The sequence below is a fragment of the Burkholderia sp. Leaf177 genome (assembly GCF_001424345.1).
Lineage (GTDB): Bacteria > Pseudomonadota > Gammaproteobacteria > Burkholderiales > Burkholderiaceae > Caballeronia.
On sequence record NZ_LMPF01000025.1, the window covers coordinates 171161 to 286503 of the forward strand.

Here is a 115343-nt window from a genome sequence, read left to right on the forward strand (position 1 = left end):
AAATCAGCGCGCGGGTTTTCGTGTCCTGATCTTTCTTCGATGCCAGCAAATCCAGGTTTTTCCGTTCCAGCTGCACATTCGCGGTCACCAATTCGTTGTTGAGCACGCCGAGCGCACGTTCGGCTGCGAAGCGTTCACGCGATACCCGCTCCGCATGGACACACACGCCGTGTCCGATCACGACCACGTTGAACAGATAGAACATGCCCATGTAGAAGTCTTCGGGCGAGAGTATCCGGATGGTCAGTTGCAGCAGGATGATGCTTGAAAACGTGACCACGGCGGCCGTCAGCGCGACCCTGGACTTCAGATAAAAGAAACCGAACTGGAAGAAAAAGACCAGATAAAGGCCGACGAAATACCACGTGTAGTTGAATGGCCGCGGTGAGATGGCAACGAGCAGGAGCAGCAGCAGGTTGCAGCCGTACACGCCCATCAGGATTACGCGCTGGGACGACTTGTGCGTGGCGAACGAGCCGCGCAACGCGAGGCTCAGCACGAACATTAGCCAGACAATGCCCGCAAACCGCAGCGCCATGATGTCCATGAACACGGGTTCGAGCACCGAGCTTTCGCGGCCGAAATTGAAGTCGTACCAGAGGAAACAGATCCAGACGCTCAGCGCCAGCAACGCCGATGCACGCCGGAAAGCGCAAAAGCGCAGGCTATGGTCTTCGAGGAATTGCGCTTCCAGCGCCGCGTCGGGGAATGCCTTGGGGACCGACAAATTACGGATGAGACTCAGGCCTGCGTCGCGCGCCGATGCCGATACGAGCTGTGACGGCGTTGGCGGGGCGATCTCGGCGGTGTGCTCCGGTACGTCCATGATTCGCTCACTCGAAAAGAACGTGACCGGCTACTTTAGCGGAGCACGCGTCTGATGAAAACCTCGTAATTGCAGGGGCTGACCAGCGTCCGACCGGCGATGACCTGATGTCATCGGCTTAATGACGCGCAGGCTATCGTCATTCAAACTCAGCCGCATTACGATTTATTCCCGAACTTCCAGCTTTGCCGCGAATTTTTATGCGGCCTTCTTTGATCAGATCCAAGTCGATCTATATAGGACGAAAATCATGTCGCGAATTTTCATAACAGGGTCGGCTGACGGCCTCGGACAGATGGCGGCGCAACTGCTCGTGGCAGAAGGGCATCGCGTAGTCCTGCATGCACGTAACGAAAAGCGCGCCGCCGATGCAATGCGCGCAGTGCCAGGCGCGGAGGCGGTCGTATCGGGCGATTTGTCGAGCATGGACGAAACACGTGACGTTGCCGCGCAAGTGAACCGCCTCGGACGCTTCGATGCCGTGATCCATAACGCGGGCGTGGGGTATCGCGAACCGCGCCGTATCGAGACCGTAGATGGTTTGCCGCACGTTTTCGCCATCAACACTGTCGCGCCGTACATCCTGACTGCCTTGATCGATAAACCTAAGCGATTGGTCTATTTGAGTTCGGGCATGCATGAGGGCGGCTCGTCCGGGCTCGACGACCTGCTCTGGAAAACCCGCGCATGGCAGGGCGCTAGCGCCTATTCGGATTCGAAGCTTCACGATCTCTGGCTGGCGTTAGGCGTTGCACGTCGATGGCCGGAGGTTTTATCGAATGCGGTCCATCCCGGATGGGTGCCAACGAAGATGGGCGGCGCGGGCGCGCCCGACGACATCAAGGCCGCTCCGCGCACGCAAACCTGGCTTGCCGCCAGTGACGACCCTGCAGCAAGCGTGACGGGCGAATATTTCTTCCATATGAAACCGCGCAAGCCGAGCGCAGCTGCTCGCGACGAACGTTTGCAGGATGGACTGATCGAGGCGTGCGAACGATTGACGGGGATTCGTCTGCCGAATTAAACGCCTTTGGGTCCGATCAATTTAAACCAGTTCGGAAATCTCGATCAGGTTCAGGTCGGGATCGCGGATATAGACCGAGCGGATCTTTTGCGTCGCCCCGGTCCGCTCGACCGGCCCTTCGATGATCGGCCAATCGAATCGATTCAGATGCGCAATGACATCGTTCAGAGGAATGGCCGCTATAAAACACAGATCGAGCGCGCCCGGAACAGGAAGATGCGCCTTTGGTTCAAACTCATTGCCGCGCACGTGCAGATTTATTTTCTGGTTGCCGAAGCGAAATGCGCTGCGTCCGTCGCCAAAGGTTTCGAGTTGCATTCCCAAGACTTCGGTATAGAAATGACGGGTCGCCGCTTCATCGATACACGTCAGCACCAGGTGATCCAGATGATCGATCAAGGCCATATCAAGCTCCTTCGCGTGCCACTGTTTTTTGTTGCTCGGGCGGGGCGCTGTGAAGATCGAGACGGCGGCCGGCCTTGAGAATCTGGCTGGGCACGTCGTGTCCGATCAACCCCGGCAGCAGCGCCGATGCTCTCAGCACCGCGCCGAGGTCAACCTGGGTATCGTAACCATCGAGCGCCAGCATGTGCACGAGTTCCTCGGTGCACACGTTGCCGGTTGCACCGGGCGCGTATGGGCAACCGCCAATGCCGCCGAGCGATGCATCGAAACGGTCGATACCCGCTTCCAGCGCCGCAAGCGTATTTGCGAGCGCCATGCCACGCGTATTGTGAAAATGCAGCGTCAGTTCGAGCGCCGGAAATGCGTCGCGCACGCGTTCGCATAATGCCTTCACCTGCGACGGATACGCCATGCCGGTGGTATCGCACAGCGTCACGCCGTGCACGCCGAGCGCGGCGAATTCAGCCGCCCAGCGCAGCACTTCTTCGACGGGAACGTCGCCTTCCATGGGGCATCCCATCGACGTAGACAATGACACGTTGATGGCAACCGGCGTTTGCTTCACCACGCCGATCACCTCGCGCAACTGGGCGAACGATTGCTCGCGGCTCATGCGCAAATTCGCGCGGTTGTGGGTCTCGCTCACCGACATCACGAGGTTGACCTCATCCACGCCGCACGACAACGCGCGTTCCGCTCCACGCAGGTTAGGCACGAGCACGGTGTAGACCAGACCTTCGCGCCGCGCGATGCCGTGCATGACGGCTTCCGCGTCGCGCAACGCGGGAATTGCTTTGGGCGATGTGAACGATGTCACTTCTATTTTCGCGAATCCGCAGGCGCTCAATGCATCGATGAGGGCGATCTTCGCGTCGGTATCGACGAACTGTTTTTCGTTTTGAAAGCCATCGCGGGTCGCGACTTCCTGGATGTAAAGGCGTTTCATGGGTCTCCTCAGGCTCGGGTGATGACGGCGAGACTGACATGATGAACGCTCAGGCGCAGCATGAAAATCGCTGGTTTTTCCACGACCGTTTCCATTTTGGAAAGTCACGCTTAAAAGCGGTTCATGTCAAAGTCGCGCCATGAGGCTTCATTAATCAATTCCGTCCGACAGGAGTTTCACCGATGTCCAATTTTGTCCTCGACAATCCGTTTCTCGAATACCTCGATGCCCGCCACGTTGCCTGGAAAGACGGTTATGCCGAGTTCCGGATGCCTATCCAGGCGAAACATCTGAACCGGCGCGGCGTGCTGCAAGGCGGCGTCGTGGCGACGCTGCTCGATGCCGCATGCGGTTATGCCGGGCTTTATTCGCCCGAGGGCGAGCCGGCGCGGCATGGCTTTACGTTGTCGCTGACGGTCAACTATCTGGATACGGGATTGGGTGAAAGCGTGACGGCGAAAGGGTTTATCGAAAGACAAGGCCGCAGCATTTTTTTCTCGCGCGGCGAGGCGTGGGTCGACGACAAGATCCTGATTGCAAGCGCGCAAGGAACGTTTAAGTCCGCAGGGCTTAGAAAAAGTTGAAAGAGCGCCGACGCACGGCGCTCTCCGTGGCATTACCTGTATTACGCCGCCGGCTTCAGCACGACCTTCGTCCAGCCGTCGTCGCGGGCGTCGAAGTGCTTGTAGGCGTCGGGCGCTTCTTCGAGCGGCAACTCGTGCGAAACGATCAGCGAAGGTTTGGCTTTATCGGCGGCAATCAGCTCGCGTAACTTGCGGTTGTACGCCTTGACGTTGGCCTGGCCGGTCGCAATGCGCTGGCCTTTCATCCACATCGTGCCGAAGTCGAACGCGAGTTGTCCCTTCTTCATGAGTTCGTCGGGCGACTTCGGATCTTCCGCCACGAACACCCCCACCACGCCGATACCACCCGTCGCCCGTACCGATTTCACGAGATTGTTCATCGTCAGGTTCGGGACTTCGTGGCCCTTGCAACTGCATTGATAACCCACGCATTCGCAGCCGCGGTCCGCGCCTTCGCCGTTCGTCAATTCGAGCACCTGATCGACGGCGGAACCATCGCTGTCATCGACAGGAATTGCGCCCATCTTCTCGGCCAGCTTCAGCCGGTCGGGATGTGAATCGACGACCATGACCTTCGACGCGCCCTTGATGTTCGCCGACATTGCAGCCATCAGTCCGACCGGACCCGCGCCGTAGATGACAACGCTGTCGCCCGGCTCCACGCCCGCAAGCACGGTGGCGTGATAACCCGTCGGGAAAATATCCGACAGCATCACATAATCGTTCTCTTTTTCCTCGGCATCGGGCGGCAGAAGCAGGCAGTTGAAGTCGCCGAACGGCACGCGTAGATACTCTGCCTGGCCGCCTTCAAAAGGCCCCATTCCAGCAAAGCCATACGCCGCGCCAGCCATTCCCGGGTTTGCAGTGAGGCAGAAACCTGTCAGGCCCTTTTCGCAGTTCTTGCAGAATCCGCAGCCGATATTGAACGGCAGGCACACGCGATCGCCTTTCTTGATGCGCTCGACGCCCGCGCCGATCTCCACGACCACGCCCAGATTTTCGTGGCCGAAAATGCGGTTTGTTTCCATATTGGTACGGCCTTCATACATGTGCAGGTCCGAGCCGCATATGTTCGTCGTCGTGATCTTGACGAGCACGTCTGTGGGACGTTCGATCTTCGCGTCCGGCATTTCCTTGACCGTCACTTTGTGAGGGCCTTCGTAGACGAGTGCTTTCATAAATGCTCCTTGAATAAGGGGCTCGCCGGATGGCGGCTCATCGTTTCCTCAGCAGTCGGCGTACCCGCTGCAACAACGTTGGCGACGCGGTAACGATGACTGGCGAGCATTCTCGCCACGCAGATTTTCCGAAGCGGCGCAGGGATTCTGTCGCCTGGGTCCTACCACTATGACGCGATCGTTCTAGGTGCCCGGTTTATGGTCGCATCTACTCAAAGGAACCCATCCAGTCCAGCAAAACAGCCAAGACCAAACCTTTTCCGGGAGTCATCGAATGTCGAGAACGTTGGAAGCCGCGCCTCCTGAAGTCGATCTGAAAACGCTGCGCAAGGTGATACTTGCAGCGTCGATTGGCAACTTCGTCGAATGGTTCGACTTCGCCGCATATGGCTTTCTCGCGACGATCCTCACGCGCGAATTTTTCCCGAGCGGGGACCCGGCCGTCGGGCTTCTGAAAACCTTCGCCGTCTTCGCCGTGGCGTTTGCATTCAGGCCACTTGGCGGGATTGTGTTCGGCGTGATCGGCGACCGGATCGGCCGCAAGCGCACGTTGGCGCTGACAATCTTGCTGATGGCGGGCGCGACCACATTGATCGGTTTATTGCCGACGTATGCCGCAATCGGCGCGTTTGCACCGCTGCTCCTGACGGTCATTCGATGCGTGCAGGGTTTCTCGGCCGGCGGCGAATATGCGGGCGCGTGCGCCTACGTGATGGAACACGCGCCGCAGCACAAGCGCGCACGGTACGGTAGCTTCGTGCCGGTATCGACGTTCTCTTCGTTCGCGGTCGCAGCGGTCGTGGCCTACGCGCTCGATGCCTCCCTTTCCGCCGATGCCATGAGCGCCTGGGGCTGGCGCGTGCCGTTCCTGGCAGCGGCGCCGATCGGCTTGATCGGCTTGTATCTGCGGATGAACCTGAACGAAACACCCGCGTTCCGCGCGCTCGAAGGCGAGCACGCCGTCGCGCACGCGCCGTTACGCGATACGCTGCGCACGCAGGCTGCGGGCATTCTGAAGCTGGGCGCGTTCATCTCCGTGACGGCTTTGTCGTTTTATATGTTCACGACGTATTTCGCGACGTACCTGCAAGTTGCCGGTCATCTGAATCGCGCGACGTCGTTGCTGATCACGGTGATTGCCCTGTTTTTCGCGGCGGCGCTGTGTCCGCTGGCGGGGCTCTATTCGGATTTCGCTGGCCGCAGGAAGACCGTGCTGACCACGTGCGTGATCCTCATCGCAACCGTGTATCCGGCGTTTTCGCTCGGCAGTTCGGGGCAGTTTTTGCCATCGGTGCTGGGCGTGGGCATGCTGGCGATCGGCGCGGTATTGTCGGGCGTGGTGACCGCTCCTTTGTTATCCGAAATATTTCCGACGCGCACACGCTATACCGCGTCCGCCATCACTTATAACCTTGCTTACACCATCTTCGGCGGAACCGCGCCGCTCGTCGCCACGTGGCTGATCACGACGACCGGCAACAACATGTCGCCGGCGTTGTATCTGATCGTGATCTCGGTGATGGGCCTGATTGGCGGAATGATGTTGCCGGAGACATCGAAGATATCGCTGCAGGGCGCTTTGCCAGCTTCATCCGATGCAACCCGGGCCGCACTCAAAGCCGTGGCGTAAGAAGTTTATTGCTGGACTTTTCCGGCAGCCGCGACCACGCGATGCACGAAGCGCAGCTTCTCGACCACCGGCGGCGCGAGCGCGAACGGGTAGGCGTCGGGCATGCCGAGGCTGCGATTCAGGCTGTTCAGCGCATACGTGAGCGGAAACCACTGCTGCATCAGGTGGTCGAACGTGGCCTCGCCGGTGAGCGGCTGCGCAACAAGCGTAGGGTCGAGCGAATTCAGGGGTGCAAGGCCGACGCCGCAGGCGCGGGCGGTATCGATGGTGTCGAAGATATGCAGGTAGTGCGCCCACGTTTCCGCCCAATCCTCCCACGCGTGCGTGGTCGCGTAGCCGCTCACGAACGACTTTTTCCAGTCCGGCGGCGGCCCTACCTTGTAATGCCTTGCGAGAGCCGCTTTGTAACTCCTGCGTTCGTCGCCGAAATTTTTTCGGAAACTTTTGATCCACGGCGTATTCGCGATCAGCCGGTCGAAATAATAGTGGCCGATTTCATGCCGGAAATGTCCGAGCAAAGTGCGGTACGGCTCGCCCATCGCCAGGCGCGTGCGTTCGCGATGCGCGTCGTCGGCCTCGGCGATGTTCATCGTGATCAGGCCGTTGTCGTGGCCCGTCAGCACGCGTTTTCCCCGGCCATCTTCCATGAATTCGAACTGCAGCCCCGTTTTGGGATTGTCCTGGCGTGAATCCACGCGCAGCCCCAGCGCGCCGAGCGTGTAGAGCAACCGCCGTTTGGCCGCTTCCAGGCGGAACCAGTAGTAGCGCCGGTTCGGCACGCCGAGGTTTGGAATGGTGTGGGTCAGGCGGCATGCGTGGCAAAGCGGATCGGAGGAATCGGCCGGCACCATCCAGTTGCACACTTTTTCGACCGCGTAGTTGTGACACGGTTTGTACAGGCCAGCCTCGCCGCGATCGGGATGACGGCTGCGCCACAGCCCTTCGCCGGCGTCTTCGAACGCGCTGATCTCTGCAAGCTCGGGGATAAATCCGAGCAGCGATTCGCAGCGTTCACAGCGGAAGTTCTCGAAGAACACCAGCTGATTGCAATGGTTGCAATGGAATGTTTTCATGAGCCCGGAGGTCGGAGTGCGCGCGTTGGTGCGCGACACAGGTCCCGTTGAGTCCGGAACGTGCGCTGGAGGCGCCGATGGCGAGGTGCAGCACACCCAAGCGGCGTACCAGAGGCGAGCGTACACCGGTTTGCGCAGCAACCTGCGTGCCGCTAGGTCAGGCGTGCATCGAGATACGCGGTCACGGCGGTCTTGTATTCATCGATGAGAAGGCGCCGTTCCCTCGCCTTCGCGGCCATATAAAGCGGCGGCAGGCCTTTTACGATCTGTAGAAGGACCTCGGCGATACGCAGCGCATCGGCGGCTGCGAGATCTTCTCGGCGATGCGCGAACAATTCTGCGAAGCGCTGCCGCAGACGGCTACGGTCGTCATCGCTGCGATTGGTCGGCGTGGATGCCGCCGATAACGCCAGATAAGCCGGATGATCGCCAATAAACCCCGTCATCAGGTCGATCAGCCGGGCGGCGAGATCTGCCGTGCTGGCGGTCCGCGCGTGTTCGACCAGCGCGCTCCAGCGCTCGTCCATGAGCGCGCCGTACTCGGTGCGCAAGGCGATGGCGAGCGCGTCCTTGTTGGGGAAATACTGATAAACCGCGCCAATCGACGCGCCCGCGCGCGCCGCGATCTCGGTCATGGTGGCGGCCTCGAGACCGCGTTCGGCGATAACGGCGCCCGCGGCCGCGAGCATGTCCTGCATGCGCTTTTCGGCGCGTTCTTGCTGGGGAATGCGTCGCATGGTTGAACGTCGGTGAAAGGGAGCCTCAGGTTACACGCAAGCGCCCGGATCAGTCAGCCGACGCCTTGACGCCGCTTGCCGCAGCGGGCGCGGCGGCAGTCCCGGTCGCCGTCGTCGTCGCCGTCGCTGTCGCTGGAGCCATCTCCCAGCCTCCGCCCAGCGCGAGAAACAGATTCACCTGATCGATGGCAACCTGTCCTTCGGCCGCCGACAACTGTGCGTTCGTCGATGTCAGCACGCGCGTCGCATCCAGATCGGCGATAAACGATTCGCGTCCGGCAAGGTAAAACCGGTGCGTCTGGTCAGCGGATTCGGCCGCTGATTTCTGCGCGGCGCGCAACGCCTCGGCACGGGTGTAATCGGCGGAATAGGTCGCGAGACTCGACTGCGTTTCCCGCAAAGCCTTGAGCACGACGCCGTCGAACTGGGCGAGCGCCGCGTCGGCGCCATATTGCGCTTCGTGGATCCGGCCGCGCGCGCCGTTCACCGGGAAAGTCCAGCTGATCAGCGGGCCGAAGCCCCATCGTGCGGTGGGTTGCGTGCCGAGGTCCTCGAGCACGCCCGTCAGACCCGCCGATGCGCCAATGCTGACCGTCGGGTACAACGCGCCGGTGGCCACGCCAATGCGCGCCGTCGATGCCGCCAGCCTGCGCTCGGCCTGACGCACATCGGGCCGGCGCCGCAAGAGGGCGGCGCCATCGCCCACGGGCAAGGGCTGCGCGATAGTCGGCGTCTTGTTGCACGCGAACACGGCTTTTGGCAGGTCTTCCGGCGAACGCGCGAGCAATGCCGCCAGTTGATATTGCGCAATCTTGCGGCGCGCGGTGTAGACAGGAATATTTGCGCTGAGCGTGGCGACCTGCGTCTGGCCGGCGGTGACATCGGGCGCATTGCCGCGTCCCGCTTGCTGCAAGCGGCGCGATACCGATACCCGCTGGCGTTGTAACGCCAGCGACCGCTGCGCGATCACGAGTTCTTCCGCCGCCGAGCAATTCTGCACATAGGCGCGCACGACATCGGCTACAACCGAAATCCGCGCGAGATCGGCGGCGGCCTGGGTGGCGTCGCTATCGGCTTGCGCTGCTTCCACGCCGCGCCGCAACGTGCCGAAAAGATCGAGTTCGTACGAGATGTTGATGCCGACATCGCCTTCGTTCGCGACCGGTATTTTCTCGAAGAGGAGATATTGCTCGGCCGATTCCTGCGCGCGCTTGAATGCTGCCGACGTCCCGCCCGAAAAGCCGCCCTGCGATTGCGCCACGCTCAACGCGGCGCGCGAACGGCCGAGGTTAGCTGCTGCCACGCGCAAATCGGTATTCGATGCCATTGCTTGCTGCACGAGGTCATCGAGGACAGGGTCATCGTAGAGACGCCACCAGTGAGTGGGCACGGCTCCAGCGCTAACCGTCGACTGACCTTCCGCGCCGTCAAGCGGTGCGTTGGCATAAGGCGCGTTGACCGCGGCGTTTTTCGGCAAGGAGTAATCGGGGCCGACGGTAAAGCACGCGGCGAGCGCGAGCACGAACGGCGTCAGTGCGAGGGCGCGCGGCATTTTCATTTTCATTTGCTCGCCGCCGGCGCAGAAGCGGCCACGCCCGTGGTCACGGGAACCACGCCGCTCGCCGTGGCCGGCGCTGACGCGGCCGAAGCTCCGCTGGCCGCAACAGGCGCGTTGCCGGACGGCGAAAGATCCCGCACCGACACAGTCGCGGTGCGTCCCGCGATCATCCGGAAATCCGCCGGCACTTCATCCAGCGCAATGCGAACCGGAATCCGTTGCGCGAGCCTGACCCAGCTAAAAGCCGGATTCACGTTCGGCAGCAAATTCGATCCCTGCACGCGATCCCGGTCCTCGATACCCGCCACGATGCTCTGCACATGTCCGCGCAAGACCGCGGGTTCGCCCATCACCTTGATATCGACTGCCTGGCCAATATCGATACCGCGCAGCTTCGTCTCCTCGAAATAACCATCGACGCGGAACGAATGCAGATCCACCACCGACAGCACCGATCGTCCCGCCGTCACGAATTCGCCCGTGCGCGGCGCGCGGTCGTTGAGATAACCGTCGACAGGACTCACGATCGTCGTGCGCTGCAAATTGAGGCGCGCGGTATCGATGGCGACTTCAGCATCGGCCAGCGCCGCTTCGGCCTGCTGCACGCGCGAACGGCTTTCCTCCGTGATTTCACGCGCAACGAGGTCGCCGAGCGTGCGATTGCGCGCGTCCTCGCGGCGCGCCTGATCGAGCGTTGCGCGGCGCTGCAATGCGGTCGCCTGCGCCTGGCGCAGACTCAGCGCGTAACGCGCCTGATCGATGACAAACAACACCTGGCCTGCTTTCACCGGCTGGTTGTCGACCACTTTTACATCGACGATCAGGCCGCCTACATCGGGCGCCACCTGCACGACGTCGGCGCGCACATGGCCGTCGCGCGTCCACGGCGCGAACATGTAATAGGCCACGAGCCGCCACAGCACGAACGCGGCAATCACCACGACGACGAGCGTAAAGAGGATCTGTCCTACGGAGAACCAGGTTTTTTTCACGGTAATAGCCGATGCGAAACAATGACCACGATGCCAAGCACAATCACGTAGATCGCGAGGTCGAAAATGGAACGATGCCAGACGAAACGGTAGAGCCCCACGCGCGCGAACACGCGCGTGATAACCAGGCAGAGCAGGTACGAGACCAGCATCAGGATCAGCACAGCCGGCAGGAAAACGCCGTAGATATCGATTTCGCCGATCATCGCGGGATGCTTATTAGAGAGGTGCACGAGAGGCGCGTCATGCCGCGGCCTCGGGTTCTGGCGGCAACGCGGACGCGACCGTTTCCGGAAACAACGAAAGACGCATGCCGACGAGCGCATGCAGCGCGTCGCGAACCTGACGGCCGGGCGGCGGCGCGCTCTGGTTTTGCGCGGCATCGGCTTCCGCCTGCACCGGACCGCCGCGACGCGTCATGCGTGTCAGGGCGGTATCGATATCCGTTTCAAGGCTTTGCGGCACCGGTTGCCGCGATCCGCGCTCGACGTTGTGCTGGAAATAAGCGCGCACGCCTTCGAGCACGCGATCCACCGACGCCAGTTCCGCCTCGCCGAGCCGGCGCCGCATGCGCCGCAAATCGAGCGCGTTGAACGCAATACGCAGATCGCGGAAACTTTCGATGGACGGATGGCGGCGGTCATCGGTGGCGGCGAGGCGCGGGATGATCTGCATCAGCCGGTCGATCATGCGCGCGGTCAGGTTCTTCTGGTCATCGACGGGACGGGTCGATGCGCTCAGCACCACGTCGCGCCAGCTCGACCGGATCAGCCGCGACGCGGCCAGTTCAGCGCCGAACGGCCGCGTCACGCGCGTCCACACGAAGGCGAACAACAGGCCCGCCGGACCCGCGAGGTTGCTGTTCATAAAGGTCAGGAAATTGGCGTCGTAGGTGCCCTGGATGCTAATGAACGTCGCCGTGTTCACGGCGGTCAGCATGGTCGCCAGGTTGAATTGCGGACGCGGGATCAACGTGCCGATCAGGATGAAGGGGATCGCGAACATGATTACGAGCATCGGGAAGTCGTGCACGGTCGGGAGAATCACGAAGAGATACAACCCGGCCAGCACGACCGCAAGACACGTATAGATGAAGAAAGAGAACACTTGCGGCGCGGGTTCGTCGAGCGCGGCGAAAAAGCAGCAGGCGACCGCCGCCAGCGTCACCGCGCCCGCGCCGTCGTTCCATCCGGATGCAATCCAGATGCTCATGGCAACGAAGATGGCGGCCATGGCCGAGCCGGCCGAAAACAGCAGCATGCCGCGATCGAAGTATTGCTGCGTGCCGCCGAGCCGCCAATGCCTGTAACGCGGACGCCACGAGCCTTCCTCGTTCGTGATGATCACACGCAGCGAACGGCAATCCTGCCAGACATCCACGAGCTGTTTCAAGCGCCACAGCGTACTCGACAGCAGCGCGCCGTCCCACGTGCGCAGGCCGTTCGCATCGGGTTGCAGGCGCGCAATGCGAGCGCGCAAGGCGTCGGCGTTCGCATCGGCATCCACGGAAGCGGAATTCGTATTGATGGGTTCGTCGAACCACTTGACGATATCGTCGAGAAGGGGCTTGAGACCCTCCGGCGGCGGGTTCTGGCCGTTGAACAAGGCCGCGAGCGGATCGCCGATCGCCGACATGATCGGCAGCAACAACTGCATCCGGCCGCGCAGCGCCTGCGCGCGCGCCAGCACGTCGGGCCGGGTGTGATCGTAGGCAAGCTGGCTCAACAGGAATTCGAGCTGATTGACCGTCGATGCCAGCCGCTGGCGGCACGCGGAAATGGCCTGACCCGACAAGCGGCCGGACAGCGTTTCCTTTGCATAGAACGCGGCGTCGCGAAACCAGGCGTCCGTGCGTTCAATCAGCGTGGGCGCGAGACGGCTCGGGAACAGCGCGCCGCCGACCACGCTCGCGCAGACAATGCCGAGCACGATTTCCTCGGTCCGCGAAACGGCGAGATCGAAGATGCCGGCCGGATTCATGACCGAGGGCAGGGCGATCAGCGGCATGGTGTAACCGGCGAGCATGAAGACATAACTGCGCGCAGTGCGGTCGTTGATGGCGAGAAACAGCAGCGTGCCCGTCCAGATTGCAACGACGGCGCTGAAAATATAGGGCGATTCCACGAACGGCGGCACGAACAGCACGGCGGCCGACGCGCCAATCATGGTTCCCAGCGCGCGATACAACGCTTTGGAACGTGTCGCGCCCACGAACGGATTCGAGACAATATAGACCGTCGCCATGGCCCAGTAAGGGCGCGGCAATTCCAGCTTGAGGCCGATATACAGCGCCAGCATGGAAGCAATGAAGGTCTTGACCGAAAACAGCCATTCGCGAGAAGTGGGGTACGTCATGGTGCGCTAGACGCCTTCTTCCGTATCGGTGCTGGCTGGAGTGGATTTTGACGGTGCCTGTGATGACTGTGATGCTTGCGATGTCTGCGATGCGGTGCCTGCAGCGCCCAGTTTAAACGCAGCAAATACGCGCAGGGTGGCTTCGAGATCTTCGCGCGTGACGTTTTGCAGCACGTCGGCGCGCAGTCCGATCAATTCTTTCTCGATCTTCGCCGTGACGCTGCGGCCTTCGTCGGTGAGGGAGATGATCTTGGCGCGCCTGTCGTCGGGATCTTCGTCCCGGCGCACGAGATTTGCCGCGCACAGTTGATCGAGCAGCCTGACGAGCGATGGCCCTTCAATACCCGTCATTTCCGCCAGCACCACTTGTCGCACAGGCGCGTCGAGCCTCCCCGCGATGAGCAGCGGCGTAGCGCAAGCTTCGGAGACGTTGTAGGCCGCGATCACGCTCTGGCTGGTTCGCCGCCATTGGCGGGAAGCGATCACGAGCGCGCTGCTTACGGATTGTCGGAGAACATCGATTGTCGGCATGGCGCGCATTGTATTTCGCCGACAATTCGTTAGCAAGCTATTGAATTATATTTTGGGGTCGGAGTTGCGTTTTAGCCGCGTTTTGCGAGAAGGAGTTTGCTCAGGACCGTAAAAGCCATCGTTGGAAGTTCATCGAGTTTTCTCACAACGATGTTATGCGCATAAAACTTTTCTACGGCGTCGTCGAGCAGGCCGATACCTACAAGCTCGATCCCCGAGGCCGCGATCTCTTCGATGCGTGCACGTAAATCAGTCCGCAAGATGACCGGATGGCCGTCGCCGGTGGCAGGGTAGCCGTCGGATAGAACCATCAAAATGCGGCGGTCGGCGCGTTGGGCCATTAAGCGCTCGGCCGCCCAGACTAACGCTTCGCCATCGGGATTCTCGTGACCACAGTCGATAGCACTCAGGCCAGCTGGATTATTCGATCCAAACCGCTTGTAAATGCGCAAGTCCAGGCGTTCCAGCTTGCGGTTGTATCGACCTAAATCATTGCCATTGGCGAGCATGTTCTCGTAAAGCGCTCGCATTTCCCGCGATTCCACCGAGCTATATCCCAGCACTTCGCATTTGAACGACAACTGCATCAGCGCGTCGCACAGCGCGGCGGCGCACAGGCGCGCCAGATCCATTTTCTTGCCCGCCATCGAGCCGCTAAGGTCGATGAGCAACGTCACCGCGGCATCGCGCCCCTCTGTTACGCGCTTGACGCGAAATGGCGTCCGATACCCCGGCGACACGACGAGCTTCGCCAGCGCCGGCCGATCGATCTCGCCGCGTTCCTGCTCGCGTTTCCAGCGCGTTTGTTCATCGGCCTTCAGCGCGCGTTCCAGACGCGCGGTGAGCGGCGCCGTTTCCGCCCGGGCGAGCGCGCGGAGGTTTCGCCATGCCGCTGGATCGCCTCGGCCGGTAAGGTCGGTGATGACATCGAAAGCCGTTGTGAGCGGGATCGAGAGGCGGGGCCGGCCGTCGATCAGATCGACAGACATTGATGCGGCGGCCGATTGTGCTTCGGATGCTTGCGCGGCGGCGTCTGACGGCGACTGTGCGGTCGTGGTTGCGCTATCGGCAGCTGCGTCCGTCGACTCATTTTGCGATGCCGCGTCAGGATCGCCCGTGGCTTGCTCGGCGTCGAGCGTCTGGTCGGCATCCGCCGTGAACATCATGGTATTGACGCCGCCCGCGCCCAGAGACCTGATCCGTGCAACGAGCGCGTGCGCGCTTTCAATGCTTTCCTGCGTGGACCGGCTGGTCCGCGCGCGTTCCAGCGCGTCGCTCACCGCGCCGAGCGTTGCCATAAGCGCCGGCGTGCGCTCCGTGACCGCGGGCGTTTCGCCCCACAGCACGCCTTCTATCATCCAGATCAGCTTGTCGCGCCAGGACAGCTGCGGCCACCGCGCGTGGATGGCGAACGCTTTCTGCGCCCGCAACTTTTCGATATACCGCCGCGCGCCCGGATAATCGGTGAACAAACGCTCGCAGGCACGCCGGTCGTCGATGACTTCGGCGAGTTGCCGCGCCGGATCTGAAGGCAGGGCGCCGATCTGGTCGATGACGGAAAACTTCCAGCGCGCTGCCAGCAGGTCGAGCTGGCCGGTGAGGGCGTCCGAGTCTGGCGAATCCGGCCCGGGCTCGGGCAGCACGATGCGTTCACGCTCTATGCGAGCCGGACCTGTGTCGAAGGACACGGTCACGCCGTATCGGCCCGTCAGGACACGCGCTAGCCGGCTTAACGAGTCAGGCGTGAGTTGGCGCGGTTCATTCATCGAACGCAATGTGATGCCGGATGATGCTGCGAATCAGCGCCGCGTCTTCCGCGCTTACTTTCGAATAGATGGCGGGACCGGCAGCACGCTCCGGATCGCCGGAACGCAGCATCAGGTCGGCCCAGTCGAGCAGCCGACGAGTGGAAAATGCGCTTGCGAGATCTTCGCGCGCGAACGCGGCGCGGCAGTCGGCGGCGATCGCGGCGAGCGTGTTCGCCATCGACCGCGTAATACGCTCTCCGAGCGTGCGCATCAGCACTTCGGCTTCTTCGTCCGGCGACAAATAATCCATCAGATACACGCGCCATCGATCCAGAAAAGCTTCGTTCATCAGGTTCGCGCCTTGATACAAATGCCGGTAGACACTCATTGCGCCAACGGCATTTGCGGTCGCGAACAGCCGGAAGGACGGATGCGGCGCGACCAGTTCGTTGCCCTTTTCCTTGAGCAACAGGCGTCCGTGCGGTTCGAGCACGGCAGTCAGCACGGCGAGAATCGATGGTTCGGCGAAGTCGATTTCATCGACCACGAGCCAGAGACCTTCGCGCATTGCTGTCGGCAATACGCCGTCCACCCAAAGCGTTTCGCCGCCTTTGACGGTCCAGAAACCGACGAAATCGCCGATGGTCGTTTGTCCGTTCATATTCGCCCGCAGCACGCCGTGTTGCGAGCGCGCGGCGACTTGTTCGATCAGGCTGGTTTTCCCTGCGCCAGTGTGTCCGATCAGCATCACGCGCCGGTTTTCGACAATGTCCTGGAGGATGTCGGCGAAGCGCTCGGGGAAAATATAGGCGGGATTGAGGCGTGGAACGAGCGGACCGGCGGCGCCCATCGGCATTTCGACGTTGCCGATCAGCGCGGCGGCGCGGTCCGGTTGGATTGACTTTGGGAGCGGCGTGTTGCTAACGGACGCCACGCGCCTGAGATCCTTGAGAAACGCCGCGCGTTCTTCAGCGGCCACTGTCTCCTCAGCCTCGCCAGGGCGCAGGAAACCTTCACGATGCCATTTCTGGAGCTTTGATTTCAGGTTTTCGAGATCGACCACTGTATCGATGTTCGCCAGCGCCTTTCCACGACCATGTTCAATCCGATACATCTGCGGTCTGTCAGAAAGCGTTACGCGCCACCATTCGGCCTCTTGTCCGGTCGAGCGCTCGTAGCAGCCGGTGTGGGGATCGTCTTGAAGTTTATCGGGCGCGTTCATGGGCTTGGAAAGGATGTGGCGGACTTTCAGAACTTTACACGTTCGGCAAACCCTGGGCCCAGAGTTACTTCAAGAAATCCCTTGCGAAATGTTCTCTAACATGATGATTATGAACGATTAATTTTATATTAAGAAAAAATATCAATAAACGACTGCAAGTATCTGAGCGAAAACAGAAATCAAGCTTTTTTGGTGGCGGGCCTTCAAGCGTTACATGAGGATTGGTAACTACTTCATGTAATGTCTGAAGTTAATTTTTTAACCCATTGATAATCATGACTATCGACCGATAAACATAATGTTGTTTCGAGATAAAGATTACAAGCCATTGACTTAGATAAGATTTGATCGAAACTCGCCAAATTCTCACCCCATCGAAACCAGTTGAAGTTCCGCGCCCAAACCTCTGATCTCTTTTATGACCCGCACAACGTCAATACATCCGCAATGGCAAAATAGCCGCTCCACGAACCAGGAGCCGCAATGAGCATCCCGATCCAGCACGATTTCCGCAGCGATACCGTCACACGACCCGGTCCGGCCATGCGTGCCGCGATGGCATCGGCGGAAGTTGGCGACGACGTTTTCCGCGATGACCCAACCGTCACGCGCCTTGAGGAAACGCTCGCTGAACGCTTCGGCAAGGACGCGGGCGTCTTTCTGACTTCGGGTACGCAGTCCAATCTCGTCGCGCTGATGGCGCATTGCGGACGCGGCGATGAGTTCATCGTGGGCCAGCAGGCGCATGCGTATAAATGGGAAGGCGGCGGCGCGGCAGTTCTTGGCAGCATCCAGCCGCAGCCGTTGAACAATCAGGCGGATGGATCGCTGGCGTTGCAGGACATTGAAGACGCAATCAAGCCCGACGATTCGCATTTCGCGCGCACGCGGCTTCTGGCGCTGGAGAACACGATCGGCGGCAAGGTTTTGTCGCACGAGTACATGGAAGCGGCGACCGCGCTCGCGCGCCGGCACGGACTTGCGACGCATCTGGACGGCGCTCGCGTGTTCAATGCGGCTACGGCGCTCGGAATGCCTGTCGCGACGCTCGCGCGGCCGTTCGATACCGTGTCCGTGTGTTTATCGAAGGGGCTGGGCACGCCGGTCGGCTCGGTACTGGTCGGAAGCGCGCCGCTGATTGCAAAGGCGCGGCGCACGCGCAAGATGCTGGGCGGCGGTTTGCGGCAGGTCGGGATTCTCGCGGCGGCCGGGCTTTACGCGCTCGAACACAATGTGGCGCGTCTCGCCGACGATCACGCGAACGCGAAGGTATTGGCCGAAGGGCTGGCATCGTTCAGTCAGCTCAAGGTGACGATGCCGGACACGAATATCGTGTTTGTCGAAGTCGATAGCGCGATTGCGGAGAGTTTTTCAGCGCATCTGGCGGCGCGCGGCATCGGTATCACATCGGCCTATGGCGCAACCAAACAGCGCTGGGTCACGCATCTGGACGTGGATCGGGCGGCGGTCGAAGACGCGCTCGACGCTGCCCGGTCATTCTTCGCCAGCCGATAAAACCCGGCGTACCGTCACTCTTCCTTGATGAAATCGATGAACGCTCGCAACGGCGCGGGCATGTGCATGCGGCTCTGGTAGTACAAAAACGGTCCGGAGAAGTGCTCCCACCAGTCGTGGAGCACGGGTACGAGCGTGCCGCTGTCAATGTGCGGGCGCAGGAATTCATCGAAGGTATAGATCATTCCCAGGCCGGCCTTCGCGGCGGCCACTTCCAGTTCGAGCGTCGATGCCACCAGCGGTCCCTGCGGCGTGAATCGCACATGCTCGCCGCCTCGCACGAAGCTCCATGCCGCCAGCACGCCGCTAGGAAATTTGTGGCCGATGCACGCGTGTTCAAGGAGTTCGCGCGGATGCTCGGGCCAGCCATGGGCATCGAAATAGGCGCGTGAGCCCGCCGCCACGAAATGCTGCGTGCGCGGCCCGATTGGCACAGCGATCATGTCGCGCTCGAGACGTTCGTCGTAGCGAATCCCGGCATCGAAACCGGCTGCGAGCACGTCGATAAACGTGTCGTTCGATACCACTTCCAGCTTGATACCCGGGTGCGCCGCCAGGAACCCGGTGACGATGGGCGGCAGCACGTGCTTGGCGACGATCGTCGGCACGTTCAGGCGCAGCGTTCCGGTCGGACTGTCGCGAAAGCTGTTGACCGCGTCGAGCGCGCCGGCAATCTCGCCGAGCGCCGGTCCGAGCCTTTCCATCAGCCGCTGTCCGGCTTCCGTCACCGTCACGCTGCGCGTGGTCCGGTTCAGCAAACGCACGTCAAGTCGCGCTTCGAGACGGCGGATCGCCTCGCTCAAAGCGGACGCGGAAACACCGCGCAAACGTGCCGCAGCCCGGAAACTGCGGACTTCGGTGACCGCCATGAAGGCGCTGAGATCGGAAAGGTCAGGGTCGTTCATTGTGCGTATTGTCGTACAGCCCGTTCTGTGGAGGCCGGATTGTCGCACGGCCAGGCCGCTCGCATACTCCTCTCACCGTATCTACACACACAGAGGAATCGACATGGAACAACGCCAGCTTGGCAAGACCGGACCGCAAGTATCTGAATTCGGACTCGGCTGCATGGGCATGTCCGGCATGTACGGACCGTCGGAGCGCGGCGAGAGCATTGCCACGATCCACGCCGCGCTCGACGCGGGCATCAATCTCATCGATACCGGCGATTTCTACGGAAGCGGCCATAACGAAGCGTTGATCGGCGAAGCGCTGAAAGGCACGAAACGGGACGCAGCCGTCATCAGCGTGAAATTCGGCGCGCTGCGCGATCCGGGCGGCGGCTGGGTTGGCTACGATGCGCGGCCCGCCGCCATCAAGAATTTCCTCACGTATTCGTTGCAGCGTCTCGGCGTGGATTACATCGATATCTATCGTCCCGCGCGACTCGATCCGAACGTGCCGATAGAAGAAACCATCGGCGCGATCGCGGATATGGTGAAAGCGGGCTATGTGCGGCACATCGGCTTGTCGGAGGTTGGCTCGGAGACCATCCGGCGTGCGGCGGCCGTTCATCCGATCGCCGATTTGCAGATCGAGTATTCGCTGCTTTCGCGTGGTATCGAAGACGATATTCTCGATACATGCCGCGCGCTCGGCATTGGCGTAACGGCATATGGCGTGTTGTCGCGCGGGTTGATCAGCGGGCATTGGCAGGCGGCGCAAAATCTGGCGGGCACCGATTTTCGCGCGCATAGCCCGCGTTTCCAGGGCGAAAACGCCGAGCGTAATCTGAAACTCGTCGATGCCTTGCGGAAAATCGCCGAAGCAAAAGGCGTGTCCGTGGCGCAGATCGCCATTGCGTGGGTTGCGGCGCAGGGCAAGGACATCGTGCCGCTGATCGGCGCACGCCGGCGCGAGCGCCTGACCGAAGCGCTGGGCGCGCTGGATGTCACGCTCGACGCCAATGATCTCGCCGCCATCGAACAGGCCGTGCCGAAGGGCTCGGCGGCCGGCGACCGTTACGCCGCGGCGCAAATGGCAAGTCTGGACAGCGAAAAGAACCGCGGTTAAGCGGTCGCGTCAGCCTGGCGCGATCCGATTGCACGTTGGCGCGATCGGATTAGTGCCGCACAGCATGCGCTCCTAGAATCGGTGAACGGATCACCCATCGTTCACTGATAAAAAGGAAACACGTCATGTCTTCAGTCTGGCTTATCACCGGCAGTTCCCGTGGCATCGGCCATGAGCTGGCGAAAGCGGTTCTGGCCGCGGGTCATCGTCTGGTCGCGACCGCGCGTCGTCCGGAAGATCTCAGGGCGCTCGTCGAGCAATATGGCGAACGCGTGCGCGCTGTCGCGCTCGACGTCACCAATCCCGTCTCGGCGCGCGCCGCGGTGCAGGAAGCCGTCAGCGCGTTCGGCCGGCTCGATGTCGTCGTCAACAATGCGGGCTACGGCAACATTGCATCGATCGAAGAAGGCGACGACGCCGATTTCCGTGCGCAAATGGAAACCAACTTCTACGGCGTCGCCAACGTGACGCGCGCCGCGCTGCCGGTCCTGCGCGGCCAGCGCAGCGGCCACATCATCCAGGTTTCATCGATAGGCGGACGCGTCGGCTCGCCCGGACTTGCTGCGTACCAGTCGGCCAAATGGGCGGTCGAAGGCTTCTCCGAGGTACTCGCCAAGGAAGTCGCGCCGCTCGGCATCAAGGTGACCATTGTCGAGCCGGGCGGTTTCCGCACGGACTGGGCAGGTTCGTCGATGACCATTCACACGCCCGGTCCCGATTACGCCCAGAGCATCGCGCCCTTGCTGGAATACCGCGCGTCGCACAAGCCCGTCGGCGATCCGGCGAAAGCGGCGCGGGCGATCCTGAGTATCGCGGAAGTGGATGAACCGCCGCTGCGCCTGCTGCTGGGGAGCGACGCCGTGCATATCGCGGAACAATTGCACGAGGCGCGCGGCGCGGCCGACGCAAAATGGCGCGAGCTGAGCATGTCCACCGATGCCGACGATGCCACGGGTTGGCGCGGTGTCATCGATAAACTGGAAATCGTGAAGCAGAAAGAAATCAACTAGATCAACGCGCATGAAAACCGACGGCGTTCCCATCAGTCCTGCTCTGATCGCCCGGCTCGGCACGCTGGGCGTGGACGTCGCGCGCACGTTCCGAACGGCCGGGATTCCGTGGCCGTCGCCGTCTTCGGGTAATGCCGGGCAGCCGCGCTTGCGTGTCAGCACGCAGAAGTACTTCGCGTTGTGGGAGGCCATCGCGCAGGTGAGCGGCGATCCGGCGATCGGCTTGCGCATCGGCGCGGAAACGGCGCATGGGCAACTCGACATCATGTCGCTCGCCGCGCTGCATTCCGTCGATTTCCGCGATGCGCTCGCAAAACTCGGCCGCTACAAGCGCTTGAGTTGCCCGGAAGACGTCATCGTGGATATCGACGGCGCCGAGGCGTCGGTCACGTTCCGCTGGCTTCTCGCCGATGGCGCTATCCCCGATCTCCTCGCCGATGCCATGTTCGCATCGGCATTGGCGTTGGCTCGCCGCGGCTCGGGCGTGGCGATCAAGCCCCGTCGTGTGGAGCTGACGCGCAGGGCGGCAAACCGCGCGATGTTCACGCGCCATTACGATTGCGATATCGTTTTCGACGCGCCTCAGGACGTGATCGTCTTCGATACCACCACGCTCGCGTTGCCCTTTGTCACGCACAACGCGGATTTGCTGGCGGCTGTCTTGCCTCAACTCGATGCGGGTATCGCCGAGTTGAGCAAAACGCAGACTTTCTCCGATCACATCGAGGAGGTAATCGCGCGGACCATGCGCGGACAGCGTCCGAGCGTCGATGCACTCGCGCGCGAGATGGGGATCAGTTCGAGGACGCTGCAAAGAAAGCTCGCGCTCGATGGCGTGACTTATCAGCAATTGCTTGATCGGGTCCGCAACCGGATCGCGCGGCGATTACTCGGGAGCACGGATCTGGGCGCGGGCGAGATCGCGTGGTTTCTGGGATTCGAAGAGGTCAACTCGTTCTCGCGGGCGTTCAACCAGTGGGAAGGCGTGACGCCGCAAAGGTGGCGCGTGGGTGGAGACGCCCGGTCCACCACTACTGACGTTCGAAACTAACCCGTCTGCACTCTCAAGCGCTGTTCGTCTCAACCGCGAAGCGCGAATACATCTCAATTTTCCCCCTATTGCATCGCACCAGTAAAAAAGCGGCGCCCTCGGACGCTGCGGCTTCGTGCCGTCTGTTGCAACGCATCAAGCTTCGACCAAACGATAATTATCCTTGACTAATACTGTGTTCGGAATATTGTATATCACAAGAAACGACGGTCGCCTTCGAACGATCGCGCCAACAACTCTGCCTCGAAGAGGAGACAAACCTTCCTGCCAAGCACTTCGCGCCTCTCTCTTCCCTTTGCGCTTTTCCAACACACCAACTAATCCAGTCAGTCAGGAGACAAAAAGCCATGACCAGGCCTCTCGAAGGAATCAAGATCATCGACTTCACGCACGTTCAGGCCGGCCCGGCTTGCACGCAGTTGCTCGCGTGGTTCGGTGCGGACGTGATCAAGGTCGAACGCCCGGGTTCCGGCGACGTGACGCGCACGCAATTGCGCGATATCCCGGACGTAGATGCGCTTTATTTCACGATGTTGAACAGCAACAAGAAGTCGCTCACGCTCGACACCAAGAAGCCGGAGGGCAAGGAAGTGCTGGAAAAGCTCATCCGCGAATCGGACGTGATGGTCGAGAACTTCGGCCCGGGCGCGCTGGACCGGATGGGTTTTTCCTGGGATTACATCAAGGAACTGAATCCGAAGATGATCCTGGCGTCGGTCAAGGGTTTCAGCGACGGCCATCATTACGACGACCTCAAGGTCTACGAAAACGTCGCGCAGTGCGCGGGCGGATCGGCATCGACGACAGGTTTCTGGGACGGTCCTCCGACCATCAGCGCAGCCGCGCTCGGCGACAGCAATACCGGCATGCACCTGGCCATCGGCATTTTAACGGCGCTGATTGGCCGCGATAAAACCGGCAAGGGCCAGAAGGTGGCGGTATCGATGCAGGACAGCGTGCTCAATCTTTGCCGCGTGAAACTGCGCGATCAGCAGCGGCTGGATCGCCTGGGTTATCTGGAAGAGTATCCGCAATATCCGCACGGCGAATTCAGCGACGTCGTGCCGCGCGGCGGCAATGCAGGCGGCGGCGGGCAGCCGGGCTGGGTGCTCAAGTGCAAGGGCTGGGAAACGGACCCGAACTCGTACATCTACTTCACGATCCAGGGCCACGCGTGGGCGCCGATCTGCAAGGCGATCGGCAAGCCGGAATGGATCGACGATCCGAAGTACAACACCGCGTCCGCCCGTCAGCCGCATATCTTCGACATCTTCGCGACCATCGAATCCTGGCTCGCCGATAAAACCAAGTTCGAAGCCGTCGATATCCTGCGCAAATTCGATATTCCGTGCGCCCCGGTGCTGACCATGAAGGAACTCGCCAACGATCCGTCGTTGCGCGCGAGCGGCACGATCGCGGAAGTGCCGCATAAGGAACGCGGCTCGTACCTGACGGTCGGTAGCCCGATCAAGTTCTCGGACATGAAGCCGGAAATCACGGCGTCGCCGTTACTTGGCGAACACACCGACGAAGTGCTCGCAAGCCTTGGCTACAGCAGCGAGCAGATCGGCAAGCTGCACGACGCCCAGGCGGTCTGATCGTCTGACTTCGGCGCTGCGAGTGCTGGGCCGGCTCGCAGCGCCGCACGATGCAACGAGGATGTCCCGAGGATGCCCCGACCATGAATAGCGCTGTCAATACAACAACATCCCCAATCGATTTTGAGCAACTGGTCAGTGTCATTGGCGACGCGATCGTGATTTCCGACGCAAGCGGCGCCATCACGCTCTGGAATCCCGCAGCCGAGCGCATGTTCGGATTCACGCCCGAGGAAGCGCTCGGCAATTCGCTCGACATCATCATTCCCGAGCGGCTGCGAGGGCGTCATTGGACTGGCTACGAAAAGACGATGGCAACCGGCGAAACGCGCTACGGACACGACGTGCTGCGCGTTCCTGCCGTGCATAAGGACGGACGGGCGCTGTCGATTGCGTTCACGGTCGCGTTGCTGCATTCGGCGGGACAGGACGCGGTGGTAACGGGCATTGTCGCCGTCATCCGCGATGAAACCAGCCGGTTCAACGAAGAGCGAAACCTGAAGAAACGTCTGGCCGAGCTGGAAGCAAAGCCGGGCGCTTGATGAAAGCAGACGAAACGGCCCGCTGACAAACAGCAGGCCGCTTCCGATGAATCAGGCCGCCGCGCGCGCGACGTCGTACTCGGGACGCCACATCTTGGCGCCGCGGGTGTCGTCGGCACGAGCGATGGTCGTGGCACGGCAGGCATCGTAGTAAGCGTTTTTCTTGTCGACGATCGCCTGGCAGAGGAATTCCGCGCTGTAGGCCTTCAGCAGATGCGGGCAGTGGACTTCGATGTATCGCGCAATCCGCGCCTGGTCGTTCGGCGCGCCGGAAAGCGCCTTGAGTGTATCGGCGTCCCAGCGAAACATCAGGTCGAGTTCTTCGAACGCGCTGTTGTACGCGCACAGCTGGGTTTGCAGTTCGCGCTCGTCGGCGGCGATGGTGGCTTGTGAACGGATCATGGTCGTCTCCTGGTTGGCCGTGTTGCTTGAATGCAGGATAGGAAAAATGATCCATAGACGATAGTCACAGTTTTTTACCGTGACTATTCAGAATGCCTAATAAATGGTTTACCCGATATGCGTAATCGCCGAAATTTGCGCCGCACCTTCATCGATGAGGAACTGCTTGAACGCCGCCGCCACTGCCGGAAGCCGCTTGTTGTGACGATGCACGAGATACCAGTTGAGCATGACCGGGAATCCTTCTATGTCGAGCACGGCGAGGCGTCCCACCTGCAGTTCCATTGCAATGGTGTGGGCCGACAGGAAGCTGATGCCCATGCCCGCGATCACGGCCTGCTTGATGGTCTCGGTGCTGGTGATCTCCATGGCGACGTTGAGCGACTTCAGCCGGCCGGCGAAACCTTCCTCCATGGAATTCCACGTGTCCGAACCACGTTCTCTCACAATGAACGGTTCCTCGGAAAGCGATTCGAGCGGGATGTTCTTCACCCCGACCAGCCGATGATTCGGCGGCGCGACGATCACGTACGGATGCGGCGCGAACGACACGTTGTCGGTATCCATGTCCTTCGGCGGCCGAACCATGATGGCGAGGTCCGTGAGGTTATCGGTGAGTTGGTGCAGCAGTTCCTCCCGGTTGTGGACCGCGAGATTGAGCTTGACGTCGGGATTGCGCTTGGTGAATTCGGCGAGCAGGCGCGGGAAAAAATAGTCGCCCGCGCTGATCACGGCCACGTTGAGCGTGCCTCCGGAAATACCCTTAAGACGGGCCATAGCGTCATCGGCTTCACGGAATTGTTCGAGGATCGCGCGGCTGTGGTGCAGCATTTCCACCCCCGCGCTGGTGAGGTAGATCTTCTTGCCGAGCTGCTCGAACAACGGCAGGCCGGCGTGCTCCTCGAGTTGCTTGACCTGCGTGGAAACGGCCGGCTGGGTGAGGTAGAGCTCTTCGGCGGCGCGGGAAAAGCTCAGCCTGCGGGCCACGGTTTCGAATATTTTCAGCTGCCTGAACGTCGCATTACGCATCATGACGGTGTCTCCATCCATAAACGATCCTGAATTTATACAATAAATTTTTCTAACTTTCCCTAATCGTTTTTCTCCCGCAGGATGCTTTCAACGTGCGCTAGTTCCGTAAGCTAGTGACCGGCAAAAAAAGCAATAACGCGGATGGAAACAGGGCGAGTGACACGAAAGACCCTGCTGGTGTAGCGAAGTTGTAGCGAAGCTGCTACCCGGTCCCCGACAACAGAACTTTGGATTCGCCCGAACATGATTTCCCTGCAGCGTCTTCAGTTTCCCGGTTCGCAAAGCACTCGCGGCCGCCGACAACTCGATAGCGCTGCGAACAAGGACCCCTGACCGACCAAAAACCCTTTCTCGCACCGGTGACTGGTGGAACGTGCGCAAAGACGCATGAACCCGATGCCACCGTTGAGCCGCAGTCGATTACGCGCCGCACGAGCGCCGATACATAACGGAGACAGACATGGCAAACGCAGATACGCTCACGGCACCCGCCGGAGGCAGCCCCAAGCGTGGGGCGCATAACAATCGATGGGCGCAACTGGCCATCGGCATCATTTGCATGGGCCTCGTCGCGAACCTGCAATACGCGTGGACCCTTTTCGTGGTGCCGATGGATGCAAAACATCATTGGGGCCAGGCCGCGATTCAAACGGCGTTCACGGTTTTCATCGTTACGGAAACGTGGCTCGTGCCACTCGAAGGCTGGCTCGTCGATAAATTCGGGCCGCGTCCTGTTGTGATCGGCGGTTCGATTTGCGCGGCGATTGGCTGGATCATCGATGCCAACGCCACGAGCCTCTATCACCTCTACATTGCCGCTGTCATTGCCGGGATCGGCGCGGGTTGCGTGTATGGCACCTGCGTGGGCACAGCGCTCAAGTGGTTCCCGGACAAGCGCGGTCTTGCAGCGGGCCTGACAGCGGCCGGTTTCGGCGCGGGCGCGGCGGTCACGGTGATCCCCATTTCGAACATGATCCAGAGCTCGGGCTACGAACATGCGTTCATGTTCTTCGGCATCTTCCAGGGCGCCTGCATCTTCCTGCTCGCGTTGATGCTGGTCCGTCCGCGTCCGCCCGCACACGCAGTTCCGGCGAAGCGCGTGGTGGCATCGAAGATCGATTACACGACGGGGCAAATGGTCCGCTCGCCGCTGTTCTGGGTGCTCTACCTGATGTTCGTGTTCGTGGCGGCTGGTGGCGTGATCGCCACTGCGCAACTCGGTCCGATCGCGAAGGAATACGGCTTCGCCAAGATGCCTGTCAGCTTCCTCGGCGTTACGTTGCCGCTGCTGACCATGGCGCTTTCCATCGATAACCTCTGCAACGGTTTCACGCGTCCGCTGTGCGGCTGGATCTCCGACAAGATCGGCCGTGAGAACACGATGTTCTTCATCTTCATTGGCGAAGGGATTGCGTTGCTCGGTTTGATGGAGTTCGGGCACAACCCGTATCTGTTCATGTTCTTCGCGGCCATCACGTTCCTGTGCTGGGGCGAGATTTTCTCGATCTTCCCGGCGACCTGCGCGGATACGTTCGGCAGCAAGTACGCCGCTGCCAACGCCGGGACTTTGTACACGGCAAAAGGAACGGCTTCCATGCTGGTTCCGCTGGCTTCGGTGCTCTCGGCGATCGGCTCGTGGGACGCGGTGTTTATCGTCACGGCGACGGTTTCGATTGCAGCAGGCTTGTGCGCCAAGTTCGTGCTGGCGCCAATGAGAAAGCGCTGGATCGACAATACAGTTGCTGAATCGAGCCGGCTCGATGCCGCTTCGTTTCAGGCGGGCTGGCCCGAAACACCGCGCAACTCGTCGGCGCAATGAGCAGGAATCCCGTCGTTGAAGCCGGGTTGAAGGGAACGGGCGTCTCGTTGCAGCAGTTGCGCCTGTTCGTTACCTTGGCCCAGCACCGCAGTTTCACGCAGGCGGGCAACGCGCTCGGCGTGACGCAATCGGCGGCGAGCCGCAGTATCCGGGAGCTCGAAGAATTGCTGGATCTGAAGCTCTTCGACCGCACCACGCGCCACGTTGCACTCACCGATACCGGCCGCGCGCTGCTTCCGCGCATTGCATTGCTGGTCGATGAACTCGAAGTCGCGCTGCGGTTCGGGCAAGAGGTATCGGCGGCGGAAAGCGGCGCGGTATCGATTGCATGCAGCGCGAGCGTGGTTGCCTCGGTGGTTCCGGCGCTGCTTGCGTCGTGCCGGGCGAGTTACCCGAACATTTCGCTCAAGCTGCACGACGCGCCGCAAAACCGCGTGCTCGAGATGCTGCGCTCGGGCGACGCCGATCTCGCCATCCTGATCGAGCCTGAGACCAGCGGCGACCTGTCGACCGAGACGCTGTTCGCCGATACCTTCTGCGCGGTCGTGCCGGCGCGTCATCCGCTGGCATCGAATGCAACCGTTCGATGGCGCGAGCTGAGCGGCGCCGACCTGTTCCTTCTCGACGATACCGCCGGCAGCGCCGATACGGTCGCCGACGCACTGACGGGGCTCGGGGTATCGAACGTGAAGATGCAGCGCCTGACGCAAGCGGCGAGCATCGTGCAGATGGTTGCAACGGGTCTCGGAATCGGCATCCAGCCGATGCACGCCTGGCCCGCGCCCGCACATTCGCTGGTCCAGGCAGTGCGCTTGTCGCCGCCGGTGAGCCGGAACATCGTGCTCGCGAAGGACCGCACGCGCACGCTGGAATCTCAGGCGAAACGGATCTGGACGCATGTGGTTTCGTCGTATCGTGAGGAGCACAAACCATTGCAGACTGCGGACGCCTGAACGTCCGCTCACCAAAGAAAAAAGCGCGGCTCTTTCACAGGACCGCGCTTTTTTTCTTGATGCTGTCCTTGCGCTTTCGCCTTCGCTGTCCAATACTGAAATATAATATGTTGTATATCAGAACAAAATAGATCAGGAGACGACGATGAAAATATGCATCTACGGAGCCGGTGCCATCGGCGGCTATATGGGCGCTCAGCTTGCACGAGCAGGCGCCGATGTCAGCTTTATCGCGCGCGGGCCGCATCTCGCGGCAATGCAGGCGAACGGCGTGCGTTTGCAAATTGATGGCCAAGAACACACCGTCAAAGTTCGTTGCACTAATAATCCAGCCGAACTCGGTCCACAAGACTTCGTGATCATCGCGTTGAAAGCGCATTCGATTCCGGGTGTTGTGGACCAGATGCCGCCGCTTCTCGGACCGGATACCGCCGTCATTACCGCAGTGAACGGCTTGCCTTACTGGTATTTCCATGATCACGGCGGCGCGTTATCGGGCACTACGCTGGAAAGCGTCGATCCGGGCGGCCGACAATGGCAAGTTTTTGGCCCTGAACGCGCGATCGGCTGCGTGCTCAATCCGGCGGCTGTCATCGTGGAGCCCGGCGTGATTCGTCACGTAGTTGGCAAGAAATTCCCCATCGGAGAACCGGGTGGCAAGGTCACGCCGCGTTTGCAGGCGTTCCACGACATCATGGCCGCCGCCGATATGGAAGCGCCGATGCGCGACAACATCCGCGACGAAATCTGGCTCAAGCTGTGGGGCAACGTCTGCTTCAATCCGATCAGCGCACTGACGGGCGCGACGCTCGACGTCCTCACGAGCGACCCGGCCGTGCGCGCTTTATCGCGCAGCATCATGCTGGAAGCACAGGGAATCGCGGAGCAGCTCGGCGTGAATTTTCGTGTGGATGTCGAAAAGCGCATCGATGGCGCGGGCGCAATCGGTGCGCACAAGACATCGATGCTGATGGACTGCGAGGCACGCCGGCCAATGGAAATCGATCCGATCGTGACGGTCGTGCAGGAAATCGGCCGAAAGCTGGGCGTAAAGACACCGATGATCGATGCGGTTCTCGCGCTCATCAAGCTGCGCGAAGGCGTGAACCAGGGCACCGCGCGCCCGCACATCAAAACTATCGAATCCTTCACACGCTCCCAGAAAGCCGCTTAAACTGCCAACACGGAAGGGCTGTTGTTTCTGATATATCACATACGAAATATGTTGCGTTGCATTGCGACGCAACATATACTGAAGGCTCTTGAGGTTAGCCACTAGGAGCCGGAAATGAGCATCGCTTTGTTAGTCGTGATCGGAATCGCCTTGGTAGCGGGCGGTGTTGGTGTGACGTTTGCACTGGCGTCGGCGTTGCCGCAAGACGTGTTGCAGCGTGCGCAGGAAAATGGTCGTTATGCCGGTCTGGCAGCCGACGATCAAGGCGGCAGCACGGGTACACGGGCGACGACGGGCGCGCGGAACCTTGGACATCAAGCCATCAATGCCATCTGATACTGAAGTTGCTGCAACGTCTGCCAATATTCTCGAACCGCGGCTGGAGCCGAGGCCTGCGGGTGTGACGCTTTCGCTGGCGCCGATCAATGCAACGGTTTCGTTGCGTGATCAGGCTTACGCCCGGTTGCGTCAGGCCATATCGGAAGCGGATATTTATCGTTCGCGGGAAGAGATCAGGCTGGACGAGAAGGATTTGACCGAAGCGTTGGGTGTGAGCCGCACGCCTATACGCGAGGCCATGACGTTACTGGAGCAGGAAGGATTTCTGCGCACGGTGCCGCGTCGTGGGATTTACATCGTGCGAAAGACGAAGCACGAGATTGTCGAGATGATCAACATGTGGGCCGCGCTGGAAAGCATGGCGGCGAGGCTCGCGACTCAGCGCGCGACCGACGAAGAGATTGCATCGCTTCGTCACATGTTCGACCATTTTCAGAACACGGCGCCGGCCGAACATATCGATGAGTATTCGGAGGCGAATATCGCCTTTCACCAGGCGATTGTGCAACTGAGCAAGTCGCAGATTCTCTTCGATACGATCAAGAATATTTTCGTGCATGTGCGCGCGATCCGAAAAATGACGATTTCGCAAAGCGACCGCGCGGCGAGATCGATCGAGGATCATATGCGGATTATCGAGGCGCTGGAAGCGCGAGATACCGAACTGGTCGAGCGACTGGTTCGACAGCATTCGCTGGATCTGGCCGCGTTCGTGCAGAAGAATTGCGATTTTCTGGATTAGGTAGGGTAGGGCGCTGGCGGTAGGGCGGGTGGGGTTTTGATTTTAAAAGCAGCAGTCTGATTATATACCGGGTTGCTGCTTTTTTAGTTTTTGCGTGTTTATTTTTAGCTGTTCTTTTTAGCACTATTAGCCACTGTCCGTGGCGGGACTTCATTTCTTTGTCCAACGGCGACAAAGAAACGAAGCAAAGAAAACGCCTCTCAACCGCTAATTCTTAAGTGTCCACAGCGNAACGGCGACAAAGAAACGAAGCAAAGAAAACGCCTCTCAACCGCTAATTCTTAAGTGTCCACAGCGTGCAATGACTACTACGTGGCACGCAAGAAGCACCCTCAGCGCATAACCCCGTCCTGTTGAAACCCTCCCCCTCCGTTCACGGCAACCCACACGCTTCGCCACCAGTGTGAGAATCCATTAACCAGGCCTCCGCGCTACGCGCGCTGGCGCCCAAGTGAATAGCCGCAGTGCTGGCGGCGAGGTCTGCGTTCAAAATGCGGTGAACCGGTTATGGGCTCAACCCGTTGTTATGTCTGGAACAGGTTTCCGTATTAACGGATTCCGACACTGGTGGCGAAGCGTGTGGGTATCTGTTGGCGGAGGGGGAGGGTTTCAGCGGGGCGTGGTTATGCGCTGAGGGTGCTTCTTGCGTGCCACGCAGTTAAAGACTGCACGCTGTGGACACTTAAGAATTAGCGGTTGGAAGGCGTTTTCTTTGCTTCGTTTCTTTTTCGCCGTTGTGGAAAAAGAAATGAAGTCCCGCCACGGACAGTGGCGAAAGGTGCTAAAAAAATCAGCTAAGACGGAGCGCGCGAGAACTTAAAAAGCAACAACCCGGTATTAACCTTGCGACCCCTTACGGGGCGCGCCTCTGGAAAATACCCTCTTGACTCCGCCAGCCCTTGGAATATTGTATATCACAGCAAAGCACGACCCCCAAGCGGCAGCATCTAAAAACCCACGTCCACGAGACCCTATGAGCAAAGCCCTCACTGGCGTACGAATCCTCGACTTCACGCACGTCCAGTCAGGCCCGACCTGCACCCAACTCCTGGCGTGGTTCGGCGCCGACGTCATCAAGGTCGAGCGCGCGGGCATTGGCGACATCACCCGCGAACAACTCCGCGACATCCCCGACGCCGACAGCCTCTATTTCACGATGCTGAATCACAACAAGCGCTCGGTCACCATCGATACGAAAAATCCGGAAGGCAAGAAGGTCCTCGAATCGCTCGTGAAAAGCTGCGACGTGCTCGTCGAAAACTTCGCGCCGGGCGCGCTCGACCGCATGGGTTTTACGTGGGAACGCATCCAGGAACTAAATCCGAAGATGATCGTTGCGTCGGTGAAAGGCTTTGGTCCCGGGCCCTACGAGGATTGCAAAGTCTACGAGAACGTCGCTCAGTGCGCGGGAGGCGCGGCATCGACGACCGGTTTCGATGACGGACCGCCCGTTGTCAGCGGCGCCCAGATCGGCGACTCGGGAACGGGGCTGCACTTGGCGCTCGGGATTGTCACCGCGCTTTATCAGCGCAACACAACAGGCCGCGGCCAGAAAGTGCTCGCGGCCATGCAGGACGGTGTGCTCAATCTTTGCCGCGTGAAACTGCGCGATCAGCAGCGCCTCGAACGCACCGGCGTGATGAAGGAATATCCGCAATATCCGAACGGCGAATTCGGCGATGCCGTGCCGCGCGCGGGCAATGCGTCCGGCGGCGGCCAGCCCGGTTGGATCCTGAAATGCAAGGGCTGGGAAACGGACCCGAACGCGTACATCTACTTCATCACGCAGGCGCCCGTGTGGGGCGAAATATGCAAGGTGATCGGCAAGCCGGAGTGGATCGATCATCCGGACTTCAGCACGGCGGCAGCGAGGCTTCCTCATCTGAAGGATATCTTCGCCGAGATCGAACAATGGACCATGACCAAGTCCAAGTTCGATGCCATGGAGATCCTGAATCAACACGACATTCCGTGCGGACCAATCCTCTCGATGAAGGAAATCGCCGAGGACACGTCGTTGCGAAAGACCGGGACGATCGTGGAAGTGGATCATCCGGTGCGGGGCAAATATCTGACCGTCGGCAACCCGATCAAGCTCTCCGATAGCCCCACGGACGTCACGCGCTCACCGCTTCTCGGCGAACACACGGATGAAGTCATGACGGAGCTCGGCTACACGCCCGACCAGATCGCGACGCTCCGCAGCCTGGGCGCGATCTAGTTTATTTGCGCGTCTTTCATGCGCGGATGCGCGCTTTCCGCAATGGCGCCGCGCACAGGAATTCGATACCTTCGTGACGTTGAATCAACAATCTTTCTGACACGGATACATCGATGCTCGACGGAGTCTGGTGTGCGCTAGCGGTGATTGCATCGGTACAAAGTCTGCGTACGCCGGGCGCAATATCGCCGGCGCGGCAACAAGCATTGCGCGATGCCGCCGGCGTCGGCACGGCCGTGATCGTGGCCTACGCCATGGCGACAGGATTTGAGTCGATGCTCGTCGCGCTCGCCATCGCGGCGTTTGCCGTATTCACGCCGAGGTTCGGAAAGGCCACGACGGCATCGCTGCAAAGCGCGCTGGCGTTGGCGGCGCTGGCGTCGGCATCGGCGGATCGCGCATTAGGAATCGATACCGGCGCCTCGCTCGGATGGACCGCGCTGGGTGGGTTATCGGCCGTGGCGGTGGTTTTTGTCGCGGGATATTTGCGGGTCGGTTCGCGTTTCCGCGTGCTCGACAACGTCTTCCAGAACGCATCCGCCAGCGCCATGCACTTCGCTTGCGCGGCGTTGTGCACGGTCATCGCTTACACGGCGGGGTTCGAGGGCGGGGCGGTCGCGGTGGTGATCATCGGCGCAATGATCGCGCTGATCGGCGCCTATCTCGCGATGGCGCTCGCGGACCGCGCGTACCCGGTGTTTATCGCTGCGTTGAATGGCTATGCGGCGTGCTCGGTCGTCGCGGCGGGCGTTGGACTGGCGAACGGCGCGCTGGTCGTGACGGGCGTCGCGCTCGTGCTGGGATGCGTGGCCGCGTGCACGAGCGTGGTTCCGTCGCGGGTATCGAGCAAAAAGTAGAAAAAGAGGCGTGGCGTTACCATGACGGCGTTTCCCGCATTCGTCGTTTGCCCGACTCCCAAATGCTCAAGCCGCCCAGCCGATGATCGACGAATCCCGCAGCAACGCGGCGCCCTATTTTCCCGCATCGAGTGAAACCCGTTCCCGGCGTTCTACGCTGGTGCTTGCGGCGGGTTTATCGTTTGGAACCGCCATTGCGCTCGGCCTTACGCGCTTCTCTTACGCGCTGCTTTTGCCCGCCATGAAAGCCGACCTCGGCTGGAGTTTTGCGCAGGCCGGCGCCATGAACACCGCGAACGCCATCGGTTATCTGCTCGGCGCGCTGACCTTCCCGCTGTTGTCGCGCCGCTTTCCTGCGGGTGTGTGTTTTATCGGCGGATGCGTTCTGACCGCGTTGTTGATGATCGCGGGCGGTCTCGTTTCCGATACCCACGCGCTGCTTGTTCAACGTGTCGTGACCGGCATGACGAGCGCGTCGATATTCGTCGGCGGAAGCGTGCTTGCCGCGCGGCTTGCATCGGCTCATCCACTCGATGCCGGCCTTGTCCTCGGCCTTTATTACGGCGGCGCGGGCGTCGGGATCATTGCCGCGGCGCTGCTGGTTCCGGTCACGACATTGCCCGGCATGCATGGCTGGCAATGGGCGTGGTTCGCGCTTGCGGCGGCGTGCGGCGTGGCTTCGATCGCGGCCATTGCAGCGGCACGCAAGATTGGGATCCACGATGTTGCGCCGGTCGCCGGTGCGGGAAACATGATCGCTTCCGCGCGCCTGCCGTGGACTCGACTCGGTTACATGCTTACCGGCTACGGCCTTTTCGGCGTCGGGTATATCGGCTACATGACGTTCCTGATCGCGCTGCTTCGAGCTGCAGGAATGAGCTCGGCGGTGGTGACGGCGTTTTATGTGCTGCTCGGCGTGGCGACGATCGGCTCTGCGCGAATCTGGTCGGGCTTGCTCAATCGCATGCGCGGCGGCCAGGCGCTGGCCGTATTCAACGGCGTCCTCGCATTCGCCACGATAATGCCGGCGGTTTTCGCGCAACCGGCCGTTGCGTTCGTTTCGGGCGCGCTATTCGGCGCGACGTTTTTATCGGCGGTGGCATCGACGACCGCGTTCGTGCGGCACAACCTTCCCGCTGCGCAATGGACACGCGGGATCGGCGCGTTCACGATCGTGTTCGCGTTCGGGCAGATTGTGGGGCCGGTCGTGATCGGCTGGATTTCGGATGGTGCGGGCCTCGCGCGCGGACTGATGTATTCATCCGCCATGCTTGCGGCCGGCGCGGTGTTGGCGGCATTGCAAAAGCCTTTGCAAAACAAACGTGCATAAAAAATCGCCCACGCCTTCAAGCGATGAGCGATTTTTTCAAGCTTTCGTATTTCAGAGTCAGAGCTTCGCGTTTCAGACTTCGCGCGAAAGATTAATGACCGAAGTAAATCGAATGTTGTTGAATCGGCGATGCCGGCGCCAATGTCGCGCGCATTCCAGATGCAGACGTGCCGCTCGTCGACGGACCATACGACTGCGCTTCCACGCCGTTGGCGGCGTCAATGCGTTGCTGCGCGGCTTGCAAGCCTTGCGGGTAGTAATTGTCGTTCGTCGCCGGGTTATAACCGGCCTTTTCGAGCGCGCTCAACTGGGCGCGCACTTCAGCGCGGGTAACGGGTGCATCGCTTTGAGCGAAGGCAAAAGTCGGTGCTGCAAGAGCCGATGTAATCAGCAAAGCGGGAAGAAGTGACTTGGTCATGATGAACCTCCAGAGTTCTGTTTTTTCGCTGTTTCGAGTAATGCGCTGCAGACTCGTTTTTACTTCTGCATCCGCAACCTTTGAAACCAGTCTAGGCCTCCTATTAACGATATAAAACGATAGTTTCGTCGAAAGATATTTGTTGTTTCGGCAACAATAAAGCGGCGGGAAATCAGCATCGCTTAAGTTTCAGTGCAGTTAATTCGTGATCAACGTCGAATCATTGCGACGTACGAAAGTGTTCCGCCAGAAAGTCGATAAACGCGCGAATCCGCGCCGGCTGATTCCGGCGGCTCGGATAGTAGACAAACAGATCGGCCGGCGGCAGAAGGAACTCGGGCAGCACGACTTTCAGCCGGCCACTCTCGAGATACTTGGCGAGATCCCACTCGGAGCGAATGGATATGCCATGTCCATCGAGCGCCCATCCGAGAACGATATCACCGTCGTTACTCGACAATCCGCCTGGCACTTTCACCGCAACCGTCTCGCCGTCGCGCGTGAAACGCCATACGCCATAGGCGTCGTCGTTCTGCCTGTGAAGAATGGTCCTGTGCCGCGCGAGGTCGCTCAGCGCGGCGGGATTGCCATGCCGTTGCAAATACGTCGGCGACGCACACAGAAAGCGCCGGTTCGACATGATGCGGCGCGCGTTGAGCCGGGTATCGGGCAGGGCGCCGAAGCGGATTGCGAGATCGAATCCGTGCTCGACAATATCGATGGGCCGATCCGTCACGTCGAGTTGAACTTCGACTTGCGGATAACGCTGCACGAACGCGGAGACGAGTGGCGCAATTGTCGTGCGCCCGAATCCTAGCGATGCATTCACGCGCAAGATGCCACGAGGAGCTTCCCGGCTGCGCGATACCGCGTCTTCCATCTCCCGCATTGCAGCAAGAATGCGTGTGGCATGACGCAGATAAGTATCGCCTTCGTCGGTCAGGCTGGTGCTGCGCGTGGTGCGATTCACGAGCCTCACGCCCAGGCGCTGTTCCATCAATGCAAGCCGACGCGTGGCGGCCGGAGGCGTAAGGTCGAGCGCGCGCGCGGCCGCCGACAAGCTGCCAAGGCGCGCAAGCTGAACGAAAAATTCGAGATCCGATGTGCCGTCGTTCTTCACTTAAACTGAATAATCAAATGAGTACCGGTGAAGTGTAACGCGCTGGCGCGCGCGTAAGCTTCGTTTATCGGCTGAAGCACGTGCTTGAGCGTTCACTTAGTCCAGCAATCAAGGAGACAGGCACATGAAAATTGTGGAGATTCGCGAGCAGACTATTCCCATCAGTTCATCCATCCGTAATGCGTATATCGATTTCAGCAAGATGACGCTGAGTTTGGTGGCGGTGATCACGGACGTGATCCGTGATGGCAAACCTGTAGTGGGTTACGGATTTAATTCGAACGGGCGCTATGGCCAGGGCAAGCTGATGCGCGAGCGTTTCATTCCGCGCGTGCTCGAAGCCGATCCGGATTCGCTGGTCGATGCATCGGGCAGCAATCTCGATCCGCACAAGGTCTGGGCAACGATGTTCACCAACGAGAAACCGGGTGGACATGGTGAGCGGTCCGTAGCAATCGGCACCATCGACATGGCCGTGTGGGACGCGGTGGCGAAGATCGAAGACAAGCCGCTGTTCCAGCTGCTGGCCGAACGTTATGGCAACGGCACGCCGGATCGCAAGGTCTTCGTTTATGCAGCAGGCGGTTATTACTATCCCGGTCAGGATTACAGCAAGCTGAAAGACGAGATGCGCAGCTACATCGACCGCGGTTATACCGTGGTCAAGAAGAAGATTGGCGGCGGGTCGCTTGACGAGGATCTGCGTCGTATCGATGCCGTGCTTTCAGTGCTGCAGGACGGTCAGAAACTTGCAGTAGATGCTAACGGCCGCTTCGATCTCGATACCGCCATTCAGTACGCCAAGGCGCTCTCGCAATACGATCTGTTCTGGTACGAAGAAGCCGGTGATCCGCTGGATTTCGAGCTTCAGGCAACGCTGCGCAATTACTACGACAAACCCATGGCGACGGGCGAAAATTTGTTCTCGATGCAAGATGCGCGTAACCTCATTCGCTATGGCGGCATGCGCGCGGATCGCGATTACCTGCAATTCGATTGCGCGCTCAGCTATGGACTGGTCGAGTACCTTCGCACGCTCGATATGCTGCATCAGCATGGCTGGTCGCCTTCGCGTTGCATTCCACATGGCGGGCATCAGATGTCGTTGAACATTGCGGCCGGTCTCGGCCTTGGCGGCAACGAATCGTATCCGGACCTGTTCCAGCCATTCGGCGGTTTTCCAGATGGCGTGAAAGTGGTCGATGGTCATGTGACCTTGCCCGAGCTTCCCGGCATCGGCTTTGAAGGGAAAAGCGATTTGTATGCGCACATGCAGGCGTTATCGGCGTAAGCGCTGACTTTGGAGTCGTCCACAAACATCAGGCACAGGAGACTGACATGCAGAAACCGATCGAGCTATCCGGCCGCGACATTCTTCGCGATCCGCGTCTTAACAAAGGATCCGCGTTCACGGAGGAAGAGCGTCGCAAGTACCATCTCGAAGGGCTCTTGCCGCCCGGATCAAGCTCGCTCGAACTGCAGGTTGCGCGCACGCACACCGAACTCGCCGCGCTCGACAGCGATCTTCAAAAGTACCTGCTTCTCTCCGATCTGCAAGCGCGGAACGAGACCTTGTTCTACGCCACGATCATGTCCGATCCGGCGACTTTCATGCCGCTGGTTTACACGCCGACAGTCGGCGAGGCATGTCAGAAATTCAATCATATTTTCCGGGCGACGCGCGGCATGTATGTGCCTATCTCGGCGCGCGGGCGCGTTAAAGAACTGCTGCAAAACTGGCCGGAGAAAGAGGTCCGGTTCATCGTGGTGACGGATGGCGAACGTATCCTCGGACTCGGCGATCTGGGTGTGGGCGGCATGGGCATTCCTATCGGCAAGCTGTCGCTTTACACCGCATGCGCAGGCGTGCCGCCGCAATATTGCTTGCCCGTAATGCTCGATGTCGGCACGAACAATCGCGATCTTCTCGACGACCCGTTGTACCTCGGCTTGCGTCAGGAGCGGGTACGTGGCGACGAATATCATGCGTTCGTGAACGAGTTCGTTGAAGCCGCGCTGGAGTTGCATCCGCAATGCTGCGTTCAATGGGAAGACTTCGCGAACTTCAACGCCGTGCCTTTGCTCGCTCGATACAAGGACAAGATCTGCACATATAACGACGACATCCAGGGCACTGCGGCGGTTGCTTTGGCCGGCATCTTTGCCGCGCTGCATATCTCGAAGCAGAAGCTTGTCGACCAACGTTTTCTGTTTCTCGGCGGCGGTTCGGCGGGAACGGGTATCGCCGAATTGATCAGCCAGGCAATGGTTCTGGAAGGACTGACTATCGATGAAGCGCGTGCGCGCAATGCACTTTTCGATGTCAACGGCCTCATGGTGAAGTCGCGCGGCGACCTTGTTGATTTCCAGAAGCCGTTCGCCGTCGATCACGCGCCGGTGGACAACTTCACCGATGCCGTGAAAGCGCTGAAACCGACTGGCATCATTGGCGTGAGCACGGTGCCGAAATTGTTCAATCAGCACGTGATTGAAGCAATGGCGGAGATCAACGACCGCCCGATCATTTTTCCGTATTCCAACCCGACATCGCGTTCGGAATGCACGGCGGAAGAAGCTTATAAATGGTCGTCGGGCCGCGCAATTTTCGCGAGCGGAAGTCCGTTTCCGCCAGTGGAAATCGAAGGGCGGACGTTCGTGCCGGGTCAAGGCAACAACGTCTATATTTTCCCGGCGCTCGGCATGGCGGTTTTCGCCACACAGGCGAGCCGCGTGACTGACGAAATGTTTATTGCCGCAGCGAAGGCCGTGGCCGAGCAAGTGTCCGAAGCGAGCCTTGCGACCGGGTTGATCTATCCGCCGCAAAGCAAGATCTTCGAGGCGTCGCTGCATGTGGCTGTGCGCGTGGCCGAATGCATCTTCGATAACGATCTCGCCCGAGTGCCGCGACCCGACGACATTACGGCGCTGATTCGCGATTGCGCTTACAAACCGGCTTATACGCTTTAGGTCAGAACGGGACGAGCTGGGTGGCCGTAAAACGTGTTAAGCCTTGCCGGGTAAGGCATTCGGCGATTTTCCGCGGCGGCCGCTCGCGAGCGGACGTTGCCGAAGTCGTAGAGAATCGCTTCCTCGATCGCCAGTTTTCGCGTAGATTTGCGACCGCGAAACAAATGTCACCCGGTAAAGTAAGAGGAATTCATTCATGTCCACGGCCAAGCGAATCCGCGAAGTGTCCAAACTGAGCGGCGATTTTCTGCTGCGCTCAGGCAAGCGCAGCAATACCTACTTCGATAAATATCGCTTCGAATCCGATCCGTCCCTGCTCAAGGCGATCGCCGAAGCAATGGTTCCGCTGATCCCGCCCGGCACGGAAATTCTTGGCGGCCTCGAAATGGGCGGTATCCCTATCGTGACCATGCTGAGCCAGGCGACCGGTTTGCCGGCAGCGTATATCCGCAAGGAAGCGAAAGAATACGGCACGTGCAAGTACGCGGAAGGCGCGGACCTCGCTGGCAAAAAGCTCGTGCTGGTGGAGGACATTGTGTCAAGCGGCGGCGCCATTGCCGATGCAACCGCGAAGCTTCGCGCGGACGGCGTACCGGTATCGGTGACGCTTTGCGTGATCGATCGCGAGAGCGGCGGCAAGGAAATGCTCGAAGGCATCGGCATTGAATTGCGATCGCTATATACGTTCTCGGAAATCGAAGGCGCGTAGGCTCTTTACGCGTTTTTCCCTCGGCGCGTGCAAAGTGTATGGCTTGCCTCTGGCTTGCGGTGTATCTCGACCACGGCAAATTATCGAAAATCGCAGGGCCGCTTCAAGACCGGATCGCGTGAGCAGGTGGATGCATTTCACGCCGCGGGAGTCGCCGCCCGCGGCCGCGCCGATGGCGCACAGCCAGCGCGCTGTTAAAAACGGTTGAACGCGTCGGAAAGTCTTCGTCAATCGACACGACTATTCAAGCGGCCAGATAATCGTTCGGCATCCGGAATTAAAAAAGCCTAAGGAAAAATCCCCTACAAAAGCCCACCATTTGCAATTTTGGTCACAGCGCGACTTATATGCGTTACACGACATGACAAAATCCGAAACGCTTTTGCTGACTGGAACGCCTCTTGCGGTAACCAAAAGGTGAACACTTCGGGTTCATGCGCAGATGCGACTTAGCTTACAAAATCAAATCCGTAAGCTAAGACATGCATAAGCCAATTCATTCGACTACCTATGGAAAACACTATGAAGAAGATCGCTCTCACGCTTACAGTCGCGATATCGACGTTTTGCGCAATCGCTCCAGCGTACGCGGCAGACAATCACCACCACCGTGAATGCCATAAGGTGAAGGTGCATCACCATTGGGTTAATCGATGCCATTAATTTAGGCGTCTGCAAGACTCCGGTGAAGCCGTTCCTGTTACGGGAACGGCTTTCGCATTTCCTGGTGCAAATAAAGCCACTAAAATTTGTAATTGATAGCGCGCTGAAAAACATTAATATTAGCCTTCACTGTAAGCTTAGCGAATACGCTGAAGGCCATCGTAGTCGGTGAAGCTGGTTTGGAATTGGCTACATCAAACCGAATGCTTTGAAAAAAGGTTGATATTCGAGCCGCGTCGCTGGCCGGACACGGTTACGCAAGCATATAAATAAGGTCATGGCGACATGCCGAACACCATCGCCCGAGCGTTGGAAGCTTTCGAATGTTAAAAAAACCGACCGTTTTCTTTCGGCTAAGAGCAGCGCTCGCGCGCCATCCTAATGGAATCAGTCTCGGGAGCATTGCGTTCTCGATTGTCGTGCTCGCCTCGGCCATGGCGATTCTCGTGCAGGCGCGCAGCGACGCCACGCTCCGTGCGACCGAGAACGCCGATAACCTCGCCCGCGTGCTGGAACACGACATCACCCATACCGCCGAACTCACGGATCTCTCTATCCAGGCAGCCGTGGATGGCGCGGAAGACGCGGACGTCATGCAGTTGCCGCCACGCCTTCGCAACGAGTTGCTGTTCGACCGGTCTGCGACCGCGAGCCGCTACATAGGGTCTTTCCTATGTCTCGATGCACATGGAAAGATCATCGTGGATTCATCGAGTACGGTTCCGCGCAGTACCAATCTTGCCGACCGCATCTGGTTCACCGTTCATCGCGACAACCCTGGAGTTGGATTGTTTGTTAGCCGGCCGCTGCAATCGCGTCTGAATCCAGGCGAGGTCGATCTGATGTTTAGCCGCCGGGTGAATCGCCCGGACGGTTCTTTCGCGGGCGTGGTGGTAGCGGCGTTCCGGCTCGATTATTTCAAGAACCTGTTGTCCGGCGTGAACCTCGGACCGGACGGCAGCATCACGTTGCTTCAGGACGACGGCCACGTAATCCTGCGCTATCCAAGCGATGGAACCCGACCCGACGAAAATTTCACCGGACGCAAAAACTTCGAGCGATTCCGGACAACGGGCGTTAGCTCGTTTTTCGGTGTATCGAAGAATGGCACCGAGCGGCTTTATAGCTTCCGCCGTTTCGACAAGCTCAAGATGATCGTGGTCATCGCGCCGACAAGCCGTTATGTCTTCGCGGACTGGAACAGCCGGGCGTGGTACATCGGCGTGGTCACGGCTTTGCTGGTTCTCGGGCTGTTGTCCGCGGCGCGGCTTTTATCGGTCGAGTTTCAGCACCGTCTGGAAGTGGAGGCGCGCTTGCGCAACATGACGCGTGTCGACGGGCTGACAGGACTCAGCAACCGGCGCAATCTCGACGAACGCCTGCTTTTCGAATGGCAAAGGGCGAAACGCTCGGGTGAGCCGCTTGCCATTTTGTTCGTGGATATCGACCGTTTCAAGAGTTATAACGATACCTACGGCCATCAGGCAGGCGACGACGCATTAACCGCCGTCGCTCAGGCAATCGCGAAATGCAGCCAGCGTCCCGGCGATATCACCGCGCGCTTTGGCGGCGAAGAGTTCGTGGTCGTGCTGCCGGAAACGGACAGCAAGGGCGCGACGCTCATCGCCACGGCAATCCACGCGGCGGTACGTGCGCTGTCTGTCGCGCATACGGGCAGCGAGCACGGCATGATTACGGTGAGTATCGGCGTTGCATCGACTCAAGCGGAAGATATCGCCGACGCACTCGCGTTGATCAAGGCAGCGGATCGTGCGGTGTATCGCGCTAAAGCGTCGGGCAGAAACCAGACGAGCGTAGCCGGTCCGCACACCGACGAAGTGCTTATTAGTTGAAGCGCCCGGCGACGAATTAATGCAGCAAGCCGAACACGGCCACGCCGTTCGTGGCGCCCACGTAGACCTTTCCTGCGGCGATCATCGGCGTGATGAATTTGTTGCCCGCGCCGAACTGGTCCCGCGTGCCGGCCTGATTGCTGTTGTACAACTCGCGCGCGAGATTGGTCGCATCGTAGGCGTGTAGCGCGGCAACCGCGCCGTTTTCCGCCGCCCACACAATTCCATTGCTGGCGCCGTTCGCGGAGATGGCCGGTGTTGCGCCGGGATAGGGAAAACGCGTCGGACTCTGCGATGAAGGCGTGGTGGCGAGCAGGGCGTTGGTAATCGGCAAGGCCTTGAGCGCATCCGTCTGGCCGCCGTAATAGACCACGTTGTTGTAGTAAGCAGGCGAACCCCAGATACCGCCAGCAAGAACACCGCTCAGCGTTTGCCAATTGTTGTTCGTTGCCGGATTCCATTTGCCCATATTGTCGCGATCGACCACGTAGATGTTGTTGTCCTTGCCCGCGCCAACCGCCAGATGTTTGACAGTGCCATTCGACGTGGTTTGATCGGGCAGCAACATCGCGCCGCCCGAGCCGAAATCGTTATCGGCGGCAGCCTGCGCCACGACGTCGAACATGGCGAAGTAATCGGTGGCTACTGGATTCGCGGTCGCGGACAGCTTGACGAAGGCATTGCCCAGATCGCCGTCGGCAGGCAATCCTTGTGCATTGAGAGTGGTGCCGAAGGTGCCGTTGCCATCGATGAAATATATGGACGTCCCGTCCGACGCCATGCCCGAACCCGCCATCCAGATCGATCCCTTGCTGCCGTTCGGCGTCACGGGAAGCGCGCCCGTTTGCTTGAGCGTATCCGCGCTGTAGGTCATCAGCCAGCCGTTGTAGTTGCCACTCATGCAGTGCGCGGTCCAGCCCATGTAGATGTTCCCGTTGACGAGCGTCAGCGCGGCGCGCACCGTGTGCAAGGCCGGATTGAAGGTCAGCAGGCCATTCGAACCTTCGGCGCCGTTGCCCGGATAGGTAGCGGAAATTTCAGTTGGGCCCCCGAACAATTCCGCGCCGGTCGAAAGATCGATGGCATGCAGACGATGGTGAACATTCCCGCCGGCGTCCGTGGTCATGGCAACGGCGTAAAGCGCGCCATTCGAACCACGCGACCGGTCGATGACCGGCGTCGACGTGATCCCGATCTCTGGTGTGAGGTCGTTGCAGCCTACATCGGCGCTCGGGGTTTCGCCGGCTCCCGCCAGCGATTTTTGCCACAACGCGGCTCCGCTGTCGGCGTCGTAGGCGTAGACGCTGTCGTGTTCGGTCACCACATAGACGACGTTATGCGTCGCTGCGCCTATGGTCAGGTTGGTGACGAAGAGCGGCTGGCCGTCGACCTTGCCGTCGGCTGGAAGAAACCGCAGCTTGCCGAACGCGGCCGAGTTGACATTGGCGAGCGTGAGCGTTGTTTCCGCGAGCATCTGACCCGTTCGCGCGAGGTCGTTGTGATGCATCAGTACGTCGGTTGCGAAGGACGGGACGGGAGTTGGGTTTGTCGAGCCTGTATTCGTTCCGCCCGATGCAGGCATACCCGGCGTGGCGGGTATCGTTGCCGGCGGGGTTGTAGTGCCGGCTGGAGTGCTAGCCGCGGGCGCAGACGCCGCGCCTGGGCTTGTGGTGGTTCCGCTGGCGCCGCCCGCGCCGCTGGCACCACCCGCACTGGCGGAAGTGGCCGGACTGCTGCCTGAACCGCCGCCACAAGACACGAGGCACACCACGACTAGCAATCCTGCACAACTCTCTAAAAGACGACGCTGATAAGCCGCACAAAAAGCGAATTTGGAGTGCAGAGATTTCACGGTGATTCTCCCGTGTCGAATGGTCCCCACAGCACGTGATACCCGCGTCGTCCACGCACGAATACTATGAATTGATCAGCATGACGAAGCGGCGTGTGGTGCCTAACTTTAGCAAAAAAAGCGCCTGGGAAGAGGCGCTTTGTCATCGCGACGTCACGGATTGAATTGTCTATACGAAGGCGCTTTCAGATGCGGTGAATGTCAGATGAATACCGTTCGATACGCCTTCCACAAAGCAGCTTTTGGTTGGCTGAAACATGTGATGAAAACGGCCGCCCAAGCCAGGCTTGGGCGCGGCCTGAATCCTATTGCAGGCCCGCGACAATGGAATCGGCAAACCGCTTCAGATAAACCGGTGAAGCATCGGTTATCGCCCAGAAAATCATGCCATTCTGTTTCCACTTGATTAGTGAATACCCTTCGCTCGACTCTGTAGTCATTGCCGCCGGCGCCGACGAATGTGCTCCGGTATCAGGGAAAACATAGAGATCGATTGGATGCTTGAGGTACCGATAAATCATCACGGCAACTGGCCGATGATCGACATAGTCGAGCCTTCCTCCAACCAGCGGAAAACCTTGCGCTTGCGGATCGACCACGGGAGGCGCGTAATCGATGCGTCCGTTGAACCACGGCTTCACCGTATGCTGATCGCTTGAAAGCACGTCCATGGTTCGCGACGACATCAACGCCCTCACGTGACTCGCGACGATCTCTTGCTCGATCGCGCCCGTTCCGGCGGGACGCTGAAAGAACATCACAGACAGAAATACCAGCGCGCACGCACAGATCCCGCTTATGCCGCCGCCGGCAAACAGCAATCCCGCGGAGCGCATCGGCCAGTTCAACGAGAACCAGGATTTCTTGTTGTGTTGCTCGTTGAGCCGCGCACGCACTTGAGCATGCAGCGACGACGGCGCGCGTTCGTAAAGCGATCCATCGCGCAGCTTGTCGGCGAGTGACACTTCATTATTAGTTTCCACGCTTGGACTCCTCGGCACTGGCGGGTGGTGTCTTCACCAGACGAATAGCAGGTTGTTCCGGGTTGCCCTGGGCGACGCGCACCGCACTGCACAACAAGCGTCGCGCGCGCGATAGCCGCGACATGACGGTGCCAATCGGGATGCCCGCCACCACGGCGACATCTTTGTAACTCATGTCCTCCAGTTCACGCAGCACGATCACCTCACGAAACTCCACCGGCAACATGGCCAGCGCGCGATGCACGAGCTCGGTCTCGTCCTGGCGTACCGCGATCTTCTCGGGGTCGTCGCCGCTTTCGTCGGACCAGCCGGGAAGCTGTTCGTCTACCTGCAACGAGTCGTCGTAAGGCGTTGCGTCAGCCTGATGACGATGCTTGCGCCACTCCGTGAACCACGTATTGCGTACGATCGCGAGCAGCCATGCGCGCGGGTTGTCGCCGGTGTAGCCATCGAAAAAACGGAAGGCGCGTAGGAAAGCTTCCTGCACCACGTCATCGGCCTCGGTCGCGCTGCCGCTCAACCAGCGCGCAAGGTTATACGCTGCATCAAGATGCGGCAGCATGACCTGATCAAAGCGATTCGGCGGGGACTTCCCCATCGGTTTTCTCCGTTGAAACGCCGGCCGCGCGAAAACGCAGGCACTCAATCTAACTTACTCGCGCTGTCATTAATTTATTCCCGATCGCGGCACTTTGCGAAAAAAATAAACCGGGAATAAGGCGAGGCGGGTTTCGGTTCGATGAGCATGGGGCAGTTGACCCCATCCTCAACGACACAAGGAACCTGTCATGTCCGACATCACGAAAGATATCGACCCGCCCGAAATACTCAGCGGGCACGGCGCCAAACGACGAACCGCGCTCAGCTGTATGGCATGGGCGGGCGCCGGCATGTTATGGACGCTCAGTGGCGGCGTACCCGGCTCGAAAGTGTTGGGCGGCACGGCAGAAGCCGCCGAAGTCGACCGTCATGCGTTCAGCTTCGTGCAGATCAGCGACAGCCACATAGGCTTCAGCAAGGACCCGAACCTCGACCCGGCAAGCACGTTGAAGGAAGCCGTCGACAAGATCCGGACATCGAACGAAAAGCCTGCATTCATGATCCACACCGGCGACATCAGTCATTTGTCGAAACCGGGCGAATTCGATACAGCCGCGCAGATCATCGGCAGCGCGGGGCTGGATGTCCACTACGTGCCCGGCGAACACGACGTTCTCGTCGACGACGGCAATTCGTATTTCGAACGCTTCTCGAAGCCCGCCGATAAAAAATGGTACAGCTTCGACCAGGGCGGCGTTCACTTCATCGGTCTGACGAACGTGTTGAATCTAAAGGGCGGCGGACTGGGTTATCTCGGCGACGAACAACTCGCCTGGCTCAAACAGGACCTTGCACGCCGTTCGAGCAGCACACCGCTCGTGGTGTTCGCGCACATTCCGCTGTGGTCGTTGTATCCGGAATGGGGATGGGGCACCGACGACAGCGCGCAGGCGTTGAGCCTGATGAAACGCTTCGGGTCGGTGACCGTCCTCAACGGCCACGTGCATCAGGTCGCGCAGAAGGTGGAGGGCGACATCAGCTTCTACTCGGCGATGTCCACGGCCTTTCCGCAACCGGGGCCGGGCACGGCCGCGGGTCCGGGGCCAATGAAGGTTCCCGCCGACACCTTGCGCACCTTGCTTGGCGTTCGCTCCGTGAATTACGTGCCGGGCAAGATGGAACTGGCCGTCGTCGATACGAGGTTGAGCGTATGAGACTCTTTTCAACTCCCAGGGTCGTGCGGATCGCAACGCTGCTGATCGCCATGAACGTTGCAGCAGGTCCCGCATTCGCCGATGTCGCGCCAGCGGCCACGATTGTCATCGATAACTTTTCGTTTGGTCCCACGCAGTTGTCGGTTGCGGCCGGCGCGACCGTGACTTGGGAAAATCGTGACGATATTCCACATACCGTCGTGGAAGATGCGTCTCCGCGAACCTTCAAGTCGCCGCCTCTGGATTCCGGGGAAAAGTTCTCACAGGTCTTCGTAAAGCCGGGGACGTATCGATATTTCTGTTCGCTTCATCCGCACATGACGGGCACGATCGTCGTGAAATAGGCGGCGTGGAATTACGCGCCGTGCCGCACGCCGACGCGATACCACGTGACCTGCCGGTAGGTTTCGCCCGGGCTCACGATCACGCTGCCGGCGTCCGGCATGTTGACCTGGTTGGGGAACGCGCCGGCCTGCAAGCACAGGCCGGCGTGTTTGCCGTAACGCCGGCCGCGGCGTCCGACGATGCCATCGAGATGATTGCCCGTGTAGAACTGCACGCCGGGCGCGGTCGTGCCCATGGTCAGTTCACGGCCGCTGGCGGGGTCGTAGAGGCGCACTACAGGCTTCTGCGCATCGCCACCTTCGCCGACTACATAGCAATGATCGAAACCGCCTGCACGCGATAACTGGTCGTGCGGCCAGTCGAGCCGCGCGCCGAGCGGAGCGCTCGCACGGAAGTCGAACGCATGGCCCGCCACTTCCGCGCGGTTTTCGGGGATCAGCGCGGCATCGACTTCGAAGAAGGTGTCGGCGTCTATGGAAATGACGTGGCCGCGAATATCGGTGGTGTCGTCGCCCGAGAGATTGAAGCATGCGTGGTTCGTCAGGTTCACGGGCGTGGGTGCGTCGGATACCGCTTCGTACGCGAGCGTCAGGGTGCCGTCGTCGTCGAGCGTGTAGCGCAACGTGGTCGATACCGCGCCGGGAAATCCCGCTTCGCCTTCCGGGGATTCGTGCGTGAGTTCTATCCCGCCATCGACTTCCCGCGCATCCCATAACGCTCGATGAAATCCCGCCGCACCGCCATGCAGCAGATTTCCGCCTTCGTTGCGATCAAGTGAATAAGCCACGCCGCCAAGCGCGAAGCGCGCGTTTTCGATGCGATTGGCCCAGCGCCCGATGACGCCGCCGAGATAGGCATGGCCGGCGAAATACTCGGCGGGTGTGTCGTGGCCGAGCAGCACGTCGGCCACACGTCCCGCGCGATCAGGCGCGTTCCACGAAACGAGTGTCGCGCCGAGATCGCTGATCGCCACGCGCATCCCATGCGCATTGCGCAGCGTGAACAGCCGCGCAACATCGCCACCGGGCAGCGTGCCCCAGCGTTCGGCGCTTACGCGGACAGAGCCTGGTCGGGCGATGGTAGGCATGGCAACGAGATTCATGAAAGAGGGATCAGCCCGGATGGTCGAATGACGCAACGGGCAGCCGTTCTTGATACTCGCGCGGCGTGCAGTCGAGCTCGCGGCGGAATACGGCGTACATGTATTGCAATGAAGTAAAGCCGCATCGGATGGCGACTTCCGCGCTCGACAGATCGTGACGCGCGAGCAGCTGCTTCGCGACATCGAGCTTATGGTTCAGGATTTCCTGATGCACCGTATGCCCGAGTTCGCGCCTGAAGTAATCTTCGAGTGAGGAACGCGATACACCCACGTAATCGGCCACCTGTTCAGTCTTGATGCCCTGACACGCGTACTGCCGGATGTAGTGGCGAGCACGCATGACATAGGGACTTGATACAGGCTGATGACGCGTCGATTCGAGCACGTTGATGCCGACCGGTGGCACGAGAATACGCCTGCCATGAAAGCGCGCGCCACCAAGCATCTGATGAAGCAAATGCGCTGCCGTTCGTCCCATTTCTTCGGTCCCCTGAATAACTGAAGACAGCGGTATGCGCGTAAGCGAACGCGTCAACGGATCGTTGTCTATGCCGATGATCGCAACCTGCTCCGGAACCGGAATGCCTGAAATAAGGCACGCTTGCAGCAAATGGCGCGCGCGTGCGTCCGTGACCGCGATCACGCCAACAGGCTTCGGCAAGCTTTCAAGCCATGACGTCAATTGCGCGCTCGCCTGGCTCCAGACCGGTGCGCTGGTCGGCAGGCCGCGATGAATATCGGCTTCCAGGCCATCGGCGGCAATCAGCGCCTTGAACGCCAGTTCGCGCTCCTGAGCCCAGCGGTTCTCCGGCGATTCCGGCAAGCTATACAAGGCGAAGCGCTGCAGGCCGGCGCCAATCAGATGGGTGTAAGCCAGCGACATGAGCTTGGCATTGTCGGTGGCAATGTAGGGCAGGCTCGCCGGATAATACGAAGCATCCGCATACGATGAACCAACTGCGACCACGGGCAATTGCGAATCGCCTAGCGCTTCGGCAACGGCGGGATCGTCGAAATCCGCAATGATGCCATCGCCCTCGAAGCGTTCAATCCCGTTGAGCCGGCAGCGGAAATCCTCTTCCAGAAAGAGGTCCCACGCAACGCGTGTGGACAGCAAATAATTGCCGATGCCCGTGATCACTTCGCGGTCATACACCTTGTTCGCGTTGAACAGCAGCGCGATCCTGTGCGAAGCCTGAGCGGTCTGGGGTCGTGTCATCGATCTCCGGACGAATTCCGCGCCGCGTTGCAGCGAGAAGCCCGTCATCTCCGTTGCGGCGCAACATGCGCCTTTGGTGTTTGTTTGGCAACCGCTTTTTTAGCGTTTGCTGATTCTAGGCTTGGCGCGGCGCGAATCGCCAGTCCGATTTCCACTTAGCTCAAGAATCACCATGAGCGCTGGTGGATTTCGCAATTGCCCCAATGCGGATCAAGCTGGCAGCATGGCGTCACATTAAAAGACGGAGACGCCCATGTCGTATTTCGAACATTTGCCAGCCGTGCGCTACGAAGGCCCGGATTCGAATAATCTCTTTGCTTTCCGGCACTACGATCGCGACAAGCTGGTGCTCGGCAAACGCATGGAGGACCATTTGCGGCTGGCGGTCTGCTACTGGCATTCGTTCGTCTGGCCAGGCGTGGACATGTTTGGACAGGGCACATTTCATCGGCCGTGGCAGCAGCCTGGCGACGCTATCGAGCGCGCACACTTAAAGGCGGACGCCGCGTTCGATTTTTTCGCAAAGCTCGGCGCACCGTATTACACCTTCCACGATACCGATGTTGCACCTGAAGGCGACAGCATCAAGCATTACGTCAACAACTTCAAAGGCGTCACCGACTATCTGGCGGCCAAGCAAGAGCAAACGGGCATCAAGCTACTGTGGGGCACTGCGAATCTTTTTTCGCATCCGCGATATGCGGCGGGCGCGGCAACGAGTCCCAATCCGGAGGTGTTTGCTTTCGCGGCCACGCAGGTCTTTCAGGCGCTGGAAGCGACTCATCGGCTAGGCGGTGAAAACTATGTGTTGTGGGGCGGACGCGAAGGTTACGACACGCTGTTGAATACCGACCTCAAGCGCGAGCGCGATCAGCTTGGACGCTTTCTCGACATGGTCGTCGAGCAGAAGCACAAGACCGGTTTCAAGGGCGCGTTGCTGATTGAACCCAAGCCGCAAGAGCCCACCAAACATCAATACGATTACGATGTCGCCACCGTCCACGGCTTTCTTACGCAGTTTGGTTTGCAAAATGAAATCCGCGTGAACATAGAAGCGAATCACGCAACGCTCGCGGGGCATTCGTTCCATCATGAAATCGCGACGGCTTACGCGCTCGGCATATTCGGCAGCGTGGATGCCAACCGTGGTGATCCGCAAAATGGCTGGGACACCGACCAGTTTCCTAACAGCGTTGAAGAGTTGACGCTCGCGCTCTATGAAATATTGAAGCACGGCGGCTTCAGCACGGGCGGCATGAATTTCGATGCGAAAGTCAGGCGCCAGAGCGTCGCGCCGGAAGATTTGTTCTACGGTCATATTGGCGCGATCGACGTCATCGCAATCGCTCTGGAGCGGGCGGCCGCTTTGGTTGAAAACGACAGGCTGGCGGAATTCAAGAAACGCCGCTATGAAGGCTGGGATACGGAATTCGGCCGCAAGATTCTGTCGGGCGGCTACTCGCTGGAGTCGCTTGCCATCGATGCGCTAGGACGCCGTGTTAACCCGCAGCATGTCAGCGGGCAGCAGGAATATCTGGAGAACATCGTCAATCAGGCGATATACGGCTAAGGCATTGCGCCTTGACGTCTCAGGGAAAAACGTTAAGCGGCCCGGCTGATTTCGCAATTGCGCCAGATGCGGATAAAGGAGAGGCTAATCGAAAATAAAAGAACCCAGCTTTTGTAAAACCGACGACCGTGAACACGAATTCGCGGCGCAAGGAGTAGATTCCGCCGACGTCCCTTTCTCTCGCACACGCGTGGCCTTGACCGGCTACGCGGGGAGACGCATCGGCTAGTCAACCATAAAAAGGAGTGAGACATGAAGTCTGCAACGCGGAAGTCTGCAATGCGCCGTTCCATCCTGGCCACGTTCGCGTGTGGTGCGATGTTCGCCAGCGTATCCCTGATTCCATCGCTGGCTCATGCGAGTAAGGACAAACCCGAAATAGGTTTTTGCATCGACGACTTGCGTGTCGAGCGCTGGTCGCGCGACCGTGATTATTTTGTTGCAGCCGCGACCAAACTCGGCGCCAAGGTATCGGTGCAATCCGCCGATGCCAGCGAAGCGCGCCAGATTTCGCAGATCGAAAATCTGATCTCGCGCGGAGTGGATGTCATCGTGATCGTGCCTTTCAATTCGAAGACGCTCGGCAACGTGGTGGCGGAAGCGCGCAAGGCGGGTATCAAGGTCGTGTCGTATGACCGCCTGATTCTCGATGCAGACGTGGATGCCTACATTTCCTTCGATAACGAAAAAGTAGGCGAAATGCAGGCGCAAGGTGTCTTCAACGCGCAGCCCAAGGGTAATTATTTTCTGCTGGGCGGCGCACCGACCGACAACAACGCGAAGATGCTGCGCGAAGGCCAGATGAAGATCCTGAAGCCTGCTATCGATCGTGGCGATATCAAGGTCGTGGGCCAGCAATGGGTGCCGGAATGGAGCGCCGCGACCGCGCTGCGCATTACCGAAGATGCGCTGACGGCGAACAACAACAAGATCGATGCCATTGTGGCGTCCAACGACGGCACGGCCGGCGGTGCGATCCAGGCGCTTGCTGCGCAAAAACTCGCGGGCAAGGTGCCGATCTCGGGGCAGGACGCGGACCTCGCCGCGGTCAAGCGACTGGTTGACGGCACTCAGACCATGACAGTCTACAAGCCGCTCAAGCTGATTGCGGGCGACGCAGCCAAACTCGCGGTCGACTTGGCAAAAGGGCAACCGCCCGCCTATAACGCCAAGTACGACAACGGCAAGAAACAGGTTGATACCGTGTTGCTGCAGCCTACGCTCCTGACGAAAGCCAATGTCGATACCGTCATCAAGGACGGGTTTTATACGCAGTCGCAACTGGCTGGCAATTGACAATCGACACATCGATGAGCCCGTGCGTGAAGGCCCAAAAACGGCTTTCACGCGCAAACACGTCAGGGACATACGCATGGCAAATGCGCTGCTGGAAATGCACGGCATCGTCAAGACGTTTGGTGGAGTGAAGGCGCTCGATGGTATCGACCTGGTGGTCGCGGCCGGTGAATGCGTGGGCTTGTGCGGCGAAAATGGCGCGGGCAAATCAACACTGATGAAGGTTCTGTCGGGCGTCTATCCACACGGAACGTGGGATGGCGAAATCCTTTGGGAAGGACACGCTTTACGCGCGATGAACATCCGCGATACCGAGCACGCCGGCATTGTCATCATTCACCAGGAACTGATGCTCGTGCCGCAATTGTCGGTGGCGGAGAACATTTTTCTCGGCAATGAAATAACGCTAAGCGGCGGCCGCATGAATTACGCCGCGATGTACCAGCGTGCCGACGAACTGCTGCGCGGTCTCAACATTTACGGTATCAACGTGGCGCAGCCGGTGATGAACTATGGCGGCGGTCATCAGCAACTGATCGAGATTGCGAAGGCCTTGAACAAGCGCGCAAAGCTGCTGATTCTCGACGAACCTTCGTCTTCGCTGACGGCGAGCGAAATCAGCATCTTGCTCGACATCGTGCGTGACTTGAAAAAGCGCGGCGTCGCTTGCGTTTACATCTCCCACAAGCTCGACGAGGTGGAAGCCGTGTGCGATACCGTTACCGTGATCCGCGATGGCAAGCATGTCGCCACGCAGCCCATGCAAGGTTTGAGCACCGACGCGATCATCGCGATGATGGTCGGCCGCGAAATCAAGAACCTGTTTCCGCGCGAGCCGCATGAGATTGGCGAGGTCATTTTCGAGGCCAGGAACGTGACATGTCTCGATGTCACGAACGCGCAGAGAAAACGCGTTGATGACATATCGTTCTCGCTCCGCAAAGGCGAAATTCTTGGCGTGGCAGGGTTGGTCGGCGCAGGACGAACCGAGCTGATGCAAGCCATATTCGGCGCGTATCCCGGTGTGAGCGAAGCGGACGTTTATCTGAACGGAAAAAAACTCAAGATCAGGACGCCGGCCGATGCAATCGACGCGGGCATAGGCATGGTGCCTGAAGATCGCAAGCGCCATGGCATCGTGCCGCAACTGGGCGTGGGCCATAACATCACGTTGGCCGTGCTGAGCCGCTTCGCAAAGGGCGGGCGGATCGATTCCGCGGCCGAACTAGACACCATTCACACCGAGATGAAGCGCTTGTCGGTGCGCGCGGCGACGCCCATGTTGTCCATCGCGAGCTTGTCGGGCGGCAATCAGCAGAAAGCCGTGCTGACCAAGATGCTTCTTACCGACCCTGCCATCCTGATCCTCGATGAACCCACCCGCGGCGTGGATGTCGGCGCCAAGTTCGAGATCTACAAGCTGATGTTCGCGCTGGCGCGGCGAGGTGTGTCGATCATCGTGGTTTCGTCGGAGCTCAATGAAGTGCTTGGCGTAAGCGACCGCGTGCTGGTGATAGGCGAGGGCGAATTGCGCGGCGATTTCATTAACGAAGGGCTCACGCAAGAACATATCCTGGCTGCCGCCATTGGCGCAACGTCCCGGTCAACCCCTATTCAAGCGAGCGTCGCATGACACCTGACGTTACGTCGTCCCCGAAGCGCAGCGCTGCTAGTGGCGTCCGCGCGAGTTCCGGTCAGCGCTTCAAGCAAGTGTTCACGCGCTATAAATTGCTTGCGCTGCTGCTTGCCGTCGCGGTCATCTGGATCTTCTTTTCATTCCTGACCGACGGCGCATTCGTCACGCCGCGGAACCTCTCGAACCTTCTCAGGCAAATGTCGATTACCGGCATGCTTGCGTGCGGCATGGTGTTCGTAATCATTGCCGGTGAGATCGATTTGTCGGTTGGGTCGTTGCTCGGGTTGCTGGGTGGCGTGGCCGCCATTCTCGATGTCTCGCATCATTGGCCGATTCAGTTCACCGTGCCTGCCGTGATGCTGCTTGGCATTGCGATCGGACTTTTCAATGGCTGGTGGTCGACGTATTTGCGCGTGCCTTCGTTCATTGTCGGTCTCGGTGGCATGCTGGCTTATCGCGGCGTGTTGCTCGGCGTGACGGGCGGGTCGACTATTGCGCCTGCATCGGAGAATCTGGTTTTCATCGGGCAAGGATATTTGCCGCGACTCGCCGGCAATGCGCTTGCGCTGGTCCTGTTCGTGATCCTCGTTGCGTTGACCGTGCGTCAGCGCCAGAACCGGCAGCGATACAAACTTGCGGTCGTGCCGCTCTGGCAGGACGGCGTGAAGATAGTCGCAGCGGGTCTTGTCCTGGTCGCGTTCGTCACTACGCTGAACCGCTATGGCGGCATTCCCGTGCCCGTGCTGTTGCTGTTGGCCTTGCTCGGAATCTTTACGTATATCGCGACGCAGACCGTGTTCGGACGGCGCATCTACGCAGTCGGTTCCAATCTGGAGGCGACGCGTTTGTCCGGTGTGAATACGAATCGCGTGAAGCTGATGATCTTTGCGCTGATGGGATTGATGTGCGCTCTCGGCGGTCTGATCAACACGGCGCGACTGGCGGCCGGATCGCCGTCGGCGGGAACCATGGGCGAACTCGATGCAATCGCTGCGTGCTTCATTGGCGGAACGTCGATGCGCGGTGGTTCCGGCACGGTGTACGGCGCGCTGATCGGCGCACTGGTGATGGCGAGCCTCGATAACGGCATGTCGATGCTCGATGTCGATTCTTATTGGCAGATGATTGTGAAGGGCGGGATTCTGGTGCTCGCGGTCTGGATCGACGTCATATCCGGCGACCGGCGATAGGCCAACGCTCGAAGGCATGCATCTGCCTTCGAGCGCGGACGATCACACCGTCCAGTCCAGAATCACCTTGCCGCTTTGCCCGGAAAGCATCGCGGCGAATGCTTCCTGATAGTCATCGACGGCGAAGCGGTGCGTCAAGATGGGCGATAGATCGAGTCCGCTCTGCAACATGGCGACCATCTTGTACCAGGTCTCGAACATCTCGCGCCCATAGATGCCTTTGATCTCCAGTCCCTTGAAAATCACTTGCGTCCAGTCGATCGCCATTTCGGCCGGCGGGATGCCGAGCATCGCGACCTTGCCGCCGTGATTCATCGACTCGAGCAAACCTTTGAACGCGCTCGGCACGCCGGACATTTCGAGTCCGACATCGAACCCTTCGGTCATGTGAAGTTCCGCCATCACGTCACGCAGCGAAGTCTGCGACACGTTCACGGCACGCGTGGCTCCCATCTTGCGCGCAAGCTCGAGCCGATATTCGTTCACATCGGTAATCACCACATTGCGCGCGCCGACATGCCTGGCGATCGCTACTGCCATGATGCCGATTGGACCGGCGCCCGTAATCAACACGTCTTCGCCGACGAGATTGAACGACAACGCGGTATGCGTGGCGTTACCAAATGGATCGAAGATGGCAGCAAGGTCGTCGGAGATTTCCGGCGGGATCTTGAACGCGTTGAACGCCGGGATCACCAGGAATTCCGCAAACGCGCCGGGCCGATTCACACCCACGCCCACCGTGTTGCGGCACAAATGCCGGCGTCCCGCGCGGCAATTCCGGCAAAATCCGCACGTGATATGCCCTTCACCTGACACGCGATCGCCAATCGCGAACCCGCGCACTTCCTGTCCCATCTCGACGATCTCGCCAACGTATTCGTGACCAACATGCATGGGAACAGGAATGGTTTTCTGCGCCCAGTCATCCCATTTCCAGATATGGATATCGGTGCCGCAGATTGCAGTGCGCGTGATGCGGATCATCACGTCGTTGTGCCCGACCTCGGGTTTCTCCACGCGCGTCATTGTGAGTCCCGGCGCGCGTTCCAGCTTTGCCAATACTTTCATGATCGTCTCGATGTCCTAAATGATGCCCAATGAACGGCCGACGCGCGCAAACGCGTCGACGGCACGGTCGATCTGTTCAGGCGTATGCGCGGCGCTCATTTGCGTGCGGATGCGGGCGCGGCCCTTGGGCACGACCGGAAACGAAAATCCGATCACATAGACACCTTCATGCAGCAGTGCGTCGGCCATGCGCGATGCAACTTGGGCGTCGCCGAGCATCACGGGGATGATCGGATGTTCGCCGGGCACGAGCGTAAAACCAAGCGCGCTCATTGAACCGCGAAAATGCGCGCCATTGCTGCTCACACGAGAGCGCAAACGAGCGCCTTCGTCGCTTGCAAGCAGTTCGAGCACTTTTAGCGTCGCTGCTGCAATGCTCGGCGTCAGCGTGTTGGAAAAGAGATAAGGCCGCGAACGCTGCCGCAGCAATTCGACTATTTCCCGGCGTGCCGCAACATAGCCGCCCGAAGCGCCGCCCAGCGCTTTGCCGAGCGTACCCGTGATAATGTCGATGCGCGAAAGCACGCCGCAATGCTCGGGCGTTCCGCGCCCTTGTTCGCCGATAAAACCTACCGCGTGCGAATCGTCGACCATGACCATTGCGCCGTACCGATCCGCAAGATCGCAGATGCCGGCGAGATTGGCGATGATCCCGTCCATCGAAAATACGCCGTCGGTTGCGATCAGCTTGAAGCGTGCGCCGGCTGCATCGGCTTCACGCAACTTGGCTTCCAGGTCGCTCAGGTCGTTGTTCTTGTAGCGGTACCGTTTTGCCTTCGACAAACGCACGCCGTCGATAATGCTTGCGTGATTCAGTTCGTCGCTAATGATTGCGTCTGATTCGTCGAGCAAGGTCTCGAACAAACCGCCGTTCGCATCGAAGCAGCTCGAATAGAGAATGCAGTCGTCGGTTTGCAGAAATGCCGCGAGCGCTTGTTCGAGTTCCTTGTGAACGCTCTGCGTGCCGCAGATAAACCTCACCGACGCCATGCCGAAACCGTCGCGATCAAGGCCGGCTTTTGCTGCCTCGACCAGGCGCGGATCATTCGCGAGACCGAGATAATTATTAGCGCAGAAGTTCAGCACTTCCTGGCCGGCGGCGAGCCGGATATCGGCGGATTGAGGACTCGATATGACGCGCTCGGCCTTGTAGAAGCCGTCTGATCGAATTTGATCGAGCGTGCTGCGCGCGTGCGTAATATAAGGATCGTGCATGGATTAGTCTCCTTTGTAATGCCAGGTCCGCTTGGCCACTTTTGATGGCGTTGCGTTCACCGGCAGTTTTCTCGGCCTTTTGATCAGGCGTCAGCTTAGCGGATTTGATCGCGTTCCCTAAAAGCATTTCGTGGATTCATTTTAGCAACGGGCCTCGATCGGAACCTGCAATCCAGGCGTAAGCTAGCCAAATTCGCTCGATGAAATTTAAAGCGCGCGACTAACCGGAATAAATCATGCGAATCGAAACTTCATTTTTGTTCGATCTGGACGGCACGCTGGTAGACAGCGTTTATCAGCACGTGCTTGCATGGAAAGAAGCGCTCGATGCCGAAGGGATCGAGCTGTCTGTATGGCGGATTCATCGCAAGATCGGGATGAGCGGCGGTCTTTTCACCGATCAACTTCTGCGCGAGACGCATGGTGAAATCAGTGAAGATCGGGTGGAGCGTTTGCGCCGCGCACATGCCGAGGCTTACCAGCGTCTGCGCGCTCAGGTTTGCCCGTTGCCTGGCGCACGCGAATTGCTCGGCGCGCTCACGCAAGCCGGCACGCGTTGGGCCATCGCAACGAGCGGGCGCATGGAAACAGCCGCTTTCAATCTTGAGGCGTTAGGCGTCGATCCCGCCAAAGCCGTGGTCGTGACGCGTGACGACGTGAAATATGCAAAGCCCGACCCGGACCTGTTCATTGCAGCGGCCGAGCGCCTGAACGTGCCAATAGAGCATACGGTAGTGGTTGGCGACAGCATCTGGGACATGCTGGCCGCACGCCGATGCCGCTCGCTTGGCGTCGGCTTGTTATCGGGCGGTTATGGCACCGAGGAACTGGAACGCTCGGGTGCATTACGTGTGTATGAAGACCCCGCGGACCTTCTGTACCACCTCGACGAAGTCGCGGCGCGGCCGTGAAATCACGGCTATGAAGTCACACTTCAAACTGCCTCGATCATTCCCTCGCTTGCGTCCTCGTCTGTCGCTATAGGCGAAGGATTCGCGCAGACCCTGTTGCGCCCTGCGTCTTTCGCGCGATAGAGCTGCGCGTCGGCGGCTCCGATCACGCTGTCCTCGCTCACGCGCGCCGTGTCCCGTGCGCAATCCACGACTACCACGCCAAAGCTCGCGGTAGCGCGTATCTCACGACCGTCCCATGCTTTCGATGCCGCCATTTCAAATGCTTGCCGCATTCGTTCGGCAAGCGCGGTAGCGCCGGCAATATCGGTTCGCGGTAGCAGCAAGACAAATTCTTCTCCGCCATAACGAATGACGCTGTCGACATCATGGCGTGTGTGCGCCAACAGTAAAGCCGAAAACGTCCGGATGACCGCGTCGCCAGCGGGATGGCCATAACTGTCGTTGATCAGCTTGAACAGATCGATGTCACATAGCACGACCGCAAGTTTCGATTTCGTCTTGCGCGCTCGCTGCAGCTCGGCGTTGAACAACACATCGGTCAGATAACGACGGTTGAAACAACTCGTCAAGTAGTCACGAACGGACAGATTCCGCAGTAACGCGTGCTGACAAAACTCGTCGCGCGCGAGCCGGTTATGGCGTCGGGCGGTGACATAACCGAGCGCATTCGTGAAAAGAAGCAGCATCGACGATGTCAGCAACGACGATGGATCGAGCATGCGCGACGCAGAGGAAATGGCGACAAACGAAACTGTGGCGATCACGTTGATGACCAACGCGTAGACCAGTTTGTTGGGAATGAAGTTATACGCGACGATCAGCATGATGCACATGGACATCTCGTGCACGGACATCCCGCCGGGTCGCAGCCAGGTGATCAGCATGAACACCGCGAAGCCGACGACTTCCACCACGCTCGCTGCCGCGCGCAGCGCCGGCACGGAATTGTCATGCGTGTTTGCTGCGCGCAAGCAGATCGCGCAGGTCAGCGCGACCAGGCAGCGCGCCAGGAAAAGGGCGAAAGTCCCGCGGGAATAGCCGAGTGCGCCCACATCGGTAATGGCGAAGGCCACGTAGAAGAGGCTGCAGAAAATGAGGGTGCGCACAAGCGCGGCGTGGTGCGCGACGCGTTGATAGCGCTCGAACTCGTGCTCGACAGAAGCGTCTTCGAACTCGGACCAGATCCGGTCGAGTTTGAAATTCGTCCCGGCGTCAAACCGTGAAATTTCGGTCAGTTCTGCCATCTCTCGCCATTTTTTCGATGTCGCCGTTTGGGGCAACATGATAAGTCATTTTTATCTTGCGCAAGATCAGGATGTTTAGCTGGGAAATTATTAGTGCGCGAACGATCGCCGTGGACGTTTTTTAATGAGGATGGTTGCGCTTTGATCAACCCCGGTCGGGCATGCCGTCGTGGCCGCCAAGCGGTCTGGCGGGCCAATCTAGCCAGCGGTCGGCGCGCGTACGTTCATGCGCTTCGTTCAGCGGATAACGTATGCGATTGTCATCGCGCGGCCGTTCACCGATCACCATCAGCCTTACATCGTCTTTCGTATTGTTGATGAACGTATGGCAAATCCCGGTGCCTGCCGGAAACGCAACAGAATCGCCTTCTGCAATGGTGTGCAGCACACCGTCGATCCAGACGTCCGGCTTGCCTTCGAGCACATACACGAACTCCTGTTCAGTACTCTCGGCGTGTGGATACGACGTGCGCCGGCCTGGCGAAAGCCTTACATGATGTATGCCGATACGCGTGATGCCGAGCGCCTCGGAAAGGGGCGCGTCGAACGCCATGCGCTCAGTGTCGCCGCGATACACATGCGCTTCGGATTCTTCCAGTTCGGTCCAGTGTTTGATGAATTCAGGTCGGCTCATTTTTGTTTTCCCTCTTACAAGAACAACGATGATACCGGCCGAAAGTCGAGCGGACGCTGGCGACAAAGACGACGGCGATTCCGAGAACGATTCGCTAGCCGAACCGAAAGCGGAAGTCATCCGCGAGATTCAAGCGTACACGCTGTATATGCATATCTAGAAGATCGATTCCTGGAAACGAGGTCCATCCGCGTTTTCCCGATACATGTGCATGCGCAGCAATTTATCCCCAGAAAATGGCATGCGTGCACCAGAAAAACAATATGAAAACTTCTTGGAAAAAAATAATGTGTACGCTAGAGTTCACTCATTAACTTAGAGCGCTAAGTAAATTCAAGGTCGGCGATGAAGCACCGCCGGCAACCTTTGAAGAGCACGTTTAAAAGACAACTTGATTCTGCCCAGCCAAGCCGGATCGGATTCAACTGCGTATGTTTAGGCATACGTATGAAATGGCAAGCAAGATGTTTTTGGTTGATCGATCCATTTACAAAACTCAGGAGATGGCAATGTACGACGTATTTCAAACTGACCGGCTGATCGACATGTGGCTGGTGGAAGACATCGGATACTGCGATCTGACCGCTCAGGTCATGATCGAGGCGAATGAAATCGGTGCGTTCTACATGAATGCACGCGAGGACCTGATCGTGGCAGGAATCGACGTCGCAGCGCGCGTGTTCAAGCGCTATGACCCGACCCTTGAAGTCACAGTGCGCGTCAGCGACGGCGACCGGCTGAAGAAGGGCGCGGTCATGCTCGATGTGCGCGGCAACGCCAGGAGCGTACTGACAGCGGAACGCACGGCGCTCAATATCGTGCAGCGCATGTCGGGGATTGCGAACCTGACGGCCGAGTACGTTAAAGCGGTCGAAGGTACGCGCGCTCGCCTTATCGATACACGCAAGACCACGCCCGGCCTGCGCATGCTGGAAAAGCATGCCGTCACGTGCGGTGGAGGCTTGAATCACCGGCTCGGACTCGATAACGGCGTGATGATCAAGGATAACCACATTGCGGTTTGCGGTGGCATCGCGAAAGCCGTGCAGCGCGCGCGCCGCCAACTGCCGGTGCTGACGAAGCTCGAAGTGGAATGCGACCGGCTCGAACAGGTTCAAGAGGCACTCGACGCAGGCGTGGACGTCATCATGCTCGACAACATGTCGGTGGCGGAGATGTCGAAGGCCGTGGAACTCGTCGGCGGCCGCACGAAGCTGGAAGCATCGGGTGGCATCAATCTTTCGACCATCGGCGAGATCGCGAAAACAGGCGTGGATTACATTTCCACGAGCAAGATCAATCAGGCTTCCTTGTGTGTAGACATCGGTCTTGACGAAGCGGAGTAACCACGTCATGTCCGAGGGGATCTTCTTTTTCGTCGTAGGCCCAAGCGGTGCGGGCAAGGACTCGTTGATCGATGCTGTTCGCGATTCGGACCGTCCGTTCGTGATCGCACGACGGGTCATCACCCGGGCTCACGGATCGCCCGGAGAGGCTCACGAAGCGCGGGATGAAGCCGGATTTTCGGCGATGGAATGTCAGGGCGGATTCCTGCTTACATGGTCGGCTCATGGCTTGAGATATGGCTTGCGCCGCGAATTGCTCGATGTGCTTTCGCAAGGCCGCCACGTCATTGCCAACGGGTCCCGCGCGATGGTTGAAACGCTGCGCACGCGGGTTCCGCGCATGGTCGTTGTCGAGGTGACCGCGCCAGCGTCGGTGCTTGCCGAGCGCATTCTCGCGCGGGGCAGGGAAACGCAAGAAGAAGTCCAGCAACGTGTGATGCGCAAGGTTGAACCGTTCCCGGCGGATGTCGAGGTCATCAAGGTATCGAACGACGGAACGCTGGAGGAGGGCATCGAACGGTTTGTTGCCGCGCTCGACCGCGCAACGCAACCGCCTGCGCCGAGCATGGCCGCGATGAAAGCCAAGCTTGCCGGCGACGTACTCAACGAATCCCAATACGGCGCGGTGCTGGATGACATTCTCGCGCTGCGTTATTCCGATCGCGATATCAACGCGTTTCTGCTGCATGCGTCGCAGCACTTGAGCGACCCCGAAGTGCTTGCGCTTGCAAAGGTGCGTGCAAAGCTGTCGCCTCGCATCGAGTGGAATGAACAAATCCTCGTTGACAAGCATTCAATGGGCGGAATTCCCGGCAGCCGGATCACGCTGATTGTCGTGCCGATCGTCACGGCGTTCGGGCTCACGATGCCGAAGACATCATCGCGCGCGATCACATCGGCGGCGGGCACTGCGGATGCAATGGAGACCGTTGCCCGCGTTGATCTCACACGAGCCGAAGTCCAGCAGTGCGTGAAAGAAGCGCGCGGCTGTATTGCGTGGAACGGGCGCTTGAATCACTCGTTGATCGACGACCGGATCAATGCGTTCACCCGGCCGCTGGGACTCGATTCAAATCGCTGGTCGGTTGCATCCATTCTTTCGAAGAAATGGTCTGCGGGGTCCACGCACGTCATTATCGATTTGCCTTATGGTCCTCGCGCCAAGCTGAAAAATGAAAGCGAAGCGCGAGCGCTGGGCCAGCTTTTTGAATACGTCGGCGCGGGGCTTGGCATGCACGTCAAGGCCATGGTGACCGATGGAAAAGGTCCGATCGGACGCGGAGTAGGGCCTGCGCTCGAAGTGCGGGACGTCAGGCTGGTACTGAGCAATGCGGTGGATGCGCCCTCCGACCTCCGGGAAAAAGCGCTGCAATTCGCTGCGGAAATCCTCGCCTGGGCGCCCGACGTGGGAACGGTTGCGAAGGGGCGCGAAATGGCCGAGTCCTTGCTTGAATCCGGGAAGGCGCTGGCGTCGTTTGAACGCATTATCGATGCACAGGGCCGACGCGCACGTCCTGTTTTGCCCGGCAAACACGTGCGAAAAGTCGTGGCTCGGCACAGCGGCGTAATCACAAGCGTGGACGGCTGGGCGGTAGCAGGCATTGCGCGCGCGGCGGGTGCGCCGAACGACTTGAGCGCCGGCGTGGATCTGCTTGTGTCTGCCGGTCAGACCGTGGAAGCCGGCGACGTGCTGTTCCAAATTTACGGTAACGACGCTGAAGCCGTAGCCAATGCAGCCGAGTCCGCCAAACATCTCGCTACACACGATATATCCGCGGAACGGTTCTCGCCCTCTATCCGCGTTTCCGCCTGACCCCTCGAATTTTGGGGACGTAAATCCAGTTTCTTTTGGTTTCCTATAATCCGTGTGACCCGTTATCACCTGGAGTGATTAAATGCCAAACAAGATCGGCAAGTTGCGGTGGGGGATTGTTTCGATGCTGGTCGCTCCCATCACCTTCGTGATGACGCTGGATCGGGCGGCCATGACTGTCGCGGCGCCTACCATTCAGAAAGAGCTAGGTCTATCGTTGGTAGAAATGTCGGTTATCCTGACTATTTATTTCTGGGCCTATGCGCTCGGTCAAGTTCCGGCGGGACGCATGGCCGAGCGTCACGGTTCGCGCAAGGTACTGGCAGGCACGAGCGCGCTCTGGTCGTTCATGATGATCCTGACGCCGCTTGGAACGGGATTCAACTGGCTCGTCGGTTGCCGCGCGCTGCTTGGCGGAGCGCAGTCGGCGGACTTCTCGAGCGGCGTGCTTGCAGTAAAACGATGGTTTCCGAAAAGCGAACGCGCGAAGGGGAACTCATTCCTTCTCGGCGGCTTGTACCTTGGGCCGATCGTTTCGGCGCCGCTCACCGCATGGATGATCCTGCAGTTCGGCTGGCATTCCGTGTTCTATGTGTTCGGCGCAATCGGCATGTTGCTCGGCGTTGCATGGTGGTTCGGATATCGCGATGTCCCCGCGAAACATCCCTTGATCGGTGCGGAGGAGGCCGCCTATATCTCGGCCGGGCAAACCGATTCCGAAGTCGCGGTGAAGGGCGTATTCCTGAAGTGCCTGAAGCATCCGCGTTTCTGGCTGTTCGGCATTCAATACTTCCTGCTGGTATTGATCCAGAGTTTTTACACGACATGGTTGCCCACCTACCTGATGCGTGCCCGGGGACTGTCGCTCAAGTCGATGGGGTTCGCCGCATCGCTTCCATGGATTGCGGTATTCGTGGCTGTATTTGCAGCAGGCATCGTGTGCGACAAGATATTGAAACGGACTCAATCGGTCTGGGCGGCTCGCGTGCCGGTCGCGATGGTGGGCTTTCTCGTAAGCGCCGTGACGTTGTGTCTCGCTTCATTCGCAGTCAACATTGCAGCGGTCATCGGCTTCCTGTGTTTGTCGTTTGCCGCGGTGGGATTCGTACAAGTCGTGGTGTGGTCCGCCACGCAGGATCTCGGTCGCAGCTTCACCGGCGTGATGTCCGGCTGGACCAATCTGTGGGGCGCGGCGTCGAATGTGGCGGGACCCATGAGCGTTGCACTCATGGTCAAGCTGACCGGAAACTGGGCCAGCGCGCTGGTAGTCATTGCGGTGGCCGCTGGACTGGGAACCGTGCTCTGGTTGTTCGTTCATCCGGAAAAACCGTTGTTCGATACACCTTCAGCGGAGTTGGCGACGTCGTCGAATAAAGGGATTGCGTCGGCCATCAGCGCTGAAGCTTCCGAAGAAGTGCCATCGTGATGATCGGGCAACGCAGAGGGCGTCACAACCTCGGCCAGACGACTTCCAGCTCAAGCGCGATTGAACGAGCGAGTCCCTCGAGGTCCGGAAACAACGACGCATTAGTAATGTTCATTCTGTAGAGGGAACGCATACCTTCGTCGCGCACAGACAGAGGAATGACGATCTTGCGGACCAGATCGGCGTCGCTCGCGTAATGATCGAAAATCTTGTCGAGCGGTTCGTGCAAAAGGCCCGGTACCATGAACGTTCCTGCCTGTGCGATCAGACGCCGATCCATCTCGGTCGGCTCGCCGAACCAGATGATCGGGTTGGTATCGGGAAGAAAATACTTTTCGAAGTTTCCGGCCCGGCGTGGATCGATCATGTCGCGCGTAAGGTCTGGAGCCGTTTTGGGGATCGCCCGGTCGGTGTAGAGCGCTGGCGTATTCACCGCATAAACGGCTGATTCGCCGATGGCGCGTTCCAGCGCAAAAAACGCCGCTACGTACGGAGACTTCGTGAAATCGAGCAGGCGTGTTGGCGCGCCATGATGCTGCATCAAACCAAGGCATCGAAGGTCGTCTGAGAGCACGCGTGGATCGGCGATGTAAGTATGTGCCTTGCGCCGGAAGATTCGGATCGCGCGCTGTTCCTGTACCCGCCAGTTCGATGCGTTGTGTACGAATGAGGAAAGGTAGCGTGCGAGCGAGCTCTGCAACAACCAGTCGGCGTCCTGCTGTCCGCGAAATGCCCAGCCGTCGAGGGCAAGGCTCAGGTCGGTGAATTCTTGCCAGCTAGAGACCTTGATCGTTTCCAATTTGGCGGTTCCTTTTGCATTGCAGTTCTTGAAGGGATGCTTGGCCTCTATTGTAGAGATCTAAGATTGCGGGATGCTGACTGGCGGTCTTAAATCCGCCGGAACCATAGAAAAATATAATCTGTAGCTACATAATTAAAAAGTGATAATTTATATTATGTTAAATTAATTGTTGCTTGTAATACGGCGAATAAACCGGCGCGGACCCCTAAGCCTGAACAAGCCTTGAAGTCCGCCAGCGTGCATGTTTGAACCTCTTTGCATCGTCCTTAGAACTTCATCACAAGCGCCACGCCGCCCACCATAAGCACGGCGCCAAGCGCACGTAGCCAACAAGTTCGCGCAGATGGTCAGCCCGTTGATCGCTCCAACACCGACCTTCTGGACCAGCGTCAGGCCTGCAAAAACAGCTACCGCGCCCACGATGCCGCCCAAAGGCGCCCACCATTTCATATCCTTGAGGTCTTCCAGAGTCGGCAACGGCGTCGGCTGAATCCAGAAAAGCGCTATGGCGAGGAACGTAACCAACATGAAGGACACCGCCGACGCCAGCCACGGATTGACCAGCGAAGCCTTCAATACGCCATTGATCGGTGCACCGGCTGCCTGCAACACGCCGCCTAGAATGATGAAGGATAAATCCATGCATTGTTCATCGGTTGTCTCCAGGTATTAAAGCAATACGCGTGCACCCAGCGCCAGGATCAGCGCCGGGATCATCACTACCGTGCCCACTTGCAGGAACTTCCAGAACCCGACGTCTTCGCCCTCACGCCGGATGGCGTTCAACCAGAGGATGGTTGCGAGCGATCCCGTAATCGAAAGATTGGGCCCGAGATCCACTCCGATCAGCAACGCATCGATGACCCGCTCGGGGCTGTGTGCCTGCATCACGGTCGCACTGGAAATCAAACCCGCCGGAAGATTGTTCATGAGATTCGAAGCAATCGCGATCGCGCCGCCCGACAACCCGGCGCTTAATGCTTCGCTGTGCTGCGTAGCCAACTGAAGCATTTGCGCAAGGTGAGCAATAACTCCTGTGTGCTGCATCACCTCCACTAATACGAACAACCCAGCAACCAAAGGCAAGACGCTCCACGAGATGTCCTTCACCAGATTCCAGAGCGATTTACGCTCCTGGATCAGCACGATCGCAGCAGTGATCGCACCTAAAATTGCGGTTGGCAAGCCAAGCTGCATGTCGAACGCGGAGACCAGAAGCAGCACGATTGCGGTCACTGCAATGCCACCCAGCGCAATCCGTCCGCTCGATGACAACGGCACGTTGTCCAGCCCAGACTTGCACTGCCCTTGCAAGTCGTGGCGCTGCGACCAGCGAAGCATGAAATAAGTCGCAACAATGGACAGCACCGAAGGCACGATGAACCGGCCCATCCACGCTATCAGCGCGGGCGTATGGTTGCCGTACAAAACCAGATTGGCAGGATTCGAAATCGGCAAAACGAAGCTCGCCGCGTTCGCAATGAATGCGCATACGAACAACAAAGGCAAGGGCTTCGTATCGGCTTTCTTTGCAGCTGCGAAGACTGCCGGTGTCAGCACGACCGCGGCGGCGTCGTTGGACAGGAATGTCGTGACGACCACGCCGACCAAATACACCAGCAAGAACAAGCGTGCGGGCGATCCCTTCGCATGATTGACCGCGAGTACCGCGACCCAATCGAATAAACCTTCGCGGCGCCCCACTTCGGAAAGCAGCATCATGCCAAACAGAAAGAAATAGACGTCTGCGCCCTTGGCTACTGCTTGCAGCGCTTGCGTCACCGGCAACAAGTCCAGCACGACGATGAGCAACGCGCCGGCCACGGCCCAAACCGCTTCGGGCCATTTGAACGGACGCGTAATGACGCCGGCCGTGGCCATGGCGGCGATGCCCCACGAAAGGAAGGTTGGATTCACGTCGAGTGATTCTCAAAAAGGAAATAGATACACGAAAGCAAATCGAGCACTGCGTACGTCAAGCGCTCGAAGCCGCAGGTTCACGCTGGATCGATATGTGTTCCGAAGTGCGGCATGCATCACGCAGACTCGCGCCAAATGCCAGCCACAACGCGATCGACCCGGTGGACACAGCGCCTAAGACAACGAATGCGGTTGAATATCCAAACGTATGTGCGAGTAGTCCGCCCAACAGTGGACTCAGCGCGGCACCCGCGGCCTGGCACGTCATGACAACGCCCTGGCCCACATTGACGCGACCTGTGCCGTCAAGGAGGCGCACCACGAGCGCCGGCACTGCCACGCTTTGCAAGCCGGCGCCAATGCCATCGAGTGCCTGAACGGGCCATACTCCCCACGCGTGGAGCACGCTGGCAGCAATGGCGCCGCGCAGTGGCAACGCCAGAAATGTAATCAGGATCACCAACCAATATCCGCGCCACTTGATCAGGCGGCTTGCCATCATCGACACGATGACCATCACAAGCTGAGCCACGATAATCGTCTGTGCGGTAAATGCGCTAGGGTCGCCCTGCTTCGCGGCCACGATCGCAAGTCCGTAGAGCGGAAGCATCGCGGCATTGCCAAGATGAAACATTGCCAACGCCGCAGCGAGTATCAAAAGCGGCTTGGATTGCAGCAGCACGCGAAAGCCGCTCACTTGATTGTTCCCGCCTCCGCTCGCCTCTTTGCTTGCGTTTTCGAAACCGCGCGCGTGGTCATGATCGATAGCATCGGCCGGAATCAGCAACACGGTGAAAACCGAAACCACGCCGAATATCGCGCTCAGGGCAAATACGGCGCCGAATCCAAAGCGCCAGCCCAGCCAGCCCGAGATCGCGGCAGCGGCCACGTTCCCCGCGTGGTTGGCGACCTGATTGCGGCCAAATTGCCGGTCGAAGCCGCGCTGCCTGACTATGCCCAACGTAATGCCCGCTATTGCGGGACCCAGGGCGGCGCCCGTTACTGCAGTAGCAACCTGCGATGCCGCGACCATCCAGAATCCGTGCGCGAACCAGAGAAGCAGGGACGCGAGCACAGTCATCACGCCAGCCACGATGATCAGCGCGCGCTTGTGCCGGGTGGCATCCACGAGGGCGCCGGCCGGTGAAGTCGCGAGCATTCCCGCGATGCCGCCAATGGTCATCACGGTGCCAATCAGATCGGTGCCCCATCCTCGCGCCTGGAGGAATACGCCGAGAAATGGGCCTATTCCTGCTTGCACGTCGGCCATGAAGAAGTTCAGCGCCTCGAGCGGGCGTGTTGCCTTCGTAGCGGGCTGCACGGGTACATCAGCGGCCGGCGTCACCATGCACGACCATTTTTGTTCGGGCCGAGCTGCGAGCCGAGCAAGCCGTGGTCGGTCCATTCGCCAACCGCGTGCGCGTCGGTGCCTGGAGGAGCGTCGGCGATCGCGCGATCACGCGCGCCCTGTGGCGTCAGCACATCGATTGAATCCAATGCTTCGTTTCCAAGCGTATCGAACGCCGTGACCTTTATCTGATAGCGATCCACATTTGGCGGCGCCGGCAACTCTGCATGCCAGACAGCGCGCTCCCCGGAGACCGGCCGCATTGTTGCGCGCTGCTCGCCCACGGCAACAATGACTTCACCTATCTGCTGACCAAACACTTTTGCACACACAACGCAGTTGCCGACCGGCACTTGTCTTTTGTCAGCGGCGTCGGTCACGAGCCTTCCGTCTGCCGGCGTCGTGATCATGACCATTGGCCAGGCTGCAGATACGGGCTGAAACCGCCAACTCACCACGCTTCCATCTACGGTGACGATCGCCACGCCTGCTCGTCCGTCGTCTTCTTCAATCTGTCCGGTAGAACGCGTGGCGGCGTAGATGACGGATCCGTCATTGAGCAACTCGTTGTAGTGCGTGTGACCGGTATCGACCACAAGCACGCCGGCCGATGCAAACAGATGCGCAAGTGCCTCGCCACCCTCGGCAAGGTCGCCAGGGTAAGCGTGCATGAAAACGACTGGCCGTTCCTTGTCGTTCGCGCAATCTGCCAGCTGCGCTGCGATCCATTCGGTCTGCGCCGAGCCCAGGCGGAAATCGGGCCCGCCGTTACCAGCGGACACAATGTCCAGAAACAGGCAGCGGTGTCCGTTCACCGTGATGTGTTTCGGGAGTGAATCAGCTTCCAGCTCGCGATGAAATATATCGAGCGAACCGGGCTCGAAATCGTGATCACCCGGGATCGCATTCGTAGGCAATCGAAGCGAGTTCAGCGCCGCGCGGATCCTGGCGTACTGCTCGGGTTTGCCGTTGTTGGCATTGTCGCCGGGAAGGTAGGCGAACTCCACTGCATGCGCGACGTTCGTATTGACCGCATCGACCAATTGCCTTAACTGGCTGATGCTTTCGTAGCTGTCATCGTGCGTGACATGCAGGTCTCCAAAATGTACCCAACTCAGCATGATAGGCGTCGCTCGCATGTAGCCGGCAGCCCGGCGATGGCAAGGCATAGAGCAAGTCGTATGCCGTGCTGGCGCGCCTTATAGATACGAATCTGGCTTGGGTTTCAGGCGTTGCCGGTGTCTATTGGATAGACACCGGACGTCCAAAAAATGGACATCGTCTCGCTCTGGTCTTGTTGCCGACAACGTTTGCATTCCAGAACAATCAGGCGAGAGAATATTAACGGTCGACTCGTGCCTGAAGATGAGCCGGATAGCGCTCGCCTTGTACCGTGATCTTCGACAAAGCCGTTTCGATCTCGGACAGATCGTCCGTGCTTAGTTCGACCGACGCACCGCCAATGTTTTCTTCCAGCCGATGCAATTTGGTCGTGCCCGGGATAGGCACGATCCAGGGTTTTTGCGCAAGCAGCCACGCAAGCGCAATCTGCGCCTTGGTTGCGTGCTTGTTTGCTGCAATCTGCCCCACGATATCGACCAGGCCCTGATTGGCTTTGCGGTTCTCTTCCGAAAAGCGCGGCACGCTATTGCGAAAGTCCGATTTGTCGAAGCTGGTGCTGTTGTTGATTGCGCCGGTCAGGAAGCCTTTGCCAAGCGGGCTAAAAGGCACAAATCCGATTCCCAGTTCTTCGAGGAGCGGAAGGATTTCCTTTTCTGGCTCACGCCACCAAAGCGAGTATTCGCTTTGCAACGCGGCCACAGGCTGCACCGCGTGAGCGCGGCGGATGGACTGGACGCCTGCTTCCGACATGCCGAAATGTTTGACCTTGCCCTGTTGAATCAAATCCTTTACCGCGCCCGCTACGTCCTCCATAGGCACGTTCGGGTCAACGCGATGCTGGTAAAGAAGGTCGATGCGATCAGTCCGGAGCAGCTTGAGCGCGGCCTCCGTGACGGCGCGGATATTGTCCGGATTGCTGTCGACGCCCTGCTGCACGTCGCCGTTCTTGAAGCCGAATTTCGTAGCGATCACGACCTGGTCGCGAAACGGTTCGAGCGCTTCGCCGAGCAGTTCCTCGTTCGCACCTTGGGCGTATGCCTCGGCGGTATCGAAGAAGGTAACGCCGCGCTCGAATGCTGTACGGATCAAGCCGATCGCCGCTTGTTTTTCTGTGGCGGGTCCATAACCGTAGCTCAATCCCATGCAGCCAAGACCGAGGGCCGAGACTTCCAATCCGCTTTTTCCCAGAATACGTTTTTGCATTTCGTTCCTCTTGAATGTCGATCAAATGCGAAGCAACACTTCGTTATCTACGCGCCGGACTTCGACAAGTATTGGTCATCGGTAACCTTCTCCATCCAGTCGACGGGACTGCCATCGAGCTTCTCGGCTATGGCGATATGCGTCATCGCAGTAGTCGATGTCGCGCCATGCCAATGTTTTTCGTCGGGCGCAATCCAGACAGTGTCACCTGCTCTGATCTCGTCAATCGGCCCGCCCTCTAACTGAATCCAGCCCAGGCCGGAAGTCACGATCAACGTTTGTCCGAGCGGATGCGTGTGCCATGCCGTCCGCGCGCCGGGCTCGAACGTCACGGTTGCGCCACCAATCCGCGCCGGCGTTTCGCCAGCAAACGGGGCGTCGATCCTCACCGTTCCCGTGAAATATTCGTCGGGCCCGACCGCGCTCGGTTGCGATCCGCATATTGCGATTTTCATGATTTTTTCTCCCAAAGTGACGTTGTCTTGGCCTCGGTGCTGGCCTCGACTACCAATTTAGCAGGACGGAATCGTGCGATTAAGAGCTAAAATCGGGATGAACCTATAAGGCAGACTTCTGAATGGCCCACTCTGATTTGTCCGATATCACCGCTTTTTTGCTGGTCGCACGCGAAGCCAGCTTCACGAAGGCTGCAGCGAAACTCGGCGTCTCGCAGTCGGCACTTAGCCAGACAGTCAAGAATCTCGAAGCGAGACTCGGCCTTCGGTTGTTGACACGAACCACCCGAAAGATTTCACCGACAGAAGCCGGCGAACGATTGATTCACTCGGTGGGACCCCGGCTGGAAGAGGTCGAAGCGGAGCTGGCTGCGCTGACGGCGTTCCGCGACAAACCTGCTGGAACGGTGCGCGTGGCTGCGGGCGAACATGCCGCAGAGCTGGTCCTTTGGCCGGTCATCGAACGCTTGTTACCCCGGTATCCGGACGTGGCCATCGAGATTGTTGTCGATAACGGACTCACAGATATTGTCGCCGAACGCCTCGATGCAGGCGTGCGCCTTGGTGAACAGGTTGCCAAAGATATGGTCGCACTTCGCATTGGACCGGACATGCGCATGGCCGTTGTGGGAACGCCGGATTATTTCGAGCGGCATTCAAAGCCCGCGACACCGCTCGACCTCACCTTGCATAACTGCATTAATATCCGCCTGCCGACCGCCGGAGGGTTATATGCCTGGGAGTTCGAGAAGGACGGGCGCGCGTTGAAGGTTCGTGTGGAAGGACAACTGGTATTCAACACGGCAACGATGTCCGTCAGGGCTGCGCGCGCCGGCTCGGGCCTTGCCTTCGTTCCCGAGGATCGCGTCATGTCGTACATCGATAACGGAGAACTGGTGCGCGTCTTGAGCGATTGGTGTCCCGCGTTTTCCGGCTATCACCTTTATTACGCAAGCCGGAAACAGCCAACTCCGGCGTTTTCCGTCTTCGCCGAGGCTTTGCGTCTGCGGCGTGACGAATAGCATCGTGCCGGGTCGCAACATCTTTTAGCGTGATCATTTGAATTTCGCGCGTATAGGCGAGCACGCGTGAGGCTGTTCATCGAACCGGCATTCTTCACAAGGTTGCGACATCGCACGACATAATTCCTGAATAGCGCGCACACCCGCTTCCTCCCATACTCACGTTTGCGTGCTACGGCACCTCTCTCTTCCGACAATTCCGGCACGGCTGTGCCAGCACAACCCACCATGAAAACCTCACTAGACTATTTAGTTCGTAACGCTAAGCATCTGGCCGCCGTCGCGCTTGTGGCTGGATCGATTCTTATGAGTGGCAGCGCCTCGGCCGCCACGAGCGCCATGCAAACCTATCCCGCGCCGCACATGCAGGCGGACGTCATCTACGTCTATTCGTTCGATGTTGCATCCAGCCAGGTGAAGATGGATAGCGGCCTGGCACAGGAAGGCAAAACGCTGCTTAGCGGCGAATCGTTCGCGCAAAAACAGGATCGGACAGCAACGAATACACGTGAACAAGTCGCCGATGAAATCGTGCACCAGCTCCAGTCAATGGGATTGCGCGCTGCACGCGCAGACGGCGCGGCACCGCCCAATCAGAACGCACTGATCGTGGAAGGCAACTTCCAAACCATCGACGAAGGCAAGCGTCGCCGTCGAATCATGATCGGTCTCGGCGCAGGCAAAAGCGAAGTGAGTGCGTCCATCCAGCTCCTCTACAAGTCCGCCGATGGCAGTCTCATGCCACTTCAAAACTTCATCGTCCAGGCCGATAGCGGGCACATGCCAGGCGTAGCTGAAACAGCAGGCGTTGGCGCAGTCGCCGGCAATGTTGCAACGGCAGCCGCGACGGGCGGGACTCTGCACGGCGTGTCCGAAACGAAGCGCAACGGCGTTACCGGGGACGCGAAAAAGCTAGGCGATTCGATTGCGAAGCAGATCGCTGCAGCAAGTGCCTCGAACGGATGGATGACAAGTACGCGAGCCGAGTTGTCTCAGCGAGATGTGTCGGCGGAAGAACGCATCGGCAAGCAATAATCGGTCAAACCGTCGCGTTATTCATCAGCGCCCGCACATGCACGGTCGTGCCCGCGGCCAACGCTTCGAGGCTGTAGCCGCCTTCGAGGATCGAGACGATGCGCCCTTCGCACGCTGTATCGGCGATACGCACCAGCTCTCTGGTGATCCATTCGAAATCGCTGTCCTCGAGGTTCAACCCGGCAAGAGGATCGAGCCGATGCGCATCGAAGCCCGCCGAAATGATGATGAGCTGAGGATCGAACTCGCGTATTGCCGGCAACATGCCCGATTCAATACGCGATCGAAACAACTCGGAGTCGCAGCCGCGCGGCAAGGGCACGTTGACAATGTTGTGGGTCACGCCCGTTTCCGATGCAGCGCCAGTGCCCGGATATAGCGGCGATTGATGGCTCGACGCGTAGAACAGTTCTGGCCGGTTGAAGAACGCGGCTTGCGTGCCGTTGCCATGATGCACATCGAAATCGACGACCGCGACGCGTTCAAGCTGGAACGTTTCCAGCGCATAAGCTGCGGCGATCGCGGCCTGGTTGAAGATGCAAAAGCCCATTGCCCTCGCCGGCTCCGCATGATGCCCGCACGGCCGCGTCGCGCAAAATGCAGTGCGGGTGTCCCCGTTCATGACGGCATCGACTCCCGCGCACGCTGCGCCGACGCAACGCATCACCGCTTCCCACGATCCCGGCGACATCACCGTATCGCCGCCATCGAGCGGCATGTAGCCATGGTTTGGCGCCATCTCGGCGATCTCGTCGACGAACGCCGGATCGTGTATCAACTGCACGTGTTCGATCGTGCCGAGCGGCGCGTCGCGCCATTCGAGCGCTGCGAATTCAGGCGATCGCAACGCGCGCAACACGGTTTCCAAACGTTCAGGTGATTCCGGATGATGAGGTCCGGGACGATGTTCAAGACAGGCGGGATGGGAAAGAATGATCGTGTTGTGCATTGCGATTGGACGCCCGGGAGATTGCAGCAACTGAAGCGCACAAGCTTAAGGCCGTCCGTGCCTTCACGATTATTAGATATTGTTTAACGGACCATAGATCATTGCTTATGGATGACCCAAAGCGTCAATCGTCAGTCCTTCGCCATCTTGGCGGATTTTGGTGCGAGCGCTGGATCGCCGAGACCGCTTGCCGCAATTGGCGCGGCTGCCATGTTCGAAGGCGATGAATCCGCGTCCGCCAGTTTAGGTCCGCCGCCACGATAGCTCGCGACCCAGACGACCGCAGCGACCGCCAGGCCAATCAGTATCGGCACGATCACCACGCCGCGGGTCTTTTCTCTCATCGCTTTCTCCGGCGTATGAATGCGCATCCGTAAAACGAATCCTGCCACGCCTTTAGCTTCAACGTGTGAATCCTCAAGCCGCAGAATCCTGCGCCGGCACTGTGCTCACGTCCGCGCGCAAACCGTGCGCCGTCAGCAGCCGATACAGCGTGACCCGCGAAATGCCGAGTTCCTGTGCCGCGTCGCTAAGACGTCCGCGATGACGTAACAGCGCAAGCTCGATCGCCTGCCGTTCCGCCGACTCGCGAGCCTGCGCAAGCGAGACCGGCGCAACCTCTACATAATCCGCGAGTTCGAGATCGCTAGCACTGATCTGCTGCCCTTCGGACATCACGATCGCGCGACGAATCCGGTTGATCAGTTCGCGCACGTTGCCGGGCCAGCCATAGTTGTGAATGGCGGCAATCGCATCGGGCGCAAAGCCGCGCAACTTCCGGCTGGCTTCCTTCTTGAAGCGGTCGAGCATGTGCTTCGCCAGCAATTCAATGTCCTTGCCGCGCGCACGCAGCGGCGGTTCATCGAGTTGCAGCACGCACAGGCGGTGGTACAGGTCGGCACGAAAGCGCCCTTCGATCATCGCCGTCTGCATGTCGACGTGCGTGGCCGAAATGATGCGCACGTCCACGGGCGTTGACGCATGTCCGCCGAGCCGCTCGACCTTGCGTTCCTGAAGGAAACGCAGCAGGCTTGCCTGGCTTTCGAGCGGCAGGTCGCCAATTTCATCGAGGAAAAGCGTGCCGCCGTTCGCCGCTTCCACGCGTCCAATCTTGCGCTGATTCGCGCCGGTGAAAGCGCCGCGCTCGTAGCCGAACAATTCCGATTGCAAGAGATGTGCGGGAATCGCGCCGCAATTGATCGCAACAAAAGGCTGGTCTCGACGCGTCGAACGTTCATGAATGGCAACCGCAGTCAATTCCTTGCCCGTACCCGATTCGCCCGAGATGAAAACGGGAGCGTCGGTCATTGCCACTTTGCGGATCGAGCGGAACAGGCCAAGCATGGCGTCGCACGATCCGACCATTTCGCCTTCCGGATGGCCGTCGCGTGCATCGTGTGCCGTGTTTATCTGCAACGCCACCATGCCGAGCGCGTGGCCGACGGCATCGACCACGCGGTCATCCGACGTTGGCAGCGTGATGTAGTCGAAGCAATAGTCGCGAATCAGGCCGCGAACGGTAGCGTCTTCAAGATCTTCTCGATGCCCGACCGCGACCCAGCCCGTGAGCGAGCTTGCCAGGAGTTCGTGAAGGTAACGAAGATCCGCCGGAAATTCGAGCGACGAAAAATCCAGGATTCCGGCCGAGAGTTGCCGTTGCCCCGCTTTCGGCACCGTGCCCGGCTCGAGCACTTCGACTTTCCATGAACGCTCCACAAGGCGCGCGCGCAATGGCGAGCTCAGCGACCGTCCCACGTAGTAAAGCGATCTTTTTTCCCCGTGCATGGTTTTCTCTCATTGCTTTATTTGTATGATGAAGTATGCACGTTGCAGCGCACTACGAATATCCGGGGCAAACGTTTAACAGCTTTTGATTGTTTAGATCAATCTGTAATTTTGATATAGATGTTTGAGGCACGTATTGCCGCTGTTGCCAGACGTTTGCGCAGAAACAGGAAAAATGTGCGGAATGACCGGCCGGCCGAGCCGGTCATTCCCAAGTTCGTTTTTACCCTGATTAATTAAGGCGCTTTAGTTGTCCGTCGTCGGCATACCAGTCGACCGTCACGCCGCTGGTATTGACCGTTACCGCGCGCGGTTCACTGAACTGATCGAACGATTCAATCCCGGTTTCGCGCCCTACCCCGCTGTTCTTGAAGCCGCCCCAAGGCGAGGCCGGGTCCAGCCGATGGTGATCGTTGATCCAGACCATCCCGAACACCAGCTTGCTCGCAACGCGATGCGCACGCGCCACGTCGAGCGTCCAGACCGATGCCGCGAGACCAAACTGCGTGTCGTTGGCAATGCGCAGCGCGTCGGCCTCGTCCTTGAAGGGCATGATCACGGTCACCGGGCCAAACACCTCGCCCTGACCGAGTTCCGATTTCGGATCGACATCGTAGAAGGCGGTGGGTTGCAGATAAAAACCTTCGCTCAGATGTTCGGGAATGCCACCGCCCGCAAGCAGTTTCGCGCCGTCTGCAACGCCGCGTTCCAGCATGCCGAGGATTCGATCGCGCGAGCGACCAGAAATTACCGGCCCCAATTGCGTGTTCAGGTCGGCGGGATTTCCTACGCGGATCGCCTCGACCTTCGCGCGGAATTTCTCCAGGAATTTTTCGTAGATGGTCTCCTGCACCAGAAGTCGCGCGCCGCACACGCAAGTCTGTCCCGCCCCGATAAACGCCGCGAACGCCGCGCCGTTCACCGCGCGATCGATGTCCATGTCGTCGAACAGAATCACTGCTCCTTTGCCGCCCAGTTCCAGTGTCGTCAGCGCGAAGGTCTGCGCAGCGGCTTCGCCGATCGAACGCCCTACTTCCGTGCCGCCCGTGAACACGACCTTGGCAATCAACGGATGACGCGCCAGCGCCGCGCCCGCTTCCTTGCCTTCTCCGTTGATCACGTTGACGACGCCATCAGGAACGCCGGCTTGCTGCAATAACGCCACGAGGCGAACCGTGGTGAGCGGCGTTTGTTCCGACGCCTTGATCACGACGCTGTTGCCGGTCGCGAGCGCGGGTGCGAGGCTCTTCGACAGGATCATCAGCGGATGATTGAACGATGTCATCAACGCGCAAACGCCGAGCGGCACGCGCTGCGTATAACAAAGATACGGCCCTTCAATAGGAATCACGTCGCTTCGCCGTGTGAGCGCAAGCGCGGCGAAGTATCGGTAGAACTGCGGCAAGCGCGAGATCTGCGCGCGCGTTTCCACGATCGGCCGGCCGTTGTTGAGCGTCTCCAGCTTGTAGAAGTTTTCGAGGTCGGCTTCGAACAGGTCGGCAAAACGGTTCAATATGCGCGCCCGTTGCTGGAACGGCATGTCGCGCCAAACGCCGCTTTCAAACGCGGTGTGTGCGCATTGCACCGCGCGGTCCACGTCTTCCGCCGATGCTTTCGATAACGCGCCAATCGCGGTCCCGTCGGCCGGATTGACGATGTCCATGGTCTCGCCCGAGGCGGCATCCACGAACCTTCCGTCTATGAACAACTGCGCGCTCAGGAACTGCTTGTTGACTGCATCCATCTTTCTTTCTCCGTTTACTTGAGCGGGGATACCCGCGTATCGGCGCCGACATCGAGACGCGCGGGCGCGTCAGCCGGCTGAATATCTTCCAGGCGCTGGCCGGTCGGTTCAACGCCGAGCCACGCCACCACCACGATCTGAATTGCCAGCAAGCCGATCATCAACGCGAGCACGCCGACTACGCCATAGCGTCCAAACAGCGCGACGACGATGAACGGCGTGACGATGGTCGCGCCCCGGCCAAGCGTGTTGCAAATCCCGGATGCACGCAGGCGCACTTCGGTTGGAAACAGCTCGGGCACGTAGATCGCGAACAGCAAGGCGACGAGCACGTAAATGGGGATCACGAGCAGCAGTCCGACGACCGGCAACATGACGGGGTTGCTCACGAACGGATAGATCGCGCCGAAGATGATCGCGAGAATCGAAGCGCCGATGATGGTCGGCTTGCGGCCCCATCTGTCAGCGGTCAATGCGCCAATGCCTGATCCAATCGGCGCGCCGATCGACATCACGAGCGCGTAGCCGAACGACTTCGCAATGCTGAAACCTTGATGCACGAAGAACGTGGGCAGCCATGTGACGAAGCCGTACAGCAACGTATTGATCACGACCAGCGTCACGCATCCGACGATCATCCGCGGCAACATCGCGCCGGTGAACAGCGAACCCAATGCACGCGACGGAGCGCTGGAAGGTTTGGGCGATGGCGCCGGCAACGTGCCGCCGTGCTCGGCCTTCACTTCGGTTTCGATCTTCGAAAGAATTGCTTCGGCATCCTGATGACGTCCGACCGACTCCAGCCAGCGCGGCGATTCGGGCAGCGACTTGCGCGCATACCACACGCCTATTGCACCAATTCCGCCGAGCACGAACATTGCGCGCCAGCCCATCGTGGGAATCAGGACGAGCCCGATCAATCCCGCCACCGGCAAGCCGGAAACGACGAATACGGCCATCAGTCCCTGCATTTTCCCGCGCGATGCCGGTGGCGCGAATTCGGTCAGCGTGGAATATCCGACGACGTTTTCCGCGCCGAGCCCGAGACCCATCACGAATCGAAACGCGATCAGCACCAGCATGTTCGGCGCGAGCGCCGCGCCCAGCGATGCAATGCCGAAGACCATCAGGTTGGTCTGATAGGTGAAGCGGCGTCCAAAACGATCGCCGAGAAAACCTGTTGCCAGCGAGCCGATCATCATGCCGAGGAATGTCAGCGACACGAACAGCGCGTTCTGGCCGAGCGTCGAGAAGCCGCTTTGCAGCGTGGCGCCGAGCACGGTCGAGGCGACGTAGATATCGAAGCCATCGAAGAACATGCCGATCCCGATCAGCCACATGATGCGCTTGTGAAAGCCCGATACCGGCAGCCGGTCCAGGCGCGCGCCTGCATTCACATTCATTTTCGTCTCCTGCAAACCTTCGCGGGTTTGTCGTCGTGCATGACCGGTTACTTCGATGCCATCAGCCGCAACGCGGAAACAGTCAGCGTTTCTGTCGCGCAGCGGAAGTTGTGTTCGAGCGAGCTTTCCTCGGCGTTCTGGAAGAAGGACTTGCATTGACGCGCGCCGGCGTTGTCGAGTGCGAGGATTCGATCGGCGAGTGCATCGGTTTCCGTTTGCAACGTGTCGGGAGCACAGACGCGCGTGACGAGACCAGCGTTCAACGCGGCGTCCGGCGTGATTGCATCGCCGAAAAGAACCATTGGGAACACCTGCTTGGGCAACGCGTAGCGGCCGAGATAAGCCATGATCGCGGCAGGCGGCAGGCCCTTGCGCATCTCGGGGAAAGCGAGCTTCGCGTGGCTTGCCACGAGTGTGAAATCGCAAAGGATCGCGAGGCCAAAACCAAAGCCGAACGCATCGCCCTGCACTTCGGCAATGGAGATCATCGGCGATGCCCGCAGCAAGCGCTTCAGTTCTATCAGCCGCGCGACTTCACAGTGAATGGACACCGCGTCGGTTCCGGCGCGCTCGCGGCCGGTGCAAAACACATCGCCACGCGCGCGGATGCGCAGCACGCGCGCCGTGGGCACGGTCGCTTCACTGCGCAACGCGGCGATCATGGAGTCGAACATGGGCGCGGTGATTTCGTTTCCTGCAGCAGCATTGTTGAGCGTGAAGGTCAAAACTTCGCCCGATCTGTCGATCACGACCGGGTCCGGCAAACGCGCGTGGTCCAAGCAGCCTCCTGTTGTATAATTGTCTGTATAAGCTGTATACAGCGTATTCACTGGACAACGGAAAGTCAATGGCCCCAGCAACGAAACCCGCTGAAACGGAAAATCCCGCCGCTTCGCCCGAACTGGCGCTCGAGGTGATTGGCCGCAAATATCACTCGAAGATGCGCACTATCGAAACTTCCAGCGACTCGCTCAGCGACGGCGTGGTGGTGCCGGCGCTGCGCGAAGCGATCGTGGAAGGCGTGCTGGCGCCGGGAAGCCGGCTCTCGGAAGTGCAGGTCGCGAAGCAATTGAACGTCAGCCGAACGCCCATGCGCGAGGCGTTTGCGCAGCTCGAACGGGAAGGTCTGGTGACGGTCGTCGCCCGCGTCGGGGCGTTCGTGCGTTCGGTGACGTTGCGGGATGTGGCGGAGATTTACACGGTACGCACGGCGCTCGAGTGCCTCGCCGTGCAGCTTTGCGCGGAAAACATCACGACGCTCGGGCGCGCGCAGATGGAAGACGTGATCGGCGAGATGCGCGCGAACGTCGCCGCCAATGACCCTGCGGCCTATGTCGATGCGCTCGACCGTTTTTATTCGATCGTGATGACGCTCGCCGATAACCGCACGCTTCAGGCAACGCACGCAAGCCTGATGGGCCCGGTACGCCGCTTGCGTCGCATTGCGATGGCGCGCGGCGGACGCATGCGTGCATCGTTTGAACAAGCCGTGAAGATCAAGGACGCGATTGCCTCCGGCGACGCACGTGTGCAAGACCTGATGCGCGAACAATTGCGCGGCGCGTGCGAAGCGGCAACCGCGGTATTGGACGACACTGATGGCTAGGAGTTGCTTTTAACGCTGACAGGAAACCACATGGATTCAGTCGCTGCTGCAGTGCCGGACATGAACGATTTGCTCCATTCAATCTGGGAATCCCTGCGTGCGGGCGCCGGTGCGGGCAAATCGCCATTCAGCGTCTTGCAGGCCGCGACGGTTGGTGTCGATGGAAATCCACAAGTGCGGACCATCGTCTTGCGGGAGGTGAACGAAAGCCTCGCGCGCCTTTCGTTTCATACCGATATCCGTTCCAGGAAAGTGCGTGAATTACGCGAGCGCCCGGCTATATCGATGCACGGTTACGACGCGGACCGGCTCGTACAACTTCGCCTTGAAGGCATTGCTTCCTTTGTGGCGGACGAAGAAGAAAAGCTTGCTGTCTGGAAGTCGAGCCGGCCGCGCACGTTGATTCTGTATCGCTCGCCGATAACATCGGGAAGCGTTATCGACAACCCCGCGCAAGCCGCGCCAACGGATGACGCGGACCCCATGTCCGGCTATGAGAACTTCTGCCTCGTGCATGTTTCGGTGCGTCGCATCGACTATCTGGATTTATCGAACGAGCCGCACCATAGAGCGCAATTTCATCTGCGCGGTGAAGGCGATTTCGAAGGTCACTGGGTCGCGCCTTGAGCCACTTAACTCGCTGCAGGCACCGGCGCACTCGCCGCGATCAATCCGTCCTGCCTGAGCAGCGCCCACAGATCGGCGGGAATCGGCGCTTGCATCAGCGCGATATTTTCGCTGATCCGCTCAGGCCGGCTCGCGCCCGGAATGATTCCGGCGACGGCCGGATGCGCCAGCGAAAACTGCAGTGCAACCGACTTGATATCCACGTTGAAGCGTTCGCAAATCCGCTTGATATGTTGCACGCGTTCGATCATCGCGGCCGGCGCCTTTTGATACTCAAAATGTTCGCCGCCAGCTAGCAGTCCCGAGTTATACGGACCACCCACCACAATGCCGAGGCCGCGCGCTTCGCATGCCGGCATCAGTTTGGATAACGCCGCTTCGTGGTCCAGCAATGTGTATCGGCCAGCAATAAGAAAGCCGTCCGGATCGGCGCGTTCCATCGCAAGCTCGCACGGCTCGACACGATTCACGCCCAAACCCCAAGCCTTGATCACGCCTTCATCGCGCAGGCGAGTCAGCGCTTTGGCTGCGCCTTTCATGGCGGTATTGAAGACGGATGTCCAGTTGTCGCCGTGAAAGTCCTGCGCGGGATCGTGGATCCATACATAGTCCAGGCGATCCGTTTTCAGACGATGCAAACTGTCTTCGATAGAACGCAGCGTGCCGTCCTCGCTGTAGTCGTAGACAATCTTGTTCGGCAAACCGTGCTCGAACAAACCGCCTTTTTCTCCGAGGTCGCGCTCGTTCGGCGTTTCGATTTCATCGAGGATCAGCCGGCCGACTTTTGTTCCGAGCACGTACTCATCACGCGGATGAGACTTCAGCGCTTCGCCCAGACGAATCTCGGCGAGACCCGCGCCATAGAGCGGCGCGCCATCGAAATAACGAATGCCCGACTGCCATGCAGCCTCGACCGTGTCCAGCGCTTCCTGTTCCGGAATCTCGCGGAACATGTTGCCAAGTGGCGCAGTGCCGAAGCCAATACGATTTGGAATGGTGATGCGCATGATGCGGCTCCTTATAGCCCGATGGTTGGAAACATCGATTCGAAGCTCACCAGTGTCCGTGCTTTGCTGTTTTTCGGAAACCCCGCGAAGGGCAGAACACTCTTGAGCGTGAGTCAAGAATCGCCCTTCGCGGTTGAGTTGCTGACCCGCTGCTCACTCGCAACCGACGTGCTATCGGCCCTTCAGGCGACGCGGTTTCCTTCCAGATAAGTTGCGCGCGGAATCGGCAAACGGCCCGACATTGCCACGCGTACGAAGTCGGCTCTCAACCCGATCGCGATCGCGCCACGGTCCGTCAGGCCAGCCGCATTGGCCGGCGCCGACGATACCGTGCGCATGGCTTGCGGCAGGGACCAGCCGGCTTTATCGACGAGATCGAAGGTCGCGCTCAGCAAGCTCGACGGCACATAGTCCGAGGACAGAATGTCGAGCAACCCCGCCTTCGCCATCTCGAGCGCGGACACGTTGCCCGAGTGCGAGCCGCCGCGCACGATGTTCGGCGCGCCCATGATCGTTGCAATGCCGCGTTCGCGCGCCGCTTGCGCTGCGACGAGCGTGGTCGGGAATTCGGCGAGCGCGATGCCGTCTTGCGCCGCTTCGAGCACGTGATCTATGGATGTATCGTCGTGACTTGCAAGCGGCAGTCCGAGCGCCTTGCACCGAGCAACGATCTCCGTGCGATGAATCCGCGCGTAACGCTGCTGATCGTTCGTCAGTTCGTTGAGCATGGTGCTTGCGTGCTCGTCGGTCCACTTGCCATGACGCTCCTGGTATTTGCGCCATTGCACCGGGTCGTGCCATTGACGTTGCCCGGGCGTATGGTCCATCACCGAAACAAGGCGCAATAGCCGATGCGAAACGAGACTGTCGAAAACTTCGATCACGTCGGCGGCAGCGATTTCGCAGCGCAAATGCAGGAAGTGATCGACGCGCAGTAAACCCTGTCCGGCGAGGCGTTCGATCGAACGTGCGTTGTTGGTCTGCAGTTCCTTGCCGCGCACGCCTACGCCGCCACGCGAGCCGATGCCCAACGCGTCGAAGACCGTGGTGATGCCCGCGCTTGCAACTTGTGCGTCGTGCACCACGATGGCGGCATCGGAATTCCACAGCACGCCGGGACGCGGCGCGATATGTTTTTCGATGTTATCCGTATGCAATTCCACGAGGCCGGGCAAGAGATAGTCGCCGCCCCAGTCTTCGGCGTCGCTGGCTGAAGTCGTGCCGGGCGCCACCTCGGCAATGCATCCGTTGGCGATGCGCACGACGCCCGTGAACTCTTCGTCGCGAGTGACGATTCGCGCGTTCTTGATCAGCATGTCTGCAAGTTTTCCGTAGTCGTGGCCGCCAGCCCGGCGGGCGCATTGAGTTGAATCAGACGGGTCGCGACGCGTTCTCGCGTGTCCTCGTCGTGGAAAATTCCTACGATCGCCGCGCCCTGCTCGCGCGCTTCGACTATGAGATCGGCGACCACTTGCCGGTTCTCCGCGTCGAGCGATGCGGTGGGTTCATCGAGCAGCAACAGCGGCTGTCCGGCAATCAGCCCGCGCGCGATGTTGATGCGCTGTTGCTCGCCGCCTGAAAACGTGGCCGGCGCGAGCGTCCATAAACGGCGCGCCACGTTCAGGCGTTCAAGCAGGACGCCAGCCCGCTCGCGCGCTTCGTCTTCATTCATGCCGCGAGATATGAGCGGCTCGCTGACAAGATCGATGGATGAAACCCGTGGAATTGCGCGTAAAAACTGGCTGACGTAGCCCATGGTCGTGCGGCGCAAGCGGATCACATCGTGCGGTTCAGCGTCCGACAACGACAGATATTTTGACGCGCGGCTTTCATCGCGAATCGTGACCGTGCCGCGTGTCAGCAGATAGTTGCCGTACATGCAGCGCAGCAAGGTGCTCTTGCCGACACCGGATGGTCCTGACAACACCACGCATTCGCCGCGTTCCACATCGAGCGAAACGCCGCCTAACGCTGCAATGCTCACGCCGCCTTGCTGATGCAACGTGAAGGTTTTTTCGACTCCGCGTGCGCGCAGCATCAACGTTTTGCGTTCGGCAAAAGCGACGTCATCGGCGAGTTCTTTGAAGCTATTGGCATTCATTCTAGACTCTCAAACGGGCAGCACGGACGCAACCAGCGTCTGCGTATAAGGATGTTGAGGATCGTCCAGCACCTGGTCGGTCAGCCCGCTTTCCACCACGCGGCCGTCCTTCATCACCATCAACCGGTGCGCGAGCAAACGCGCCACGCCAATGTCGTGCGTCACGATCAACGCCGCGAGATGAAGTTTCCCCGTCAACGTGCGAAGCAGATCCAGCAATCTTGCCTGCACCGATACATCCAGCCCGGCCGTGGGTTCATCCATGAAAACGAGGCGCGGTTTCGTCACCAGGTTGCGCGCAATTTGCAGCCGCTGCTGCATGCCGCCTGAAAACGCGGACGGCAATTCGTCGATGCGCGCGGCGTCCAGTTCAACCTGGCTCATCCAGCTCGACGCCGTTTCGCGAAGCTTGCCGTAATGACGCGCGCCGTTCGCCATCAAAGGCTCGCCGATGTTCGCTCCCGCCGATACCCCATGCCGCAAACCATCGCGCGCATTCTGATGCACGAAACCCCAGTCGGTTCGAGCAAGCATGCGGCGGCGCGGCATGGGAAGCGTAAGCAGGTCGAGCACGTCATGTTCCGCCGTGCGATACGTCAACGTGCCAATGTCCAACGGCGTGCGCAATGCAAGCGCGTTGAGCAAGGTCGACTTTCCCGAGCCCGATTCGCCGACAATGCACAACACTTCGCCCGGATAAATATCGATGTCCACATCCGCGCAACCGCCGCGTCCGTTGTACTGTTTAGTGAGTCCGCGCGCGCTGAGCAGCGGAGCGAGCGATGAATGACTCATGCATCCTCCTGTTCTTTCCCGGCGCGATGTTCCTGACAATAGTCGCTGTCGGAACATACGAACATGCGTTTGCCTTCGTCGTCCACGATCATTTCGTCCAGGAAACTTTCGCGCGATCCACACAGCGCGCATTCGTGTTCCCAGTGCTGGATGCTGAACGGATGATCCTCGAAATCAAGGCTCTTGACCTTCGTATAAGGCGGGATGGCATAGATGCGGCGTTCGCGGCCCGCACCGAATAGTTGCAGCGCGGGATTCATGTGCATCTTCGGGTTATCGAACTTCGGGATTGGCGAGGGCGACGACAAATAACGGTCGTTCACGAGCACGGGGTAATCGTAGGTCGTCGCAATGCTGCCGTGCCGCACAATGTCCTCGTAGTACTTCACGTTGATCAGGCCATAGTCGGCAAGCGAATGAAGCTTTCGGCACTCGGTCACGCGCGGTTCGAGCCGGTAGAGCGGTTCGGGCATGGGCACCTGGTACACCATGATCTGCTTGTCCGTTAGCGGCGTTTCCGGAATCCGGTGACGCGTCTGAATGATCGATGCATCCACGGTCCGCGTAGTGGTTGCAATGCCGGCCGTGCGCGCGAAAAAACGCCGGATGTTGACGGCGTTGGTGGTTTCATCGGAACCCTGGTCGATCACCTTCAGCGTGTCGTCGCGCCCGATGATCGCGGACGTTACCTGCAATCCGCCGGTTCCCCAGCCATAAGGCAAGGGCATTTCGCGCGATGCGAACGGGACCTGATGCCCCGGGATTGCAACGGCCTTCAGCAACGCGCGACGGATCATGCGCTTGGTCTGTTCGTCGAGGTAAGCGAAGTTATAGCCTTCCGCAATGACGCTTTCCTGCGTTCGCGCGTTCATGCTGCGTTCTCCTGCTGTTCTTTTTCCAGACCTGCGCGCAGCCGCCGCAACAGCTCGAGCTCCGACTGGAAGTCCACATAATGCGGCAATTTCAGGTGCTGAACGAAGCCCGATGCTTCCACGTTGTCGCTATGTGAAAGCACGAATTCGGCGTCTTGAGTCGGCGATGCAACCGTCTCGCCCAAATCCGGCGCACGCAATGACCGGTCGACGAGCGCCATCGCCATCGCCTTGCGCTCCGAGTGTCCGAACGCGAGTCCGTAGCCTTGCGTAAACGTTGGCGGCACGTCGCCGCTGCCGGCGAACTGGTTGATCATCTGGCACTCGGTGATCTCCATATCGCCGATCTCGATAGAAAATCCCAGCTCTTCGATTTCCATTTCAACCGCGACTTCGCCATTGCGAATCTCGCCCGCGAACGGATGCGTGTGCGAATAACCGCGCTGCGTTGCATAGCCGATCGCAAGCAGGAAACCTTCATCGGCACGTGCAAGGTTCTGAAGACGAACCGTACGGTCCACGGGGAACGTGAGTGGTTCACGCGTGATGTCGCCGGGTTCGGATGCATCCGCGTGCACCCTCTCCTGTTCGATCAGGCCTTCCTTGTCGAGCATGGCGAGTACGCGCGGCATGGCGTCGTGCCTAGCCGATGGCGGCGCGATCTTCTCGCCTGAATCCGACCCAACGCCTTCCGCAAGCAGCTTGAAATTCAGCAGACGCTGCGTGTAATCGTAGGTTCCTCCAAGCATCTGGCCGCCGGGAATGTCCTTGAACGCCGCCGAGATTCTTCGCTCGACGCACATCTTTTCGGTATCGACAGGAAGCGTATAACCGAAACGCGGCAAGGTAGTGCGATAAGCCCGCAACAAGAAAATCGCCTCGACCAGATCGCCTGCCGCCTGCTTGATCGCGAGCGCCGCGAGTTCTTCGTCGTAGACAGAACCTTCGGTCATCACGCGCGCCACGGCGAGTCTCAGTTGCTCGCGAATCTGGCTGACGCCGAGTTCCGGCAACGCCTGATCGCCGCGGCGTTTTTCCGCGAGCAGATCCCATGAACGTTCAATCGCGCGTTCGCCGCCCTTGACTGCAACGTACATCAGGCCACCTCCACGTGCGTTGTTCGAGGCAGTCCGATCACCGAACCGCCATGCACGAAATAACAATCGACGCCACACGGAAATTCACTCGCAAGCTGGGCGCGCTCGCGCCAAAACGAGTCGGGCACGCCTTCCACGCATACGGTTTGCGCATCGCGGATTCCGGGGCCGCGCCATGTCGCTGGAGCGCCGCCTGTCAGCGAATCAACGCGGATGAACAGCATCGCGGCAGTTTCCGGCGTCTCGGGTTCGCCGAGCGAAAATTCATCGATCGACGGCATGGAACCAGCGTCGTCGAGGTAGGCAAACACGGCTTCCGAACAATCGGCCGTCACGGGCGCGCCGGTGTGAAAGCGCAGCGCGTCGCTCAATGATCGATGTGGATGCTGCAACAGCACGGGCGTGGAGTAGTCGGCGAGCGCGAGCAACGCGGCGTAAGCGGCGAGCGGCACGTGCGGCTCGTGCTCGCTGGCGAAAACAGGCACCACTGTGTCGATGGATACGATCTTGCCCGGCCGGGAAAGCGCATCCAGCAGCGAGCGGAATACGCCCTGCGAATCATGGATGGTATCGGTGAAACCAGGTGTGAGCGTGGCGAGGTCGATGCTGCCCGCGCCCGCCTCCCGCGCGCCTGCCGATGGATTATTCCGTTGCATCAGTCACCTCTCACCATCGTGAAGAATTCAACTTTCGTGGCCGCTGCACGCGTCTGCTTTTGTTCGCGGCTTTCCGCGATGCGTGCAGCCAGCGGCGCGATCAAGAGTTGCTGCATGCGCGCTTCGAACGCCGGCATTTGCAGCAGCGCGTCCGCAAGCGCGGCAAGCGTGGCGCGCTCCTTGTCGCGCCCCATGTGAACCGCCATGCCGACCGTCGCGCGTCCTTCGGCCGACCGGACGCGCAGCGTGGCGCGCGTCACGGTCACTTCGCCGAGATTGAACGCGTCGCCAGTTCCGCCTACGCGTCCACGCACCATCGCGAGACCGATATCCGGCGCACGCAGCCAGTCGAATTCAGGCGGATCCGTTGCGCCGAGCGCCGCATTCATTGCTTCCTTCATTGACTCGTGCGGGGTGCGCGCCAGGATCGCCAGCCACTCGCGCCGGGTCGCTGGTTGCGCCAACTCGGACGGCCGCGCGGAAATGTTCATCGTCAACCTCGTGATTTTGGTGATGCCTGAAAAAACCCGAATCCAGCCCCTACACTACTAGACTAATCATCTGGTCGTCTAGACGTTTACAGATGTAGATATAAAATAGTTGAATGTGCCCCGCTTTCACATTTTCATCATCGGGCTCGCACTACAATGCCAATGACGATATTCAAACCGACAGGAATGACACCACCATGACATCCAACGAAACGGGGACACCGGGGCTTGCAGTCGAGCGCGGCGCGGGCGTTGCCGTGTGGCGCCAGATCGAACAGATCCTTTCGGCGGAAATTACAGCAAAAAGTTTTGGCGAAGAGGGTCGCCTGCCGAGCGAAGCAGAACTCGCACGGCGTTTCGACGTCAACCGCCATACCGTGCGCCGCGCCATGCTGCGTCTCGCCGCCACGGGACTCGTCAGCGTAGAGCAAGGGCGTGGCACGTTCGTGCAGCCTGGCGCGATCGATTATCAGATCGGCCGCCGCACCCGTTTCACCGAAAATCTGCGCCGCCACAATCAACCATCGGCGGGCGTGGTGTTGTCGAGCGACAAGGTCAAAGCGGATCCGGTTACGGCCAAGGCGCTTGGCATCCGCGCCGGCACGCTTGTCTACGAGATCGAGACGCGCCATGACTCCGACGACGTGCCGCTGACCTATGCGCGCAGCTGGTATCCGGCAATGCGATTCGCGGATCTTCCCGCGGTGCTGGCAGGCAAGCCAGGCGTGAGCGCGGCGCTGGCCGAATTCGGCGTGACGGATTACACGCGCAAATGGAGCCGTATCGGGTGCGTCTTGCCGAGCTCGGAGGTCGCACGCCGTTTGCAGATCAACCGGCAGCAGCCGGTCATGTGGGTTGAAAGCGTCGACGTGGACGAAGCCGGCGTGCCCATCAAATACGGCATCACGCATTTCGCGGCGGACCGCGTGCAATTGCTGGTGGAGGATGGCGTATGAACGCGTGGACGCCCGACGCACGCGTCGCGCTTTATTACGCGCCGCCCGCCGTTTCTGCCTGGTGGAATGCAGGCAGCGAATGGCTCGGCCGCAATGCCGAAACGGGCGAATTCCTGGAACCGCCTGCTGTTCCTGCATTGGGACAGACGGTTGCCTCGCTGACCGTCGCACCGCGCCGATACGGCTGGCATGGCACGCTCGTGCCGCCGTTTCATATCGCTGAGGGTCATGCGCTGCAGGATGTCTTCGCGGCCGCAAAGGAATGGGCGAAACAAATCACGCCTTTCGATGCCCTTCTGCAAGCTGCGGATCTCGGCCGTTTCGTCGCGCTCAAAGCGGCGCATGCTGATCACGACAACGCCATTCGCGATATCGCGGCGAGCGCGTTGCATGCGCTTGCTGCACTGCGCGCACGGCCATCGTCCGAAGATAATGAAAAGCGGCTCGCGTCCCATCTCAATCCCCGGCAACGCGCGTTGCTGCACGAATGGGGCTATCCCTATGTGCTCGATGAATTCCGTTTCCATATGACACTTTCCGATTCCATCGATTCGGAAACGCAACGCGCGGTGATCAGGACGCTCTGGCAAACGCGCATCCAATCACTTGGACCGCTTCCGTTTCATGGTGCAGCGCTCTTCGTCCAGCCGCATCGAGACGCGCCCTTCTCCGTATGGAAACGTCTGCCTTTCGGCGACGCAGGAGAACGCGCATGAACGCCGGTCAAGGCAGACTGATTTATGTAATGGGACCATCTGGCGCCGGCAAGGATTCGCTGCTTGGCTTCGTGCGCGAGCGCATTGGATCGCAGGTGATGTTCGCGCATCGATACATCACGCGGCCCGTTTCGGAAGGCGAGAATCACGTCGCGCTAACACACGATGAATTCGCCGCACGCCTCGCAAGCGGCGTGTTTTCGATGCATTGGGAAAGCCTCGGATTGCACTATGGAATCGGCGTGGAAATCGATGCCTGGCTCGCGCGCGGCTTACATGTCGTCGTGAACGGATCGCGTCAGCACGCGCCTGCTGCGCTCGCGCGTTATCCGCACACGCAGTTCGTCCACATCCATGCAAACCCGACGGTCCTCGCCGCGCGTCTTGAACGGCGAGGCCGCGAAGATTCGAGGCAGATGGAAGCACGTCTCGCGCGACAGCCGGCGCTCGTGTTGCCGGAAGAGGCACGCGTGACGAACATCGATAACTCGGGTTTGCTCGCCGATGCCGGTCAGCAGTTGCTGGCAGCAATCAATCAGCCGCTGAAACTCGCTTCGTAAAAAGGAATTGGCCGGCACGCACTTCGTACCGGCCAATACTTGCTCAAACGTTTCAGATCACACGCTCTCGCAGCCAGGCCGACCCAAGATCGATCAGACTCACGATCACGATCACCATCAACAACACCGCCGCGGTCTGCGCATAGTTGAATGAGCGAATGGCTTCATACAGCACCACGCCAATGCCGCCTGCGCCGACCATGCCAACGACCATTGCCGAGCGCACGTTGGATTCGAAGCGGTATAACGCAAACGATATCCATAGCGGCATGACCTGCGGCAGCACGCCATACAGCACTTCGTCGAGACTGCTTGCGCCGGTGGCGCGCACGCCTTCCGCAGGACGTGCATCGATAGCCTCGACAGCTTCGGCAAAAAGCTTCGCGAGCACGCCCGTGGTATGCACCCAGAGCGCGAGCACGCCGGCGAACGGCCCGAGCCCGACCGCGACGATGAACAACATGGCGAAGACCATTTCGTTGATCGCGCGGCAGGCGTCCATCACGCGCCGCACCGGCTGGGCGACCCACACCGGCGCAATGTTATAAGCCGACAACAACCCGCACGGCACCGCGAAAACCAGCGACAACGCCGTGCCCCACACCGCCACTGCAAGCGTCACGATCATCTCGTGAACATAGGTGCGCCAGTCGTGAAAATCCGGCGGGAAAAAGTCGCGGCCGAACTGCACCATGTTGCCCGGATCGGCGAAGAGATCGAGCGGACGCATGTCGGCGCTACGCCACGACAGCCCGAGAATCGCCACGAACGCGATCCAACCGAACATGGATAACCAGCTGCGCTTGGGTACGTTCAGCTCGGGCTTGATGGCGTGCGGGCGAGCCGCGGCGCCGTCGAAGGAATAAGCGTCGACGGGATGCTTCACTTCGCGGCCACCGTATCGAGCTGCGCCAGCTTCTGGTCGAGCGCGGCAATCTGCGCTTTCTTGTCTTCATCGGAGAGATGCGCGTCGTTCCGGATTTGTTCCTTCTTCTGGAACAAGGCCATTTGACGGATCGGGATCAGTTGCGCGTCGGTTGAATCGGTAAAACCCGACAAGCCGGTGATGCCTTCCATGATCGCCTTCTCGCGCGGATCGGTCTGCGCGTAGTGGTCGAAGAAATTGCGCAGCTTGTCCTTTGTGGCCTGCGGCAAGTCGCGGCGCCATACGATCGGATCCGACGGAATCAGCGGCGATTTCCACAGGATGCGCACGCGCTGAAGCAACTCCGGGTGCTGTTGGCGCAAGGTCTCGACCATGTCGGTATTGTTCGTCGCGATGTCCACGCGATTGTTCACCACAGCCAGCATGTTCGCTTCATGGCTCGATGGCAGCACGCTCTTGAAGTCGTTGCGTACCGAGATGCCGTTCTTCGCGAACAGGTAATACGAAGGCACGAGCGTGCCCGAAGTCGAATTCGGATCGCCGAAACCCAGGTTGATATCGTGCGTATTTTTCAGAACCTGATCGACGGTCTTCCACTTGCTGTTCACGCTGGTGATCAAGAGCGAGTAGTACCCGGCCTCGCCGCTCTTGTACTTCACTTTTGCGAACACTTCCCCGTTGCCGCGGTCCACGGCTTCAATAGCCGATGCATTGCCGAAGTAACCAATCTGCACTTTATTGAACCGCATGCCTTCGATAATTCCGGCGTAGTCCGTCGCGAAGAACGGCTTGACCTCGAGGCCGGTCTGCTTGTTGAGGTCGTCGATCAACGGCTGCCAGCGCTGCTTGAGCGCAGCGGAATTATCGGTGGAAATGATGCCGAAGTTGATCGTTTCAGCAAGCACTGCCTGCGAGACGAGGCAGGCGGCGAACGCCGCGCCGGCCAGAAGGAATCGGGCTGATTTCATCGAATGGGTCCAGGGTTGGAAAGAAACAAACAAAAGTGATTCGCTCACGAGCTCGCGGCCGACGCGAACGCTGCAGATCGGGCCGATGCGCCTTCCGGACGCGCCGCTGCGCGTTCCGTTTGACGAACCGGATCGCGCTGGGCGGCGGCGGTGTCGGTGTCGACGTCGGTATCGGTGTTCGGATCGGTCAGCAGTTCTTCGGCCGCCGCGCCGTACAACTCGCGCAACAAAGCCGGCGTCAGGCTCGCGGAAGGGCCGTCGTACACCACGCAGCCGTTGCGCAGCGCGACCGTTCTGGCGCAGTACTTCATTGCTATGTCGATCTGATGAAGCGACACGACAACCGTCAGGCCGTGATCCTCATTCAGCGACTGGAGCAGCTCCATCACGCGACGCGAGGACTCGGGATCGAGCGATGCAATGGGTTCATCGGCGAGGACGATACGCGCCCGCTGGACCAGTGCGCGCGCAAGTGCGGCGCGTTGCTGCTGCCCGCCCGAGAGCGTGCTGGCGCGCTCGTTGATGTGATCGCCAATGCCCATGGCGGAGAGCGACGCCATGGCGAGTTCCTGCTCGGCGCGCGGAAAACGGCCGATCAGGCGCCGCCACAAGGGCACGCGCGACAACGCACCGATCAGCACATTCGTGCGTACCGTCAGGCGGCCGACGAGATTGAATTGCTGGAACACGAAAGCGACATCGCGACGAATCCTGCGGACCTCGCGCGCCACTTTGCCGTTCTCTTGAATGGGCCGGCCGAGCAGCGTTACATGCGACGGCGCCGGATCGGATGCGGTAAATCCCGCAATGTGGCGCAGCAACGTGGACTTGCCTGAACCTGATGCGCCGATCAGCGCAACCATTTCGCCCTCACCCACTTTCAGGTCGATGGAGTCGAGCGCCTTGCGGCCATTGTTGAACGTCTTGCTCAGTCGTTCGATGCGGATTGCATCCATGATGTCCTCACTATGACGCCTGGAAATTGCAGATTTGCAGCGTCGTACGGATTCTAGGAATGCAACATGACGACGCGGTGACGCCAGTAAGTCGTCTAGATGAATACACAACTGGATGCAGGCAACCGACCGGTGGAACAACGCGATTTCAACAGCCGTTTAAAAACTTGGAATGAAAATAGGAAGGCACATCCGCTCACGATAAACAGGTGATGCCGTAGGCAGCTCAACATTTGTCTTGAGCCCGTTGCCGCGCCGTAAGACAATTACGTTTCGTCTGATGAAATTTTGAACGTGTAAGTTTCAGCTGCGGAAGTTCAACAAATCGGCCAGGACACCACGACAGAGCCGACAGCCTTCACCTTCGCGTGAATGAGACTGCTAAATACCAATCCGACGACATGCTTACATCTCTCCTTCCGCCATCCGTCTCGCCTGCGTTACGGCTAAGGTTTCATTGCCGTTCAATGGAACTGCAAAGGCCGCTTTCCACCGTTACCATGGCGTTCACCGTCGTGGCCTTTCTCATTTTCGTGGTCGCTCGCGCGCACGTGACGGGTATCGAATTGCCGCTCTGGCCGCGCCTGTTGTGCGCGCTGTCACTTTCACTGCTCGTGGCGGCAATTCCGCGCGCGCCCTCCACTTTCGTGTTCGGCCTGATCGGCGCGGCGTACGTGGTCGTGCTGCAGATTGGCGTGATGATCACCGTGACCGGGGTCGAGCAGCCGCTCTACTGGATGCTGCCCGCCGGCATGGTCGTGCCCATCTGCGCCGCACCGCTATGGCTCACGCCGCGGCATTTCGTGCTCGGCACGATCGCGTTTTATATAGCGGGCATTCCTTTTGTGTTCTCGGTGCCCTTCACGCACGACGACTGGGTGTTATGTGCAATGTGGGTTGCCATCGGTATTCCGACCGCGACGGCGTTTCATTTCGGCTTCTACTGGTTCCGGCTCAATCACTTCTTGCTGGAAGAGAAGCTCATTACGCTGGCGGCAACCGATCCCCTCACGCAAATTCTCAACCGTCGCGCGTTCCTCGAACGGGCCGAGGAGATGCTGAGCGCACTGCGCACGGGCGATGAGATTGTCAGCGCGATCTTTCTGGACGTCGATCGATTCAAGTCCCTCAACGATCAATATGGCCACGCAAGAGGCGACGATGCGCTGCTGCAGGTCACGCAGATCATCAAGGACGCAATACCGCCCGAGGGGATCGCGGGCCGGCTCGGCGGCGAGGAATTCGCGGTGCTGATTCCGACTGCGGAAACGCATCAGGCGAGGGAACTTGCAGATCTCCTGCGCATACGCATCGCTGGTATCTTGCGGCCCGACGGGTTCCTGACCGCGAGTTTCGGCGTTGCGCATCGTCGTGAACATGAGGGCGTCGTCGCGCTGCTCGATCGCGCAGATGAAGCGCTGCTGCGCGCGAAACATGCTGGCCGCAATCGCGTGTTCGTGGAGCGGACCAACAGCGTTGCGCGTGTGCGGGCAACGGCTATCGATGATGATATCGATGCTTCCACAGATCAAACTCCCGACGCCGATACCGTCAGGCACTGGGGTCCGTTCGAACTTTCCACGCACTTCCAGCCGCTCTATAGTTTGTCGCACCAGAAGCAGGTCGGCTTCGAGGTCCTCTTGCGTGGACGCGATCGGGACGGTCATCCCGTTCAACCGGAGTTGCTCTTCGCGCCGCAATCTAATCCGGATGTCACCGAGCTCGATTCGCTCACGCATCATCTGCACTTCAACAATGCGCGCAAGCGTTTGCCGCAGGACACGTGGCTGTTCTTGAACGTCGCGCCGTCCACGTTCATTCAGGTTGGCTATGAGCAGACGCTCGCGAACATGGCGAGCGCGGCGGGACTCAGTCCGGGCAGCATCGTGCTGGAGATCCTGGAGTCGGAAGGCGTGAGCGTGGAGGAACTGGCGCTGGCCGCGTGGCGGTATCGGGGATGCGGATTCCTGATTGCCGTCGATGACTTCGGCGCGGGCCATTCCAACCTCGACCGCCTGCTGCGGATTCAGCCGGACTTCGTGAAGCTCGATGGCGAACTGATTCGCGCGAAGAGCCGTGCTTCGGATCAGCCGTTGTTATCGACCATTGTGTCGCTGCTGCATCGCGCGGATATGCTCGTGGTCGTGGAAGGGATCGAGACGACTGAAGAGCTCGTGCTCGCGGTCGAATCCAACGTCGATTTTGCGCAAGGATTCTTGCTCGGCAGACCGAGCGCGAGCATTCCATCGCCCGAAGCGGTGATGCGGCGCATCGACCATGCATTCGATGTCATCGCCGAAGGACGCAGCGTGCGCGCGAGCCGTTTTGAAGCGCAACTGTCGCCCTATTTGGCGATGGTGGAAACGGCGGCCGCGGCGTTATCGAACGGCACCGAGGTTGACGAAGCCATTGCACCGATGACCGGTTTCGCGCTCTGCCGTCGCTGTTTCGTGCTCGACCACACGGGCCGCATCGTGGGACAGGAGTTTGTCGGGCGAGCGGGACCCGGCGGCGACTCGAGGCTCGGTCCGTTGCTGTCCACGCAATCGGCGCGCTGGGATCATCGGCCGTATTACTGGAAGGCCGTGGCGAACATGGGGAAGGCAGTGTTCTGTCAACCTTACCTGTCGCTTACCAGCGGACGCGCTTCGGTGGGCGTGACAATGGCCGTGCAACGCGAGGGCAAGGTGATGGTCGTTGGCAGCGAACTCGACTGGACGTCGCCGCATCTGGCATGGCCTGCTGGAGAGTGAAATGCTTTAGATGCAGATATTGATGTGCAACGACGTTCCATAAGCGGTGTATTGACAACCGATACACGTCGGCATAAGATTCGTATATCTAATGTATATACGTTTTGGAGGATGCCATGCGTGATGCACTTATCAATCTGCGCGCGTTGCCTGAGCAACGGGACCTGATCGACCATGCCGCGAGCCTGCTCGGCAAGAACCGGTCCGACTTCATGCTGGAAGCCGCGTGCGAGCGCGCTCAGGCGGTCGTGTTGGATCAGACGTTCTTCAACCTCGACGCAGAAAAGTTCAAGCAGTTTACCCATATGCTGGACGCTCCAACCACACCGAACGCCGGTCTTGCACGCCTCATGAAAGTGAAGGCGCCATGGAGCGCTAACAAGAAATGAGTTTGCAGCTTTCCGCGCCGCAGCCGCTTTTGGAAGCGCATGACGTTTCCGACTTTTCATGTGGCAATGCCGAATTGGACGACTGGCTTAAAAAGCGTGCCCTCTTCAACCACGCATCCGGCGCGAGCCGCGTATTTGTGACCACAGATACAGATGATCGCGTGTACGGTTACTACGCACTCGCTGCAGGTGCAGTTGCCCATCGCGAGGCAACTGGCAACGTTCGTCGAAACATGCCTGACCCGATTCCTGTCGTGGTGCTAGGACGACTTGCACGCGATATCAATGCCCGGGGAATTCAGCTCGGTGCGTCGTTGCTGCAGGATGCGGTCAATCGCGCGGTTACTGTTGCGGAAAAAATGGGTGTTCGTGCCATTCTGGTTCACGCGATCGATGATCGAGCCGTGGCGTTCTACGAAAGCTATGGCTTAAGGCCGTCACCCATGCACCCTATGACCCTCCTGCTTCGTCTGAGCTAGACATTCGGTTGTGCTTTTCAAACGACATCAGCGCCCTTCCTGCTCCCGACCGTCCGCAATTTTTGAATGCACGAATCCACGAATGCAATGACCGACTCGACCTCCAAGCGCTTTTCCGACCCTGAAATTGCAGGGGTTTATCGGGCGATTCACGAACGCCGCGACATGCGGCATTTCACAGACGCGCCGGTCGCGGCCGAACTGATGGCGCGATTGATCGATGCCGCGCATCACGCGCCGAGCGTTGGGTTCATGCAGCCCTGGCGCTTCGTGCGCGTGACCGATCGCGGTTTGCGTCTGGCGCTGCACGACATCGTGGAAACGGAACGTTGCGCAACGGCCGCGGCGCTCAATGAACGAAGCGATGAATTCATGCGCCTCAAGGTCCAAGGCATTCTGGATTGCGCGGAGGTGTTGGTGGTCGGCTTGATGGAAAACCGCGAGCACCATGTTTTCGGCCGCCGCACGTTGCCGGAAATGGATCTTGCGTCGGTGGCCTGCGCGATCCAGAACATGTGGCTTGCAGCACGCGCTGAAGGGATTGGTCTCGGATGGGTATCGTTGTTCGATGTCGCAGCCGTGCAGCGTCTGCTCCATATGCCGGCAGATGCAAAACCGGTTGCCATTCTCTGCATCGGCCACGTGCAGCATTTCTACGACGAGCCCATGCTGCAAGCCGAAGGCTGGGCGCAACGTGTGCCCGCAGCACATTGTGTTGAAGAGAATCGCTGGCCCGAAGCGCTCAGCGATCGCGATAACCGATAAATCCCTTTCCCTTGCCGTCGATCGAATCCGCGATGTAATATGACGTCTGATAACGTATGAGCTTGCCGCATACAGATTCATACTCAGGTTTTCAACTCAAGCCGAAATTCGAGCAATTACGCAAGAGGAAGCCGTCATGACCGCGCCTACGCAAGACTCGCTGCACTCGCCCTACCAGCCGCTTCCCAACACGTTTCGCCAGTCCGTCCTGAAACAGGAGAAGCAGATTGGTTGCTGGGCGTCGCTCGGCAGCCCGATCACGACCGAATTGCTCGGCATGCTTGGCTTCGACTGGATTCTGCTGGACGCGGAGCACGCGCCCAATGACGTCCTCACGCTCATCCCGCAGCTGATGGCGCTCAAGGACAGCCGTAGCGCGCCCGTGGTGCGCCCGCCGGCCAACGAGAGCGTGATCATCAAGCGCCTGCTCGACAGCGGCTTCTTTAACTTCCTGATCCCGTTTGTCGACAGCGCCGCCGACGCCACCCGGGCCGTCGCCGCCACCCGCTATCCGCCGCAAGGCATCCGCGGGGTATCGGTAGGACACCGAGGTAATAAATACGGCACCGTGCCCAGCTACCTCACCACCGCTAACGACAATATCTGCGTGATCGTGCAGATCGAGAGCCGCAAGGCGGTGGAGTCGATCGATGAAATCCTCGCGGTCGATGGCGTAGATGCCGTGTTTCTCGGACCATCGGATCTGGCGGCATCGTATGGACATCTCGGCAATGCGAATCATCCGGACGTGCAAAAGGCCATGGCGCATGTCTTCGATCGCGCCCGCGCAGCCGGTAAAGCGAGCGGCACGCTTGCGCCCGTGCAGGCCGAGGCTGAACGTTATCTCGCGATGGGCTGCCAGGTGATCGCGGTGTGTGCGGATATGGGCCTGTTGCGCAACGCGGCGCAAGCCGTGCAGAAACATTTCATGCAGAAGTAAAGTTTTATCGAGTGGCATCGACGACTGCGAACCCGAATTTTTTTGGAGGATGACATGCAAAAAGCAGGTTTTATCGGACTGGGAATCATGGGCAAGCCCATGGCTGAAAACCTCGTCAAGAACGGCGTCGCGCTCGCGGCGTTCACACGCAGCGGCGTGCCGGCGGAGTTGACGCAAGCGGGCGCTGTCGCCTGCGACAATCCTGCAGCGGTCGCCGCACAAGCCGACGTGATCTTCGTGATGGTCCCGGATACGCCCGACGTCGAGCGTGTCCTGTTCGGCGAGAACGGCGTGGTCGCGGCGCTGCGCCCGGGCCAGATCGTGGTGGACATGAGCTCGATCTCGCCCATCGCCACACGCGACTTCGCGGCCAAGGTTCGCGAGCGCGGCGCGGAGTATCTGGACGCGCCGGTATCTGGCGGCGAAGTGGGCGCAAAAGCGGCGTCGCTGACCATCATGGTAGGTGGATCGCAAGCTACGTTCGATACCGTCAAGCCGCTCTTCGACATGATGGGCAAGAACGTCTCGCTGATCGGTGAAGTGGGCGCGGGACAGGTCTGCAAGCTGGCGAACCAGGTGATCGTTGCCGCGACCATTGAAGCGGTGGGCGAAGCGTTGTTGCTGGCATCGAAGGCGGGTGTCGATGCCGAGAAAGTACGCAAGGCGCTGATGGGCGGATTTGCGTCGTCGCGCATTCTGGAAGTGCACGGCGAGCGCATGACCAAGCGTACGTTCAATCCGGGCTTTCGCATCGAGCTGCATCAGAAGGATTTGAACTTGGCGTTGTCGACGGCGCAATCGCTCGGGGTGTCGTTGCCAAATACAGCGACCTGTCAGGCGCTTTTCAACGCGTGCGCGGCGCATGGCGGCAAGGCGTGGGATCACTCGGGCATGGTTCGCGCGCTCGAATATCTCGCCGATCACGAGATCGGTCAGAACACGGCCAGCTGATTTTTCAGCGCATGAAAAAAAGGGCATCGCGTTTGTTTCGCGATGCCCTTTTTGTTTTGGTGAGACTCAGCCTTTCGTCACGCTCGCCGGCAAATCGCGACCGTGGTATTTCTTGTAGATCGTATTGAGGTTGCCGTTCTTCTGGTTCGTGCTGACCCAGTTGTTAACCCACTCCTTGAGCTTCGGCTCGTCCTTGTTCATCGCAATGCCGAGGTCGAAATCCTTCTGCGCAAACTTCAGTTCGAGATTGCGGTTCGGCGCGCGCTTGACCATCTCGCTCAAATTCGACGGCGTGCTGGAGAAGATATCGACCTGCCCGGTCACCACCGACGTGATCAACGTGGCGTCGTCTTCATAGCGCTGGATCTGAGCACCCTTCGCTTGTTGCGTGGTCAGCGTGTCGTTGACAGTGGCACGCGTCAGGCCAATCGTCTTGCCATCGAGATCGGCGTAATTCTTGACGTTCGTACTCTTCGTGCCACCCACGATGATCGTGATGACCGCATACGGAATCGAGAAGTCCACGACCTTCGCACGCTCCGGTGTGATCGAGAGATCCGCGATCACCAGATCGGCACGCTTCGCTTGCAAGGTCGGCACGCGCGCGGCGTTCGTGATTTGCACGAGTTCGAGCTTCACGCCCAGGTCCTTCGCAAGCGCTGCAGCAGTGTCCACGTCCGAGCCCGCGGGTTGCAGGTTGGCATCGGCGTAACTGAAAAGCGGCGTGCCCATGGCAATCGCAACGCGAATCTTGCCGGCCTTCTTGATGTCGTCGAGCTGGTCCGCCATGGCGTTGTGCGCCACGCCTGCAAGCAACAAAGCAGCTACGCAGCCGCGCATGATGAATGTGTTTGTTTTCAAAGCAGTCTCCATTTTTATGGTCGGTTCAAAAGGTTTGTTTGACGCAAGGGCCAAAACTACAGGCCGTTGTTCAGGAACGTGCGCAGCTCGGGTGTCTTCGGTGCATCGAGCATTTCGCCGCTGCCCACTTCCCACACCTTCCCCTGGTGCATATAAATGATGCGATCCGCCACGCGCTTGGCAAACGCCATCTCGTGCGTGACGAGCAACATGGTCATGCCGCCCTTCGCGAGATCTTCCATCACGCGCAGCACTTCACCTGTCAGTTGCGGGTCGAGCGCGGAGGTCACTTCGTCGAACAGCATGACTTTCGGCGACATGGCAAGCGAGCGCGCAATCGCAACGCGCTGTTGCTGGCCACCGGAAAGCTGCTCCGGATAGGCATCGGCTTTTTGCCCGAGACCTACTTGTTCGAGCACGCCCATTGCCACGCGGCGCGCTTCGTCGCGGCTCATCTTCTTCACGTGACGCAGCGCGAGCATGATATTTTCTTCTACGGTCAGATGCGCGAAGAGGTTGTAGCTTTGAAACACGATCCCCACTTCGCGGCGCAACTGATGCAGATCGACCTTGGGGTCATCCACACGAATGCCGCACACTTCAATGGTGCCGCGATCGATTGTTTCCAGTCTGTCGATACATCTTAACGCCGTGCTCTTTCCCGAACCGCTCGCGCCGATCACGGCGATCATCTCGCCCTTTTCCACTTCCATTGAGACGCCCTTGAGCACCTGATTCGAGCCGAAGCTCTTATAGACGTCTCCGAGCTTAACGATTGCCGACATTGAGCTTTTTCTCCATCGATTGACTCCAGCGCGAGAGCGGATAACACAGCGCGAAATAGAAGACTCCGACCAGCCCGAACACAAGGAACGGCTGAAAAATCGAGTTGTTGATGATCTGCCCGGCGCGTGTCAATTCAACGAATCCGATCACCGATGCAAGCGATGTCATCTTGATCACCTGCACCAGAAAACCAACCGTAGGCGGCAACGCAAGACGCAGTGCCTGGGGAATGATCACGAGACGCAGCGTCTGCCAGCGCGTGAGCGACAGACACTCGGCGGCTTCCCATTGCGGTTTCGGCATGGCGTCTATACACCCGCGCCAGATATCGCCGAGATACGCGCTCGTATAAACCATCAGCGCAAACCCGGCCGCGACCAGTGCAGGCACTTCGAAGCCATAAACCGAAAACCCGAAGTAGACGATGAACAGCAAAATCAGCAGCGGAATGCCTTGGATTGCTTCGATATAAACCATCGCCACACGGCTGAGCCAGCGGTGCTTCGAAATGCGCGCGAGCATCACGCCGAATCCGCCGATGCTTCCCAGCACGAACGCTAGCGCGGACAACGCGAGCGTCCACACGATCGAATGTACTAGATAGTACAAATGCGCCGCAGTGAAACCGCCGCTCATGCTGCACCTCCGGGTATCACGGTATCGATGCGGCCTTGATCGGGCACCGGCTTTCCTGCTCGATCCGCTGCTCGGCGCATGACCCGCTTGCGCTTGAACGCCACCTCGCCCACTGCCCATGCCGCAAGCTTGATCAACAGCGACAACGCAAGGTACAGCAGCGCCACCACAATGTACGTTTCGAGCGAACGGAAGGTGTCGGACTGCACGGTGTTTGCGGTCGCCGTGAGTTCTTCGGCCGAGATTTGCGACGCGATCGCCGAGGCTTGCATCATCAGGAGGAACTGGCTCGTAAGCGCCGGATAAACCTTTTCGATGGAAGGCTGCAACATCACGTGCCAGCCGATCCGCCAGCGCGACAGCCCGAGGCATTCCGCTGCTTCGAGCTGGCCGCGCGGCACGGATTCAAGCCCCGCACGAATGATCTCGGCTGCATAAGCGCCGATGTTGATGATCATCGCGAGCGCGGCCGCCGTGAACGTCGGCATGCGCACGCCGAAGCTCGCGAGGCCAAAATAGAGCAGGAAGATCTGCACGAGAAATGGCGTGTTGCGCACGGCCTCGATGTAGATCGAGCACGCATTGGATAGAAGCGGGTTCTTTCCGCGCTTGGCGAACGCCACGAGCGTACCGACGATCACGCCGAAAAAAACCGCTACCGTTGTCATCTTCAGTGTGAGCCATGCCCCTTTCAGGAACACCGGCCAGTACGGAAGCAACGGACTGAAGTCGAGATGGAAATTCATCGCAGCAATGTCTTTGGTTGTGACGAACGCAGGCTTTGGCTCGCCGCTCGCGCCCTTCTTGTGTTCTGCCGATGCGCTTCAAGCGGGCTTGTTTCGGGTCGTGGCGACTACAACAACACCCGGGCGTTCCGGTTTATTCGAACGGCCCGGTCGTGGTGAACGCTCCGCCTTGCAGCACCGCGACCGCGCTGCCGGGCGCAGGCGCGGGTTGCGCCTCGACCTTCGAGCGAAACGGTTCCGACGAATCACGCGGCGCGAACCCGAGCCTTTCCGCAAAGCGGTTGTCCCACCATTTGACCTGGTTGTCGGACATCCCATACACGACCGTATGTCCCACATCCGGCGTAAAAAGGCTGCGCCGCAAGAGGTCCAGCAGGTCGTCGTAGCTGAGCCAGCTCGCCATCATGCGGCGATCTTTCGGTTCTGGAAACGCCGAGCCAATCCGAATGCTCACCGTCTCGATGCCATACCGGTCGAAGTAGAACTGCGCCACGTCCTCGCCGAATGATTTCGACAAGCCGTAGTAACCATCGGGGCGGCGCAGCGCGTGCGCGTCGATCGTCTCGTCCTGCCTATAAAACCCCGTGACGTGATTCGAGCTCGCGAAAACGATGCGCTTCACGCCATGCTTGCGCGCCGCTTCATAGAGGTTGTAGACGCCCTTGATGTTGGCTTCCAGCACTTCCTCAAAGGGTCTTTCCACCGATACCCCGCCGAGATGGATCACGGCGTCGCAGCCTTGGACGAGTGCGTCGACGGCCTGCTTGTCCGACAGATCGCAGGGCACGACTTCTTCATTGGCTGCGGTTTCGGATGGGAGCGCCGCGGCGAGGTCGGAGATCCTGATGGTCTCGGCAAATGAAGCCACGCGCGGACGGATGACCTTGCCTACGCCTCCCGCAGCGCCGGTCAGCAGCAGACGATTGAACGGGCGAATGTTGTCTTGGTTGGCCATGTGAGCCTGTCTCCATTAAGCGCGGCTGATCGGAGCTCGTGCACTCCTGTTGCGATTGGTTCAGCCGCCTAAATTGTGTGTCATTGTACGTTGTCATATGACTATAGCCTGCATATAATCATTCGCTAATGCGTTTGTCAACGATTCGCGAACATTATCCCAATCGAGGTGGCCGTGCTCAGATCGCCCAATGCGCTGTTCGAACCGTCTGGACAGCCTGCCGCGCGACGAAGTCTGACAACAGAACTCGTCGATGCAATCAGGCTGCAGATTGAATCTGCGGAGTTGCGCGTGGGCGATCGTCTTGCGACCGAAGCTGAAATGGTGCAACGCTTCAACGTGAGCAGAACGGTTGTGCGTGAGGCGCTATCGAAGTTGCAGGCAGCGGGATTGGTAGAAACCCGGCATGGAATTGGAACCTTCGTATGCGAAGCGCAACCGCGTTCCCTTTTCCGGCTCGATCCCGAGGATGTGGCGGGTTCCATCGACGCCCTCGCCGTTCTAGAACTTCGGATCAGTCTTGAGACCGAGAGCGCGGGATTGGCTGCGGCACGCTGCGATAAAACCCAGATCGCCGAGATGCGGCAAGCGCTGACCGAATTCGAGCACAACGTGGGCGAAGCGACCGAGACCATTTCGCCCGATATCCGCTTCCATCTGGCTATCGCGAATGCCACGGGCAACCGCTATTTCGTCGAAATCCTGAAGCACCTCGGCATGCACATGATCCCGCGCACTCGCATCACGCGAACGCAAATTCCGCCCGTGCAATACGCCGAATACCTCACGCGCGTGAACCGTGAACATGAGCAGATCTGCGATGCGATAGAACGTGGCGACGCCGATTCAGCACGCACCGCCATGCGCCTTCATCTGATCAACAGCCGTGAACGCTTGCGCCGCGCAAAAGAAAATAGCTGAAGATGCTCATCGCTTGAGCGGCGCCGCAACCGATGCGCGACGCGTGACCGTCACTGGGAACTCGCGATAGATTTGGTACTCGGTCCCATAGCATTCGTTCAGCAGCCATCGGACTGCGTTTTGCGTAAGATCCGCCGTCGGGATATGAACCGATGTCAGCCCCGGCGCTGAAAATGCAGCCGAGTAGTCATCGTCGTAACCGACCACCGATACCTCTCGCGGCACCGAGATACCCGCTTGCTGCAGGCACGACAATGCGCCGATCGCCATGGTGTCGTTGGCGCAGAACAGACCCGTGAAGCGCTTCTTTGAAGCCAGCAACAAGCGCGCCGATTCATACCCGCCCTCGGGTGAGAAATCGGATTCGATCATCTGCACATCGGTGCGATCGATTCCGCTACGCGTCAGTTCTTCGAAGAAACCGGCGAGCCGCGCCTGATTATCGAAGGCCATGAACGGGCCTGAAATCACCGCTATTTCCGTGTGCCCGGCTTCAATGAGCGTCTGCGCGGCGAGCGTCCCGCCGCGATGATGATCCGGACAAAACGACGCCTCCGGCATCTGCGCAAAATCACGATTCAGGAACACCATCTTCGGATGCATCCGATGCAGCTTGATGAGGTCATCGTCGTGCAGATCGTGGCTTGTCACCACCACGCCATCGCAATCGCGGCCGATCAAAAACTGTACGGCGGAAACCGCCTGATCGCGCGGAGAATCGTCGCCGTAGCCGGTCGCGACCACGACATGCCTGTGCACTTGGCGCAGCTCGGTATCGGTTTGCTTGAGGATCGTGCCGTAATACGGTCCATGAAACGACGGCACGAAAATGCCGATCATGCCGAGCGATTGCTTGGACAACGCGCGCCCAATGGACGACGGCCGGAAATTGAGCTCGGCAATCGCCGCCTGCACGCGTGCCAGTGCATCGGCCGATACCGGTCCGCGGCCGGAAATTGCCCGCGACGCCGTGGACATGCCCACGCCGGCGAGAACCGCGACGTCCTTCAGGGTTGCCACGTCGACTCCATGAAATAAGCCCTACAAGCGATCGCCGCCGGTTTCATCGAAGAGAGAAATGCGTTCTTTCTGGATCGAAAAACCGGTAACTTCGTCGACCGCGGCCGTCGCGGATTCCTGCGCGATGGACGCGATTTGGGCGCCATGATAATCGAGCCAAATTACCCGGTGGTTGCCCATGGGTTCGACAAGCGACACCGTTGCCTTGTGTTCGAACGCGGGATCGATCAGGACGTCCTCGGGGCGCACGCCGAGCACGCACTGCTGGTTTTCGCGCGGCGTCCTGACAAAGGGATACGCCGATACATCCACGTCAATGTGATCGTTCTGGAACTGGATGCCGCCTGCATCGTAGTGAAGCGTGCCCTTGAGCAGGTTCATTCCCGGCGAGCCGAGGAAGGTCGCGACAAACAGGTTGTTCGGGCGCGCATACACGTCGGCGGGCGTGCCGATCTGCTGGATCACGCCGCCGCGCATCACCGCCATGCGGGTCGCGAGCGTCATGGCTTCCACCTGATCGTGCGTGACATAGATCATCGTGGCGCCAAGACGCTTGTGCAGTTGCTTGAGCTCTCGCCTGAGTTCGGTGCGCAACTTGGCGTCGAGATTGGAGAGCGGTTCATCGAAGAGAAATACATCGGCTTCGCGCACGATCGCACGTCCGATCGCCACGCGTTGACGCTGACCGCCCGACAATTGCGCAGGCCTGCGCTTGAGCAACGGACCGAGTTGCAGCATCTCCGACGCACGCGCGACGCGCCGCTCTATTTCAGCCTTGGGCGTTCCCGCGATGCGCAAACCGAACGACAGGTTGCGCTCCACGTTCATCGTGGGATAAAGCGCATAAGACTGGAAAACAAGGGCGATGCGGCGATCTTTTGGGTCGGCCCACGTCATGTCCTGGCCGCCTATTTCTATGCTGCCGCCGCTGACATTGATCAACCCGGCAATGCTGTGCAGCAAGGTCGACTTGCCACAGCCCGACGGCCCGAGCAGCACGAGAAACTCGCCAGGCTCGACGTCGAGATCCAGCGATTCGATGATCGTGTTCGCTCCCAGCTGGATCTCCAGATCGCGGATGGAAACATTGGATTTTGCTGCAGACATGACTGTAGACATGATCGCCCTTGACTAACCCTTGACGGCACCGGAAGCAATGCCGCGGACGAACCAACGGCCCGACACGAAGTAGATGGCGAGCGGCACCATGGATGTAAGAATGGTCGCCGCCATGTTGACGTTGTAGAGGCGTTCGCCGGTCGTGGTGTTGATGATGTTATTGAGCTGCACGGTCATCGGCAGGTTCTTGGTGCCCGCGAAAACAAGGCCCAGAATGAAGTCGTTCCAGATACCCGTGACCTGCATGATCACCGCGACCACGATGATCGGCGCGGACATGGGCACCATCAGTTGCAGGAAAATGCGCCAGAAACCGCCGCCATCCACGCGCGCCGCCTGGAACAATTCGTGAGGCAAGGCCGCGTAGTAATTGCGGAACAAAAGCGTCATGACGGGCATGCCGAAGATCGTATGAATCAGCACGATGCCCGGCAACGAACTGAACAGATGCACCGTTGCAAGCACGCGAACGAGCGGATAAACCATCACCTGTACGGGAATGAATGCGCCCATCAAAAGGATCGCGAACAAGGTGCCGGCGCCACGCGGTTTCCAGAACGACAGCGCGTAACCGTTCACCGCACCTACGAGTATCGACAGGACCGTGCTCGGCACAACAATGCGCACCGAGTTCCAGAAGCCGACTTGAATGCCCTTGCAATCGAGGCCCGTGCATGCGGATTGCCACGCTTCGCGCCATGCATCGAGTGTGAAATGCACCGGGAAAGCGAGGATGTTGCCCATGCGAATTTCGGTCATCGGCTTGACCGACGTTACGAGCATCACGTACAGGGGCAACAAGAAAAATAGCGCGGATGTAAACAGGAACGCATATACGCCGAGTCGCGCGGGAGAAAAGCGCGGCTTGCGTCGAAGCGGCGGACTCGAAGTACTCGTGCGTAAGGTGCTCATCGTGCATCCCTTAAGCGCAACGCGCGGCTGCGAACGTAGAACACCGGCGCGAGAATCGCGAGCACGGTAACCAGCAAAACGATCGACGCCGCCGATGCCAGCCCGAGATTCGCGCGCCCGAACAGATAGTCCATGATGAACTTCGCGGGCACTTCGCTTGCCGTGCCGGGGCCGCCTTGCGTCATGGCAACGACGGCATCGTAGAGCTTGATGACCATCACGAAGAGCAGGATGAACGCAGTCGATATCGATGCGCCGAGCATGGGGATCACAATGCTCGCGTACACGCGCCAACGCGGTATGCCATCAATACGCGCGGCCTTCCAGATCTCTTCATCAATGCCGCGCAAGCCTGCCAGCAAGAGCGCCATCACGAGGCCCGACGCCTGCCACACGGTCGCGATCACGAGCGTGTAGACCACCTTGTCCTGATCGACGATCCAGTCGAAGCGCGCATGCGTAAAGCCGATCCTGTGCAGCACCTCCTGAATCCCGAGTTGCGGATTCAGGATCCACTGCCAGACGAGACCGGTCGCCACGAACGACATTGCATACGGATATAAAAACACCGTACGCAACGCGCCCTCGCCCACCACTTTCTGATCGATGAACACCGCCAGCAGCAATCCGATCGCGAGACACACGACGATAAACAACACGCCGTAGATCACGATGTTCTGCAGCGACAACATCCATCGGTCGTTATTGAAAAGCCTCACATACTGCGAGACGCCCGCAAAGCTCGTGGACGCGAACGTGCGCGAGTTCGTGAACGACGTGCGCAAGCTCCATAACATCGTGCCGAGATAAGCAAACACCACGGTCAGCGCAAGCGGCACGAGCGCAATATACGCGGCCAAAGGAAACCGCTTCCTCAGCGGTTTCTTTCTCGCATGCCTCGCGGCTGGCCGCAGGGATTTATCGGCGGGCGTCGCGGACATCAGCTTTTGAGCCCGCTGGCGAAGGCCTTTTGTGCGTCCTCGACCGACTGGTTCTTGTTCCAGAAGTTGGTGATGACGTCCTGCAACGCACCGTTGATATCCGGCGGCGTCAGCATTTCCGGGTTCGGCAACTGCCGAGTCTTGTCCTTCATGATCGCAATGCCCATCTTCGCGCACATGTCGAGGCTCGAATCATCGATGTCCGAACGAATCGGAATCGAGCCCTTCTTCGCGCTGAACGCAACCTGCGCGGCCGGCGACGTCATGACGGTCGCCAGAAGTTTCTGCGCCTTGATTGCATTGGCGTCGTCGGTCTTGGGAAACACGAAGGCATCGCCCGCCACCAGATACGGTGAATGCGGACCAAAGCCCGGGAAGCAGCCGAAGTCCTTGCCGGCCGATTGTTTCGCCGCGACGAACTCGCCCTTCGCCCAGTCGCCCATGATCTGAACGCCGGCCTTGCCCGAGATCACGAGCGCCGTTGCGTCGTTCCAGTTGCGTCCAGGCGAACCCGGATCGATGTAGTTATGCAGCCGCTTGAACTGCGTCAGCACATTTTTGAAAGCAGCGGATTTGACTGCGTTCACATCGCGATCGCGATAGATCTTCAAATACAGATCGGGGCCGCCGACATCGGCGAATACGGCGTCGAACGTGATTTTCTCCTGCCATGCCTGGCCGCCGAGCGCGAGCGGGATCACGCCGGCCGCCTTCAGCTTGTCGAGGTCCGCGATGAATTCATCGTAAGTGGCGGGCTCTTTCGTGATGCCGGCTTTCTGGAACGCCGGCTTCGAATAGAAGAACCACGCGGGCATATGGATATCGACGGGCGCCGCGTAGTAGTGACCATTCGATTTGATGCTCTCGATGATCGATGGCGGAAAGGTCTTGTCCCAGTTCTCTTTCGCGGCGACGTCGTCCACGTTGTTCAGCAAACCCTGGTCGATGATGTCGTGGAATTGCTTGGATGTATTGAACTGTGCAGCGGTCGGCGGATCGCCGCCCATGATGCGGTTCAGCGCGGTCGAGCGCGCCTGGTCGGCGCCGGCCACCGCGTTGTCGACCCACAGACCGCCGGCCTTGTTGTAGGCATCGGCGAATTGCTTGATGGCGGCGGATTCACCGCCCGACGTCCACCAGTGAATCACGGTGGCTTTCAACGGATCGGCGTGCGCCGCGCTCGTGGCGGCAACGGCCGCAACCGCGGCAATCACACCGACAACCAGTTTCTTCATGCAGTTCATTGAGTCTCCTCCGGGCTGTCTCGCCCATGTGGTCCAACGGAATCAGCACTGATGCGTAGAATAGGTTCAGCTATGCGCGGGCGTTACGTTCCTCGAGAAATTTCGCGACCAGTTCGGCGCTGCGTTTGAACGTGCGCTTTTGCGTCTTGTAGTCCACATGAACCACGCCGAAACGACGCTCGTAGCCAAAAGCCCATTCGAAGTTGTCCATCAGCGACCAGATGAAATAACCGCGTACGTCCACGCCCGCCTTGATCGCGCTGTCCACAGCCGCAAGATGGCGCTTGAGGAAAGAGATGCGTTGTTCATCGTTCACGCGGCCATCGACTACTTTGTCGTCCGACGCCATGCCGTTTTCGGTGATGTAAATGGGCGGCAATTGCGGATACGTCTTGTGGAATCCGATCAGCAGGTCGCGCAAGCCATCGGGATAAACCTCCCAACCCATTTGCGTGCGTTCCACGCCGTCCAGCGTCACTTCCGTGAAACCATGCGCGCCATCGCTTTTAACGTTGGTACGGAAGTAATAGTTGATACCGAGAAAATCCAGCGGCGCGCCGATCGTCTCCATGTCGCCATCGAGAATTAGCGGTTCAGTGCCCGGCCACAACTCGAAAAGATCCTTGGGATAGGCCTTCTTCAATAGCGGATCGAGGATCCACGCGTTGTGCTGGACTTCGAACAGATGAGCGGCGTGCGTGTCGGCCGCGCTGTCGGTTTCAGGCGAGCTCTTGCCCACGTTCGCGACAATGCCCTTCAGCGAGCCGGGATCGTTCGCGCGCAGCACCTCGACGGCCTTGCCGTGCGCGAGCAGCAGATGGTGCATTGCTTGCGTGGCGTAACGGCCGTTGGCCAGACCCGGCGCGTGATGTCCGTTGCCGTAGCCGAGGAATGCCGAGCACCACGGTTCGTTGAGCGTGGCCCAGGCATCGACCTGGCCTTTCAGCTCGCGGCTCATCAAGTCAGCGTATTCCGCGAACCGATAAACAATGTCGCGATTCAACCAGCCGCCACGGTCTTCAAGATACTGCGGCAAGTCCCAGTGATACAGCGTGACGAAGACCTTGAGTCCCTTCTCTTTGAGGCGCCCGACGAGCTTCTTGTAGAAATCGATGCCCTTCTGGTTCGGCCGCCCGGCTTCGTCCATCACGCGCGGCCACGCAATCGAAAGACGATAACCATCGACGTTCAGCGCCGACAGCAAATCAAGATCCGATTCCCATCGATGATAGTGGTCGCACGCCACCGCGCCGGTGTCGCCGGCGAGCACTTTTCCGGGCGTGGCGGAGAATGTGTCCCAGATCGATGGGAGGCGCCCGTCTTCATCGACTGCGCCTTCGATCTGATACGACGCGGTCGCCGCGCCAAGCAGGAAATCGCGTCGCCAGAGGGCGGAATCGGCGGGTGGGGAAAACGGATCGGCGGAAACAACGGAGGCGTCGAGTGCCACGGAAACTCCTGTAGATCGGTGGAGTGGAAGCGCTTCCACAAGCGCTTGCGAACGATAGCAGCGCCGATTAAACAGGGACAATCCGGGTTTGTATGGATGCGGGAATGGTGCGGAGGGAGTGGTCGGCGGATGACTTGGGAGCGTGGGCGGCAGCCGTAAAACGTGGCTGGAAACAGCCGCGCTCACATAAAAATCAGAGTGTGTAGGGCACACGCACGCCGGGATGGTCCGGCGAAAAATCCTTGGTATTACGCGAAACCAGCAGCAGCGAATGCGACTGCGCGGACGCCCAGACAATCGCATCGGGAAGTTTCACGCGATGCTTCTGGCGTAGCTCCACTGCCCTGGCTGCGATCTTTTCATCGATGGCGATAACACGAAACGTATTGAGCCACGCACGAAGCTTCGACTCGCTCGCAGGCGTGGCGCCAACCATGATCTCCATCCACGTGATCAGGCTGATTGCCCGCGACTCGTAACGTGTCATTTCGTTCTTGGCGGTTTCGATTCCGTTGAGGTAATCGATGAGGATGCAGGTATCGAAGAGCGCGTTCACCATTCCGAACGTAACCCTTCCTGATAATCCAGACCATCGATCTCCCGGCTCTCCCACAGACCAAAAACGTCCGCTGCCAACGCGGGTTTGCGCTGCGCAATGTATAGGTCGAGCGCGTCGCGAATGACCGCGGCCCGGGCACGTTTGTCCACCTCGGCAATTTGCGTGATTTCGCTTAATTGGGCGTCAGTCAGGTCGACGAGAATTCGGCTCATGGCAATCTCTATATACGATATCAGCATCGTATATCATTTATTGCGCATCGGCAAAACTGGATACGCTTCCGCTCTGTACTTACCCCGCACACGCCACAGGTATCCGCGCGACAAATCGCGTCCCCGCTTCCGCCGATGAACTCACGGACAACAAACCGCCATGCGCCTTCACGATCTGCGAGCAGATGTAGAGGCCGAGCCCAAGACCACCGCCCGGCTGGCTCGTCGCGGGACGCCAATACGGTTCGAATACCTTTTGCAGGTCCTCCAGCACGATTGGCGACCCTGAATTCGAAACGGTGATCATCAGCTCATCGCCGTCCACGCGGGCATCGACGAGAACGGGCCGGTCCGGCGCGCCGTGATGCAGCGCGTTGGCAAGCAGGTTCGACAACAACTGCTGCAATCGGCCACGGTCGCAGTCGATGCTGCGGTTCACCTCGATCTGATCCAGCACGACGCGCCCGGGATTCGCTTCGCGCAATTCCGCGACGATATCGGCGAGCGCATCGGCCATGTCGCTGACAGGCGCGAGCGTCATGCCCAGCCCGCCGCCGAGCCGGCCGCGCGCGAAGTCGAGCACGTCGTCGATCAGCCGCGACATGCGCCGGGTGGTCGTGCGCAGGCGGGTGCCAAGCGACACGAGGCCCGCGTCGTCGCGGCGCGTCAGCAGTTCCGCCGTTGCACCCACGGCGGCCAGCGGATTGCGTAGATCGTGACCCAGCACCGCGATGAACTGCTCCCGCAACTCGGCCGTCGCCCGTTCGTCCAGCAGCGCGGCTTCGGTCGCCGAGCGCTCGCGTTCGCTATCGAGTTGCAGTGCGATCAGCTCGGCGAAAAGCGTGAACATGGTCAGCGTGCGGTTATCGGACACGACCGCCGGACGCGGATCGATTGCGCACAGATTGCCGAAATATTCGCCGTTGGGCAGGATGATCGGCACCGATATATAACTTTCGATGTTATAGATGCGCGGCGTGTGGTGATTTTTGTAGACCGGATCGACGCTGGCGTGATCGACGACAATCGGCACGCGCTGCGCACGGGATTCGCTGCAAAGCGTGGTGTGGAGATCGAGCTGGCCGCCGGCCACGAGCCCGAAGTCGATGTTGTCCTGTACCGCGCACGCGGTCCACGTGCCCTCGGTGACGCGCGCGACCGCCGCGAACCCGAGCCCGGTGTTCTTGCAGATGACGCGCAAGATGGAGGGCACCGCGCCGATGCGCGCAACCGCCGCCACGTCGCGGGCGATATCGTCGTCGTTGTCGCTCATGGGCGCGTGCAGGAATAAAAAAGGTTTTTCATTAGAGGTGAGATTTTAGCTTGAAGCACCGTAGTCCAACGCACCAGCGAGTCAGGATTGTGCGGCGGGCCACAAAATTGCGTTCATCGGCACGTTGTATTCTGCAGGCCGCCGGGATTGTTGCTATTTTCCGCGGGGTTACGGCTTTGCCATGAGCATGAACAGAACGGGACCGGACGGCATGGAACGCAAAATATGCCGCTCAGTCATGCAATGTGCTTGACACAGTACAACATGTAGCGCCGAGCGGTCTGAATCCAAACCCGAAGATGTTCCCGCACCTAAATTTCTACGAAGAACAACGATGACCGGAGCAGTTCTTTTCAAGTCGCCCACAGGCATCCCGGGTTTCGACGACGTGACCCTCGGCGGTTTGCCCCTCGGCCGCCCGACGCTGATGTGCGGCGCCGCCGGATGCGGCAAGACGCTATTCGCCATGACCTATCTTGCCGAAGGCGTCCTGAAGTACGGCGAACACGGCGTTCTGGTCAGCTTCGAGGAATCGGCGGCGGATCTCGCGGCCAACGTTGCGTCGCTCGGTTATGACGTCAACGCGTTGATCGAAGAGAAAA

The 115343-nt window shown here is 59.5% G+C and carries 111 protein-coding genes (2 of these 111 running past the window's edge); 46 read left to right on the forward strand and 65 right to left on the reverse strand.

What is annotated here, in order from left to right; genetic code table 11:
- On the reverse strand, positions 1–826 hold the start of the coding sequence (locus ASG35_RS27420; RefSeq protein ID WP_056365135.1) for an ATP-binding response regulator. 1202 nt of this gene lie to the left of the window's left edge; the window shows 826 of its 2028 coding nt (coding positions 1–826); it begins with the start codon at positions 824–826; the stop codon falls past the left edge of the window.
- A 250-nt stretch (positions 827–1076) separates the two neighbouring features.
- On the opposite strand from ASG35_RS27420, the gene ASG35_RS27425 reads away from it, so the two are divergent.
- Positions 1077–1850: an SDR family NAD(P)-dependent oxidoreductase gene (locus ASG35_RS27425; RefSeq protein ID WP_056366054.1), complete on the forward strand. Its 774-nt coding sequence runs from the start codon at positions 1077–1079 to the stop codon at positions 1848–1850.
- Between the two features lie 21 nt (positions 1851–1871).
- On the opposite strand, the gene ASG35_RS27430 is transcribed toward ASG35_RS27425, so the two are convergent.
- Positions 1872–2255 (reverse strand): VOC family protein, encoded by a 384-nt coding sequence (locus ASG35_RS27430; RefSeq protein WP_056365138.1) that lies wholly within the window; start codon positions 2253–2255, stop codon positions 1872–1874.
- 1 nt (position 2256) lies between these two features.
- Positions 2257–3201 (reverse strand): hydroxymethylglutaryl-CoA lyase, encoded by a 945-nt coding sequence (locus ASG35_RS27435; RefSeq protein WP_056365140.1) that lies wholly within the window; start codon positions 3199–3201, stop codon positions 2257–2259.
- Between the two features lie 182 nt (positions 3202–3383).
- On the opposite strand from ASG35_RS27435, the gene ASG35_RS27440 reads away from it, so the two are divergent.
- Positions 3384–3785 carry a PaaI family thioesterase gene (locus ASG35_RS27440; protein WP_056365144.1) on the forward strand — a complete coding sequence of 134 codons (402 nt, stop codon included), beginning with the start codon at positions 3384–3386 and terminating at the stop codon, positions 3783–3785.
- 41 nt (positions 3786–3826) lie between these two features.
- Here the strand turns inward: ASG35_RS27440 and ASG35_RS27445 are convergent, their stop codons facing one another.
- Positions 3827–4963 (reverse strand): glutathione-independent formaldehyde dehydrogenase, encoded by a 1137-nt coding sequence (locus ASG35_RS27445; protein WP_056365147.1) that lies wholly within the window; start codon positions 4961–4963, stop codon positions 3827–3829.
- Positions 4964–5237: 274 nt separating this feature from the next.
- Between ASG35_RS27445 and ASG35_RS27450 the strand changes: the two genes are divergently transcribed.
- Positions 5238–6593, forward strand: a complete 1356-nt coding sequence (locus ASG35_RS27450) for an MFS transporter (RefSeq protein ID WP_056365150.1) — start codon at positions 5238–5240, stop codon at positions 6591–6593.
- 5 nt (positions 6594–6598) lie between these two features.
- Here ASG35_RS27450 and ASG35_RS27455 read toward each other — a convergent pair whose 3' ends face one another.
- The 9 genes from ASG35_RS27455 to ASG35_RS27495 form a co-directional block, all read right to left on the reverse strand.
- Entirely contained in the window at positions 6599–7666 is a 1068-nt protein-coding gene (locus ASG35_RS27455) for a zinc-binding metallopeptidase family protein (protein WP_056365152.1), read from the reverse strand.
- Positions 7667–7818: 152 nt separating this feature from the next.
- Positions 7819–8403: a TetR/AcrR family transcriptional regulator gene (locus ASG35_RS27460; RefSeq protein ID WP_056365155.1), complete on the reverse strand. Its 585-nt coding sequence runs from the start codon at positions 8401–8403 to the stop codon at positions 7819–7821.
- Between the two features lie 49 nt (positions 8404–8452).
- Entirely contained in the window at positions 8453–9961 is a 1509-nt protein-coding gene (locus ASG35_RS27465) for an efflux transporter outer membrane subunit (protein WP_056365158.1), read from the reverse strand.
- Positions 9962–9963: 2 nt separating this feature from the next.
- Positions 9964–10953, reverse strand: coding sequence for an efflux RND transporter periplasmic adaptor subunit (locus ASG35_RS27470; protein ID WP_056365161.1), 990 nt, complete (start codon positions 10951–10953; stop codon positions 9964–9966).
- Positions 10950–11159 (reverse strand): DUF1656 domain-containing protein, encoded by a 210-nt coding sequence (locus ASG35_RS27475; RefSeq protein WP_056365164.1) that lies wholly within the window; start codon positions 11157–11159, stop codon positions 10950–10952. Before ASG35_RS27475 ends, ASG35_RS27470 begins: the two co-directional genes overlap by 4 nt.
- 37 nt (positions 11160–11196) lie before the next feature.
- Entirely contained in the window at positions 11197–13308 is a 2112-nt protein-coding gene (locus tag ASG35_RS27480) for an FUSC family protein (RefSeq protein ID WP_056365167.1), read from the reverse strand.
- A 6-nt stretch (positions 13309–13314) separates the two neighbouring features.
- The gene (locus ASG35_RS27485) at positions 13315–13839 is read right to left on the reverse strand and encodes a MarR family winged helix-turn-helix transcriptional regulator (protein WP_056366057.1); all 525 of its coding nucleotides are present in this window, start codon (positions 13837–13839) and stop codon (positions 13315–13317) included.
- A 71-nt stretch (positions 13840–13910) separates the two neighbouring features.
- Positions 13911–15605: a cobaltochelatase CobT-related protein gene (locus tag ASG35_RS27490; RefSeq protein ID WP_056365170.1), complete on the reverse strand. Its 1695-nt coding sequence runs from the start codon at positions 15603–15605 to the stop codon at positions 13911–13913.
- Positions 15598–16809 carry an AAA family ATPase gene (locus ASG35_RS27495; protein ID WP_056365173.1) on the reverse strand — a complete coding sequence of 404 codons (1212 nt, stop codon included), beginning with the start codon at positions 16807–16809 and terminating at the stop codon, positions 15598–15600. The genes ASG35_RS27490 and ASG35_RS27495 overlap by 8 nt, the downstream gene beginning before the upstream one ends.
- Before the next feature lie 483 nt (positions 16810–17292).
- Between ASG35_RS27495 and ltaE the strand changes: the two genes are divergently transcribed.
- On the forward strand, positions 17293–18324 hold the full coding sequence (ltaE, locus tag ASG35_RS27500) for a low-specificity L-threonine aldolase (protein WP_056365176.1): 1032 nt from the start codon (positions 17293–17295) through the stop codon (positions 18322–18324).
- 14 nt (positions 18325–18338) lie between these two features.
- On the opposite strand, the gene ASG35_RS27505 is transcribed toward ltaE, so the two are convergent.
- Entirely contained in the window at positions 18339–19229 is an 891-nt protein-coding gene (locus ASG35_RS27505) for a LysR family transcriptional regulator (protein WP_056365179.1), read from the reverse strand.
- Positions 19230–19332: 103 nt separating this feature from the next.
- On the opposite strand from ASG35_RS27505, the gene ASG35_RS27510 reads away from it, so the two are divergent.
- The 5 genes from ASG35_RS27510 to ASG35_RS27530 all read left to right on the forward strand — a co-directional run bounded on the left by ASG35_RS27510 (position 19333) and on the right by ASG35_RS27530 (position 24538).
- Positions 19333–20337, forward strand: a complete 1005-nt coding sequence (locus ASG35_RS27510; RefSeq protein WP_056365182.1) for an aldo/keto reductase — start codon at positions 19333–19335, stop codon at positions 20335–20337.
- A gap of 125 nt (positions 20338–20462) precedes the next feature.
- Positions 20463–21347, forward strand: coding sequence for an oxidoreductase (locus ASG35_RS27515; protein ID WP_056365186.1), 885 nt, complete (start codon positions 20463–20465; stop codon positions 21345–21347).
- 10 nt (positions 21348–21357) lie between these two features.
- Entirely contained in the window at positions 21358–22398 is a 1041-nt protein-coding gene (locus ASG35_RS27520) for an AraC family transcriptional regulator (RefSeq protein ID WP_056365189.1), read from the forward strand.
- 347 nt (positions 22399–22745) lie between these two features.
- Positions 22746–23996: a formyl-CoA transferase gene (gene frc, locus ASG35_RS27525; RefSeq protein WP_056365192.1), complete on the forward strand. Its 1251-nt coding sequence runs from the start codon at positions 22746–22748 to the stop codon at positions 23994–23996.
- Positions 23997–24079: 83 nt separating this feature from the next.
- A complete protein-coding gene (locus ASG35_RS27530; protein ID WP_056365195.1) occupies positions 24080–24538 on the forward strand; it encodes a PAS domain-containing protein in 459 nt (152 codons plus the stop codon).
- 51 nt (positions 24539–24589) lie between these two features.
- On the opposite strand, the gene ASG35_RS27535 is transcribed toward ASG35_RS27530, so the two are convergent.
- Together ASG35_RS27535 and ASG35_RS27540 are read right to left on the reverse strand one after the other, a co-directional pair.
- Complete coding sequence (locus ASG35_RS27535; RefSeq protein ID WP_056365198.1) at positions 24590–24940, reverse strand: hypothetical protein; 351 nt, start codon at positions 24938–24940, stop codon at positions 24590–24592.
- Positions 24941–25048: 108 nt separating this feature from the next.
- Positions 25049–25969, reverse strand: coding sequence for a LysR family transcriptional regulator (locus ASG35_RS27540; RefSeq protein WP_056366060.1), 921 nt, complete (start codon positions 25967–25969; stop codon positions 25049–25051).
- Between the two features lie 463 nt (positions 25970–26432).
- Here ASG35_RS27540 and oxlT point away from each other — a divergent pair, with 463 nt between their 5' ends.
- The 8 genes from oxlT (at position 26433) to ASG35_RS27580 (ending at position 35407) form a co-directional block, all read left to right on the forward strand.
- On the forward strand, positions 26433–27791 hold the full coding sequence (gene oxlT, locus ASG35_RS27545) for an oxalate/formate MFS antiporter (protein WP_056365200.1): 1359 nt from the start codon (positions 26433–26435) through the stop codon (positions 27789–27791).
- Positions 27788–28744 carry a LysR family transcriptional regulator gene (locus tag ASG35_RS27550; protein WP_056365203.1) on the forward strand — a complete coding sequence of 319 codons (957 nt, stop codon included), beginning with the start codon at positions 27788–27790 and terminating at the stop codon, positions 28742–28744. The genes oxlT and ASG35_RS27550 overlap by 4 nt, the downstream gene beginning before the upstream one ends.
- Positions 28745–28889: 145 nt before the next feature.
- Entirely contained in the window at positions 28890–29918 is a 1029-nt protein-coding gene (locus tag ASG35_RS27555; RefSeq protein ID WP_056365206.1) for a 2-dehydropantoate 2-reductase, read from the forward strand.
- A 114-nt stretch (positions 29919–30032) separates the two neighbouring features.
- Positions 30033–30254: a hypothetical protein gene (locus ASG35_RS27560; protein ID WP_056365209.1), complete on the forward strand. Its 222-nt coding sequence runs from the start codon at positions 30033–30035 to the stop codon at positions 30252–30254.
- A 64-nt stretch (positions 30255–30318) separates the two neighbouring features.
- On the forward strand, positions 30319–30999 hold the full coding sequence (locus ASG35_RS27565; protein ID WP_256700993.1) for a GntR family transcriptional regulator: 681 nt from the start codon (positions 30319–30321) through the stop codon (positions 30997–30999).
- 973 nt (positions 31000–31972) lie between these two features.
- Positions 31973–33220, forward strand: a complete 1248-nt coding sequence (gene frc / locus ASG35_RS27570) for a formyl-CoA transferase (RefSeq protein WP_056365215.1) — start codon at positions 31973–31975, stop codon at positions 33218–33220.
- A gap of 113 nt (positions 33221–33333) precedes the next feature.
- The gene (locus ASG35_RS27575) at positions 33334–34077 is read left to right on the forward strand and encodes a hypothetical protein (protein ID WP_056365218.1); all 744 of its coding nucleotides are present in this window, start codon (positions 33334–33336) and stop codon (positions 34075–34077) included.
- An 82-nt stretch (positions 34078–34159) separates the two neighbouring features.
- Complete coding sequence (locus ASG35_RS27580) at positions 34160–35407, forward strand: YbfB/YjiJ family MFS transporter (RefSeq protein ID WP_056365221.1); 1248 nt, start codon at positions 34160–34162, stop codon at positions 35405–35407.
- Between the two features lie 91 nt (positions 35408–35498).
- Here the strand turns inward: ASG35_RS27580 and ASG35_RS27585 are convergent, their stop codons facing one another.
- Both ASG35_RS27585 and ASG35_RS27590 read right to left on the reverse strand, forming a co-directional pair.
- A complete protein-coding gene (locus tag ASG35_RS27585; protein ID WP_056365224.1) occupies positions 35499–35825 on the reverse strand; it encodes a DUF4148 domain-containing protein in 327 nt (108 codons plus the stop codon).
- A gap of 220 nt (positions 35826–36045) precedes the next feature.
- On the reverse strand, positions 36046–36945 hold the full coding sequence (locus ASG35_RS27590; protein ID WP_056365226.1) for a LysR substrate-binding domain-containing protein: 900 nt from the start codon (positions 36943–36945) through the stop codon (positions 36046–36048).
- 124 nt (positions 36946–37069) lie between these two features.
- On the opposite strand from ASG35_RS27590, the gene ASG35_RS27595 reads away from it, so the two are divergent.
- The 4 genes from ASG35_RS27595 (at position 37070) to ASG35_RS27610 (ending at position 43137) form a co-directional block, all read left to right on the forward strand.
- The gene (locus ASG35_RS27595; protein ID WP_056365229.1) at positions 37070–38236 is read left to right on the forward strand and encodes a mandelate racemase/muconate lactonizing enzyme family protein; all 1167 of its coding nucleotides are present in this window, start codon (positions 37070–37072) and stop codon (positions 38234–38236) included.
- Entirely contained in the window at positions 38227–39912 is a 1686-nt protein-coding gene (locus ASG35_RS27600; RefSeq protein ID WP_268761144.1) for an NAD-dependent malic enzyme, read from the forward strand. Before ASG35_RS27595 ends, ASG35_RS27600 begins: the two co-directional genes overlap by 10 nt.
- 196 nt (positions 39913–40108) lie before the next feature.
- Positions 40109–40621 (forward strand): orotate phosphoribosyltransferase, encoded by a 513-nt coding sequence (gene pyrE, locus ASG35_RS27605; protein ID WP_056365235.1) that lies wholly within the window; start codon positions 40109–40111, stop codon positions 40619–40621.
- Positions 40622–41607: 986 nt separating this feature from the next.
- Positions 41608–43137 (forward strand): GGDEF domain-containing protein, encoded by a 1530-nt coding sequence (locus ASG35_RS27610; protein ID WP_082508640.1) that lies wholly within the window; start codon positions 41608–41610, stop codon positions 43135–43137.
- Positions 43138–43153: 16 nt separating this feature from the next.
- Here ASG35_RS27610 and ASG35_RS27615 read toward each other — a convergent pair whose 3' ends face one another.
- The 3 genes from ASG35_RS27615 to ASG35_RS27625 form a co-directional block, all read right to left on the reverse strand.
- On the reverse strand, positions 43154–44917 hold the full coding sequence (locus tag ASG35_RS27615; protein WP_235527767.1) for a pyrrolo-quinoline quinone: 1764 nt from the start codon (positions 44915–44917) through the stop codon (positions 43154–43156).
- 377 nt (positions 44918–45294) lie between these two features.
- Positions 45295–45972 carry an anti-sigma factor family protein gene (locus ASG35_RS27620; protein WP_056365238.1) on the reverse strand — a complete coding sequence of 226 codons (678 nt, stop codon included), beginning with the start codon at positions 45970–45972 and terminating at the stop codon, positions 45295–45297.
- The gene (locus ASG35_RS27625) at positions 45962–46570 is read right to left on the reverse strand and encodes an RNA polymerase sigma factor (RefSeq protein WP_056365242.1); all 609 of its coding nucleotides are present in this window, start codon (positions 46568–46570) and stop codon (positions 45962–45964) included. Before ASG35_RS27625 ends, ASG35_RS27620 begins: the two co-directional genes overlap by 11 nt.
- 190 nt (positions 46571–46760) lie before the next feature.
- On the opposite strand from ASG35_RS27625, the gene ASG35_RS27630 reads away from it, so the two are divergent.
- Positions 46761–47726 carry a metallophosphoesterase family protein gene (locus tag ASG35_RS27630; protein WP_056365245.1) on the forward strand — a complete coding sequence of 322 codons (966 nt, stop codon included), beginning with the start codon at positions 46761–46763 and terminating at the stop codon, positions 47724–47726.
- Positions 47723–48070 (forward strand): cupredoxin domain-containing protein, encoded by a 348-nt coding sequence (locus tag ASG35_RS27635; RefSeq protein ID WP_056365248.1) that lies wholly within the window; start codon positions 47723–47725, stop codon positions 48068–48070. The genes ASG35_RS27630 and ASG35_RS27635 overlap by 4 nt, the downstream gene beginning before the upstream one ends.
- An 11-nt stretch (positions 48071–48081) precedes the next feature.
- Here ASG35_RS27635 and ASG35_RS27640 read toward each other — a convergent pair whose 3' ends face one another.
- On the reverse strand, positions 48082–49158 hold the full coding sequence (locus tag ASG35_RS27640) for an aldose epimerase family protein (protein WP_156393389.1): 1077 nt from the start codon (positions 49156–49158) through the stop codon (positions 48082–48084).
- A gap of 25 nt (positions 49159–49183) precedes the next feature.
- Positions 49184–50392: a XylR family transcriptional regulator gene (locus tag ASG35_RS27645; protein ID WP_056366071.1), complete on the reverse strand. Its 1209-nt coding sequence runs from the start codon at positions 50390–50392 to the stop codon at positions 49184–49186.
- A 253-nt stretch (positions 50393–50645) separates the two neighbouring features.
- On the opposite strand from ASG35_RS27645, the gene xylA reads away from it, so the two are divergent.
- The 4 genes from xylA to ASG35_RS27665 all read left to right on the forward strand — a co-directional run bounded on the left by xylA (position 50646) and on the right by ASG35_RS27665 (position 56084).
- Positions 50646–51962 carry a xylose isomerase gene (gene xylA / locus ASG35_RS27650; protein WP_056365254.1) on the forward strand — a complete coding sequence of 439 codons (1317 nt, stop codon included), beginning with the start codon at positions 50646–50648 and terminating at the stop codon, positions 51960–51962.
- A gap of 252 nt (positions 51963–52214) precedes the next feature.
- Positions 52215–53258: a D-xylose ABC transporter substrate-binding protein gene (gene xylF, locus ASG35_RS27655; protein WP_056365256.1), complete on the forward strand. Its 1044-nt coding sequence runs from the start codon at positions 52215–52217 to the stop codon at positions 53256–53258.
- A 76-nt stretch (positions 53259–53334) separates the two neighbouring features.
- On the forward strand, positions 53335–54891 hold the full coding sequence (gene xylG / locus ASG35_RS27660) for a D-xylose ABC transporter ATP-binding protein (protein ID WP_056365259.1): 1557 nt from the start codon (positions 53335–53337) through the stop codon (positions 54889–54891).
- On the forward strand, positions 54888–56084 hold the full coding sequence (locus ASG35_RS27665; RefSeq protein ID WP_056365261.1) for a sugar ABC transporter permease: 1197 nt from the start codon (positions 54888–54890) through the stop codon (positions 56082–56084). The genes xylG and ASG35_RS27665 overlap by 4 nt, the downstream gene beginning before the upstream one ends.
- A gap of 42 nt (positions 56085–56126) precedes the next feature.
- On the opposite strand, the gene tdh is transcribed toward ASG35_RS27665, so the two are convergent.
- The gene (gene tdh / locus ASG35_RS27670; RefSeq protein ID WP_056365264.1) at positions 56127–57155 is read right to left on the reverse strand and encodes an L-threonine 3-dehydrogenase; all 1029 of its coding nucleotides are present in this window, start codon (positions 57153–57155) and stop codon (positions 56127–56129) included.
- A gap of 15 nt (positions 57156–57170) precedes the next feature.
- Positions 57171–58370: a glycine C-acetyltransferase gene (locus ASG35_RS27675; protein ID WP_056365266.1), complete on the reverse strand. Its 1200-nt coding sequence runs from the start codon at positions 58368–58370 to the stop codon at positions 57171–57173.
- A gap of 236 nt (positions 58371–58606) precedes the next feature.
- On the opposite strand from ASG35_RS27675, the gene ASG35_RS27680 reads away from it, so the two are divergent.
- Positions 58607–59281, forward strand: coding sequence for an HAD family hydrolase (locus ASG35_RS27680; RefSeq protein WP_056365269.1), 675 nt, complete (start codon positions 58607–58609; stop codon positions 59279–59281).
- 23 nt (positions 59282–59304) lie between these two features.
- Here ASG35_RS27680 and ASG35_RS27685 read toward each other — a convergent pair whose 3' ends face one another.
- Positions 59305–60528 (reverse strand): GGDEF domain-containing protein, encoded by a 1224-nt coding sequence (locus ASG35_RS27685; protein WP_082508641.1) that lies wholly within the window; start codon positions 60526–60528, stop codon positions 59305–59307.
- A gap of 145 nt (positions 60529–60673) precedes the next feature.
- A complete protein-coding gene (locus tag ASG35_RS27690; RefSeq protein ID WP_056365271.1) occupies positions 60674–61162 on the reverse strand; it encodes a cupin domain-containing protein in 489 nt (162 codons plus the stop codon).
- Between the two features lie 509 nt (positions 61163–61671).
- Here ASG35_RS27690 and nadC point away from each other — a divergent pair.
- The 3 genes from nadC to ASG35_RS27705 all read left to right on the forward strand — a co-directional run bounded on the left by nadC (position 61672) and on the right by ASG35_RS27705 (position 65747).
- Entirely contained in the window at positions 61672–62508 is an 837-nt protein-coding gene (gene nadC, locus ASG35_RS27695) for a carboxylating nicotinate-nucleotide diphosphorylase (protein ID WP_056366072.1), read from the forward strand.
- A 7-nt stretch (positions 62509–62515) separates the two neighbouring features.
- On the forward strand, positions 62516–64321 hold the full coding sequence (gene phnN / locus ASG35_RS27700) for a phosphonate metabolism protein/1,5-bisphosphokinase (PRPP-forming) PhnN (protein WP_056365275.1): 1806 nt from the start codon (positions 62516–62518) through the stop codon (positions 64319–64321).
- Positions 64322–64403: 82 nt separating this feature from the next.
- Positions 64404–65747, forward strand: a complete 1344-nt coding sequence (locus ASG35_RS27705) for an MFS transporter (RefSeq protein WP_056365278.1) — start codon at positions 64404–64406, stop codon at positions 65745–65747.
- Positions 65748–65769: 22 nt separating this feature from the next.
- On the opposite strand, the gene ASG35_RS27710 is transcribed toward ASG35_RS27705, so the two are convergent.
- From ASG35_RS27710 to ASG35_RS27740, 7 genes are all read right to left on the reverse strand, one after another.
- Positions 65770–66546, reverse strand: coding sequence for an FRG domain-containing protein (locus ASG35_RS27710; RefSeq protein WP_056365280.1), 777 nt, complete (start codon positions 66544–66546; stop codon positions 65770–65772).
- 165 nt (positions 66547–66711) lie between these two features.
- Complete coding sequence (locus ASG35_RS27715) at positions 66712–67191, reverse strand: DMT family transporter (RefSeq protein WP_235527743.1); 480 nt, start codon at positions 67189–67191, stop codon at positions 66712–66714.
- A gap of 27 nt (positions 67192–67218) precedes the next feature.
- Positions 67219–68466 carry an arsenic transporter gene (locus ASG35_RS27720; RefSeq protein ID WP_056365283.1) on the reverse strand — a complete coding sequence of 416 codons (1248 nt, stop codon included), beginning with the start codon at positions 68464–68466 and terminating at the stop codon, positions 67219–67221.
- Between the two features lie 58 nt (positions 68467–68524).
- Positions 68525–69817: an MFS transporter gene (locus ASG35_RS27725; RefSeq protein WP_082508642.1), complete on the reverse strand. Its 1293-nt coding sequence runs from the start codon at positions 69815–69817 to the stop codon at positions 68525–68527.
- Positions 69811–70938: a metallophosphoesterase family protein gene (locus tag ASG35_RS27730; protein ID WP_056365286.1), complete on the reverse strand. Its 1128-nt coding sequence runs from the start codon at positions 70936–70938 to the stop codon at positions 69811–69813. Before ASG35_RS27730 ends, ASG35_RS27725 begins: the two co-directional genes overlap by 7 nt.
- A gap of 220 nt (positions 70939–71158) precedes the next feature.
- Complete coding sequence (locus ASG35_RS27735; RefSeq protein ID WP_056365289.1) at positions 71159–72142, reverse strand: aldo/keto reductase; 984 nt, start codon at positions 72140–72142, stop codon at positions 71159–71161.
- Positions 72143–72189: 47 nt separating this feature from the next.
- Entirely contained in the window at positions 72190–72597 is a 408-nt protein-coding gene (locus ASG35_RS27740; protein WP_056365292.1) for a (R)-mandelonitrile lyase, read from the reverse strand.
- A 122-nt stretch (positions 72598–72719) separates the two neighbouring features.
- Between ASG35_RS27740 and ASG35_RS27745 the strand changes: the two genes are divergently transcribed.
- Both ASG35_RS27745 and ASG35_RS27750 read left to right on the forward strand, forming a co-directional pair.
- Positions 72720–73619, forward strand: coding sequence for a LysR family transcriptional regulator (locus tag ASG35_RS27745; RefSeq protein ID WP_056365296.1), 900 nt, complete (start codon positions 72720–72722; stop codon positions 73617–73619).
- Between the two features lie 306 nt (positions 73620–73925).
- The gene (locus tag ASG35_RS27750; RefSeq protein ID WP_327019670.1) at positions 73926–74654 is read left to right on the forward strand and encodes a DUF4410 domain-containing protein; all 729 of its coding nucleotides are present in this window, start codon (positions 73926–73928) and stop codon (positions 74652–74654) included.
- A 4-nt stretch (positions 74655–74658) separates the two neighbouring features.
- Here the strand turns inward: ASG35_RS27750 and ASG35_RS27755 are convergent, their stop codons facing one another.
- The 6 genes from ASG35_RS27755 to ASG35_RS27780 form a co-directional block, all read right to left on the reverse strand.
- Positions 74659–75603, reverse strand: a complete 945-nt coding sequence (locus tag ASG35_RS27755) for a histone deacetylase family protein (RefSeq protein ID WP_056365302.1) — start codon at positions 75601–75603, stop codon at positions 74659–74661.
- Positions 75604–75734: 131 nt separating this feature from the next.
- Positions 75735–75947 carry a hypothetical protein gene (locus tag ASG35_RS27760; RefSeq protein WP_156393393.1) on the reverse strand — a complete coding sequence of 71 codons (213 nt, stop codon included), beginning with the start codon at positions 75945–75947 and terminating at the stop codon, positions 75735–75737.
- Between the two features lie 73 nt (positions 75948–76020).
- Positions 76021–77388 carry a sigma-54 dependent transcriptional regulator gene (locus ASG35_RS27765; RefSeq protein ID WP_056365308.1) on the reverse strand — a complete coding sequence of 456 codons (1368 nt, stop codon included), beginning with the start codon at positions 77386–77388 and terminating at the stop codon, positions 76021–76023.
- 232 nt (positions 77389–77620) lie between these two features.
- The gene (locus tag ASG35_RS27770; protein ID WP_056365311.1) at positions 77621–79132 is read right to left on the reverse strand and encodes an aldehyde dehydrogenase; all 1512 of its coding nucleotides are present in this window, start codon (positions 79130–79132) and stop codon (positions 77621–77623) included.
- 14 nt (positions 79133–79146) lie between these two features.
- Positions 79147–80535 carry an MFS transporter gene (locus ASG35_RS27775; protein ID WP_056365316.1) on the reverse strand — a complete coding sequence of 463 codons (1389 nt, stop codon included), beginning with the start codon at positions 80533–80535 and terminating at the stop codon, positions 79147–79149.
- Positions 80536–80582: 47 nt separating this feature from the next.
- On the reverse strand, positions 80583–81314 hold the full coding sequence (locus tag ASG35_RS27780) for an enoyl-CoA hydratase/isomerase family protein (protein WP_056365318.1): 732 nt from the start codon (positions 81312–81314) through the stop codon (positions 80583–80585).
- A 68-nt stretch (positions 81315–81382) separates the two neighbouring features.
- On the opposite strand from ASG35_RS27780, the gene ASG35_RS27785 reads away from it, so the two are divergent.
- Together ASG35_RS27785 and ASG35_RS27790 are read left to right on the forward strand one after the other, a co-directional pair.
- On the forward strand, positions 81383–82141 hold the full coding sequence (locus ASG35_RS27785; RefSeq protein ID WP_056365321.1) for a GntR family transcriptional regulator: 759 nt from the start codon (positions 81383–81385) through the stop codon (positions 82139–82141).
- A gap of 30 nt (positions 82142–82171) precedes the next feature.
- A complete protein-coding gene (locus tag ASG35_RS27790; RefSeq protein ID WP_235527744.1) occupies positions 82172–82768 on the forward strand; it encodes a pyridoxamine 5'-phosphate oxidase family protein in 597 nt (198 codons plus the stop codon).
- Positions 82769–82773: 5 nt separating this feature from the next.
- Here the strand turns inward: ASG35_RS27790 and ASG35_RS27795 are convergent, their stop codons facing one another.
- The 8 genes from ASG35_RS27795 to phnG form a co-directional block, all read right to left on the reverse strand.
- The gene (locus tag ASG35_RS27795; RefSeq protein ID WP_056365324.1) at positions 82774–83775 is read right to left on the reverse strand and encodes an aldo/keto reductase; all 1002 of its coding nucleotides are present in this window, start codon (positions 83773–83775) and stop codon (positions 82774–82776) included.
- Between the two features lie 182 nt (positions 83776–83957).
- Positions 83958–85091 (reverse strand): alpha-D-ribose 1-methylphosphonate 5-triphosphate diphosphatase, encoded by a 1134-nt coding sequence (locus tag ASG35_RS27800; RefSeq protein WP_056365327.1) that lies wholly within the window; start codon positions 85089–85091, stop codon positions 83958–83960.
- Positions 85085–85876: a phosphonate C-P lyase system protein PhnL gene (gene phnL / locus ASG35_RS27805; RefSeq protein WP_056365330.1), complete on the reverse strand. Its 792-nt coding sequence runs from the start codon at positions 85874–85876 to the stop codon at positions 85085–85087. Before phnL ends, ASG35_RS27800 begins: the two co-directional genes overlap by 7 nt.
- 9 nt (positions 85877–85885) lie before the next feature.
- Positions 85886–86671 carry a phosphonate C-P lyase system protein PhnK gene (gene phnK, locus ASG35_RS27810; RefSeq protein ID WP_056365334.1) on the reverse strand — a complete coding sequence of 262 codons (786 nt, stop codon included), beginning with the start codon at positions 86669–86671 and terminating at the stop codon, positions 85886–85888.
- Positions 86668–87543, reverse strand: a complete 876-nt coding sequence (locus ASG35_RS27815; RefSeq protein WP_056365336.1) for an alpha-D-ribose 1-methylphosphonate 5-phosphate C-P-lyase PhnJ — start codon at positions 87541–87543, stop codon at positions 86668–86670. The genes phnK and ASG35_RS27815 overlap by 4 nt, the downstream gene beginning before the upstream one ends.
- Positions 87540–88640: a carbon-phosphorus lyase complex subunit PhnI gene (locus ASG35_RS27820; RefSeq protein ID WP_056365337.1), complete on the reverse strand. Its 1101-nt coding sequence runs from the start codon at positions 88638–88640 to the stop codon at positions 87540–87542. The genes ASG35_RS27815 and ASG35_RS27820 overlap by 4 nt, the downstream gene beginning before the upstream one ends.
- The gene (phnH, locus tag ASG35_RS27825; protein WP_056365342.1) at positions 88640–89296 is read right to left on the reverse strand and encodes a phosphonate C-P lyase system protein PhnH; all 657 of its coding nucleotides are present in this window, start codon (positions 89294–89296) and stop codon (positions 88640–88642) included. Before phnH ends, ASG35_RS27820 begins: the two co-directional genes overlap by 1 nt.
- Positions 89296–89787: a phosphonate C-P lyase system protein PhnG gene (phnG, locus tag ASG35_RS27830; protein WP_056365344.1), complete on the reverse strand. Its 492-nt coding sequence runs from the start codon at positions 89785–89787 to the stop codon at positions 89296–89298. Before phnG ends, phnH begins: the two co-directional genes overlap by 1 nt.
- A gap of 197 nt (positions 89788–89984) precedes the next feature.
- On the opposite strand from phnG, the gene phnF reads away from it, so the two are divergent.
- Genes phnF through phnN (ASG35_RS27845) form a run of 3 tightly spaced genes read left to right on the forward strand, consistent with a single transcriptional unit; the run spans position 89985 to position 92019 of the window.
- Positions 89985–90743, forward strand: a complete 759-nt coding sequence (phnF, locus tag ASG35_RS27835) for a phosphonate metabolism transcriptional regulator PhnF (protein ID WP_056365347.1) — start codon at positions 89985–89987, stop codon at positions 90741–90743.
- Entirely contained in the window at positions 90740–91459 is a 720-nt protein-coding gene (locus ASG35_RS27840; RefSeq protein ID WP_056365348.1) for a DUF1045 domain-containing protein, read from the forward strand. The genes phnF and ASG35_RS27840 overlap by 4 nt, the downstream gene beginning before the upstream one ends.
- Complete coding sequence (phnN, locus tag ASG35_RS27845; RefSeq protein ID WP_056365352.1) at positions 91456–92019, forward strand: phosphonate metabolism protein/1,5-bisphosphokinase (PRPP-forming) PhnN; 564 nt, start codon at positions 91456–91458, stop codon at positions 92017–92019. The genes ASG35_RS27840 and phnN (ASG35_RS27845) overlap by 4 nt, the downstream gene beginning before the upstream one ends.
- Before the next feature lie 52 nt (positions 92020–92071).
- On the opposite strand, the gene phnE is transcribed toward phnN (ASG35_RS27845), so the two are convergent.
- The 3 genes from phnE to phnC all read right to left on the reverse strand — a co-directional run bounded on the left by phnE (position 92072) and on the right by phnC (position 94829).
- Positions 92072–92806: a phosphonate ABC transporter, permease protein PhnE gene (gene phnE, locus ASG35_RS27850; RefSeq protein ID WP_156393425.1), complete on the reverse strand. Its 735-nt coding sequence runs from the start codon at positions 92804–92806 to the stop codon at positions 92072–92074.
- Between the two features lie 95 nt (positions 92807–92901).
- Positions 92902–93873, reverse strand: a complete 972-nt coding sequence (phnD, locus tag ASG35_RS27855) for a phosphonate ABC transporter substrate-binding protein (protein WP_056365356.1) — start codon at positions 93871–93873, stop codon at positions 92902–92904.
- Positions 93874–93917: 44 nt separating this feature from the next.
- A complete protein-coding gene (phnC, locus tag ASG35_RS27860) occupies positions 93918–94829 on the reverse strand; it encodes a phosphonate ABC transporter ATP-binding protein (RefSeq protein ID WP_056365360.1) in 912 nt (303 codons plus the stop codon).
- Positions 94830–95230: 401 nt separating this feature from the next.
- Between phnC and ASG35_RS27865 the strand changes: the two genes are divergently transcribed.
- The 6 genes from ASG35_RS27865 (at position 95231) to ASG35_RS27890 (ending at position 101106) form a co-directional block, all read left to right on the forward strand.
- Positions 95231–97582, forward strand: a complete 2352-nt coding sequence (locus tag ASG35_RS27865) for a bifunctional diguanylate cyclase/phosphodiesterase (protein ID WP_056365362.1) — start codon at positions 95231–95233, stop codon at positions 97580–97582.
- A 116-nt stretch (positions 97583–97698) separates the two neighbouring features.
- Complete coding sequence (locus ASG35_RS27870; RefSeq protein WP_056365365.1) at positions 97699–97971, forward strand: type II toxin-antitoxin system TacA family antitoxin; 273 nt, start codon at positions 97699–97701, stop codon at positions 97969–97971.
- Positions 97968–98450, forward strand: coding sequence for an N-acetyltransferase (locus ASG35_RS27875; RefSeq protein ID WP_056365367.1), 483 nt, complete (start codon positions 97968–97970; stop codon positions 98448–98450). Before ASG35_RS27870 ends, ASG35_RS27875 begins: the two co-directional genes overlap by 4 nt.
- An 87-nt stretch (positions 98451–98537) precedes the next feature.
- Complete coding sequence (gene bluB / locus ASG35_RS27880; protein ID WP_056366084.1) at positions 98538–99215, forward strand: 5,6-dimethylbenzimidazole synthase; 678 nt, start codon at positions 98538–98540, stop codon at positions 99213–99215.
- A gap of 136 nt (positions 99216–99351) precedes the next feature.
- Positions 99352–100155: a 2-dehydro-3-deoxyglucarate aldolase gene (gene garL, locus ASG35_RS27885; protein WP_056365369.1), complete on the forward strand. Its 804-nt coding sequence runs from the start codon at positions 99352–99354 to the stop codon at positions 100153–100155.
- Positions 100156–100209: 54 nt separating this feature from the next.
- Positions 100210–101106, forward strand: coding sequence for a 2-hydroxy-3-oxopropionate reductase (locus ASG35_RS27890; RefSeq protein WP_056365371.1), 897 nt, complete (start codon positions 100210–100212; stop codon positions 101104–101106).
- Between the two features lie 66 nt (positions 101107–101172).
- Here the strand turns inward: ASG35_RS27890 and ASG35_RS27895 are convergent, their stop codons facing one another.
- The 5 genes from ASG35_RS27895 to ASG35_RS27915 all read right to left on the reverse strand — a co-directional run bounded on the left by ASG35_RS27895 (position 101173) and on the right by ASG35_RS27915 (position 105090).
- A complete protein-coding gene (locus ASG35_RS27895) occupies positions 101173–101967 on the reverse strand; it encodes a transporter substrate-binding domain-containing protein (protein ID WP_056366087.1) in 795 nt (264 codons plus the stop codon).
- Positions 101968–102023: 56 nt separating this feature from the next.
- On the reverse strand, positions 102024–102752 hold the full coding sequence (locus tag ASG35_RS27900; protein ID WP_056365374.1) for an amino acid ABC transporter ATP-binding protein: 729 nt from the start codon (positions 102750–102752) through the stop codon (positions 102024–102026).
- Positions 102736–103389 carry an amino acid ABC transporter permease gene (locus ASG35_RS27905; protein ID WP_056365377.1) on the reverse strand — a complete coding sequence of 218 codons (654 nt, stop codon included), beginning with the start codon at positions 103387–103389 and terminating at the stop codon, positions 102736–102738. Before ASG35_RS27905 ends, ASG35_RS27900 begins: the two co-directional genes overlap by 17 nt.
- Entirely contained in the window at positions 103386–104135 is a 750-nt protein-coding gene (locus ASG35_RS27910) for an amino acid ABC transporter permease (RefSeq protein WP_056365381.1), read from the reverse strand. The genes ASG35_RS27905 and ASG35_RS27910 overlap by 4 nt, the downstream gene beginning before the upstream one ends.
- A gap of 133 nt (positions 104136–104268) precedes the next feature.
- Positions 104269–105090 carry an NAD-dependent epimerase/dehydratase family protein gene (locus ASG35_RS27915; RefSeq protein ID WP_056365384.1) on the reverse strand — a complete coding sequence of 274 codons (822 nt, stop codon included), beginning with the start codon at positions 105088–105090 and terminating at the stop codon, positions 104269–104271.
- Between the two features lie 168 nt (positions 105091–105258).
- Here ASG35_RS27915 and ASG35_RS27920 point away from each other — a divergent pair, with 168 nt between their 5' ends.
- The gene (locus ASG35_RS27920) at positions 105259–106011 is read left to right on the forward strand and encodes a FadR/GntR family transcriptional regulator (RefSeq protein ID WP_056365386.1); all 753 of its coding nucleotides are present in this window, start codon (positions 105259–105261) and stop codon (positions 106009–106011) included.
- Between the two features lie 6 nt (positions 106012–106017).
- Here ASG35_RS27920 and ASG35_RS27925 read toward each other — a convergent pair whose 3' ends face one another.
- The 9 genes from ASG35_RS27925 to ASG35_RS27965 all read right to left on the reverse strand — a co-directional run bounded on the left by ASG35_RS27925 (position 106018) and on the right by ASG35_RS27965 (position 114741).
- Entirely contained in the window at positions 106018–107031 is a 1014-nt protein-coding gene (locus ASG35_RS27925; protein ID WP_082508644.1) for a LacI family DNA-binding transcriptional regulator, read from the reverse strand.
- Positions 107032–107052: 21 nt separating this feature from the next.
- The gene (locus tag ASG35_RS27930; RefSeq protein ID WP_082508645.1) at positions 107053–108150 is read right to left on the reverse strand and encodes an ABC transporter ATP-binding protein; all 1098 of its coding nucleotides are present in this window, start codon (positions 108148–108150) and stop codon (positions 107053–107055) included.
- A 12-nt stretch (positions 108151–108162) separates the two neighbouring features.
- On the reverse strand, positions 108163–109062 hold the full coding sequence (locus tag ASG35_RS27935) for a carbohydrate ABC transporter permease (protein ID WP_056365391.1): 900 nt from the start codon (positions 109060–109062) through the stop codon (positions 108163–108165).
- Positions 109059–110003, reverse strand: a complete 945-nt coding sequence (locus tag ASG35_RS27940; protein ID WP_056365394.1) for a carbohydrate ABC transporter permease — start codon at positions 110001–110003, stop codon at positions 109059–109061. The genes ASG35_RS27935 and ASG35_RS27940 overlap by 4 nt, the downstream gene beginning before the upstream one ends.
- On the reverse strand, positions 110003–111238 hold the full coding sequence (locus tag ASG35_RS27945) for an ABC transporter substrate-binding protein (RefSeq protein ID WP_442854872.1): 1236 nt from the start codon (positions 111236–111238) through the stop codon (positions 110003–110005). The genes ASG35_RS27940 and ASG35_RS27945 overlap by 1 nt, the downstream gene beginning before the upstream one ends.
- Before the next feature lie 79 nt (positions 111239–111317).
- Entirely contained in the window at positions 111318–112697 is a 1380-nt protein-coding gene (locus tag ASG35_RS27950) for a GH1 family beta-glucosidase (RefSeq protein WP_056365400.1), read from the reverse strand.
- A gap of 193 nt (positions 112698–112890) precedes the next feature.
- The gene (locus ASG35_RS27955) at positions 112891–113256 is read right to left on the reverse strand and encodes a type II toxin-antitoxin system VapC family toxin (RefSeq protein ID WP_056365403.1); all 366 of its coding nucleotides are present in this window, start codon (positions 113254–113256) and stop codon (positions 112891–112893) included.
- Positions 113250–113468, reverse strand: coding sequence for a hypothetical protein (locus ASG35_RS27960; protein WP_056366091.1), 219 nt, complete (start codon positions 113466–113468; stop codon positions 113250–113252). The genes ASG35_RS27955 and ASG35_RS27960 overlap by 7 nt, the downstream gene beginning before the upstream one ends.
- A 79-nt stretch (positions 113469–113547) precedes the next feature.
- Complete coding sequence (locus ASG35_RS27965) at positions 113548–114741, reverse strand: GAF domain-containing sensor histidine kinase (protein ID WP_056365406.1); 1194 nt, start codon at positions 114739–114741, stop codon at positions 113548–113550.
- Positions 114742–115075: 334 nt separating this feature from the next.
- Between ASG35_RS27965 and kaiC the strand changes: the two genes are divergently transcribed.
- On the forward strand, positions 115076–115343 hold the 5' end (the start) of the coding sequence (gene kaiC, locus ASG35_RS27970; RefSeq protein WP_056365408.1) for a circadian clock protein KaiC. 1415 nt of this gene lie beyond the right edge of the window; only the first 268 of its 1683 coding nucleotides appear in the window; the start codon lies at positions 115076–115078; its stop codon lies off the right edge, out of view.

Coding starts and splice junctions, on each gene's coding strand:
- oxlT (WP_056365200.1), top strand. CDS start 26,433: ATGGCAAACGCAGATACGCTCACGGCACCCGCCGGAGGCAGCCCCAAG.
- ASG35_RS27840 (WP_056365348.1), top strand. CDS start 90,740: ATGAACGCGTGGACGCCCGACGCACGCGTCGCGCTTTATTACGCGCCG.
- ASG35_RS27785 (WP_056365321.1), top strand. CDS start 81,383: ATGGCCCCAGCAACGAAACCCGCTGAAACGGAAAATCCCGCCGCTTCG.
- ASG35_RS27425 (WP_056366054.1), top strand. CDS start 1,077: ATGTCGCGAATTTTCATAACAGGGTCGGCTGACGGCCTCGGACAGATG.
- ASG35_RS27740 (WP_056365292.1), bottom strand. CDS start 72,597: ATGAAAATCGCAATATGCGGATCGCAACCGAGCGCGGTCGGGCCCGAC.
- ASG35_RS27640 (WP_156393389.1), bottom strand. CDS start 49,158: ATGCCTACCATCGCCCGACCAGGCTCTGTCCGCGTAAGCGCCGAACGC.
- ASG35_RS27635 (WP_056365248.1), top strand. CDS start 47,723: ATGAGACTCTTTTCAACTCCCAGGGTCGTGCGGATCGCAACGCTGCTG.
- ASG35_RS27530 (WP_056365195.1), top strand. CDS start 24,080: ATGAATAGCGCTGTCAATACAACAACATCCCCAATCGATTTTGAGCAA.
- ASG35_RS27665 (WP_056365261.1), top strand. CDS start 54,888: ATGACACCTGACGTTACGTCGTCCCCGAAGCGCAGCGCTGCTAGTGGC.
- phnK (WP_056365334.1), bottom strand. CDS start 86,671: ATGAGTCATTCATCGCTCGCTCCGCTGCTCAGCGCGCGCGGACTCACT.
- ASG35_RS27690 (WP_056365271.1), bottom strand. CDS start 61,162: ATGAGCCGACCTGAATTCATCAAACACTGGACCGAACTGGAAGAATCC.
- ASG35_RS27865 (WP_056365362.1), top strand. CDS start 95,231: ATGCTTACATCTCTCCTTCCGCCATCCGTCTCGCCTGCGTTACGGCTA.
- ASG35_RS27535 (WP_056365198.1), bottom strand. CDS start 24,940: ATGATCCGTTCACAAGCCACCATCGCCGCCGACGAGCGCGAACTGCAA.
- ASG35_RS27945 (WP_442854872.1), bottom strand. CDS start 111,238: ATGAAGAAACTGGTTGTCGGTGTGATTGCCGCGGTTGCGGCCGTTGCC.
- ASG35_RS27465 (WP_056365158.1), bottom strand. CDS start 9,961: ATGAAAATGCCGCGCGCCCTCGCACTGACGCCGTTCGTGCTCGCGCTC.
- frc (WP_056365192.1), top strand. CDS start 22,746: ATGACCAGGCCTCTCGAAGGAATCAAGATCATCGACTTCACGCACGTT.
- ASG35_RS27520 (WP_056365189.1), top strand. CDS start 21,358: ATGAAAACCGACGGCGTTCCCATCAGTCCTGCTCTGATCGCCCGGCTC.
- ASG35_RS27735 (WP_056365289.1), bottom strand. CDS start 72,142: ATGCAAAAACGTATTCTGGGAAAAAGCGGATTGGAAGTCTCGGCCCTC.
- ASG35_RS27795 (WP_056365324.1), bottom strand. CDS start 83,775: ATGCGCATCACCATTCCAAATCGTATTGGCTTCGGCACTGCGCCACTT.
- ASG35_RS27610 (WP_082508640.1), top strand. CDS start 41,608: ATGTTAAAAAAACCGACCGTTTTCTTTCGGCTAAGAGCAGCGCTCGCG.
- phnN (WP_056365275.1), top strand. CDS start 62,516: ATGTCCGAGGGGATCTTCTTTTTCGTCGTAGGCCCAAGCGGTGCGGGC.
- ASG35_RS27955 (WP_056365403.1), bottom strand. CDS start 113,256: ATGGTGAACGCGCTCTTCGATACCTGCATCCTCATCGATTACCTCAAC.
- ltaE (WP_056365176.1), top strand. CDS start 17,293: ATGAGCATCCCGATCCAGCACGATTTCCGCAGCGATACCGTCACACGA.
- phnG (WP_056365344.1), bottom strand. CDS start 89,787: ATGAACATTTCCGCGCGGCCGTCCGAGTTGGCGCAACCAGCGACCCGG.
- ASG35_RS27820 (WP_056365337.1), bottom strand. CDS start 88,640: ATGTACGTTGCAGTCAAGGGCGGCGAACGCGCGATTGAACGTTCATGG.
- nadC (WP_056366072.1), top strand. CDS start 61,672: ATGTACGACGTATTTCAAACTGACCGGCTGATCGACATGTGGCTGGTG.
- ASG35_RS27915 (WP_056365384.1), bottom strand. CDS start 105,090: ATGGCCAACCAAGACAACATTCGCCCGTTCAATCGTCTGCTGCTGACC.
- ASG35_RS27505 (WP_056365179.1), bottom strand. CDS start 19,229: ATGAACGACCCTGACCTTTCCGATCTCAGCGCCTTCATGGCGGTCACC.
- phnH (WP_056365342.1), bottom strand. CDS start 89,296: ATGCAACGGAATAATCCATCGGCAGGCGCGCGGGAGGCGGGCGCGGGC.
- ASG35_RS27800 (WP_056365327.1), bottom strand. CDS start 85,091: ATGCTGATCAAGAACGCGCGAATCGTCACTCGCGACGAAGAGTTCACG.
- ASG35_RS27770 (WP_056365311.1), bottom strand. CDS start 79,132: ATGGATGCAGTCAACAAGCAGTTCCTGAGCGCGCAGTTGTTCATAGAC.
- ASG35_RS27930 (WP_082508645.1), bottom strand. CDS start 108,150: ATGTCTACAGTCATGTCTGCAGCAAAATCCAATGTTTCCATCCGCGAT.
- ASG35_RS27625 (WP_056365242.1), bottom strand. CDS start 46,570: ATGGGGAAGTCCCCGCCGAATCGCTTTGATCAGGTCATGCTGCCGCAT.
- phnE (WP_156393425.1), bottom strand. CDS start 92,806: ATGTTCGGTTGGATCGCGTTCGTGGCGATTCTCGGGCTGTCGTGGCGT.
- frc (WP_056365215.1), top strand. CDS start 31,973: ATGAGCAAAGCCCTCACTGGCGTACGAATCCTCGACTTCACGCACGTC.
- ASG35_RS27960 (WP_056366091.1), bottom strand. CDS start 113,468: ATGAGCCGAATTCTCGTCGACCTGACTGACGCCCAATTAAGCGAAATC.
- pyrE (WP_056365235.1), top strand. CDS start 40,109: ATGTCCACGGCCAAGCGAATCCGCGAAGTGTCCAAACTGAGCGGCGAT.
- tdh (WP_056365264.1), bottom strand. CDS start 57,155: ATGAAAGTATTGGCAAAGCTGGAACGCGCGCCGGGACTCACAATGACG.
- ASG35_RS27730 (WP_056365286.1), bottom strand. CDS start 70,938: ATGCTGAGTTGGGTACATTTTGGAGACCTGCATGTCACGCACGATGAC.
- ASG35_RS27490 (WP_056365170.1), bottom strand. CDS start 15,605: ATGAATGAACCGCGCCAACTCACGCCTGACTCGTTAAGCCGGCTAGCG.
- ASG35_RS27680 (WP_056365269.1), top strand. CDS start 58,607: ATGCGAATCGAAACTTCATTTTTGTTCGATCTGGACGGCACGCTGGTA.
- ASG35_RS27745 (WP_056365296.1), top strand. CDS start 72,720: ATGGCCCACTCTGATTTGTCCGATATCACCGCTTTTTTGCTGGTCGCA.
- xylF (WP_056365256.1), top strand. CDS start 52,215: ATGAAGTCTGCAACGCGGAAGTCTGCAATGCGCCGTTCCATCCTGGCC.
- ASG35_RS27775 (WP_056365316.1), bottom strand. CDS start 80,535: ATGAATGTGAATGCAGGCGCGCGCCTGGACCGGCTGCCGGTATCGGGC.
- ASG35_RS27790 (WP_235527744.1), top strand. CDS start 82,172: ATGGATTCAGTCGCTGCTGCAGTGCCGGACATGAACGATTTGCTCCAT.
- ASG35_RS27750 (WP_327019670.1), top strand. CDS start 73,926: ATGAGTGGCAGCGCCTCGGCCGCCACGAGCGCCATGCAAACCTATCCC.
- ASG35_RS27875 (WP_056365367.1), top strand. CDS start 97,968: ATGAGTTTGCAGCTTTCCGCGCCGCAGCCGCTTTTGGAAGCGCATGAC.
- ASG35_RS27965 (WP_056365406.1), bottom strand. CDS start 114,741: ATGAGCGACAACGACGACGATATCGCCCGCGACGTGGCGGCGGTTGCG.
- ASG35_RS27890 (WP_056365371.1), top strand. CDS start 100,210: ATGCAAAAAGCAGGTTTTATCGGACTGGGAATCATGGGCAAGCCCATG.
- ASG35_RS27485 (WP_056366057.1), bottom strand. CDS start 13,839: ATGCCGACAATCGATGTTCTCCGACAATCCGTAAGCAGCGCGCTCGTG.
- ASG35_RS27755 (WP_056365302.1), bottom strand. CDS start 75,603: ATGCACAACACGATCATTCTTTCCCATCCCGCCTGTCTTGAACATCGT.
- ASG35_RS27645 (WP_056366071.1), bottom strand. CDS start 50,392: ATGACACGACCCCAGACCGCTCAGGCTTCGCACAGGATCGCGCTGCTG.
- ASG35_RS27910 (WP_056365381.1), bottom strand. CDS start 104,135: ATGAATTTCCATCTCGACTTCAGTCCGTTGCTTCCGTACTGGCCGGTG.
- ASG35_RS27550 (WP_056365203.1), top strand. CDS start 27,788: ATGAGCAGGAATCCCGTCGTTGAAGCCGGGTTGAAGGGAACGGGCGTC.
- ASG35_RS27560 (WP_056365209.1), top strand. CDS start 30,033: ATGAGCATCGCTTTGTTAGTCGTGATCGGAATCGCCTTGGTAGCGGGC.
- phnN (WP_056365352.1), top strand. CDS start 91,456: ATGAACGCCGGTCAAGGCAGACTGATTTATGTAATGGGACCATCTGGC.
- xylA (WP_056365254.1), top strand. CDS start 50,646: ATGTCGTATTTCGAACATTTGCCAGCCGTGCGCTACGAAGGCCCGGAT.
- garL (WP_056365369.1), top strand. CDS start 99,352: ATGACCGCGCCTACGCAAGACTCGCTGCACTCGCCCTACCAGCCGCTT.
- bluB (WP_056366084.1), top strand. CDS start 98,538: ATGACCGACTCGACCTCCAAGCGCTTTTCCGACCCTGAAATTGCAGGG.
- ASG35_RS27760 (WP_156393393.1), bottom strand. CDS start 75,947: ATGAGAGAAAAGACCCGCGGCGTGGTGATCGTGCCGATACTGATTGGC.
- ASG35_RS27585 (WP_056365224.1), bottom strand. CDS start 35,825: ATGACCAAGTCACTTCTTCCCGCTTTGCTGATTACATCGGCTCTTGCA.
- ASG35_RS27675 (WP_056365266.1), bottom strand. CDS start 58,370: ATGCACGATCCTTATATTACGCACGCGCGCAGCACGCTCGATCAAATT.
- ASG35_RS27495 (WP_056365173.1), bottom strand. CDS start 16,809: ATGAACGCGCCCGATAAACTTCAAGACGATCCCCACACCGGCTGCTAC.
- ASG35_RS27870 (WP_056365365.1), top strand. CDS start 97,699: ATGCGTGATGCACTTATCAATCTGCGCGCGTTGCCTGAGCAACGGGAC.
- ASG35_RS27440 (WP_056365144.1), top strand. CDS start 3,384: ATGTCCAATTTTGTCCTCGACAATCCGTTTCTCGAATACCTCGATGCC.
- ASG35_RS27900 (WP_056365374.1), bottom strand. CDS start 102,752: ATGTCGGCAATCGTTAAGCTCGGAGACGTCTATAAGAGCTTCGGCTCG.
- ASG35_RS27460 (WP_056365155.1), bottom strand. CDS start 8,403: ATGCGACGCATTCCCCAGCAAGAACGCGCCGAAAAGCGCATGCAGGAC.
- ASG35_RS27445 (WP_056365147.1), bottom strand. CDS start 4,963: ATGAAAGCACTCGTCTACGAAGGCCCTCACAAAGTGACGGTCAAGGAA.
- phnD (WP_056365356.1), bottom strand. CDS start 93,873: ATGAAATCAGCCCGATTCCTTCTGGCCGGCGCGGCGTTCGCCGCCTGC.
- phnC (WP_056365360.1), bottom strand. CDS start 94,829: ATGGATGCAATCCGCATCGAACGACTGAGCAAGACGTTCAACAATGGC.
- phnL (WP_056365330.1), bottom strand. CDS start 85,876: ATGAATGCCAATAGCTTCAAAGAACTCGCCGATGACGTCGCTTTTGCC.
- ASG35_RS27555 (WP_056365206.1), top strand. CDS start 28,890: ATGAAAATATGCATCTACGGAGCCGGTGCCATCGGCGGCTATATGGGC.
- ASG35_RS27705 (WP_056365278.1), top strand. CDS start 64,404: ATGCCAAACAAGATCGGCAAGTTGCGGTGGGGGATTGTTTCGATGCTG.
- ASG35_RS27540 (WP_056366060.1), bottom strand. CDS start 25,969: ATGCGTAATGCGACGTTCAGGCAGCTGAAAATATTCGAAACCGTGGCC.
- ASG35_RS27480 (WP_056365167.1), bottom strand. CDS start 13,308: ATGACGTACCCCACTTCTCGCGAATGGCTGTTTTCGGTCAAGACCTTC.
- ASG35_RS27475 (WP_056365164.1), bottom strand. CDS start 11,159: ATGATCGGCGAAATCGATATCTACGGCGTTTTCCTGCCGGCTGTGCTG.
- ASG35_RS27905 (WP_056365377.1), bottom strand. CDS start 103,389: ATGAGCGGCGGTTTCACTGCGGCGCATTTGTACTATCTAGTACATTCG.
- ASG35_RS27515 (WP_056365186.1), top strand. CDS start 20,463: ATGTCTTCAGTCTGGCTTATCACCGGCAGTTCCCGTGGCATCGGCCAT.
- ASG35_RS27815 (WP_056365336.1), bottom strand. CDS start 87,543: ATGAACGCGCGAACGCAGGAAAGCGTCATTGCGGAAGGCTATAACTTC.
- phnF (WP_056365347.1), top strand. CDS start 89,985: ATGACATCCAACGAAACGGGGACACCGGGGCTTGCAGTCGAGCGCGGC.
- ASG35_RS27940 (WP_056365394.1), bottom strand. CDS start 110,003: ATGTCCGCGACGCCCGCCGATAAATCCCTGCGGCCAGCCGCGAGGCAT.
- ASG35_RS27725 (WP_082508642.1), bottom strand. CDS start 69,817: ATGGTGACGCCGGCCGCTGATGTACCCGTGCAGCCCGCTACGAAGGCA.
- ASG35_RS27580 (WP_056365221.1), top strand. CDS start 34,160: ATGATCGACGAATCCCGCAGCAACGCGGCGCCCTATTTTCCCGCATCG.
- ASG35_RS27685 (WP_082508641.1), bottom strand. CDS start 60,528: ATGGCAGAACTGACCGAAATTTCACGGTTTGACGCCGGGACGAATTTC.
- ASG35_RS27450 (WP_056365150.1), top strand. CDS start 5,238: ATGTCGAGAACGTTGGAAGCCGCGCCTCCTGAAGTCGATCTGAAAACG.
- ASG35_RS27575 (WP_056365218.1), top strand. CDS start 33,334: ATGCTCGACGGAGTCTGGTGTGCGCTAGCGGTGATTGCATCGGTACAA.
- ASG35_RS27765 (WP_056365308.1), bottom strand. CDS start 77,388: ATGCACGGGGAAAAAAGATCGCTTTACTACGTGGGACGGTCGCTGAGC.
- ASG35_RS27435 (WP_056365140.1), bottom strand. CDS start 3,201: ATGAAACGCCTTTACATCCAGGAAGTCGCGACCCGCGATGGCTTTCAA.
- xylG (WP_056365259.1), top strand. CDS start 53,335: ATGGCAAATGCGCTGCTGGAAATGCACGGCATCGTCAAGACGTTTGGT.
- ASG35_RS27595 (WP_056365229.1), top strand. CDS start 37,070: ATGAAAATTGTGGAGATTCGCGAGCAGACTATTCCCATCAGTTCATCC.
- ASG35_RS27935 (WP_056365391.1), bottom strand. CDS start 109,062: ATGAGCACCTTACGCACGAGTACTTCGAGTCCGCCGCTTCGACGCAAG.
- ASG35_RS27715 (WP_235527743.1), bottom strand. CDS start 67,191: ATGGATTTATCCTTCATCATTCTAGGCGGCGTGTTGCAGGCAGCCGGT.
- ASG35_RS27455 (WP_056365152.1), bottom strand. CDS start 7,666: ATGAAAACATTCCATTGCAACCATTGCAATCAGCTGGTGTTCTTCGAG.
- ASG35_RS27630 (WP_056365245.1), top strand. CDS start 46,761: ATGTCCGACATCACGAAAGATATCGACCCGCCCGAAATACTCAGCGGG.
- ASG35_RS27510 (WP_056365182.1), top strand. CDS start 19,333: ATGGAACAACGCCAGCTTGGCAAGACCGGACCGCAAGTATCTGAATTC.
- ASG35_RS27430 (WP_056365138.1), bottom strand. CDS start 2,255: ATGGCCTTGATCGATCATCTGGATCACCTGGTGCTGACGTGTATCGAT.